74 protein-coding genes, 3 tRNA genes and 1 pseudogene are annotated in these 91,080 nt (G+C 72.0%); 38 read left to right on the top strand and 40 right to left on the bottom strand.

Going from position 1 to position 91,080, the window contains the following annotated elements; genetic code table 11:
- The first annotated feature begins 266 nt into the window (after nt 1-266).
- Together CRP51_RS25635 and CRP51_RS25630 are read left to right on the top strand one after the other, a co-directional pair.
- On the top strand, nt 267-1,574 hold the full coding sequence (locus CRP51_RS25635; RefSeq protein ID WP_097233717.1) for a M14 family metallopeptidase: 1,308 nt from the start codon (nt 267-269) through the stop codon (nt 1,572-1,574).
- Nucleotides 1,575-2,212: 638 nt separating this feature from the next.
- Nucleotides 2,213-3,463 (top strand): serine hydrolase domain-containing protein, encoded by a 1,251-nt coding sequence (locus tag CRP51_RS25630; protein WP_097233716.1) that lies wholly within the window; start codon nt 2,213-2,215, stop codon nt 3,461-3,463.
- Between the two features lie 92 nt (nt 3,464-3,555).
- On the opposite strand, the gene CRP51_RS25625 is transcribed toward CRP51_RS25630, so the two are convergent.
- Complete coding sequence (locus CRP51_RS25625; RefSeq protein WP_097233715.1) at nt 3,556-5,109, bottom strand: MFS transporter; 1,554 nt, start codon at nt 5,107-5,109, stop codon at nt 3,556-3,558.
- A 75-nt stretch (nt 5,110-5,184) separates the two neighbouring features.
- Between CRP51_RS25625 and CRP51_RS25620 the strand changes: the two genes are divergently transcribed.
- From CRP51_RS25620 to CRP51_RS25605, 4 genes are all read left to right on the top strand, one after another.
- The gene (locus CRP51_RS25620) at nt 5,185-5,763 is read left to right on the top strand and encodes a TetR/AcrR family transcriptional regulator (protein ID WP_097233714.1); all 579 of its coding nucleotides are present in this window, start codon (nt 5,185-5,187) and stop codon (nt 5,761-5,763) included.
- Between the two features lie 97 nt (nt 5,764-5,860).
- The gene (locus CRP51_RS25615; RefSeq protein WP_097233713.1) at nt 5,861-6,328 is read left to right on the top strand and encodes a MarR family winged helix-turn-helix transcriptional regulator; all 468 of its coding nucleotides are present in this window, start codon (nt 5,861-5,863) and stop codon (nt 6,326-6,328) included.
- Nucleotides 6,329-6,439: 111 nt separating this feature from the next.
- Entirely contained in the window at nt 6,440-6,748 is a 309-nt protein-coding gene (locus CRP51_RS25610; protein WP_097233712.1) for a GNAT family N-acetyltransferase, read from the top strand.
- 30 nt (nt 6,749-6,778) lie between these two features.
- Complete coding sequence (locus CRP51_RS25605; RefSeq protein WP_097233711.1) at nt 6,779-7,189, top strand: (4Fe-4S)-binding protein; 411 nt, start codon at nt 6,779-6,781, stop codon at nt 7,187-7,189.
- Nucleotides 7,190-7,438: 249 nt separating this feature from the next.
- On the opposite strand, the gene CRP51_RS25600 is transcribed toward CRP51_RS25605, so the two are convergent.
- A complete protein-coding gene (locus tag CRP51_RS25600) occupies nt 7,439-8,086 on the bottom strand; it encodes a hydrolase (RefSeq protein WP_097233710.1) in 648 nt (215 codons plus the stop codon).
- A gap of 415 nt (nt 8,087-8,501) precedes the next feature.
- Between CRP51_RS25600 and CRP51_RS25595 the strand changes: the two genes are divergently transcribed.
- From CRP51_RS25595 to CRP51_RS25570, 6 genes are all read left to right on the top strand, one after another.
- Nucleotides 8,502-9,545 carry an LLM class flavin-dependent oxidoreductase gene (locus tag CRP51_RS25595; RefSeq protein WP_097233709.1) on the top strand — a complete coding sequence of 348 codons (1,044 nt, stop codon included), beginning with the start codon at nt 8,502-8,504 and terminating at the stop codon, nt 9,543-9,545.
- Entirely contained in the window at nt 9,542-10,264 is a 723-nt protein-coding gene (locus CRP51_RS25590; RefSeq protein ID WP_097233708.1) for an NADPH-dependent F420 reductase, read from the top strand. Before CRP51_RS25595 ends, CRP51_RS25590 begins: the two co-directional genes overlap by 4 nt.
- Nucleotides 10,261-10,671 carry a GNAT family N-acetyltransferase gene (locus tag CRP51_RS25585; RefSeq protein ID WP_097233707.1) on the top strand — a complete coding sequence of 137 codons (411 nt, stop codon included), beginning with the start codon at nt 10,261-10,263 and terminating at the stop codon, nt 10,669-10,671. The genes CRP51_RS25590 and CRP51_RS25585 overlap by 4 nt, the downstream gene beginning before the upstream one ends.
- A 96-nt stretch (nt 10,672-10,767) precedes the next feature.
- A complete protein-coding gene (locus CRP51_RS25580; protein WP_097233706.1) occupies nt 10,768-12,066 on the top strand; it encodes a glutaminase in 1,299 nt (432 codons plus the stop codon).
- Nucleotides 12,067-12,108: 42 nt separating this feature from the next.
- Complete coding sequence (locus tag CRP51_RS25575; protein WP_097233705.1) at nt 12,109-12,582, top strand: carboxymuconolactone decarboxylase family protein; 474 nt, start codon at nt 12,109-12,111, stop codon at nt 12,580-12,582.
- A complete protein-coding gene (locus tag CRP51_RS25570) occupies nt 12,579-13,592 on the top strand; it encodes a pirin family protein (protein ID WP_097233704.1) in 1,014 nt (337 codons plus the stop codon). Before CRP51_RS25575 ends, CRP51_RS25570 begins: the two co-directional genes overlap by 4 nt.
- 639 nt (nt 13,593-14,231) lie before the next feature.
- Here CRP51_RS25570 and CRP51_RS25565 read toward each other — a convergent pair.
- Nucleotides 14,232-14,870 carry a TetR/AcrR family transcriptional regulator gene (locus CRP51_RS25565; protein ID WP_097233703.1) on the bottom strand — a complete coding sequence of 213 codons (639 nt, stop codon included), beginning with the start codon at nt 14,868-14,870 and terminating at the stop codon, nt 14,232-14,234.
- Nucleotides 14,871-15,020: 150 nt separating this feature from the next.
- On the opposite strand from CRP51_RS25565, the gene CRP51_RS25560 reads away from it, so the two are divergent.
- From CRP51_RS25560 to CRP51_RS25540, 5 genes are all read left to right on the top strand, one after another.
- Nucleotides 15,021-15,779 (top strand): SDR family NAD(P)-dependent oxidoreductase, encoded by a 759-nt coding sequence (locus CRP51_RS25560; protein WP_097233702.1) that lies wholly within the window; start codon nt 15,021-15,023, stop codon nt 15,777-15,779.
- A 293-nt stretch (nt 15,780-16,072) separates the two neighbouring features.
- Nucleotides 16,073-16,639 (top strand): GNAT family N-acetyltransferase, encoded by a 567-nt coding sequence (locus tag CRP51_RS25555; protein WP_097233701.1) that lies wholly within the window; start codon nt 16,073-16,075, stop codon nt 16,637-16,639.
- Nucleotides 16,640-17,215: 576 nt separating this feature from the next.
- On the top strand, nt 17,216-17,485 hold the full coding sequence (locus CRP51_RS25550) for a hypothetical protein (RefSeq protein ID WP_097233700.1): 270 nt from the start codon (nt 17,216-17,218) through the stop codon (nt 17,483-17,485).
- Nucleotides 17,486-17,582: 97 nt separating this feature from the next.
- The gene (locus tag CRP51_RS25545) at nt 17,583-17,933 is read left to right on the top strand and encodes a hypothetical protein (protein ID WP_097233699.1); all 351 of its coding nucleotides are present in this window, start codon (nt 17,583-17,585) and stop codon (nt 17,931-17,933) included.
- A gap of 848 nt (nt 17,934-18,781) precedes the next feature.
- Entirely contained in the window at nt 18,782-20,149 is a 1,368-nt protein-coding gene (locus CRP51_RS25540; protein ID WP_097233698.1) for an NAD(P)/FAD-dependent oxidoreductase, read from the top strand.
- 137 nt (nt 20,150-20,286) lie between these two features.
- On the opposite strand, the gene CRP51_RS25535 is transcribed toward CRP51_RS25540, so the two are convergent.
- On the bottom strand, nt 20,287-20,460 hold the full coding sequence (locus CRP51_RS25535) for a 3-keto-alpha-glucoside-1,2-lyase-like domain-containing protein (RefSeq protein WP_212615996.1): 174 nt from the start codon (nt 20,458-20,460) through the stop codon (nt 20,287-20,289).
- A gap of 230 nt (nt 20,461-20,690) precedes the next feature.
- Here CRP51_RS25535 and CRP51_RS25530 point away from each other — a divergent pair, with 230 nt between their 5' ends.
- Nucleotides 20,691-22,271, top strand: a complete 1,581-nt coding sequence (locus tag CRP51_RS25530) for an RHS repeat domain-containing protein (RefSeq protein ID WP_245880804.1) — start codon at nt 20,691-20,693, stop codon at nt 22,269-22,271.
- A gap of 792 nt (nt 22,272-23,063) precedes the next feature.
- On the opposite strand, the gene CRP51_RS25525 is transcribed toward CRP51_RS25530, so the two are convergent.
- The 10 genes from CRP51_RS25525 to CRP51_RS25480 form a co-directional block, all read right to left on the bottom strand.
- The gene (locus CRP51_RS25525) at nt 23,064-24,986 is read right to left on the bottom strand and encodes a TIGR03960 family B12-binding radical SAM protein (protein ID WP_097233695.1); all 1,923 of its coding nucleotides are present in this window, start codon (nt 24,984-24,986) and stop codon (nt 23,064-23,066) included.
- Nucleotides 24,987-25,138: 152 nt separating this feature from the next.
- Complete coding sequence (locus tag CRP51_RS25520) at nt 25,139-26,329, bottom strand: FtsW/RodA/SpoVE family cell cycle protein (RefSeq protein ID WP_097233694.1); 1,191 nt, start codon at nt 26,327-26,329, stop codon at nt 25,139-25,141.
- Nucleotides 26,330-26,339: 10 nt separating this feature from the next.
- Complete coding sequence (gene mrdA / locus CRP51_RS25515) at nt 26,340-28,685, bottom strand: penicillin-binding protein 2 (protein WP_097233693.1); 2,346 nt, start codon at nt 28,683-28,685, stop codon at nt 26,340-26,342.
- Complete coding sequence (mreD, locus tag CRP51_RS25510; RefSeq protein ID WP_097233692.1) at nt 28,682-29,374, bottom strand: rod shape-determining protein MreD; 693 nt, start codon at nt 29,372-29,374, stop codon at nt 28,682-28,684. The genes mrdA and mreD overlap by 4 nt, the downstream gene beginning before the upstream one ends.
- Nucleotides 29,375-29,376: 2 nt before the next feature.
- Nucleotides 29,377-30,486 carry a rod shape-determining protein MreC gene (mreC, locus tag CRP51_RS25505; RefSeq protein ID WP_097233691.1) on the bottom strand — a complete coding sequence of 370 codons (1,110 nt, stop codon included), beginning with the start codon at nt 30,484-30,486 and terminating at the stop codon, nt 29,377-29,379.
- A gap of 78 nt (nt 30,487-30,564) precedes the next feature.
- On the bottom strand, nt 30,565-31,584 hold the full coding sequence (locus tag CRP51_RS25500; protein ID WP_097233690.1) for a rod shape-determining protein: 1,020 nt from the start codon (nt 31,582-31,584) through the stop codon (nt 30,565-30,567).
- 321 nt (nt 31,585-31,905) lie between these two features.
- Nucleotides 31,906-32,322: a nucleoside-diphosphate kinase gene (ndk, locus tag CRP51_RS25495; RefSeq protein ID WP_097233689.1), complete on the bottom strand. Its 417-nt coding sequence runs from the start codon at nt 32,320-32,322 to the stop codon at nt 31,906-31,908.
- A 155-nt stretch (nt 32,323-32,477) separates the two neighbouring features.
- Nucleotides 32,478-32,819 (bottom strand): DUF4233 domain-containing protein, encoded by a 342-nt coding sequence (locus CRP51_RS25490; RefSeq protein ID WP_097233688.1) that lies wholly within the window; start codon nt 32,817-32,819, stop codon nt 32,478-32,480.
- Nucleotides 32,819-34,330, bottom strand: coding sequence for a bifunctional tetrahydrofolate synthase/dihydrofolate synthase (folC, locus tag CRP51_RS25485; protein ID WP_245880805.1), 1,512 nt, complete (start codon nt 34,328-34,330; stop codon nt 32,819-32,821). Before folC ends, CRP51_RS25490 begins: the two co-directional genes overlap by 1 nt.
- 135 nt (nt 34,331-34,465) lie before the next feature.
- Nucleotides 34,466-37,096, bottom strand: a complete 2,631-nt coding sequence (locus CRP51_RS25480) for a valine--tRNA ligase (protein WP_097233686.1) — start codon at nt 37,094-37,096, stop codon at nt 34,466-34,468.
- 247 nt (nt 37,097-37,343) lie between these two features.
- Here CRP51_RS25480 and CRP51_RS25475 point away from each other — a divergent pair, with 247 nt between their 5' ends.
- Entirely contained in the window at nt 37,344-38,489 is a 1,146-nt protein-coding gene (locus tag CRP51_RS25475) for a hypothetical protein (RefSeq protein WP_245880803.1), read from the top strand.
- Nucleotides 38,490-38,624: 135 nt separating this feature from the next.
- Here CRP51_RS25475 and clpX read toward each other — a convergent pair whose 3' ends face one another.
- The 5 genes from clpX to CRP51_RS25450 all read right to left on the bottom strand — a co-directional run bounded on the left by clpX (nt 38,625) and on the right by CRP51_RS25450 (nt 43,336).
- The gene (gene clpX, locus CRP51_RS25470; RefSeq protein WP_097233685.1) at nt 38,625-39,920 is read right to left on the bottom strand and encodes an ATP-dependent Clp protease ATP-binding subunit ClpX; all 1,296 of its coding nucleotides are present in this window, start codon (nt 39,918-39,920) and stop codon (nt 38,625-38,627) included.
- Nucleotides 39,921-40,112: 192 nt separating this feature from the next.
- Entirely contained in the window at nt 40,113-40,763 is a 651-nt protein-coding gene (locus CRP51_RS25465; RefSeq protein WP_097233684.1) for an ATP-dependent Clp protease proteolytic subunit, read from the bottom strand.
- Between the two features lie 71 nt (nt 40,764-40,834).
- Complete coding sequence (locus CRP51_RS25460; RefSeq protein ID WP_281259704.1) at nt 40,835-41,449, bottom strand: ATP-dependent Clp protease proteolytic subunit; 615 nt, start codon at nt 41,447-41,449, stop codon at nt 40,835-40,837.
- Nucleotides 41,450-41,731: 282 nt separating this feature from the next.
- The gene (gene tig / locus CRP51_RS25455; RefSeq protein WP_097233683.1) at nt 41,732-43,159 is read right to left on the bottom strand and encodes a trigger factor; all 1,428 of its coding nucleotides are present in this window, start codon (nt 43,157-43,159) and stop codon (nt 41,732-41,734) included.
- Between the two features lie 100 nt (nt 43,160-43,259).
- A tRNA-Pro gene (locus CRP51_RS25450) sits at nt 43,260-43,336 on the bottom strand.
- 174 nt (nt 43,337-43,510) lie between these two features.
- Here CRP51_RS25450 and CRP51_RS25445 point away from each other — a divergent pair.
- A tRNA-Gly gene (locus CRP51_RS25445) sits at nt 43,511-43,581 on the top strand.
- Between the two features lie 107 nt (nt 43,582-43,688).
- On the opposite strand, the gene CRP51_RS25440 is transcribed toward CRP51_RS25445, so the two are convergent.
- Nucleotides 43,689-43,901 (bottom strand): hypothetical protein, encoded by a 213-nt coding sequence (locus CRP51_RS25440; protein ID WP_097233682.1) that lies wholly within the window; start codon nt 43,899-43,901, stop codon nt 43,689-43,691.
- A 475-nt stretch (nt 43,902-44,376) separates the two neighbouring features.
- Between CRP51_RS25440 and CRP51_RS25435 the strand changes: the two genes are divergently transcribed.
- Nucleotides 44,377-45,510 (top strand): acyltransferase family protein, encoded by a 1,134-nt coding sequence (locus CRP51_RS25435; RefSeq protein WP_097233681.1) that lies wholly within the window; start codon nt 44,377-44,379, stop codon nt 45,508-45,510.
- A 177-nt stretch (nt 45,511-45,687) separates the two neighbouring features.
- Here the strand turns inward: CRP51_RS25435 and CRP51_RS29805 are convergent, their stop codons facing one another.
- Both CRP51_RS29805 and CRP51_RS25425 read right to left on the bottom strand, forming a co-directional pair.
- Nucleotides 45,688-46,443, bottom strand: coding sequence for a M23 family metallopeptidase (locus tag CRP51_RS29805; RefSeq protein WP_245880802.1), 756 nt, complete (start codon nt 46,441-46,443; stop codon nt 45,688-45,690).
- Between the two features lie 239 nt (nt 46,444-46,682).
- The gene (locus CRP51_RS25425) at nt 46,683-47,840 is read right to left on the bottom strand and encodes a PP2C family protein-serine/threonine phosphatase (protein WP_097233680.1); all 1,158 of its coding nucleotides are present in this window, start codon (nt 47,838-47,840) and stop codon (nt 46,683-46,685) included.
- Nucleotides 47,841-47,995: 155 nt separating this feature from the next.
- Here CRP51_RS25425 and CRP51_RS25420 point away from each other — a divergent pair, with 155 nt between their 5' ends.
- The gene (locus CRP51_RS25420) at nt 47,996-49,228 is read left to right on the top strand and encodes a GNAT family N-acetyltransferase (RefSeq protein ID WP_097233679.1); all 1,233 of its coding nucleotides are present in this window, start codon (nt 47,996-47,998) and stop codon (nt 49,226-49,228) included.
- Nucleotides 49,229-49,307: 79 nt separating this feature from the next.
- Here the strand turns inward: CRP51_RS25420 and CRP51_RS25415 are convergent, their stop codons facing one another.
- From CRP51_RS25415 to CRP51_RS25405, 3 genes are read right to left on the bottom strand one after another with little or no spacing between them, the layout of a single operon-like run.
- Complete coding sequence (locus tag CRP51_RS25415) at nt 49,308-50,117, bottom strand: Fpg/Nei family DNA glycosylase (RefSeq protein ID WP_097233678.1); 810 nt, start codon at nt 50,115-50,117, stop codon at nt 49,308-49,310.
- Entirely contained in the window at nt 50,117-50,596 is a 480-nt protein-coding gene (locus CRP51_RS25410; RefSeq protein WP_097233722.1) for a ribose-5-phosphate isomerase, read from the bottom strand. The genes CRP51_RS25415 and CRP51_RS25410 overlap by 1 nt, the downstream gene beginning before the upstream one ends.
- 57 nt (nt 50,597-50,653) lie before the next feature.
- Nucleotides 50,654-51,262, bottom strand: a complete 609-nt coding sequence (locus CRP51_RS25405) for a biotin transporter BioY (protein WP_097233677.1) — start codon at nt 51,260-51,262, stop codon at nt 50,654-50,656.
- Between the two features lie 187 nt (nt 51,263-51,449).
- Between CRP51_RS25405 and CRP51_RS25400 the strand changes: the two genes are divergently transcribed.
- Nucleotides 51,450-52,091, top strand: a complete 642-nt coding sequence (locus CRP51_RS25400) for a superoxide dismutase (protein WP_097233676.1) — start codon at nt 51,450-51,452, stop codon at nt 52,089-52,091.
- 149 nt (nt 52,092-52,240) lie between these two features.
- Here the strand turns inward: CRP51_RS25400 and CRP51_RS25395 are convergent, their stop codons facing one another.
- The gene (locus CRP51_RS25395; protein ID WP_097233675.1) at nt 52,241-52,915 is read right to left on the bottom strand and encodes a mycothiol-dependent nitroreductase Rv2466c family protein; all 675 of its coding nucleotides are present in this window, start codon (nt 52,913-52,915) and stop codon (nt 52,241-52,243) included.
- A gap of 190 nt (nt 52,916-53,105) precedes the next feature.
- Between CRP51_RS25395 and pepN (CRP51_RS25390) the strand changes: the two genes are divergently transcribed.
- From pepN (CRP51_RS25390) to pepN (CRP51_RS25380), 3 genes are all read left to right on the top strand, one after another.
- Nucleotides 53,106-55,697: an aminopeptidase N gene (gene pepN / locus CRP51_RS25390; protein ID WP_097233674.1), complete on the top strand. Its 2,592-nt coding sequence runs from the start codon at nt 53,106-53,108 to the stop codon at nt 55,695-55,697.
- Nucleotides 55,698-55,855: 158 nt separating this feature from the next.
- Nucleotides 55,856-56,851, top strand: a complete 996-nt coding sequence (locus tag CRP51_RS29005) for a hypothetical protein (protein WP_097233673.1) — start codon at nt 55,856-55,858, stop codon at nt 56,849-56,851.
- 127 nt (nt 56,852-56,978) lie between these two features.
- A complete protein-coding gene (pepN, locus tag CRP51_RS25380) occupies nt 56,979-59,534 on the top strand; it encodes an aminopeptidase N (RefSeq protein WP_097233672.1) in 2,556 nt (851 codons plus the stop codon).
- Nucleotides 59,535-59,683: 149 nt separating this feature from the next.
- Here the strand turns inward: pepN (CRP51_RS25380) and CRP51_RS25375 are convergent, their stop codons facing one another.
- The 4 genes from CRP51_RS25375 to CRP51_RS25365 form a co-directional block, all read right to left on the bottom strand.
- Entirely contained in the window at nt 59,684-59,893 is a 210-nt protein-coding gene (locus CRP51_RS25375; protein WP_097233721.1) for a hypothetical protein, read from the bottom strand.
- Between the two features lie 46 nt (nt 59,894-59,939).
- The gene (gene malQ, locus CRP51_RS25370; RefSeq protein ID WP_097233671.1) at nt 59,940-61,991 is read right to left on the bottom strand and encodes a 4-alpha-glucanotransferase; all 2,052 of its coding nucleotides are present in this window, start codon (nt 61,989-61,991) and stop codon (nt 59,940-59,942) included.
- Entirely contained in the window at nt 61,991-62,224 is a 234-nt protein-coding gene (locus CRP51_RS29000; RefSeq protein ID WP_170970672.1) for a hypothetical protein, read from the bottom strand. The genes malQ and CRP51_RS29000 overlap by 1 nt, the downstream gene beginning before the upstream one ends.
- Before the next feature lie 238 nt (nt 62,225-62,462).
- Complete coding sequence (locus tag CRP51_RS25365; RefSeq protein ID WP_097233670.1) at nt 62,463-63,101, bottom strand: HNH endonuclease; 639 nt, start codon at nt 63,099-63,101, stop codon at nt 62,463-62,465.
- Nucleotides 63,102-63,399: 298 nt separating this feature from the next.
- Between CRP51_RS25365 and CRP51_RS25360 the strand changes: the two genes are divergently transcribed.
- From CRP51_RS25360 to CRP51_RS25315, 10 genes are all read left to right on the top strand, one after another.
- Complete coding sequence (locus tag CRP51_RS25360; RefSeq protein WP_097233669.1) at nt 63,400-64,263, top strand: mechanosensitive ion channel family protein; 864 nt, start codon at nt 63,400-63,402, stop codon at nt 64,261-64,263.
- A gap of 136 nt (nt 64,264-64,399) precedes the next feature.
- The gene (locus CRP51_RS25355; protein WP_097233720.1) at nt 64,400-65,026 is read left to right on the top strand and encodes a GNAT family N-acetyltransferase; all 627 of its coding nucleotides are present in this window, start codon (nt 64,400-64,402) and stop codon (nt 65,024-65,026) included.
- A 176-nt stretch (nt 65,027-65,202) separates the two neighbouring features.
- Nucleotides 65,203-66,621: a GlnX family signal transduction membrane protein gene (locus tag CRP51_RS25350; RefSeq protein ID WP_097233668.1), complete on the top strand. Its 1,419-nt coding sequence runs from the start codon at nt 65,203-65,205 to the stop codon at nt 66,619-66,621.
- Between the two features lie 214 nt (nt 66,622-66,835).
- On the top strand, nt 66,836-67,894 hold the full coding sequence (locus CRP51_RS25345; RefSeq protein ID WP_097233667.1) for a glutamate ABC transporter substrate-binding protein: 1,059 nt from the start codon (nt 66,836-66,838) through the stop codon (nt 67,892-67,894).
- A 315-nt stretch (nt 67,895-68,209) separates the two neighbouring features.
- On the top strand, nt 68,210-69,493 hold the full coding sequence (locus tag CRP51_RS25340; RefSeq protein ID WP_170970675.1) for a hypothetical protein: 1,284 nt from the start codon (nt 68,210-68,212) through the stop codon (nt 69,491-69,493).
- Entirely contained in the window at nt 69,490-71,991 is a 2,502-nt protein-coding gene (locus CRP51_RS25335) for a serine/threonine-protein kinase (RefSeq protein WP_097233666.1), read from the top strand. Before CRP51_RS25340 ends, CRP51_RS25335 begins: the two co-directional genes overlap by 4 nt.
- Nucleotides 71,992-71,993: 2 nt before the next feature.
- Nucleotides 71,994-73,343 carry a PP2C family protein-serine/threonine phosphatase gene (locus CRP51_RS25330; RefSeq protein ID WP_097233665.1) on the top strand — a complete coding sequence of 450 codons (1,350 nt, stop codon included), beginning with the start codon at nt 71,994-71,996 and terminating at the stop codon, nt 73,341-73,343.
- A gap of 440 nt (nt 73,344-73,783) precedes the next feature.
- Nucleotides 73,784-74,761 (top strand): FHA domain-containing protein, encoded by a 978-nt coding sequence (locus CRP51_RS25325; protein WP_097233664.1) that lies wholly within the window; start codon nt 73,784-73,786, stop codon nt 74,759-74,761.
- Between the two features lie 73 nt (nt 74,762-74,834).
- A complete protein-coding gene (locus CRP51_RS25320; protein ID WP_245880801.1) occupies nt 74,835-75,569 on the top strand; it encodes an ABC transporter ATP-binding protein in 735 nt (244 codons plus the stop codon).
- Nucleotides 75,566-76,633, top strand: coding sequence for an ABC transporter permease (locus CRP51_RS25315; RefSeq protein WP_097233663.1), 1,068 nt, complete (start codon nt 75,566-75,568; stop codon nt 76,631-76,633). Before CRP51_RS25320 ends, CRP51_RS25315 begins: the two co-directional genes overlap by 4 nt.
- A gap of 24 nt (nt 76,634-76,657) precedes the next feature.
- On the opposite strand, the gene CRP51_RS25310 is transcribed toward CRP51_RS25315, so the two are convergent.
- From CRP51_RS25310 to CRP51_RS25280, 7 genes are all read right to left on the bottom strand, one after another.
- Nucleotides 76,658-77,044 carry a globin gene (locus CRP51_RS25310; protein ID WP_097233662.1) on the bottom strand — a complete coding sequence of 129 codons (387 nt, stop codon included), beginning with the start codon at nt 77,042-77,044 and terminating at the stop codon, nt 76,658-76,660.
- A gap of 63 nt (nt 77,045-77,107) precedes the next feature.
- On the bottom strand, nt 77,108-77,767 hold the full coding sequence (locus CRP51_RS25305; protein ID WP_097233661.1) for a DUF8185 domain-containing protein: 660 nt from the start codon (nt 77,765-77,767) through the stop codon (nt 77,108-77,110).
- Nucleotides 77,764-78,192 carry an acyl-CoA thioesterase gene (locus CRP51_RS25300; RefSeq protein ID WP_097233660.1) on the bottom strand — a complete coding sequence of 143 codons (429 nt, stop codon included), beginning with the start codon at nt 78,190-78,192 and terminating at the stop codon, nt 77,764-77,766. Before CRP51_RS25300 ends, CRP51_RS25305 begins: the two co-directional genes overlap by 4 nt.
- Before the next feature lie 2 nt (nt 78,193-78,194).
- Nucleotides 78,195-79,859, bottom strand: a complete 1,665-nt coding sequence (ettA, locus tag CRP51_RS25295) for an energy-dependent translational throttle protein EttA (RefSeq protein WP_097233659.1) — start codon at nt 79,857-79,859, stop codon at nt 78,195-78,197.
- A gap of 287 nt (nt 79,860-80,146) precedes the next feature.
- Nucleotides 80,147-81,550 (bottom strand): thioester domain-containing protein, encoded by a 1,404-nt coding sequence (locus CRP51_RS25290; protein WP_097233658.1) that lies wholly within the window; start codon nt 81,548-81,550, stop codon nt 80,147-80,149.
- A 226-nt stretch (nt 81,551-81,776) separates the two neighbouring features.
- Nucleotides 81,777-83,537 carry a GTPase gene (locus CRP51_RS25285; RefSeq protein WP_097233657.1) on the bottom strand — a complete coding sequence of 587 codons (1,761 nt, stop codon included), beginning with the start codon at nt 83,535-83,537 and terminating at the stop codon, nt 81,777-81,779.
- Between the two features lie 27 nt (nt 83,538-83,564).
- On the bottom strand, nt 83,565-85,190 hold the full coding sequence (locus tag CRP51_RS25280) for a dynamin family protein (RefSeq protein ID WP_170970674.1): 1,626 nt from the start codon (nt 85,188-85,190) through the stop codon (nt 83,565-83,567).
- A 298-nt stretch (nt 85,191-85,488) separates the two neighbouring features.
- Between CRP51_RS25280 and CRP51_RS25275 the strand changes: the two genes are divergently transcribed.
- Nucleotides 85,489-85,561, top strand: a tRNA-Arg gene (locus CRP51_RS25275).
- An 837-nt stretch (nt 85,562-86,398) separates the two neighbouring features.
- Here the strand turns inward: CRP51_RS25275 and CRP51_RS25270 are convergent.
- The 3 genes and pseudogenes from CRP51_RS25270 to CRP51_RS25260 form a co-directional block, all read right to left on the bottom strand.
- Nucleotides 86,399-86,610, bottom strand: a pseudogene (locus CRP51_RS25270) (integrase core domain-containing protein); the annotation flags it as partial.
- 6 nt (nt 86,611-86,616) lie between these two features.
- On the bottom strand, nt 86,617-87,069 hold the full coding sequence (locus tag CRP51_RS25265; protein ID WP_097233655.1) for a hypothetical protein: 453 nt from the start codon (nt 87,067-87,069) through the stop codon (nt 86,617-86,619).
- On the bottom strand, nt 87,066-90,545 hold the full coding sequence (locus CRP51_RS25260) for a DUF6531 domain-containing protein (RefSeq protein WP_170970673.1): 3,480 nt from the start codon (nt 90,543-90,545) through the stop codon (nt 87,066-87,068). The genes CRP51_RS25265 and CRP51_RS25260 overlap by 4 nt, the downstream gene beginning before the upstream one ends.
- Nucleotides 90,546-90,678: 133 nt before the next feature.
- Between CRP51_RS25260 and CRP51_RS29215 the strand changes: the two genes are divergently transcribed.
- Nucleotides 90,679-91,080 (top strand): hypothetical protein (locus tag CRP51_RS29215; protein ID WP_212615993.1); only part of this gene is annotated, 402 nt, incomplete at its 3' end.

Genomic DNA, 91,080 nt, shown 5'->3' with positions numbered 1-91,080 from the left:
CCCGGACCCGCCCCCGCCCCTCCACGAACACCCCTCGTAGAGGACCAACGACCTGTGCCACCCCTCACACACCCAGGACCCCCACCCCCACCCGGAGTGCGTGAACGCGCACCGTGCGCCACCGCACTGCCAACCCACGGTGGCGGCCCGATGTCACTCGGGAGCGGCCGCCGCCCCACCCGGACGCCCCGCCAGGCAAGGAAGATCCTTGACCCGTCCATGCCATCCTCGGGAGTATGGCGCCACCCCCACACAGGAGTTGCGTCATGCAGAGGCTCTCACGTGGCAGGCGGACCGCCCTCGCCACGACCGTTCTCACCGTCTCGCTGGCCCTCGCGTTCGGCACGCAGGCCAGCGCCGTCCCGGACGCGGCCGAGTCCGGGACCCCCACCGCGACCTTCCGGCAGTACGAGGTCGGGGGCGTCGCCACCACGGACCAGCGCACCGAGCTGGCCCGCACCGGCACCGCGATCGACGAGGTGCGCGACGCCTCCGTCGTGATCACCGCGGACGAGGAGCGGGCCGAGGAGCTGACCGGCCTCGGATACTCGCTGACCGCGCTCACCGGCCCCACCCAGCGGGACGTCGGCGCCGCGGCGCCGGAGGACTACCACACCTACGACGAGGTGCTCGCCGCCGTAGCCGAGGCGGAGGAGGCCCACCCGGACCTGGTGAGCAGCCAGGTCATCGGCCAGTCCGACGAGGGCCGCGACATCTTCGCCGTGAAGGTCAGCGCCAACGTCGACACCGACGAGGACGAGCCGGAGGTGCTGTTCACCCACAACCAGCACGCCCGCGAGCACCTGACCGCCGAGATGGCGCTCTACACCCTCGGCGAGCTGACCTCCCAGTACGGAGGCGACGCCGAGGTCACCGAGCTGCTGGACAGCCGCGAGGTGTGGCTGATCCCCTCGGTCAACCCGGACGGCAAGGTCTACGACCAGGAGTCCGGCGAGTTCCAGATGTGGCGCAAGAACCGTCAGCCCAACGAGGGTTCCTCCTCCGTCGGCACCGACCTCAACCGGAACTGGGCCTACGAGTGGGGCTGCTGCGGCGGTTCGTCGGGGTCGCCCGGCGGCGAGACCTATCGCGGCTCCGGCCCGGAGTCGGGTACGGAGACCCAGGTCGTCGCCGACTTCGTGCGCGGACGCGTCGTCGACGGTGAGCAGCAGATCACCGCGCACATCGACTTCCACACCTACAGCGAGCTGGTGCTGTGGCCGTACGGCTACACCTACGACCAGACCGGCCCCGGTCTGACCGAGGACGACGCCGCCGCGTTCGAGGCGCTGGGCACGGCGATGGCCGAGACCAACGGTTACACCCCGCAGCAGTCCAGCGACCTCTACATCACCGACGGCGGGATCAACGACTGGGCCTGGGCGGACCAGGGGATCTTCTCCTTCACGTTCGAGATGTACCCGAGGTCCCAGGCCGACGGCGGGTTCTACCCGCCAGGCGACGTGATCGACCGGGAGACCAGCCGGAACCGGGAGGCCGTGCTGACCCTGTTGAGCTACGCGGACTGCGCCTACCGGGCCGCCGGCCTGGAGGGCGAGTACTGCGCCGCCTGACCCCGGCTCCCCCAGGCGACACCCGCACCACCCGCACCACACCCGTGGCCGGCCGCGTCTGCGCGCGGCCGGCCACGGCCGTTCCCCCCGAGCCTCCGGAAACGGCGGCCCCCGAAGGCGGCGGACGCCGGGGGCGGCCGGCGCGTGATCCCTCCGCGAAAACGACGCCCGCCGCGCCCGTCCGGACGCGGGAAGCCACGCCACCCGCGATACCCCGGGCACGAAGGAAACCGACCCGCGAGTAACCCGGCCTTCGTCGACAAATCTCCCCGGAGAATCCAGAACCGACTTCCCGGAACACGGCGTTGCCGCGTTCTCCCACCCGCACCGGAAAAACACCAGGAGAACACGGAAGGCGATACGGGAAACACCGGCAGCGCCCTCACCCCACCTCCCCCGACCACGGAGAACACCGAACTCCCGCGCCCCGTCGGCGCCTCCGCCAGCCTCCCGCGCCCGTTCACCCTCCGCCACCGCACGGAAACACAGAACTCACCCCGCAGAACGCCCGCGTTTCCCTCACCAATCAATCGCATTCACCGGCGACACCGTCCGCGCCCCTTGAACGTGCGCGTGACCGGAAGCTATTAGGGTGAGAAACGCAAACGAGCCCCACCCCATGGGAGTTGAAGACTGTCGTGCGTTTCCCCCCACGCAAGCAGACGGCGCTCGTCGCCGCCACACTGGTCGCGTCATTCGCCATCGCCGCCCAGGCCGTCGGCGTGCCCGGCGGCGGTGACGACACGGCCCAGAGTCCCGAGCCCGACATGGCGGCGGTGCGGGCCGCGCTGACCGAGTCGACGGAGCTGGGCGCGCCCGGGGCCATGGCGCGCTTCGACGGCCCGGACGGTTCCCTCACCGAGACGGTCGGCGAGCGGGAGGCCGGCACCGGTCAGCCCATGGACACCGACGCGCAGTTCCGCATCGGCAGCGTGAGCAAGACCTTCTCCGCCGTCGCGCTGCTCCAGCTCGTCGAGGAGGGCGCCGTCGAGCTGGACACCCCGGTCAACGGGCTGCTGCCCGGCCTGCTGCCGGACGACACGATCACCGTGCGCCACGTACTGACCCACCGCAGCGGTCTCTACGACTACAGCAACGACATGTTCGCCGAGACGGTCCCCGGGTTCGAGGCCACGCGCGACGAGGTCTACACGCTCCAGGAGCTGGTCGACATGTCGACCGCCCAGCCGCTGACGGTCGAGCCCGGCTCGGCGTACTCCTACTCGAACGCCAACTTCGTGGTCGTCGGGATGCTCGTCGAGCACCTCACCGGCCAGTCCCTCGCGGAGGTCTACCAGGAGCGGATCATCGACCCGCTCGGCCTGGAGAACACCGCGTACGTGCACCCCGACACCGCCATGCCGGGCGACCACATCGACGGCCACCTCACCCCGGACGAGGCCGGCGAGCCGCTGGTGGACTCCACCGAGCAGACCGTGTCGTGGGCCCAGTCGGCCGGCGCCATGATCTCCAACCCGGCCGACCTGAACGAGTTCACGAGCGCGCTCCTCGGCGGGGAGCTGCTGGGGGCCGAGCAGCTCGAAGCGATGACCGAGACGCAGCCGACCGACGACACCGGCACCAAGCACTACGGCCTCGGGCTCCGGCGCTACGACCTGTCGTGCGAGGTGTCGGTCTACGGGCACACCGGCACCGTGCAGGGTTACTACACCTACGCGTTCACCACCGAGGACGGCGAGCACAGCCTCGCGGCCACCGCCAACACCTCGAACAACGGCGACGTCAACACGGCGCTCGGCGACTCCCTGGAGGCCGCCTTCTGCGGCGCCGACGCCGCCGAGCAGCGGACCGCCTCCGTCGAGGACGGCGACGAGCGCTTCGTCGCCCCGGCCGAGCCGGACCTGCCGGAGGGCCTCCAGCGCGACTGAGCGCCCACGCCCCCGCGTGCGCGAGGGGAACGAACGGCCCGCCGCCCTCCCTCGGGCGGCGGGCCGTCGTCGCGCCGTCCGCGCGTTCCGCGCTACGCCGCCTCGTCGCCGTGCGCCCCCTCGCCGCGCGGCGAGGGGATCAGGCGCCAGGCCAGCACGGCGGCGACCAGGACGAGCACGCTCGCGATGCCGATCGTGGTCCCCACCCCGCTCGCGAAGGCGCGTTGGGCCGCGTCGACGGCCGCGTGCGCCGACGCCTCGCCGCCGAACTCCCGGCGCAGGACGGCGAGCGACTCCCCCGCCGCCTCGCCGACCTGGTCGGGCGTGCCGGACGGCAGGTCGAGCCCCCGTTCGTAGACCAGCGCCTGCACCGAGCCGAGGACGGCGATGCCCAGGGCGAGACCCAGCTCGTAGGTGGTCTCGGCGACGGAGGCGGCCGCGCCGGCGCGTTCCCTGGGCGCGGCGGTCACCACGGTGTCGTTGGCCAGCGTCATCGCGACCCCGACGCCCAGGCCGATGATCGCCATGGCCACGATGACGCCGACATAGCCGTCCCGGTTCAGGACGAGCGCGAGCAGCAGCAGCCCCACGGCCGCCGTGGCCAGCCCGAGCGCGGCGGCCCGCCCGGCGCCGAGCCGCCGCACCAGCCACGCGACGAGGGCGACCACGACGATCGACGCGGCGGTCGTCGGGAGTTCGACCAGCCCGGCGCGCAACGGGCTGAGGTCGCGGACCAGTTGCAGATACTGCGAGAAGAAGAAGAGCAGCCCGCTGAACGCGAAGATCGCCGTGCCCGCGGCCGCGATGGCGCCGGAGAAGGCCGGGTCGCGGAAGAGCGCGACGTCCAGCAGCGGATGCGTCAGCCGCCGCTGCCTCCGCACGAAGAGCACCGCCGCCAGCGCGCCGATGCCGACGGCCGCCGCCGACTGCGCGTCGAAGCCGGCGGAGACGGTGTGCTTGATCGCGTACACCAGCGGAACGATCGCCAGGAGGGAGAGCGCGGCCGAGAACCAGTCGACCGGCGGCTTCACCGGGTTTCTCGACTCCGGCAGCAGCCACAGGCCGAGGCCGACCACCGCGATCATCACCGGGATGTTGATCAGAAAGACCGATCCCCACCAGAAGTGCTCCAGCAGCGTCCCGCCCACCAGCGGCCCGAGCGCGGCGCCCGCCGTCGCGCCGGCCGACCAGATCGCGATGGCGCGGGTGCGCTGCCGCGGGTCCTCGAAGAGGTTGCGCACGATCGACAGCGTCGACGGCATGATCGTCGCGCCGCTGACCCCCAGCAGCGCCCGCGCCGCGATGAGCAGCTCGGCGGTCGGCGCGAACGCCGCGATCGCGGAGGAGACACCGAACGCGACGCTGCCCACCAGCAGCAGCCGTCGCCGACCGACGCGGTCGGCGACGTTCCCCATCGTCACCAGCAGCCCGGCCAGCGCGAACGAGTAGATGTCGCCGATCCACAGCAGCTGCGTGTGGCTCGGTTCGAGCGCGGTGGTCAGGGACGGGACCGCGAGGGCCAGCACCGTCCCGTCGATGGCCAGCAGGGTGACGGCGAGCGTGAGCACGGCCAGCGCGGCCCACCTGCGCCGCGGGGTCAGGGCGTTCGTCGGAGCAGGCGCCGACGACGCGGGCAGAACGTCCATGCGGTTCATCGTACCGACCGATCGGTCGGCACAGTAAGCAGAAGTGGTCGGTGTAACAGACTGTACGATGCCCGCATGACGGAACCCGGCGGCAGGGCGAGCCGCAACCCCGAGCGCACCCGCCAGGCGGTCCTCGAAGCGGCGGCACGCCTGCTCACCGAACGCGGCACCGCGATGTCCCTGGCCGAGGTCGCCACGGCGGCGAAGGTCTCCAAGAGCGGACTGCTGCACCACTTCGGCAGCCGGGACGAGCTGATCCTCGCCGTCGTGCGGTACACCAACGAGAAGTTCCGCGCGCGCGTGATGCGCCATCTCGACCTGTCGGAGAACCGCCCCGGCAAGATGCTCCGCGCCTATGTGCGCGCGCTCTGCGGCGGCGACGCCTACGCCCCCGAGTACTTCTTCGTCTCGCTGACCACCTGGAACGGCATCCAGAGCGTCGAGGGCGTCAACGCCGCGTTCGCCGAGGACCGGGAGTGGTGGGACGAGCAGTTCACCCTCGACGGCATGGACCCCGACCTCGCCCACCTGATCCAACGCGCCTGCGAGGGCATCGCCGCGGCCGCCGCCTTCGGCGACGAGACCCCCGACCGCCTCACCCGCGCCCGCGACCGCCTCCTGACGATGACCGACTCCGCCACCTTCCCCGCGTGACGCGCGCCCCTCACCTGCCGCGCGTCGCTCACGGCGAGGCGGCGGGCGCCTTCCCGGGGAATAGATGAGCCGTCAACGATCTCGTTACACTCCCCCCATGAACGCAACGCCTCGCTGGCTCACCCCGGAGCAGAAGGCCGCTTGGGACAGTTTCATCCGTATGCAGGAGACGCTCATCGGGCGGCTCACCCGCCAACTGCACGTCGACTCCCGCATGTCCGCCTCGGACTTCATCGTGTTGGCCAGCCTCACGGAGAGGGGCGGCGGGCGGATGCGGTTCCTGGATCTGGCGAAGTCGGTGGAGTGGGAGAAGAGCCGGATGTCCCACCAGGTCGCGCGGATGGCGAAACGCGGGCTGGTCGCCAGGGAGGAGTGCCCGGACGACGGGCGCGGCTGGTTCATCGTGGCCACCCCGGCCGGCTACCGGGCGATCGAGGAGGCCGCGCCCCTGCATGTCGCGCACGTCCGACGGCTGTTCGTCGACGCACTCTCCCAGGAGGAGCTGGACACCCTCGCCCGGATCTCCCAGCGTGTGCTGACGCACATGGAGCAGCAGCCGGACTGACCGCGCGGCGCGCGGCGACCGGCGCCGGGCGCCGCGCGCCCCAGAAGTTGATGTGTCAACCGAAGGGGTCTACTGTGGAGCGAGCCCACACCCGGCCCCCTGGGAGGACACATGACCGTCGAGGTGAACGACGTGCCCGCCGCGAAGCGGTACGAGGCCCGGGTCGACGGGGAGGCCGACGTCGCGGGCTTCGCCGCGTACCTGCGCACGGCGGAGCTGATCGCGTTTCTGCACACCGAGGTCGCGCCCGCGTACGAGGGCCGTGGCGTCGGCTCCGCGCTGGCCCGCACCGCGCTGGACGAGGCGCGCGCCGCGAACCTGCGGGTCCTGGCGACCTGCCCCTTCTTCGCGGCGTGGATCGCCCGCCACCCCGAGTACGAGGACCTGCTGTACCAGTCACGCAGCAGGGTCAGCGACTGAGAAGCCGAAGACGGCGACGAGGAGGCCGACATGAGCGGCGGACCCGAGAAGAAGAGCTACCAGGGGCGCGCGATCACGGTCACCTTCGAGGCCGGACGCTGCCTGCACGCCGCCGAGTGCGTCGGCGGCCTGCCGGAGGTGTTCGACACCGGCAGGCGCCCGTGGATCAGCCCGGACGGCGCCGACGCCGACCGCCTGGCCGAGGTCGTGCGACGCTGCCCCACGGGCGCGCTGCACTACACGCTCGCGGACGGCGGCACGGAGACCCCGGAACGGCCCACGCGGATCACCCGCAGCGCCACCGGGCAGCTCACCGTGCGCGGCGAGCAGAGCGTGCACACGGCGGACGGCCCGCGGACCGAGACCAGGGCGGTGCTGTGCGGCTGCGCGCTGAGCCGGCGTCAGCCGTACTGCGACCACTCGGGGCCCTGCGGTCAGTGACCCGCGGGGTGCCGCGACCCCCGAGGGGGCGGGGAGGAACGGGCACGGTGTGCGTCGCCCCTCCCCGCCCCCTCGTCCTCGTCCTCAGACCATCGGGTTGCCGCCGGCGGTCGCCGCGGGCGGGTGAACTCCCGGCCGACGGTGGCGGGCCGGAGGCGCTGGCGGGCCGCGCCGGCCGTGGTCCGGGCGCCGACCGGCCGGCGACGGGTGGCGCCCGCCGCGGAGGACGGCCGGCGCGCGGCCGTCACGTCAGCCGCGGCCGGTGGCCAGCAGCTGCGTCTCCCACTCGAAGGCGACACCCGAGGCACCACCGTGCTGCGCCTGGATGCCGATGACGTCCTGCAGGGTCTCCTCCCGGGCCCAGTCGCGCTGCCACTCGGCCATCACGGCCAGCCACGTGATCGGCACGATGCCCGCCTGCACCATGCGCCGCACGGCCATGTCATGGGTCTCGACCGAGGCGCCGCCCGAGGCGTCGGTGACGACGTAGACGTCGAAGCCCTCACCCGCCGCCTGGATGGCCGGCATCGCCACACAGACCTCCGTCCAGAGACCGGCGATGATCAGCTTCTTTCGCCCGGTCGCCTTGACGGCGTCCACGACGCGCTGGTCCTGCCAGGTGTTGATCAGCGTCCTGTTGATCGGCTTCTGGTCCGGGAACACGTCCTGTATCCCCTTGAGGAGAAGACCGCCGCGCTCCTCCAGAACAGTGGTCAGGATCGTCGGCACCTCGTACGCCTTGGCGGCCTTGGCCAACGCGACGGAGTTGTTGACCACCATCGTCGGTTCGTGACTGTTCAAGTTCGCGAACTGGAAAGGCTGGTGATCGATCAGCACGACGACGCTCTCCTCGGGCGTCAGCAGTGCGTCGAGTCCGGCCTTCTTGCCAGTGCTCATGGGGTTCCCCTTCTGGAACTTCGCGGCTTCGCGTCCAACGGGCCCAGACGGCATACCGAAACCTCGACGCCACGCGGGCCGACCAGGGGTCGACCGGCTGACGCCCACCATCTGGTTGACGCGTCACCTACGCTAGAGAGCAGTAGTTGAAGTGTCAACCAGACCCCGGCCGCCACCGCCGGCGCCCACCCGGGGCCCCGTAGAACTCCGGGCATCGAACGCCGGAGAAGGGTTAGTTGACGTTTCAATCACTGACACCTAGGCTTAGGTGACACATCAACCGGAGAGCCCTCGGGAGAAGTGAGCGCCCCGTCCGGTCGGAACCAGACGGGAGCAGCGATGGCGAAGAACACCCCGCAGGAGAGCCCCCCCGGGGGACTCGCCCGCGACCGACGCCTCGCGGGTCGAGTTCGGTATCGACAGCTTCGGCGACCGGCCCCGCGACGACCGGGGCGAGGTCCTCTCGCACGCGCAGGCGATCCGCGCCGCCGTCACCGAGGCGGTCCTGGCCGACCAGGTCGGCGTCGACGTGGTCGCGTTGGGCGAGCACCACCGGCCCGAGTACGCGATCTCCAGCCCGGAGACGGTGCTGGCGGGCATCGCGACCGCCACCGAGCGCATCCGGCTCGCCTCCGGAGTGACGGTCCTCTCCTCGGACGACCCCGTGCGGGTGTTCCAACGCTTCGCCACGCTCGACGCGCTCTCCCGCGGCCGCGCCGAGGTGATCCTCGGGCGCGGCTCGTTCACCGAGTCGTTCCCGCTGTTCGGCTACGACCTCAAGGACTACGAGGTCCTGTTCGACGAGAAGATCGACCTCTTCCACCGGCTCCTGGACGAGAAGCCCGTGACCTGGAAGGGCACCACCCGCGCCGCGCTGAACGAAGCGGACGTGTACCCGAAGACCGAGTCGGGGCGTCTCAGCACGTGGGTCGGGGTCGGCGGTTCGCCGCAGTCCGTGATCCGCACCGCGCACTACGGGTTCCGGCTGATGCTCGCCGTCATCGGCGGCGCCCCCGACCGGTTCGCGCCCTACGTGGACCTGTACCGGCGCGCCAACGAGCGGGGCGGCACCACGGCGTTGCCGGTCGGCCTGCACTCCCCCGGCTTCGTCGCGCCGACCGACGAGGAGGCGAAGGAGCTGTTCTACCCCGGGTACCGGGAGATCCGCGACCGGATCGGCGCCCTGCGCGGCTGGCCGCCGCTCCGCCGCTCGGAGTTCGAGGCCGAGGTGGAGCGCGGCTCGCTGTACGTCGGCTCCGTCGAGACCGTCGCGACCCGGATCGCCCACGCGATCCGGGTGCTGGACGCCGGCCGGTTCGACATGGTCTATTCGGCCGCCGGCACCGTCTCGGCCTCCGCGCGGCTGCGTGCGGTCGAGTTGTACGGCACCCAGGTCATCCCCCGGGTCCGCGAACTCCTCGCGGAACGGCCCGCGACCACGGCCGGAGCGGCGCGATGACCGCCCCCGTCACCACCCTCGGGATTTTGGGGGCGGGGAAGGTCGGCACCGTTCTGGCCCGGCTGGCCGTCGGTGCCGGCTGTCGGGTGCTGGTCTCCGGGTCGGGCGACCCCGCCGGGATCGCGCTGACCACCGAGGTGCTCACCCCCGGAGCGAAGGCCGTGTGGCCGGCCGAGGCCGCGGCGGCCGCCGACGTGGTGATCCTCGCCCTCCCGCTCGGCAGGTACCGCGAACTGCCGGTTCCCGAGCTGGCGGGCAAGCTCGTCGTCGACGCGATGAACCACTGGTGGGAGGTCGACGGCCCCCGCGACGGGATCCTCCCGCCCGACGCCTCGTCGAGCGAGACCGTGCGGCGCTTCCTGCGCGGCGCGCACGTCGTGAAGGCCCTCAACCACATGGGCTACCACGACCTTGAGGAAGGGGCCCGTCCCCCGGGCCACCCCGGGCGCAGGGCGATCGCCGTCGCCGGCGACACGGCCGAGCACGTCGCCGTCGTCTCGGAGTTGGTCGACAGACTCGGGTTCGACCCGCTCGTCGTCGGCGACCTGGCGGCGGGCGCCCTGCTCGAACCCGGCACCCCCGCGTTCGGGGCCAACGTCGACATCGCCCGGCTCCGCGCGCTCACCGGCCCGACCACCCCACCCACGCCACCCACCCGCGACCGCGCCCACGAAGCGTTCGCACACCACGCGTCGTTCCCACGTAAGGAAAGCCGATGACCCAGGGGTTGACCGACAACAGTGGCGCGCCCGTGACGGTCGAGCTCGATCTCGACGGCCCGGTGAGCGCCTACACCGTGCGGCTCGGCGACGGGCCCCCGGTGGGCAGGGCCGAGTTCGTCGACTTTCCCGACACCGACGCCGACGACGACGCCGACGCGGCCCCCGAGCGGATCTTCTTCCACACCGAGACGGACGAGGAGTTCGCCGGACGTGGGCTGGCGGGGCTGCTGGTGCGCGAGGCGCTCAGGGACAGCACGGAACGGCACCTCACCGTCGTGCCCGTGTGCCCGGTGTTCATCCGCCATCTGAGGAAGCATGGCGACGAGTTCACCGCGAGCGGTGGCGTCTTCCGCCGCGCGACGCGGGAGGACGTCGCACGGGTCACACGCGCCACGCGGCCCTGACCTCCGCCCCCGCTCGCCCGTCGCACCCACCTCGCACACCCCCGCACAGACCCGGCCGCGGCACCGGGACCGCACCCCCGGAAGAAGGAGCACGTGATGCGGTCGGTCATCCCCGACTATCTGGCCGAGGCGCTCGGCGACGTGGCGTCGGACACGTCCGGAGAGCTCGCGGGATACATCCCGGAACTGGCCGCGGCGGACCCGGAACACCTCGGCGCGGCCTTCGCCACCGTTCAGGGCGAGGTCTACGGTGCCGGCGACATCGACACCGAGTTCACCATCCAGTCGATCTCCAAGCCGTTCGCCTATGCCCTCGCGCTGTCCGACCGGGGGTTCGCACCGGTGCTGGCCAGCGTCGGGGTCGAGCCGTCGGGAGAGGCGTTCAACCAGATCTCCCTCGAAGACGGCACCGGGCGCCCGCTCAATCCCATGATCAACGCCGGCGCGATCACCACCCACGCGCTGGTCGGCCCGGAGGGCCTCAAGCCGGCGGAGCGTGTGGAGCGCGTGACCGACGGACTCTCGGCGTTCGCCGGCCGCCGGCTGCGAGCGGACGAGGCGGTGTGCGCCTCGGAGATGGAACACGCGCACCGCAACCTCGCCATCGCCCACATGCTCCGCGGCCACGACATCCTCACCGAGGACCCGAGAACCGTCGTCGACGGCTACACCCGGCAGTGTTCCGTGCTGGTCACCGCGCGCGACCTGGCCATGATGGCCGCGACGTTGGCCAACCGCGGGGTGAACCCGCTCACGGGCCAGCGGGTGATCACCGAGCCGGTGGCGCGCCAGGTGCTGAGCGTCATGTTCACCTGCGGGATGTACGACGCGGCCGGCGACTGGGCGACCCAGGTCGGCATCCCCGCGAAGAGCGGTGTGGCGGGCGGACTGATCGGCGCGCTCCCCGGTCAGATCGGCATCGCCACCTTCTCGCCACGGCTGGACCCGCACGGGAACAGCGTGCGCGGGGTGTCCCTGTTCGAACGGTTCTCCTCCGACATGGGTCTGCACCTGATGGGGGTCCCGGCCGCCGCGCGCGCGGTCGTGCGCTCCAACCACGTCGTCGGCAGCGGTCGGAACGCGCTGCGGGTCCTCCAGTTGCAGGGCGGGATCGGCTTCGCCGGGGCCGAGAGAATCGTGCGGGAGGCCGTGGACTCCGCGTTCCAGGAGGTCGGGGTGGCGGTGGATCTCACGCTGGTCTACTCGATCGACGACGTCGCGCGGCGTATGGTCCTGGAGGTCGCGCGCCGGCTCACGCTGGACGGCCACGAGGTCCACCTCGTCGACCCGGAGTCGCTGCTGCCCGATCCGGACCCCGGTGACGGCGGCCGGGTCACCGTCGTGGAGACCGTGGCACAGGCCAGTGCGTCCGTCGCCTCGATCCGCCGCCCCTGACCACGGCCGACAGCAGGCCGTCCCACCGGAAGAGGAAAAACGATGCGTCCGTTCCTGGACAAGGTCATGCCCGAGGCGTGGCGGGCCGCGACAGCGTTCTCGTCGGCGATCCGCGAGGCGGCGCTGCAACGCGGACTCTCGTCGCGCGAGGTCGAGTTCATCAAGCTGCGGGCGTCGCAGATCAACGCGTGCGCCTTCTGCGTCGACCTCCACTCGCGCGAGGCCAGGAAGGCCGGGATAGCGCAGCAGCAACTCGACCTGCTGCCGGCGTGGCGGGAGACCGCGCTGTTCGACGAGCGGCAGCGGGCGGTGCTCGCGGTGGCCGAGGCGGCCACGACGCTCCCCCTCACCGAGGAGGCGGAGGCCGACCTCGCGGGCGCGCGGTCGGTTCTCGACGAGGAGGCGTTCGCGGCGGCCGAGTGGGTGGCGGTCACCATCAACGCCTTCAACCGCGTCTCGATACTCAGCGGGCATCCGGTGCGTCCCCGCGACGCGGAAGGGAAGATCGTGCGATGAGCAACGCGGAGACGCACCCCCGTCCTGAGGTACTCGACCGCGGGGAGCCGTGCACGGCGGTGGAGGTGCTCACGCCCCGCCTGGTGCCGCTCGGCGGCGTGCGGGCGACAACCGTGCACCGGACCCTCCCCCAGCGGCGGAGATCGCTGGTGGGGTCGTGGTGCTTCCTGGACCACTTCGGCCCCGACGACGTCGCGGTGACCGGCGGGATGCGGATGCCACGGCACCCGCACACCGGACTCGCGACGGTGTCCTGGCTGTTCGACGGGCATGTCCGGCACCTCGACTCCGGGGGCAACGCGGCCCCGGTGCGGCCGGGAGAGCTCAACCTGATGATCGCCGGCCGTGGCATCACCCACCAGGAGCTCAGCGCCCCCGAGACCAGCACCCTGCACGGCGTGCAACTCTGGTACGCGCTGCCGGAGGAGACGCGCTTCAGCGACAACGCCTTCGTCCACCACGTCCCGGAGCCGGTCGAACTCCCCGGCGTCACGGCGCGCGTGTTCATCGGCGCGCTCCTCGGCTCGGTCTCCCCCGTCGAGACGCGGACACCCGACCTGCTCGGCGCCGAGCTCGTCCTCGCGCCCGGCTCCTCCGCCCGGCTCACCGTGCGCACCGACTTCGAGCACGCCGTCCTCGCCGAGAACGGCGAGGTCACGGTGAACTCGGCGGCCGTCGACCACCGTTCGCTCGCCTACGTCCCCGTCGGCTCCGACACGCTGGTGATCACGGCGGGCGACGCGGAGACGCGCGTCATCCTGCTGGGCGGCGTCCCGCTCGGGGAGCGGATCGTGATGTGGTGGAACTTCGTCGGGCGCGACCACGACGAGATCGTCGAGTACCGGCGCCGCTACCAGGCCGAGCTCGGCTTCGAACCCGCCGACCCACGCGACGCCGGCAAGCCCGCGCTGTTCGGCGACTTCCCACCTGACCAGCCGCCCCCACTGCCGGCCCCGGCCCTGCCGAACTCCCGGATGCGCCCGCGCGCGCAGCCCGGGGAACGGGAGTGAGACGCGGTCCCGGCGCGGTGAGAGGCATCGCCCCCGCCCCGCGCCCCCCGCGCGGCACCCGCATCGTCGGGCGGCGGCCCCGACGAACCGGCACCGGCCAGGCGGACGCCGGTCGCGGCGGCCCGCGAAGGGCCGCGTGTCTCCGAGGCGGGCCGGGGTCCGGGGCGGACCCGACCCGCGTCGCCCGGTAGCCGACGGCCGGGCCGCCCTTCCGCCGACCGCCGTCCCGGGTACCGGGCCCCGCTCCGTCGGCAGGTCGAGCGGGGTCGGGCCGGCGTCGCCGCCACGAGGGCCGGGCCCCGGGCCCGGCCACTGGTCACCGGTGGACACGGATCGGGACCCGACGCCCGGCGCTCCGCACGTTCCCGGCGAACCGGCGCTCCGCACGTTCCCGGCGAACCGGCGGACGACCTGACCGAGCCGAGCCCGACGACGCCGGACCTGACCGAGCCGGACCTGACCGAGCCGGACCTGACCGAGCCGAGCCCGACCACGCCGGACCTGCCATCCTGTGAGACTCCCGCCCCGGAAGGAAACGCCTGCCGACGGGAGACATCGCGGGCGTTGAGCCTCGCGCGCCCGCGTCAACGTGCCGGCGTCGGGTCAGGGGCCGGCGGGCGGGTCAGGCCGTCTGGCGGGTCAGGCCGGCGGGCGGGTCGGGGCGTACCTGGCGAGCATGGTCTGGACAGCCTGTTCGACGGCGTCGTGGATGTCGGAGGCCGCGGGGTCCCAGTCGGTCAGCAGCATCCGAGGCCACAGGACGTAGTTGGCGATCATGCCGAGAAACTGGTTCGCGGCGCTCACCGCGTCCGGGACGTCGGCGTTGCCCGCCTCGTGCTCGGCTTCCAGGTACCGCCGCACAGAGGTGAAGTAGGGCAGTTTGCCGAGCTGGAACTGCATCCGCCCCAGCTCGGGGAAACGAGGCAGTTCGGCGATGACGATCCGGAAGAGGGCCGTCATGCCGGGCTGGCTGACCAGGTCGGCATAGCGGTGGCCGATGGTTGTCAGCCCGGAGCGCAGATCCCCTGGCTGTGGCCGCTCCGCGGTGTCACCCGCGTCACGCTGCCAGGACTCGGTGACGATGGCCTCGAAGAGGGCCGCCTTGGTGGGGAATCGCTTGAACAGGGTGGACTTCGAGACGCCGGCCGCCTCGGCGATCCGGGCCAGCGAGGTGCCGTCGTAGCCGCGTTCCAGGAACAGTTCCGTGGCCGCGCTGGTGATCGCCTCGCGTTTCCGCTCAGCGAGCCTGCGGTGGTGCGCGGAGAGTTCTGCTGCCATGCGGACAGTATGCCGCAGAGCCGAGACGAGTCACTTGACTCGCCTCTCGGCCCACGTCTACGGTACGGAAGGAAAGGCGAGTCGAGTGACTCGCATCGCATCCCTGGCGCCGGGCGCACCCCGGTGGCCGCGTGCTGGAGGAACAAGTTCATGACGATCGACAAGACCGCCCTGGTGACCGGCGCCAACCGCGGCCTCGGACGCGCCGCGGCCCTCGCTCTGGCCGCGCGCGGGGTACGGGTCCTGATCACCCACCGCGGCGAGGCGGCCGAGGCGGAGAGGACGGTGGAAGAGGTGCGGGCGGCGGGCGGGACCGCCGCCGCCCTCCGGCTCGACATCAGCGACCTCCCCTCTTTCGCGCCCTTCCTCTCCGCGCTGAGGGAGCAGTTGGAACGCTGGGGAACTTCGCGGCTCGACATCCTGGTCAACAACGCGGGGGTGGGGATCTTCGGACCGCTGGAGGACGTCACGGCCGACGACTTCGACACGGTGATGGACGTCAACGTCCGGGGCACGTTCTTCCTCATCCAGTCACTCGCCCCGCTGCTGACCGGAGGCGGCCACGTCATCAACGTTTCGTCGTCGCTGACCCGCCACACCAGCCCCGCCACCTCGGTCTACTCCGCCTCGAAGGCCGCCGTCGAGGCCCTGAGCCGCACCCTCGCCGCCGAACTCGGCCCGCGCGGGATCCGCGTGAACTCCGTCGCCCCGGGACCGACCGCCACCGACTTCAACGGGGGCGCGATGCGGGACGACGCCGAGATGCGCCGGGCCCTGGCCGGCCAGACCGCGCTCGGCCGCGTCGGCGAACCCCGGGAGATCGGCGACGCCATCGCCACGCTGGCCACCGACGGCCTGCGCTGGGTCACCGCCCAACGCGTCGAGGTCTCCGGCGGCGCCTTCCTCTGACCGCCCGGGCGGCGGCCCGTCGGGTCGCCCACGGCTCGGACACCCTCACGGCCCGGGACGGCGACGACGACGCCCACCTTCCCGGCCCCGCCGGCCGAGCCATGACGACGGCTGTCGACACAGGCGAAGCCGCCCTGGGCGGCGCGAGGTTCCCCTCCCCCTGCCCGCCGCGAGGGAAGAGGGGGTGAGGCGGGCTGGGACGTCCGGGCACGGCGACGACGGGACGGTCGCAAGGCGACACGGGCTGGACGCCACCGGCGTCGAGAGAAAACGCCGCTGCATATCATCGGTTGATGAGTGACCCCGTCGTACTTCAGGTGGCCGCCACGCCGGCCTCTCCTCCTCTTGTGCTGCGCCCCTGGCGCATGGCGGACACCGCCGCATTGGTCGAGGTGAGCCGGGACCCCGCGTTGCGCCAGTGGGCGAGCTCCGCCGTGGACAGCGATGCCGACGGGGAACGGTGGGTGCGGGCCCAGCAGCGGGGCTGGGCAGCGGGCGACCGGTTCGGCTTCGCCGTCCTTGAGGCGCGACCCGGTTCAGACGGCGAACGGTTGGTGGGCAACGTGGTCCTCAAGGAAGTCGCCTCCGGCAAACCGTCGGCCGAGGTGGGCTACTGGACCGCGGCGCACGCTCGCGGGCGGGGAGTGGCCCCTCGCGCTCTGGAGGCACTCAGCGACTGGGCCTTCGACGCCTTCGAAACCGACGGACTGGAGCGTCTCGAACTCCTGCACCAGGTCGACAACCTGGCATCGTGCCGGGTCGCGCAGAAGAGCCGCTACGACTTCGACACCATCCTGCCCGCGGCACCGCCCGCCTTCCCCCGCGACGGCCACCTGCACATACGGCGCACGGGTGCCTGACCCCGCCCGGCGTCCGCGGATCGGCTGAGGCTGCTCAGGCCCGTCTTCGGCGGAGGTGAGAGACGAGTAGCTTCTCCCGCTCGACCTTCGGAAAACCCCTCCAGAACCCGCGTGCCCCTCGCCTCGGCACCCACCTCACACCGCCAGAAACGTTCGCGGACAGGAGCCTTACGCACATAGCCGGACGCGAGCCACCGCGACCGGCTGAGGCGCCTCGGGCCCACGAGGAGTCAGCTGATGTACCGGTAGCCGACGAAGTCCCGGTTGAGGTCCACGTCCAGGAACCCGACCCGGGAGGGGTCCCGAGTCGTTTCACCTAGCCTCAGAGCTGGGAAGGGGGCGCCCCATGGAGTGGCTGCTTTTCCCTCTGATGTGGCTGACATTCCTGGCCGCGCTGGCGTTCGTCCTGACGAGGCCGCGCCGAGCGAATAAGCCACTCCGAGTGGGGAGGGCAGACCGGCGCCCTTCAGGCGGTGAACGCACTGACCCCGCTCCGCCACGCGTACAGCAGGATATGAACCGCTATGGGAGCTCGGATTAGTCCGGCGTTTCATCCACGCTGGATGCCTATGGAGCATGAAGTTGCAGACAGGGGCCATCATGGGAAAGATCTTCACGGTCGCCTTATGGCTGTATGCTTCAGCGTTTGCCCTCCTCTTCATCGCGGCGATCGTGGCAATCGCGCTGGACGCAGCAGGGGTCATCGACCTGCCGGAGATCGACGCGCCGGAGGGCGAGAGCTCGGACCACTCGACGCCCTATGACGATCCCTTCTGGCCTCCGTATGACGACCCGTTGTGGCCTCCGGTACCAACTCCGCCGCTTCCACAACCGCCGCTTCGATGACCTAAGGGGAGGTGCGGCTGTGCCACGGGGAGCTCCGCCCTCGCCACCTACCGCACCACGAATCAACGACTCAGAACATTGGTATCGGAGGAGAGCTATGGGCTACAAGGAACGACGAGCCAAGAAAATCGCCACCCTGGCGGAGCCGCATCTGGAGCCCGGTGAGCGCATCCAGACGGGGTTCATGACGATAAAGGGTTCGGGGATCTTCACGTCGCCGGCCGAGTGGTTCGTGGTCACCGACCGTGCGATCCTCATCGTGGGCCGCCGCGAGGTGCAACGCCTCCCGCGCGACTTCTGGTTCGGCAAGCCGACCGGGCTGTACCACATGATCGAGCTCGACCGCACATATAAGGTCCACCGGCAGTGGCACCAGGAAGTCATTGCCGCCGACGAGGCGCTGCGCGGAAAGCAGAACCCCGACGCCCCGGCGGCCGACAAGCACTGAACCAGAAGGTCGGCAGGGCAGGGGTTCCGATCAGACAGTCCCAGCAGCAACAGTTTCGGACTCGGCATCCCTCCGTCCCGGCACATGCCAACAAACCGCCGACTCGGCGCACCAGCACGACACGACCTCGTTCCCCGCCTGGTTGTTACCTCTCAGCAACCGATTCCTGGCCCGGCGACCGAGGCTTCCTCGGAGGCACCACCGACCCCACCGGAACGACCCACCTCGGCGCCCGCGAATACGACCCCACACTCGGCCGCTTCCTACGGACGGCCCCAGAAGCCGTCCCGCCACGCCCCGTCCGACCGGCCAAGGTGCGAAAGCGGTGGGTATGTAGGGGTGGGTGCTTAGGGGTGGTTACGGGTTGACCGCGGTTGCGCTCGAGGTGCCATGCTGTTACTCAGGCGGTCGCACGGTCCAGCCGGCTCCCGGTGAGCCGGCCGTGCGTGAACGTGTCGCAGGAACGGACGCGTCGTCGGCCGCGTCGAATGAGGTCGAGAGCGGTCGAGAGCGGTCGAGAGCGGTCGAGAGCGGTCGAGAGCGGTGTTCTCGGAGGGCCTGTTCGCTGGCTCGTGTGGTGTCTTCCTTACGAATCGGATAACTCGTATTCCCTGCCCGGCGAACCACCCGGATCTTTCCGGTGAACACTCGGCTTTCCCACTCGAATAACGCAGGCGGCAACGGCCTCGGGGCCGGAGTCCGTCATGCCGGTAACCGTCGACAAACTCATGACCGCATGTGTCATCTCCGCGGGACAGGCACGGGAGACCCGTCCTGCGCGCAGTTGTGCCCCCCGCCGAACCGCCGGTTCGGAAGCGACGCGACAGAGAGAAGGGAAACCGGACGACATGACGGACCAGAAACGCTCTGCCAGCCGCGCCATCGTGCTGGGAGCGAGCATGGCCGGACTGCTGACCGCGCGCGTACTCGCGGAAGCATACGACGACGTGATCGTGGTGGAACGGGACCCCCTGACGGACCACGACTGCTCCGTGCCGCACGTGTGCCCGAGGCGGGGCGTGCCGCAGGACTACCACGTCCACGGCCTGCTGACCCGCGGCCGGCTCCTCATCGAGGAGATGTTCCCCGGCATCACCGACGAGTTGCTGGCCAGCGGAGCCGTGGCGGGCGACGTCACCGACGACGTGCTCTGGGTCGTGAACGGCCGACACCTGCCGAGGACGCACTCGGACATGCTGATGCTCTCGCTGAGCAGGCCGCACCTGGAACAGCGGGTCCGGGCCCGGGTGCGCGCGCTGCCGAACGTCCGCTTCCTGGTGCGACACTCCGCCGTCGCGCCGCTCCTCGCCCCCGGCGAGCGCCGGGTGGTCGGCGTGACCGTGACCGACACGGCCGGGACGCGGGACCTGCGCGGCGACCTGGTGGTGGACACCACCGGCTGGCGCTCACGCACCCCGACGTGGCTGGAACGGCTGGGATACCCCGAGGTCGAGGAGGAGCGACAGAACGTCGGCGTCGGGTACGCGACGCAGTACTTCCGGCTGACCCCCGACGCGATGAAGGGCGTCATCTCCGAGATGGTGGCGGCCTCTCCGGCCTCTCCGCGCGGCGCCATGTCCCTGCGCATCGAGGGCGGCCGCACCGTGGTGACGGCCTTCGGCTTCCGCGGTGACCACGCGCCCACCGACCCCGAGGCGTACCTCGCGTATCTGAAGTCCCTCTCGGCGCCCGACATCTACGAGACGGTCCGGGGCCAGGAGCCGCTGGCGGACCCGGTCGCCTTCCGCTTCCCGTACAACATGCGCCGCCGGTACGAACGACTGACGGACCTTCCCGAGGGGCTGCTCGTCCTCGGCGACGCCGTGTGCCGCCTGAACCCGATCTACGGCCAGGGCACCACCGTCGCGGCCCTGGAAACGACGGTCCTGCGCGACCACGTCACCCGCTTCGGCGGGGCGCGCCCCACTGACTACTTCGCCGCGATAGCCGAGCACGCGGTGGACGACGTCTGGCACCAGACCACCAGCACCGACCTGGCCTTCCCCGGCGTCGAGGGGGAACGCACCGAAGCGTGGCGGCAGCGCCAGGAGAGCATGGGAGAGCTGCTGGACGCGGCCGTCCACGACCCCTCCCTGCTCACCGCCTACGCCCGGGTCATCTACCTGATGGACCCGCCCAGCGCGCTTGCCCAGCCGCGGATCCGTCGAGCCGTGCGGGCGGCGCGCGAGAACGAGCAGCCGCGCGCCGGGATCTGAGGGCTCCCCACATCCCGTCCGAAGCGGGGAGGGCGGACACGCGTGAGCCGTGTCCGCCCTTCCGCTCCTCACGGCCGAGAAGCGCCGCTCCGCGCGGTCGTTCCCTCGGTCGTTCCCTCCAGGTCGCATCCCAGGTCTCAGCCCAGGGGCATGACCTGCACGTCGCGGAACCACACGTCGGAACCGGTGTGGTGGTTCTGTAGGCCGACGCGACCCGAGCTGAGGTCCCGTTCGGGGTCGGCACCCTCGGTGTCGAACTCGTTGATCAGCACGTCGTTGAGGTACACCGAGACGTGCGGGTCCTCGACCACGTCAACGTCGCTGTCCTCATCGGCCCTACGAGGGGTAACAACCCCTACACCGGGGACATTCCGGCTGTGCGCACCGGTTCCCGTCCTCATCGGCCCCGATGAGGACGTTCGCCCCCGGCGCCGCGCGCCGCCTCGGTCTGCCGTTGTTACCCCTCGTAGGGCCGATGAGGACCTTCGGCTCCTCGCTGCGTGACGCGGTCAACCGCGTGTTGTTACCCCTCGTAGGGCCGATGAGGACACGCCGGGAGTTCGACGTGGCGGGACGGCAGACGGCCGAAGTGGCCTTCCGCTACGGAGACGAGACCACCCGCACCGACACCGTTCACGACGGAGCCGAGTCCACCACCGTCATCCCGCCGCCCGGTGGCACCGCCACCACCACGGTCACCGACGTACTCGGGCGAACCGTCGAACTACGCTCCTACACCGACGCCGACCGCACCGAGTTCCAGAACGCCACCTATCGTTACGACGTGGCAGGCAACCTCGTCGGTATGACCGACGCAGCCGGTAACGAATGGAGCTGGGAGTACGACAAGCGCGGCAACCAGACCCGCGCCGACGACCCGGACAAGGGCACCACCCTCATCAGCTACGACACCCTCGACCGGCCCGTGTCGACGACCGATGCCCGCGACATCACCCTGACCACGACGTACGACGCCCTGGGCCGCCGCACCAGACTCTCCGAGGGTGACGACACACGCGCCGAGTGGACGTACGACACCGTCAAACTCGGCGCCCCCGCCACCAGCACCCGCTACGTCGGGGACGCCGCCTACACCACCGCCGTCGACGGCTACACCAACCGCTACCAACCGACCGCCACCACCGTCACCCTGCCCGAGAACGAGGGCACGCTGGCCGGCGAGTACACCTGGCGCTACACCTACAACGCCCGCGTCGGCCTGCGGGAGTCGGTCATGCACCCGGCCCTCGGCGGTCTGCCGCAGGAGCGGGTCACCACCCTCTACAGCAGCCAGCACCTGCCGACGCGCACCGTGGCCGGCCAGCAGGTCCTGGTCGGAGACGTCCGCTTCGACGCCCTCGGCCGTCCGATCCGGGCGGAGTGCGGAAACCTGGGCCAGAAGGTCTACCAGACCCTCGACTGGGACGAGCACAACGGACGCCTCACCCGCGCCACCGTCGACGGCGACATCGCGCTCCGCGTCCAGGACACCCGCTACGGCTACGACGACATCGGCAACGTGACCCGGGTCGCCACCACCGCGGGACAGGGCGAACAGGCCAGCAGTGACGTCCAGTGCTTCACCACCGACGCGCTCCGCCGACTCACCGAGGCCTGGACCACCGCCGGCGCCGAAGACGACTGCGCCACCGGCCCCAACGCCACCACCGTCGGCGGACCCGACCCCTACTGGCACAGCTACACCTACGACCTCACCGGCAACCGGGTCAACGAGACCCAACACGCCACCAGCAGCGACGCAACCGACATCGTCCGCGACTACACCGTCGGAGAACCCGGCGAGAACGCGCCCAACACGCTCCGCTCGGTCAGCACCGACGGCGGCCCCCAGGAACAGGCGACCGAGACCTTCGAACACGACCAGGCCGGCAACCCGATCGAACGCGCCGGAATCCGCGACCAGACCCTCGACTGGGACCCCGAGGGCAACCTGGAGACTGTCACCGAGAACGGCACCACCACCGGCCACATCTACACCGCCGAAGGCGACCGCCTACTCACCCACCACGCGGACGGCTCCGCCACCGCCTACCTCCCCGCACCGATTGAGTTGGCATGCCTCAAGAGCAACAGTCAACCCGTGGGTGAAACTCTCCGTTGAGGCAGAATGCGACGCCTGTACACGCCCGAGGAATTTCCGCAGTACACCTGTCGCCAAAAGTCGCGATTCACTGACGCTCCGGTCAGCCAATGAATTCTCCTAGCCCCCGTGACCAGACAGCGAAATATGGCCGCACCCGCCATGCAATGTCGGCTTCGGGAACGACGATTTCCCCCCTCCAACAGGCGATGAGTACCCCCACCTAGCACGACGCGACCTCGTGCCCCTCCTGGTTATTACCCTTCCGAGGGGAGATGAGGACCGGCCGAGGCCGGGCGCATCCTCGCGAACGCGTTGTTACCCCTCCGAGGGGCGATGAGGACTGGAAGGAGCTGACCTTCTACCGGCCTTCCAAGCAGAGGTTGTTACCCCTCCGAGGGGCGATGAGGACCGCATCGTGAAGACGCAGGCCAGCACGGGCAGCAGACCCCACGCCGAACCGGAAAATGCAGCGGCCCTCCAGTAGTGTCACCGACCCCGGGGAGTCGCTGAAATCCACCACGGCCATCAACCACCGAGCCAGCCGCACAGGAACGGAAAAAAGCACACCCTCCTACACCCACTCCACCGTGTTCTCCACCTCCGGCCCCCGCCGAGGCAACGGCAACGGCAACGACGACCGCAACGAACGAGGGGGAGGCCCACTCCGCGCCGACCGCCGCCCCCGACGGCGGCCAGCGCCGAGCGAAGCGAGCAGCCTCACCCGTTCGGCCTCAGACACCCCCTCCAGAAGACGAGGATCTGCGCCACAGCATCATCCACGCCCTCACCCGTCCCCCGCGGGTCAGCCCCTCACAGCACCTTCAGCGGCAGCAGCTTCTTCCCCGTCGGCCCCACCTGGATCTCCGTCTGCATCTGCGGGCAGACCCCACAGTCGAAGCACGGGGTCCAGCGGCAGTCCTCGACCTCGGTCTCGTCGAGGGCGTCCTGCCAGTCCTCCCAGAGCCAGTCCTTGTCGAGGCCCGAGTCGAGGTGGTCCCAGGGCAGGACCTCCTCGTACGTGCGCTCCCGCGTCGTGTACCAGTCGACGTCGACGCCGAAGGTCTTGAGGGCCGGCTCGGCGCAGCTCATCCACTGTTCGTAGGAGAAGTACTCGCGCCAGCCGTCGAAGCGCCCGCCCGCCTCCCAGACCGCGCGGATCACCGAGCCCACGCGGCGGTCGCCGCGGGAGAGGAGTCCCTCGACGATGCCGGGCTTGCCGTCGTGGTAGCGGAAGCCGATGGAACGCCCGTAGCGCTTGTCCTCGCGGATGGCGTCGCGCAGCTTCGCCAGCCGCTCGTCCGTCGCCTCGGCCGCCAGCTGCGGCGCCCACTGGAACGGGGTGTGCGGCTTCGGCACGAAGCCGCCGATGGAGACCGTGCAACGGATGTCGTTGGAGCCGGAGACCTCGCGTCCCTTGGCGATGACCTTGACGGCCATGCTGGCGATCTCCAGCACGTCCTCGTCGGTCTCCGTCGGCAGCCCGCACATGAAGTAGAGCTTCACCTGGCGCCAGCCGTTGCCGTACGCGGTGGCGACGGTGCGGATCAGGTCGTCCTCGGAGACCATCTTGTTGATGACCTTGCGGATGCGTTCGCTGCCGCCCTCCGGCGCGAAGGTCAGGCCGGAGCGACGACCGTTGCGGGTCAGTTCGTTGGCCAGATCAATGTTGAACGCGTCCACCCGGGTGGAGGGCAGGGAGAGACCGATCTTGTCCTCTTCGTAGCGGTCCGCGAGCCCCTTGGCGACATCGGCGATCTCACTGTGGTCGGCCGAGGAGAGCGACAGCAGCCCGACCTCCTCGAAACCGGTCGCCGTGAGCCCCTTGTCGACCATCTCCCCGATGCCGGTGATCGACCGCTCCCGCACCGGCCGGGTGATCATCCCCGCCTGGCAGAACCGGCACCCACGCGTGCAACCCCGGAAGATCTCGACCGACATCCGCTCATGAACCGTCTCCGCCAGCGGCACCAACGGCTGCTTCGGGTAGGGCCACTCGTCGAGATCCATCACCGTGTGCTTGGAGACCCGCCACGGCACGCCGGAGCGGTTGGGCACCACCCGCGCGATCCGCCCGTCCGGCAGGTACTCCACGTCGTAGAACGCCGGAACGTAGACGCCGCCGGTGCGGGCCAGCCGCATCAGCAGCTCCTCCCGCCCGCCGGGACGCCCCTCCCGCTTCCAGTCGCGGACGATGTCGCTCATCGTCAGCACCGCCTGCTCGCCGTCCCCGATCACCGCGCAGTCGACGAACTCCGCGATCGGCTCCGGGTTGAACGCCGCGTGGCCGCCCGCCACCACCACGGGGTGCTCCTCGGTGCGGTCCGCCGCGCTGAGCGGGACCCCGGCGAGGTCGAGCGCGGTCAGCAGGTTGGTGTACCCCAACTCCGTGGAGAACGAGACCCCCAGCAAGTCGAACGCGCCGACCGGCCGGTGCGCGTCCACCGTGAACTGCGGCACCTCGTGCTCCCGCATCAGCGCCTCCAGGTCCGGCCAGACGCTGTAGGTGCGCTCGGCCAGCACGTCGGGGCGCTCGTTGAGCACCTCGTAGAGGATCATGACGCCCTGGTTCGGCAGCCCCACCTCGTAGGCGTCCGGGTACATCAGCGCCCAGCGGACGTCGACGGCGTCCCAGTCCTTGACGGTGGAGTTCAACTCACCGCCGACATACTGGATCGGCTTCTGGACGTGCGGAAGCAGTTCCTCCAGGCGAGGGAAGACCGACTCGATGGGCATGTGGCGTGCGTCTTTCGCGACGGGGAACGGTCCCGACCGGCGGCCCGCCGAGCGTGGTCGGTCCGGCGGTGTCGATCGGGCTGACGAAGGCTGGACCATTCAGCGTACCGGCCCCCGCGCGCGCCCCCGTCCACCGCCGGCCGCGACCGGCGTCAGGCGGCCAGCGGTCGCTTCATCCGCACCGACTGGAGAAGCCCTATCGCGATCCACACCACGAACATCGCCGTGCCCCCGTAGGAGAGGAACGGCAGCGGCACCCCGGCGACCGGCATGATGCCCAGCGCCATCCCGATGTTCTCGAAGCACTGGAACGCGAACCAGGCGACGATCCCCGCCGCGATGATCGTCCCGTACAGCTCCGTGCTGTCCCGCGCGATGCGCAGCGCCCGCCACAGCACGATGCCGATCAGCACGATGATCCCACCGGCGCCGAGGAAGCCCAGCTCCTCGCCGGCCACCGTGAAGATGAAGTCCGTGTGCTGCTCGGGGACGAACTGCCCGGTGGTCTGCGTGCCCTGGAAGAGCCCCTTGCCGTCCAGCTGCCCCGAACCGATCGCGATCCGCGCCTGGTTGGTGTTGTAGCCGACGCCGGCCGGGTCGCGCGAGGGGTCGGCGAACGCGGCGAACCTGTCGATCTGGTACTCGTCCAGTATCCCCAGCGTCCAGACCAGCACCGCGCCGAAGACCCCGGCGAGCATCAGCCCGATCGACCACTTCAACGAGGCGCCCGAGGCCAGCAGTATCCCCAGCACGATCATGCTGAGCACCATGGCCATGCCCAGGTCGTCGATGACCACCACACAGATCGGCCCGGCCGCCAGCGCCAGCGCCTGGAGCACCGCCCGCCGGCTCGGGTGGTCGCGGTCGCCCGCGTCCACCTGGTCCGCCATGATCACCGCCATCCCGAGGATGATCGCGATCTTGGCGAACTCCCCCGGCTGCAACGTGTAGCCGCCCAGCGAGAGCCACGCCCGTTGCCCGTTGATCTCCGTGCCCAACGGCGAGAAGACCAGCAGCATGAACACCATCGCGAAGGCGAAGATCAGCGGCACCGCCGAGCGCAGCCGGTGGTGCCCCAGCCACATCACGCCGACGGCGAGCCCGACCCCGATCGCCAGGTTGAGGCCCTGGCGGATCAGGAAGAAGTGCGGGTCGCCGCCGTTGATCTCGGTGCGGTTCCGCGTGGCCGACCAGACCAGCAGGATCCCGATCACCGACAGCGCCAGCGCCGCCAGCAGCAGCACCCAGTCGATCCGGCGCAGCACCGAGTCCCGCGCGGTCAGCCGACGCCAGGCGCCGGGGTCGGGGGCCAGCCGGTTGACCCGGAGATGGTGGTTCTTCAACGACTGACCCTTACTCGTCTTCCCGTCGCGTCTGGTGATCCCGTGGATCGTCGGCGAGGAGGGACGGCGGGCCGCCGCTCCAGGCGGCCTGGGAGTCCCCGGCCCCCGGCGACGCGGGCGTGCCCTCCGGCAGGAACCGCTCGGCGCCCTCGGGCTGTTCGCCCTGCTCGCCGCCCTCCTGCCCGTCGAACGTGTCGGCGTCCTGGCCCTGGACCCCGTCCTGCCCCTGGTCGCCCTCCTCCTCGTTCTCCTCCGCGTCCTCGTCGACCTGGGGGACGATCGCGCCGGTGTCGTCGATCTCCGGCAGTTCGGTGACCGGCGTGGGCAGCAGCGCCGCGTCCTCGTTGACCCCGCCGCCGTCGACGCCGTAGATCGCCTCCCAGATGCGCCGCACCGCGTCACCGGAGGCGCCGGAACCGGTACCGGCCTGCGAGATGGTCATGACCACGGTGAAGTCGTCGCTGAACGTCGCCAGCCAGGACGAGGTCTGCTGGTCGCCGGAGCCCTCCGCGGTACCCGTCTTGGCGTGCAGCGGGATCTCGTCCTGCGGCCAGCCGCCGAACTTCCACGCGGCGCTGCCCGTGGTGACCACCCGCTCGGTGGCCGCCCGCAGGTCGTCGATGGTGCCGTCGTCGGCCGGCAGCTCGCCGGTGGCCTGCGGCTCGAACTCCTCGATCACCCGGCCGTCGGGCGCCACCACGGCCTTGCCGACGGACGGCTGGTAGAGGGTGCCGCCGTTGCCGATCGCCGCGTAGACGCTGGCCAGCTGGATCGGCGTGACCAGCACGTCGCCCTGCCCGATCGAGAAGTTGAGCATGTCACCGGCGCGCATCTTCATGCCCTCGGTGCAGTTCTCGCGCGCGATCCGGGCCGGGTAGTCGTCCCGGTCGGTCTCGGCGACCTCGCACCACGCCTCCTGGTTGGCCTCCCAGTAGTCCTGCTTCCACTGGCGGTCCGGGATGCGGCCGGCGACCTCGTTCGGCAGGTCGATGCCGGTCTGGGTGCCGAGGCCGAACCCGAGCGCCGTGTTGAAGAAGTAGTCGTTGGGCTCGTCCACCGGGTTGTTGCCGCCGTCCCGCTGCCACTCGCGGTGCGCGAGGCCGTAGAAGACGGTGTTGCACGAGACCTCGATCGCCTGCGCCAGGCTGATCGGGCCGTAGGAGGACGACTCGAAGTTGCGGAAGGTCTGGCCGCCGATGTCGTAGGACGAGCCGCACTCGTAGCGGCCGTCGAAGTCGTAGCCGGCGTTGACCGCCGCCGTCGAACTGATCACCTTGAACGTGGACCCCGGCGGGCCCTGGCCCTGGATCGCGCGGTTGATCAGCGGGTCGTTGGCGTCCTCGTCGGTCAGCCTGGCGTACTCGTCGCTGGAGATGCCGCCGACCCACACGTTGGGGTCGTAGTCGGGGGCCGAGGCCATCGCCACCACCCGGCCGGTGTCGTTCTCCAGGACCACCGCCGAACCGGAGTCCGCCTCGTAGTCACGGCCGGTGATGTCGTCGTGGGTGGCCTGGGCGCGCTCCATCGCGCCGACCAGCTCCTCCTCGACCACCGCCTGGAGTCGGGAGTCGAGGCTGGTGACGACGTTGGCACCGGCCATCGCCGGGTCGTTCTCCGCCTCGCCCAGCACCCGCCCGAACTTGTCCACCTCGTAGCGCGTCACCCCGGACTCGCCGCGCAGATAGCTGTCGTAGGTGCGCTCCAGGCCGGAACGCCCGACCTGGTCGGAGCGGAGCAGCGGCGAGTCGGTGTCCTCGGAGTCGGCGACTTCCTCGTCGGTGACCGGCGAGAGATAGCCGAGTACCTGCGCCGCGCGCGAGCCCTCGGGCGCGGGGTAGCGCCGCACGGCGGTCGGCTCCGCGCTCACGCCGGGGAACTCCTCGGCGCGCTCCCTGATCTGGAGCGTCTGCCCGGTCGTCGCCTCGTCGGTGATCGGGATCGGCTGGTAGGGAGAACCGTTCCAGCACGGCTGCGGCGTCTCGGAGTCGCAGAGGCGGACCCGGTGGGCGACCTCCTCCTCGCTCAGCTCCAGCAGTTCCGCCAGGTCGGAGAGCACCTGCTCGCCGTCGTCCGGCAGCTTGGACAGCTCGGTGCGGTCGACGGAGACGACCAGCCGGGTCTCGTTGTCGGCGATGGGCACACCGCGCGCGTCCACGATGGAGCCGCGGACCGCGGGCTGGATGACCTGCTGCACGTGGTTGCCCGCGGCCTCGGCCGCGAACTCGTCGCCCTGCCGGATCTGGAGGTACCACAGCCGGCCGCCGAGGGTCAGCAGCAGCGAGAAGACCAATATCTGGATGACGACCAACCGGATCGTGATCCGCGAAGTCCTGCCGGTTTCGGGGATGTTGGTCACAGTCGCTTGACTCCCTTGATGCGCCCCGCGCTGTTCCGCGCGGAACGGCTCAGCAACGGGGAACGCTGGCGCGCGGCCTTGCCGTAGCGGCTCCGGCGCGGAGCCCGGGGGCGTGCGGCGACTCCGGAGGCGCCCCCGAGCCAGCTGATCGGGTTGTCCGACCCGGTGCCGTCACCGGAGAGCGGATCGCCCTCGCCCCGCCGGGCCGCGGCCATCACCAGCGGCACCACGAACGGCGCCAGCAGCAGGTCGTAGATGGTCGCGCTGACCAGCAGCCCGGTCAGCCCGACGTCGCGCGCCGGGGTGTCGCCCACCAGCGCGCCCACGCCCGCGTACAGCAGCGTCGAACTGAGCGCCCCACCCGCGACCACCAGCATCGGCACGGTCGCGGAACGGTGCTGGCCGTTCTCCGGCCGGGTCAGCCCCGCCGCATAGCCGATCACGCAGAGCACCAGCGCGTAACGGCCCACCGCGTGGTCGGCGGGCGGCGCGAGGTCGGCGAGCAGGCCGGCGGCGAAGCCGACCAGCGCGCCGCCGGTGTGGCCGTAGACCAGCGCCAGGCCGAGCACGGTGAGCAGCAGCAGGTCGGGCACGGCGCCCGGCAGGCCAAGCCTGGCCAGTATCGTCACCTGCGCCAGCAGCGCGACGAAGACCAGAACGGCCGCCAGCAGGGTGCGGTAGAGGCGCATGGTCAGCTCCTGCTCGCCGTGGAATCGCGTTCACGCCCGGGGGCGAGGGCGCCGAACTCGGTGCCCTGCCCGCCGTCCTCGCCCTCGTCGCCGCCCTCGTCCTCGTCGGGCGGCGCCAGGCCGTCGGGCTCGGGGAAGTCGTCGGCGGCGCCCTCGTCGCCGGCCCCCTGCTCCTCGTTCGCCTCGCCCTCCTCGGCGCCCTCCTCCTCGGCCTCCGCGTCGTTCTCGGCCGCACGCCGCTCGGCGTCCTCCGGGCGCTCGGGCAGCACGGAGTCGCGCGGGTTGTCGCGGGGCGGGTCGACGACGACGCCGACCAGGTCGAGTTGGGTGAACGCGGCGTAGGGCCGGACCTGGACGGTGCGGGTCAGGTCGCCGTTGGAGCGCTCGACGCCGACCACCTCGCCGACCGGGACCCCCGGCACGAAGGGCTTGTTGTCCGCCGAGCCGAAGGTGACCATCCGGTCGCCCTTCTCGACCTCGGCGCGCTGGTTGAGCAGCTGGACCTCAAGCGTGTTGTCACCGCGCCCCGTCGCGAAGCCCAGCTCCTCGCTGCCCTCCAGCCGCGTGCCGACGGTGAACCCCGGGTCGTTGGCCAGGAGCACCGTCGCCGTGCCCTTGGCGACGGTGGTGACGCGGCCGACGAGGCCGTCGCCGTTGAGCACCGTCATGTCGCGGGCCAGGCCGTCCTCGCTGCCGGCGTCGATCGTGACCGTCCAGGAGAAGCCCTGGCCGGCGCCGATGGCGATGACCTGGGCGCCGACGATGCCGTACCGGCCGGCGCCGGCGGTCTGGAGCAGCTCGTCCAGTTGTGCTATCCGCGACTCGCGGTGCGCGTCGCTGCCCAGCTCCTGGCGCAGCTCGGCGTTCTCCCGCTCCAGCTCGCTGATCCTGTCGTGCCGGTCGCCCGAGTCACGGACGGCGGCGATCGCGTTGGCGAAGGGGTCGACGGCGCCGGCGACGCCCTCCTCCACCGGGCCGAAGAAGGACGCGGCGGCCTCCCGTGGACCGTCGAGCGGGGAGTCGTCCCCGCCCCGGATGTCCATCGTGATCAGCGCGAAAGCGATGGAGACCAGCAGTACGAGAAGCAGCCGGCTCTCTCGGGTGTCCCTCACGTGCGGCGGCCGTGCCTTTCTGGGTCGGTCAGACGAATCCCTGGGGCCGCCCGGCCGGGCCGGGCGAACGCCTGGCGCCTAGCGCCTCGGCTGGGCGTCCAGGACCTGCTGGAGCGCCTCGAACTCCTCGACGCACTTGCCGGAACCGAGGGCCACGGAGTCCAGCGGGTCCTCGGCGATGTGGATCGGCATCCCGGTCTCCTGGCGGAGCCGCTCGTCCAGGCCGCGGAGCAGGGCGCCGCCGCCGGTGAGCACGATGCCACGGTCCATCACGTCGCCGGACAGCTCGGGCGGGCACTTGTCCAGGGTGGTCTTGACCGCGTCGACGATGGCGTTGACCGGCTCCTCCATCGCCTTGCGGACCTCGGCCGAGGAGATCACCACCGTCTTGGGCAGACCGCTGACCAGGTCGCGGCCGCGGATCTCGGTGTGCTCGTCCTGGTCCATCTCGTAGGCCGAGCCGATGGTGATCTTGATGCTCTCGGCGGAGCGCTCGCCCAGCAGCAGGCTGTACTCCTTCTTGATGTGCTGGATGATCGCGTTGTCCAGCTCGTCGCCCGCCACCCGGATCGACTGCGCCGTGACGATGCCGCCCAGCGAGATCACCGCGACCTCGGTCGTCCCACCGCCGATGTCCACCACCATGTTCCCCGTGGCCTCGTGGACCGGGAGGCCGGAGCCGATCGCCGCGGCCATCGGCTCCTCGATGATGTGCACCTGCCGCGCACCGGCCTGCGTCGACGCCTCGATGACCGCCCTGCGCTCGACTCCCGTGATACCGGAGGGCACGCAGACAACCACCCGGGGACGGGCGAGATAACGCCTTTTGTGGATTTTCAGAATGAAGTAGCGGAGCATTCGCTCGGTGATCTCGAAGTCGGCGATCACGCCGTCCTTGAGCGGGCGAACGGCCACGATGTTGCCGGGAGTCCGGCCGATCATCTTCTTCGCCTCGGCACCGACGGCCAGAATGCCGCCCGTGTTGGTGTTGATCGCGACGACGGACGGCTCGTTGAGGACAATCCCTCGACCTCTGACGTACACCAGCGTGTTGGCCGTCCCGAGGTCAACTGCCATGTCACGACCGATGAACGACATATTGTTCGCCATAGGGATGCATCTGGCCTTCCAGCTGGAGCGTTATGTGCGGGAGGTCGGCGGAGGGTGCGATGGTAGGCGTGCGCACGGGGGCCTCTCCCGCCGAGGGGAGAAGAGACGCGGCAAAGCCATCGTATCCACGGCCGGACTGACACGGAGCGCCGGAGCGCCGCTTTCGCCATTGTCGGCGGAACCGGCCCCACCCTCCATCATGATGACGTCGCGTTCGGGTGAGGGGTTCCCCTGACCGACCTTACCGACCACGGCGGAACATCGCATTCCACCGTGCCGGCGTGGCCCGGCTTCTTCGCTGACGGGCGCTCAGCTCGACAGGTCGGGGAAGAAGATCTTCATCTCGCGCTCGGCGGACTCCTCCGAGTCCGAGGCGTGGATCAGGTTCTCCCTGACCACGGTGCCGAAGTCGCCCCGCACGGAGCCCGGCGCCGCGGCGATCGGGTCGGTCGGCCCGGCCAGCGTCCGCAGGCCCTCGATGACCCGCTCGCCCTCGACGACCATGGCCACGCTCGGGCCGGACGCCATGAACTCGATCAACGGTTCGTAGAAGGGACGCCCCACGTGCTCCGCGTAGTGCGTCTCCAGGGTCGCGCGCTCCAGGGTGCGCAGTTCGAGCGCGGTGATCCGCCAGCCCGCCTTGCGTTCCACCCGGCCCACGATCTCGCCGATCAGCCCACGGCTGACCGCGTCGGGCTTGAGAAGAACAAGAGTGCGCTGGCTCATGGGGGCGGCTCCTGAGAAAGATGGCAGCGTGGTGGCGGGAGCACCTGGGGCATGGCGCGCGTGGGCGCGCGGCCCGCACGCCCGGCCGGTGAGCCGGACGGCGCGGGGAGCGTAAGAGTACCGGGCAGCGACGGGCGCGCCGCACCCAGGGCCGCTCAACCGGCCGTCGCGCTCGCCTCCCTGGCGGCACGCAGCGCGTCGACCCGGGCGCCGAAGTGGACCGAGGCCCACCACAGCCCGGCGAACGCGGCGCCCAGCACGAACATCGCCGGAAGCACGAATCCGGCCGCGATCAGCGCGCCCTGGAGCCCCCAGCCCAGCCACACCCCGACCGGACGGCCGGCGACGGCGCACAGCAGCAGGCACAGCAGCATGGCGCCGCCGCAGACCCACCAGAGGGTGGTGGTGGAGACGGTGGACAGCCGGCTGGCGGCCAGCCCCGCGAGGCCGATGACGAAGAACTCGCCCACCAGCGTGCTGGCGCAGAACGTGCGCATCAGCGCCCACCCCGCAGCAGCGTCCTGGCCTCGCCGACGGTGATCACCGAGCCGGTGACCAGCACCCCGGCGGCGGCGTACTCGTGCTCCTCCTCGGCGAGGGCCACGGCCGCCTCGATGGCGTCGTCGAGCCGGGGCTCGACCTGGACCCGTTCCGCGCCGAAGACCTCCACCGCGACGGCGGCCAACTCGTCCACGTCAACGGCGCGTTGGGAGGTGTTGCGGGTGACGACGACCTCGGTGAAGACCGGTTCGAACGCCTCCAGCAGGCCCCGCACGTCCTTGCCCCGGGTCGCGCCGACCACGCCGATCAGCCGGCTGAAACCGAACGCCTCGGTGACCGCCTCGGCGGTGGCGTGCGCGCCGCCCGGGTTGTGCGCCGCGTCCACCAGCACGGTGGGGCTGCTGCGCACCACCTCCAGCCGGCCGGGCGAGGAGACGGAGGCGAACGCGGCGCGCACCACCTCCTGGTCGAGCGGCTCGGCGGGGCGGCCGTCGCCCACGCCGAAGAACGCCTCGACGGCGGCCAGGGCGACCGCCGCGTTGTGCGCCATGTGGGCGCCGTGCAGCGGGAGGAAGACCTCCGGGTACTCCCCGCCGAGGCCGCGCAGCGTCAACAGCTGCCCGCCGACCGCCACCTCCCGGGAGAGCACCCCGAACTCCATGCCCTCCCTGGCCACGGTGGCGTCGACCTCCACCGCCCGGCGCAGCACCACGGAGGCGGCCTCGATCTGCTGCTGGGCGAGGATCACGCGGGCGCCGGGCTTGACGATGCCGGACTTCTCCACCGCGATCCGCTCGGGCGAGGTCCCGAGCCGCTCCGTGTGGTCGAGGCTGATGGGGGTGAGCACGGCGACGGAGCCGTCGATCACGTTGGTGGCGTCCCAGCTGCCGCCCATCCCCACCTCGACGACGGCGACGTCGACGGGGGCGTCGGCGAAGGCCGCGTAGGCCATGCCGGTCAGCACCTCGAAGAAGGAGAGCCGGTGCTCCTGCCCGGCGTCGACCAGGTCCAGGTAGGGCTGGATGTCCCGGTAGGCCTCGACGAAGCGGTCGGCGGGGATCGGGGCGCCGTCCAGGCTGATCCGCTCGGTGATGGACTGGACATGGGGACTGCTGTAGCGGCCGGTGCGCAGGTCGAAGCCCGCCAGCAGGGCCTCGATCATCCGGGCCGTGGTCGTCTTGCCGTTGGTGCCGGTGATGTGGATGGCCTGGTAGCTCCGCTGGGGGTCCCCGAGCACGTCCATCAGCGCGGTCATCCGGGCCGTCGACGGGTCGAGCTTGGTCTCCGGCCAGCGGGCCAGCAGCTCCTTCTCCACCTCGGCAAGGGCGCGGTCGAGCTCCGGGTCCTCGGGCCTGGTCGGCAGGTCGCCGCCGGGCGGGCCCGCCTGGGCCCGCAGGGTCCGGCTGCCGGCCTCGATCACGGCCAGATCCGGGTCGCGGTCGCGCTCGGCGGAGACGATCCGGTCGAACTCCCCGCCCTCGCTCGGCTCGTCGTCGGTCGGGGGGATGCCGGGAAGATCCTCCGGCTCCTGGCCGGGGTCGGGCTGCGCGTCGCTCACGCCGGCCAGTCTACGGAAGCCCTCCCGGTCGCTCGGGGGCCGGGAGGGCGCTCCCCGGGCGCGGGGCCCGGGGAGCGGCGCGGGTCAGTCCGGGAGCTTCGCCAACTGCTCGGTGATCCGCGCGATGTCGGCCTCGGCCGACTCGCGGCGGGCGCGGATCTTGGCCACGACGGGCTCGGGGGCCTTGGCGAGAAACGCCTCGTTGCCCAGCTTGGCCGTGGTGCCGGCCAGCTCCTTCTCCGCGGCGGCCAGGTCCTTGGCCAGGCGCTTGCGCTCGGCGGCGAAGTCGATCGCCCCCGAGAGGTCGAGCGCCACGACCGCGCCGGCGGCCGGCAGGCTCGCCGTGGCGCTGAACGCCTCGCCCGCCGGCTCCAGCCGGAGCAGCGCGCGCATCGCCGGCTCGTGTGCGGCCAGCCCGGTCTCCCCCAGGTCGAGGGTGGCGGGCACCCGCTGCCCCGGCTGGAGGCCCTGGTCGGCGCGGAACCTGCGCACCTCGGTGACCAGCTGCCGCACGGCGTCCAGCTCGCGCTCGGCCGCCGGGTCCCGGAACCCCGAGTCGGTCGGCCAGTCGGCGATCACCACGGACTCGCCGCCGGTCAGCGTCGTCCACAACTCCTCGGTGACGAACGGGACCAGCGGGTGGAGCAGCCGCAGCGTCACGTCCAGCACCTCGCCCAGCACCCGCCGCGCGACCTCGGCCGGGCGCCCGCCGGCGGCAAAGGTCGTCTTGGACAGCTCCACGTACCAGTCGAAGACCTCGTCCCACGCGAAGTGGAACAGCGCGTCGCTCAGCTTGGCGAACTGGTAGTCGTCGTAGTAGGCGTCGGCCTCGGCGACCACCGAGTTCAGCCGGGAGAGCACCCAGCGGTCGGTGGCGGACATCTCGTCGGCGGAGGGCAGCGGGCCCTCGACCGTGGCGCCGTTGAGCAGGGCGAAGCGGGTGGCGTTCCACACCTTGTTCGCGAAGTTCCTCGACGCCTGGACCCAGTCCTCGCCGATCGGCACGTCGACGCCCGGGTTGGCCCCCCTGGCCAGGGTGAAACGGACCGCGTCCGAGCCGTAGGCGTCCATCCAGTCCAGCGGGTCCACCGCGTTCCCGAAGGACTTGGACATCTTCTTGCCGAACTGGTCACGGACCATGCCGTGCAGCGCGATGGTGCGGAACGGCGGGACGCCGTCCATCGCGTAGAGGCCGAACATCATCATCCGGGCGACCCAGAAGAAGAGGATGTCGTACCCGGTGACCAGGACCGAGTTCGGGTAGAACTTCGCGACGCTCTCCGTGGCGTCCGGCCAGCCCAGGGTGGAGAAGGGCCACAGCCCCGAGGAGAACCAGGTGTCCAGCACGTCCGTGTCCTGGTGCCACCCGGGGCCGCTCGGCGGCTCCTCGTCCGGGCCGACGCAGCGGACCTCGCCGTCCGGGCCGTACCAGACCGGGATGCGGTGGCCCCACCACAACTGGCGGGAGATGCACCAGTCGTGCAGGTTGTCCACCCACTCGAAGTACCGGGAGGACATCTCCTTGGGGTGGATGGCGACCCGGCCGTCACGGACCGCGTCCCCCGCCGCCTCGGCCAGCGGGCCGACCCGGACCCACCACTGCATGGACAGCCGGGGCTCGACGGTGGTGTGGCAGCGCGAGCAGTGGCCGACGGAGTGCTGGTAGGGGCGCTTCTCCGCGACGATGCGCCCCTCCTCGCGGAGCGCGCCGACGACGGCCGAGCGCGCCTCCAGCCGGTCCAGGCCCTGGAACGGGCCGGGCGCGGTGATCACCGCGTGCTCGTCCATCACCGTCAGCTGGGCCAGGCCGTGCCGGCGGCCGATCTCGAAGTCGTTGGGGTCGTGGGCCGGGGTGACCTTGACCGCGCCGGTGCCGAACTCCGGGTCCACGTGCCGGTCGGCGACGACCGGGATCGAACGGTCGGTCAGCGGCAGCCGGATCTCGCGGCCGACGAGATGGCGGTACCGCTCGTCGTCCGGGTGGACCGCGACGGCGGTGTCGCCCAGCATCGTCTCGGCCCTGGTGGTGGCGACGACCAGCGAGTCCTCACCCTCGCCGTACCGGATGGAGACCAACTCGCCGTCGTCGTCCTGGTACTCCACCTCGATGTCCGAGATGGCGGTCAGACAACGCGGGCACCAGTTGATGATGCGCTCGGCGCGGTAGATCAACTCGTCGTCGTAGAGCCGCTTGAAGATCGTGTTGACCGCGCGGGAGAGGCCCTCGTCCATCGTGAAGCGCTCACGCGACCAGGCGACGCCGTCGCCGAGGCGGCGCATCTGCCCCGAGATCGTGCCGCCGGACTCGGCCTTCCACTGCCAGACCCGCTCGACGAACGCCTCCCGGCCCAGGTCGTGCCGGGACTTGCCCTCGCCGGCCAACTCCCGCTCCACGCGGTTCTGGGTGGCGATGCCCGCGTGGTCCATCCCCGGCTGCCAGAGGGTCTCGTACCCCTGCATCCGCTTGCGGCGGGTGAGCGCGTCGATGAGCGTGTGCTCGAAGGCGTGGCCGAGGTGGAGGCTTCCCGTGACGTTGGGCGGCGGGATGACGATCGTGTACGGCTCCTTGTCGCTGGCCGCGTCCGCCTCGAAGTAACCGCGCTCTACCCAGCGCTCGTACAGCTTCCCCTCTACGTCGGCCGGCGTGTACTGCGTCGGCAGATCTGCGGGTGCGCTGTGGGGCCCGTCGGCGGGCGGCTGAGTGTTCTCGGTCACGGCGGTAAGTCTAGAACGCCCCGCTGACACTCGGCGCACCAGTTTCCCGGCGTCGGCGACCGCTCGGCGGACGCGCCTCAACGCCCCCGCGTCGCGGGAGAGATCGACCGGTATGACGTCTCCGAAAAGAAGCCCGGGGGGACTTGCGCGGAGTGGGGAGATGTGATTGGGGTGGATGTACAGCAAGCCATCTCATCCGACAGGATGTGCTCGATGTTGACGATGTCGGGCTCTTGAGGGGAACACCATGAGTCACAACCAGCCGGGTCCCTACGGGCAGCAGCCCCCGCCGGGGCAGCAGCCCGGGCAGCCCGGCCCGTACGGGGCGCCGCCGCCGCAGGGCGCTCCGGGCGGCGGGCCGAACCCGTACGCCCAGGGCGGCGCACCCGGCGCACCTCAGGGCCCCGGCTACGGCTACCCGCAGCAGCCCGGCGCCCCGGGGCAGCCCGCCGGCGCGCCCGGTCAGCCGGGCCCGTACGGCCAGCCCCAGCCGCCCGGCGCCCCGGGCCAGCCCGGCCCCTACGGCCAGCAGCCCCCGCCCGGCCAGTACCCGGGTCAGCCCGGCCACCCAGGTCAGCCCCCGGGGCCCTACGGCCAGCCGCAGCCGCCCTCCGGCGGCGGTGGCGGCAACAAGACGCTGCTCATCGTGATCGCCTCGGTCGTGGCCCTCGCCGTGGTCGGCGGCGGCGCGTTCTTCCTGCTCAGCGGCGACGATGACGACGAGGGCGGCGACAGCGCGGGCGGCGACCCGGACACCAGCTACATGCTGGAGTTCCCGCAGTCCACGGGCGAGTACACGGCGGTGCAGCCCCCGACCGGCACCGACGACTTCAGCGAGGAGGAGCTCGCCGAGATCGGCCTCACCGACGCGGAGGTCTCCACGGCCACCTATCTGGCCGGGATGACCCCCGAGGAGGCCAGCTCGCTCATGGACCCCTCGGAGCTGGGCAGCACCGAGGTCACCACCATGTTCACCGTCGGCATGTGGGGCACGGTCGACGACCCCGAGGGCACGGTGGACGCCTTCCTGGCCTACGGCGCCCAGGAGGCCTCCGCCTCCGGCGGCAACGTGAACCTCGTCGGCGACCCCGAGTCGGTCAGCCCCGACGGGCTGGACGGCGCGGTCATGAAGTGCCAGCAGGCCGAGACCGAGGACGCCCTCACCGGCGAGATGGTGCCGGTGCCGCTCTGCGTCTGGGCCGACCACAGCACCGCCGGCTTCGCCACGATGCAGCGGCGGACCGGCCAGGGCACCATCGAGGTCTCCCTGGACGAGGCCGCCGAGCACGCCGCGCAGCTGCGCTCGGACTCGCTGGTCGAGGCCGAGGCCGAGGGCGGCTCCGGCGGCGGTGAGGGCGAGGGTTCCGCCGAGGAGGAGCCGGTCCTCCCGTGAGCGGGCGCCGCTGACGAAGAAGAAGCGGGAGGGGCCCCGGACCGGTCGGTCCGGGGCCCCTCCCGTGGCGCTCTGGCCGCTCTCCGGCGGGATGGCGCCGCTCGCGCGTGCGCCCCACGCCGTTCGCGGACGGTCTCAGGCGGTCTTCTCCTGCGGCGGGACGGAGGCGTCCCGCTGCTTGGCGAGCCGGGAACGGGGCACCAGCGTCGGGTTCACGTTGGAGCGGACCACGTCCTCCGTGATCACGACCTGGCCGACGTCCTGCCGGGACGGCACCTCGTACATCACGGACATCAGCACCTCCTCCATGATCGCCCGCAGGCCGCGCGCCCCGGTGCCCCGGAGGATGGCCTGGTCGGCGATGGCCTCCAGCGCCGGGAGGTCGAACTCCAGCTCCACCCCGTCCAGCTCGAAGAGGCGCTGGTACTGCTTGATCAGCGCGTTCCTCGGCTCGACGAGGATGCGCAGCAGCGCCTCGCGGTCCAGGTTGTGCACCGAGGTGATCACGGGCAGCCGGCCGATGAACTCGGGGATCATCCCGTACTTGACCAGGTCCTCGGGGAGCGCCTCGGTCAGCAGCCCCGCGCTGTCCCGCTCCCGCTTGGAACGGATGTCGGCGCCGAAGCCGATGCCCCGGGCGCCGGAGCGGGCCCTGATGATGTCGTCGAGGCCGGCGAAGGCGCCGCCGACGATGAAGAGCACGTTGGACGTGTCGATCTGGAGGAACTCCTGGTGCGGGTGCTTGCGCCCGCCCTGCGGCGGCACGGCCGCCGTGGTGCCCTCCAGGATCTTGAGCAGGGCCTGCTGGACGCCCTCGCCCGAGACGTCGCGGGTGATCGACGGGTTCTCGCTCTTGCGCGCGACCTTGTCGATCTCGTCGATGTAGATGATCCCCTGCTCGGCCTTCTTGATGTCGTAGTCGGCCGCCTGGATGAGCTTGAGCAGGATGTTCTCCACGTCCTCGCCCACGTAGCCGGCCTCGGTGAGGGCGGTCGCGTCGGTGATGGCGAACGGGACGTTCAGCATCCTGGCGAGGGTCTGCGCCAGCAGGGTCTTGCCCGAGCCCGTGGGGCCGAGCAGCAGGATGTTCGACTTGGAGAGCTCGATCTCCTCGTCGCGCGAGGCGTGGGAGTCGCTGGCCCGCACCCGCTTGTAGTGGTTGTACACGGCGACGGAGAGCGCCTTCTTCGCGTCCTCCTGGCCGACCACATAGCTTTCGAGGAAGTCGTAGATCTCCCTCGGCTTGGGCAGCTCCCCGAGGTCGGAGTCCGGCGATTCCGCCAGCTCCTCCTCGATGATCTCGTTGCAGAGATCAATACACTCGTCGCAGATATAGACCCCCGGGCCCGCGATGAGCTTCTTTACCTGTTTCTGACTCTTGCCGCAGAACGAGCACTTGAGCAGATCGCCGCCATCACCGATGCGTGCCACGAGGTGCTTCCCCTTCGACTGCGCACCGCCGGGGTGACGGTGCCGAGTGCTTACAGAAGACGACGGTACCTCGTTGGCCCGGTGGATTGGTCCCCCTTGACGGGAATCCCCCTGGGCGGGGCCTTCCCGTCAAAGGGGACAGAGCCGTTTCACGTGCCGAATGTGGTGTCCGGCACAGGTACCGACGGTGGCCTATTCGGCCGTGGACGTGCGGGTGGTGATGATCTGGTCGATCAGGCCGTAGTCGACGGCCTCACCCGCGGTGAGGATCTTGTCGCGCTCGATGTCGTCGCGGATCTGCTCGATCGGCTTGGTGGAGTGCTTGGCGAGCATCTCCTCAAGCTGGGTGCGCATCCGCTGGACCTCGCGCGCGGCGATCTCCAGGTCCGAGACCTGGCCGCGGCCGGTCTCGGAGTACGGCTGGTGGATCAGGACCCGCGAGTTCGGCAGGGCCATCCGCTTGCCGGGGGTGCCGGCGGCCAGCAGCACGGCGGCGGCCGAGGCGGCCTGGCCCATGCAGACCGTCTGGATGTCCGGCTTGACGAAGACCATGGTGTCGTAGATCGCGGTCAGCGCCGTGAACGAGCCACCCGGGCTGTTGATGTAGATCTGGATGTCGCGGTCCGGGTCGATGGACTCCAGGCAGAGCAGCTGGGCCATCACGTCGTTCGCCGAGGCGTCGTCGATCTGCACGCCGAGGAAGATCACGCCCTCCTCGAAGAGCTTCGCGTACGGGTCGTACTCGCGCACGCCCTGCGAGGTGCGCTCGACGAAGCGCGGGATCACGTAACGGGACTCGGCCGGCAGACGGTCGTAGAGGCCGGAGCCTGGGAACTTCTTCATCGGTGTGTGTACCGCCTTGGTCTAGGCTTGCGAACGGGACAGCGGGCGTCGGTGCTGGTGATCGGCCGGACTCAGGCGCCCGTGCCGCCGCCACCCGTGATGTCCGACGCGCTGGCGATGACCCGGTCCAGCAGGCCGTAGTCCCGCGCCTCCTCGGCGGAGAACCAGCGGTCCCGGTCCGCGTCGCGCTCCCACTGCTCCTCGGAGACGCCCGAGTGCTCGGCCGAGAGCTTGGCCATCTTCCGCTTGGTGCGCAGCAGCTGCTCCGCGTGGATCTTGATGTCCGAGGCGGAGCCGGCCAGTCCGGCGGACGGCTGGTGGATCAGCACCTCGGCGTTGGGCAGCGCGTAGCGCTTGCCGGGGGCGCCCGCCGTCAGCAGGAACTGGCCCATCGACGCCGCCAGGCCCATGGCGATGGTGACCACGTCGTTCTTGACGTACTGCATGGTGTCGTAGATCGCCATGCCGGCCGAGATCGAGCCGCCGGGGCTGTTGATGTAGAGATAGATGTCCTTGTCCGGATCGGCCGCGAGCAGCAGCAGCTGCGCCGTGATCCGGTTGGCGATGTCATCGTCCACCGGCTGACCCAGGAAGATGATGCGCTCGTCGAGCAGCCGGTTGTAGACCTGATCGCCGAGGCTGCCGCTTGTCGGCTCCGCTGCGGCGGAGGGCATCAAGAGCGTCACGTATCCACCTGCTCATTCCTGGACGGTCCAGGCCACGTGTGCCCGGCCGTCACTCGACTTCTGGCGTGTTTCTAGGGACCCTAACGCGCGGCTCCGACAGACCCATCCCGACCAGGGAACTGTTCGCTGTGAGCGCAGGGTCGCCCCTCCCGGGCGGTAACGGGGCGGCGGCGCGCTGACGGTGAGTCCGCCGGGGCCGCCCGGGGAAGGGGCGCGGGGTGCGGGAAGGGGGCCGGACGCGCACGGCGTCCGGCCCCCTTCCGTGGTGTGACTGGGGCCCGCTCAGCTCTCGTTGGACTTCGCGTCGCCCTGCTCGCCGGTCGTGGCGGCCTCGTTCGCCTCCGCGGCCTCGGCGACGGCGTCGGCGGTCCCGCCGGCCTCCTCGCCCTCGGTCTCGTCCTCGTCCTCCAGGTCGACGACCTCACCGTTGGTGTCCTTCACGGTGGCGGACTCGACGACGGAGGCGAGCGCCTTGCCGCGGCTGACCTCGCCGACCAGCATCGAGACCTGGTTGCCCTCGACGACGGCCTTGGCGAACTGGTCGGGGCTCATGCCGGAGGACTGGGCGCGGCGCACCAGGTGCTCCGTCAGCTCCTCCTGGCTCACGTTGAGCTCGTCGCGGCGGGCGATCTCGTCCAGCACGAACTGGGTGCGGATGCCCTTCTCCGCCTGCTCCCGCAGCTCGTCGTCGAACTCCTCGGCGGTCTTCTCCTGGAGCTTGAGGTAGGCGTCCAGGTCCATGCCGAGCTGCGGCAGCTGGTGGTGCTCCAGGTTGTGCTTGCGGGTCTTGATCTCCTCCGCGAGCAGCTTCTCGGGCAGCGGGACCTCGACCAGCTCCAGCAGGGCGTCGAGCACCTTCTCCTGGGCCTCGGTGGCCTGCTGGTAGGTGCGCTCCTCGCTCAGCCGGCGGCGGCTGTCCTCGCGCAGCGCCTCCAGGGTGTCGAACTCGCTGGCCAGCTGGGCGAAGTCGTCGTCCAGCTCGGGCAGCTCGCGGGAGGAGACGCTCTCGACGGAGACGCTGACCTCGGCCTCCTGGCCGGCGCCGGAGCCGCCCTTCAGCTCGCTGGTGAAGGTGGCGGTGCCGCCGGCGGCGAGGCCGGTGACGGCCTCGTCCAGGCCGTCGAGCATCTGGCCGGAACCGATCGTGTAGTTCACCCCGGTCGCGACGCCGTCCTCCAGCAGCTCGCCGTCGACCCGGGCCTCCAGGTCGATCTTGACGACGTCGCCGTCGGCGGCCTCGCGCTCGACGACGGTGGTGGAGGCGAAGCGCTCGCGGAGCTGGTCGACGGCCTTGTCGATGTCCTCGTCGGCGACCTCGACCGCGTCCACGGTGACCTCGATGCCGGAGTAGTCCGGGATCTCCAGCTCGGGACGGATGTCCACCTCGGCGGTGAACGTCAGGGTCTCGTTGTCCTTCAGGTCGGTGATGTCGACGTCGGGCTGGCCCAGCGGGTTCAGCTCGCCCTCGTTGACCGCCTCGGTGTAGAACTTGGGCAGCGCGTCGTTGACCGCTTCCTCAAGGACGGCGGCCCGCCCGAAGCGCTGGTCGATGACGCGGGCGGGGATCTTCCCCTTGCGGAAGCCCGGCACCTGGACCTGCTGGTTGATCTTCCGGTACGCCGCGTCGAGGCTGGGCTTGAGCTCCTCGAAGGGCACCTCGACAGTGAGCCGAACCCGGGTGGGGTTCAGGGTCTCCACGGCGCTCTTCACGGTAGGTCTCCTTGGGGCTGACAATCGAGAGATAGGCGGTCGTCGCTGAAGCGCTCCATATGTCGGACACACCACAGGCGCACAGGTGAGTCATCGTACGTGGTCGGGGTGGCCGGATTCGAACCGACGACCTTCCGCTCCCAAAGCGGACGCGCTACCAAGCTGCGCCACACCCCGTCGTGGCTCACGACGCGATACGTAGGGTACAGGGCCGCAGGCACGGGCCATCCCCCGGTACCGTGCCGCGTCGGCGGCGATCTCACCGGCTCGGGGCGGGGTTTGGGCGCTGGTACGATGCCAGTTGTCCGGGGAGCGGGCGCGCGGGCCAGCGCGGCCTTCCGTCCCCGGCACGCGGGCGTAGCTCAATGGTAGAGCCCTGGTCTTCCAAACCAGCTACGCGGGTTCGATTCCCGTCGCCCGCTCTTCTCTCCCCCGCGCACCCGGCGCGCTTCGCCGGCCGGCGCGTACACCGGCCCGGCCCCCCCGCGGGGAGCCGGGCCCTCGCCTTCCCGGAGGCCGACCGCGTCGCTCAGGGCGCGCTGTTGATCGAGTCGTCGACCTCGTTGACACCGTCGGTGACGGACTGGAGGAAGTCGTTTATCGGGTCGGCGGCGCCGGTGGAGGCGAGGGAGAAGCCGAAGAGGATCGCCACGATGGCCGGCCCCCACTTGACCGCCCCGCTCCGGATCATGAAGAACATGATCACGCCGAACAGCAGGGCCAGAGAGAACGAGATAACCACAACTGATCACACCTTCGGAAGGTCGCCACTGCTCCGTCAGGGGCTTGACCACGGCCGCCGCACCCCCGCAGGCACCATCGTGCCATCAACTACCGGGTCAGTGGAGGCGGATGACCAACCGACGGACCCGATCGGGCGGTGCCGCCGGGAGGTTGGGCGGCGATCCGCCCGTTATCGCTCCGTTAGCCACCGCCGACGCCCCGCGCGCACAATTCCCGCACTCCGTAAACCGTGTTCGGGATCACGCCGGCCGATCATCGGACGGTGTCATTCGTCGAACACGACGCGGACCGCGAGAGACCGGCAGACGGAGCGAAACACACCATTTAATCCGGCCAAATCGCATCATCAAGGACAGGTGCCGTCGCCTCCCCCACGGGTGATCTCTCGTTTCATCGGATGAATCCCTCTCACGATTCCCGCATTCCGCTCGGCGAATGTACGGATGAGCTGAGGAAGCGCTATCGTGCGGACAATGTTGCAGGTCCGTAACCAACGAGCCGCCACGCCCCGGGACCGGGCGAGGCAGGCTGTCCCCCCACCGACAGTCACGGACGGTCAAGCCCGAGCCAACACGCGCGACCCCTTCTTCGACAACGCCAAGTACCTGGCGATCGTGCTGGTCGCGGTCGGTCACGCGTGGGCGCCGCTGCGGGACGACTCCCGGACGCTGGCCGCGCTGTACAACGCGGTCTACGCGTTCCACATGCCGGCGTTCATCCTCATCGCCGGCTACTTCTCGCGGAACTTCACCGGCCGGCCCGAGCAGCTGCGGCGGCTGGTCAGCGGCGTGCTGGTGCCGTACCTGGTCTTCGGCGTCGCCTATGTGCTCTTCAAACGCTGGGGCACCGACGACCCGGACCACCCCTTCGCCCTGCTCGACCCCTACTACCTGACCTGGTTCCTGATCGCGCTCTTCGTCTGGCGGATCACGGCACCGCTGTGGAACCTGGTGCGCTGGCCGATGCCGATCGCGCTGACGGTCGCCGCGCTGGCGAGCTTCGCCCCGTCGCTGGGCAACGACCTCAACATCCAGCGGGTGCTCCAGCTGCTGCCGTTCTTCGTGCTCGGCATGAAGCTGCGCCCCGAACACTTCGCGCTGGTCAAACGGCGCGAGGTGCGGCTGGCGGCGCTGCCGGTCGCGCTGTGCGCGCTGGTCACGGCGTACTGGTCGGCGCCGCGGATGGAGGCGGGCTGGTTCTACCGGACCTACGCCGCGCAGGACCTCGGCTTCGAGTGGTGGGCCGGCGTGGTGATGAGCCTGGCGCTCTTCGGCTGCGGGCTGGTGCTGACCGTCTGCTTCCTGTCCTGGGTGCCCTCCGGCCGGCGCTGGTTCACGGCGCTGGGCGCGGGGACCATGTACGGCTTCCTCTTGCACGGGTTCGTGGTGAAGTCCTCGCGTTGGTGGGACTGGTACGAGGTGTCCTGGGTGGCGACCCCCGCCGGTCAGCTCGCGGTGACGGCGATCGGGGCGGTGGTGGTCACGCTGCTGTGCACGGCGCCGGTGCGTCGCGTCTTCCGCTTCATGGTGGAGCCGCGGCTGGACTGGCTCTTCGACCGCGCGCCTCGTGACGCGGGGGCGGACGCCCCAACGGCGCGGGCGCGGTAGTCGTTCGTCCGCGCCCCGGCGCACGGTCGCCCGCGCGGTTCCCCGCGCCCCCAGGGCCGGCGGGCGGCTCAGGGGCGCGAGGAACCGCGCGGTGCATGAGTGGCGGGGCGCGGACGACCACGATGCCGTGCCGGTGAGCCGGGTGGTCGCCCCCGCCGTCAGCCCGGCGGCAGCGCCTCAGCGGGTGTCGACGCCGTGGGCGGCGAGGTAGCCGAGGGGGTCGATGTCGCTGCCGTAGACGTTGCTGGTGCGCACCTCGAAGTGGAGGTGGGGGCCGGTGGAGCGGCCGGTGTTGCCGGAGTCGCCGAGCCAGCTCTCGGCGGTGACGCGCTGGCCCGGCTCGACCGCGATCGAGTCGAGATGGGCGTAGAGCGCGAAGTGCCCGTCGTCCATGGCGACGGTCACGGCGTTGCCGTAGTCGCCCGAGTGGCCGGTCTCGATGACCCAGCCCGGGCCCACCGAGTGGATCGGGGTACCGACGGGGACGGCGAAGTCCACGCCCGTGTGATACCCGGCGGCCCAGCCCCCGGGGGTGCCGTAGGCGGCGGAGACCGGGTAGCCGGTGACCGGCATCGCCCAGTCGTCGGAGGCCAGCGGGTGCCAGTACCAGGGGTGGAACGGTTCGCTTCCGCCCCGCTCGGTCAACGCCCCGTAGTAGGGCCCCAGTCCGCGCGGGCCGCTGACCGCCGCGTCGCCGATGCCGCCGAGGAACTGGTCGATCTCGGCGGTGCGCGCCTCGGGGCGTTCCTCCTGTCCGAGGGCGGTCACCGCCCACGGGCCCGTTATCGCCACCGCTCCGAGCAGGGCGCAGCCCGCGGCCCATCGTCCCGGGCGGCGGGACGGCCGCAGGGCGGCCAGGGGGCGGACGAGCCGCCGGTTGAGGAGGGCGACGAGGGGCTGACCGTTTCTCCAGGTGTTCCGGGCGTTGCTCATGTCCCCGAGCCAAGGGCAGCCCGCGGCGCGGCGCATCCCGCCCGGGAGCCGTCCGGACGGCCGTTCGGCGCAGTCCCGGTGCGGTGCGGGGCGGTGTCACCGCAGCTCAGAGGCGGAGTGACGGAGCGTCGAGGATTCAACACCGGAGGGTGATCGCAACGGTGGGAACCGCCACCCTTCCAGGGGGCACGGCCCGGGGCCGGCCGCGCGCGGTAGTCACATGATCGACCGGGCACGTCCTAGTCGCGACAGATCAGCACCAGCGCCCGGTCGTCGTTGACGTCCTTGGCCACCGCGTCGATCAACTCCCACGCGGTGTTGCGGAAACCCCTGGTGACATAGCGGTCGGCGGCGCCGGTGAGGCGGTCGATGCCATCGGCCAGGTCCTCGTCGGGGCGTTCGACCAGGCCGTCGGTGAAGAGCATCAGCACGTCACCGCGGCGCAGCGTGCCCTTGGCCGGGTGGAACTCGGCGCCGTCCCAGACCCCGAGCAGCGGGCCCTCGGCCGCGACCTCCTGCCAGCGGCCGGTGCCCGCGTGCAGTTGGAGCGCGGGAAGGTGGCCGGCGGAGAGCAGCTCGTAGTCGCCGCTGTCCAGGTCGAGGACCAGGTGGATGGAGGTGGCGAAGCCCTCCTGCCAGTCCTGTCGCAGCAGATAGCCGTTGGCCGCCGGCAGGAAGCCGTGCGGCGGCAGTGAGCCGAGCAGTCCGCCGAAGGCGCCGGAGAGCAGCAGCGAACGGGAGGCCGCGTCGATCCCCTTGCCCGAGACGTCGGTGAGGACGACCTCCAGGGTGCGCCCGTCGGGGCCCGTGCGCGCCGCCACCACGAAGTCGCCGGAGAACGACTGCCCGCCGGCCGGGCGCAGCGACACCTCGTGGTGCCAGCCGTCGGGCGGCGCCGGCAGGGCGCTCTGCGCGCTGATCCGTTCGCGCAGGTCGAAGAGCATGGTGTGGCCGCGCCGCCAGGGCACGCCGACCCGGCTGCGGAACTGTGCTATCAGCAGCCCGATCAGGGCGACCGCGGCGACGAGCAGGATGGTGCCGGGGGTGACCGGGTCGGGCGCGGAACGTTCCGCGTCGATCAGCGCGGTCTCCAGCACCAGGGCGCACGCGACCGCGACATAGAGCCCCAGCAGGCTCGCGGGGCGCAGCAGCAGCCCGGCCGCGACCAGCGGCAGCAGCAGGGCCTCGGGCGGGCACCACTCGGGCCAGCCGGCGGTGGACAGGGCCAGCACCGGGATGGAGAGCAGCAGCGCGGTGAGGGCGATCCAGTCGGAGCCGCCGCCCCGGAAGTAGTCGACGGCGGAGCGCCGGACGCCGACGCGCGCCCGGTGGACCGCCCTGCGGAGCCGCATCCGCCGGCTCTCCCGCGGCGTGGTCGCCAGAGCACGGCGTGTCATGGTGTGGGACCTTATCCACCGGATCACGGCCACGTCGAACCCCGGGACCGCTCGGACATCCGTGCGCCCTCCCGCCGGGCGGCCGCGGCCCCGCGCCGGAGGTCGCGGCGCCAAAGCCCTCGCCGCCGGGCGTGCGCCTTGGTAGGGATGTCGCCATGACCATCGAACTGCGGCGGATCACCGCCGACGAGTGGGACCGCTGGCACCGCACCCTGGACTGGGCCTTCGGCGGGCTGCCCCAGTCCCCCGAGGAGCGGGAGCTGTGGCGGGGGCTGGTGTCGCTCGACCGCTGTCTCGGCGCCTTCGACGGGGACGAGGTGGTGGGTACGTACGGCGAGCTCTCCCTGGGGATGTCGGTGCCGGGCGGCGCGGTGGTGGAAACCGCGGGGGCGACCATGGTGTCGGTGGCGGGCACGCACCGCCGGCGGGGACTGCTGCGGCGGATGATGCGGCGGTCGTTGGAGGCCGCATGGGAACGGGGCGACGTGCTCTCGGCGTTGACCGCGGCCGAGGCGTCGATCTACGGGCGGTTCGGCTACGGGGTGGCGGCCCACTCGCTGGCCGCGCGGGTGCCCAAGCACCGGGTGACGCTGAGCGCGCTGCCGCCCGGCACCGACGACGTGCGGCTGACGGTGACGACCCCGGCGGACGCGTTGGAGCGCTGCGAGAAGCTCTACGCCGAGCTGGTCACCCGGCGCCCCGGGGCGTTGGAACGGCGCCCGGGCTGGGAGCGGCTGGCGCTGCTCGACCCGCCGGCCGAGCGGCACGGCGCCTCCGAGCTGCGCTGCGTGCTGGCGGAGCGGGACGGCGAGCTGGTCGGCTACGCCCGCTACGCGCTGCGGGTCGAGTGGGACCGCTCGGTGCCGGGCGGCCCGGTGCTGGTCAGGAACCTGGACGCGGTGGATCCCGCCGGGCACGCGGCGCTGCTGCGCTATCTGCTGGGCCTGGACCTGACCGACCGGGTGGAGCTGATGGGGCGTCCGGTGGACGACCCGCTGGTGCATCTGCTGAGCGACATCCGCGTCAGCGATCTCCAGCTGCGGGACCGGCTCCATCTGCGGCCGCTCGACGTCGGCGCGGCGCTGGCGGCCCGCTCCTACGCCACCGACATCGACCTGGTGCTGTCCGTGTCCGACGCCAACTGCCCGTGGAACGAGGGGCGTTGGCGGCTGTCCGGCGGTCCGGCCGGCGCGGTCTGCGCACGCACCGCGGACCCGGCCGCGCTGGAGCTGGACGTCCGGGCGTTGAGCGCCGCCTACCTGGGCGGGACGTCGCTCGGCGCGCTGGCCGGGGCGGGGCTGGTCGGCGAGGCGCGGCCGGGCGCGCTGGCCGCGGCCGCCGCGGCCTTCGGCCATCCGCTGGCGCCGTGGCTGCCGCACGGCTTCTGAGGCCATCACGTCACGCCCTCCCGGCAGCTCCCACCCGATGCGCCCGAGGATACGGGCCGGGGCCGACATCCGGCAGCTCTCAACGGGGTTGGCAGCGCGGGCACCAGAAGAGGTTCCGCGCGGCGACCTTCGCGGTGGCCACGGGGCCTTCACAGACCAGACACGGCTGACCGGCCCTGCGGTAGACGTAGACCTCGCCGCCGTGGTCGTCGACGCGAGGCGGCCGGCCGGTCGCCTCGGGGGTGTGCTCGGGGCGGACGGTGTCGATGCGGCCCAGCCGCACACCCTCGCGCATCAGCGCGACCAGGTCCTCCCAGCACGCCGTCCAGGTGGCGCGGTCCAGTTCGCGTCCCGGGCGGTGGGGGGCGACGCCGTGGCGGAAGAGGACCTCGGCGCGGTAGATGTTGCCGACGCCGGCGATGACCGCCTGGTCCATCAGCAGGGTGCCGATCGCCGACCTGCTGGCGGAGACGCGGCGCCAGGCCCGTTCCGGGTCGGCGTCCTCGCGCAGCGGGTCGGGGCCGAGGCGCGCGGCGACGGCGGCGCGTTCCTCGTCGGTGCGCAGCGCGCAGGTGTTCGGGCCGCGCAGCTCGGACCAGTGGTCGTCGTTGGCCAGCCGGAGCCTGATCTGCCCGACGGGCGGGGGCACGGGGGTCTCGCCGAAGGCGACCTTGCCGTAGAGGCCGAGGTGGATGTGGACCCAGCCGACGGGGGCGAAGCCGAGGAAGAGGTGCTTGCCCCATGCCTCGGCGGCCTCCAGCGGCTGGCCGTTCAGCAGCGCGGCCGCGTCGGCGAACTTGCCCTGCGGGCTGTCCACCCGCACCGGCCGGCCGGCGAACCGCTCGCGGTGGGCGGCCGCCAGCCGGTGGAGGACGTGGCCCTCGGGCATCAGCCCTGCTCTGCGGGGAGCGGCGGGAGGACGCCGTCGGTCTCGTAGGCGCCGAGCATGGCGACGCGGCGGCTGTGGCGTTCGGCGCCGGAGTAGGGGGTGTCGAGGAAGACGGCGACGAACGAGGTCGCCTCGTCGGCGGTGTGCATCCGGGCGCCGACGCTCAGGACGTTGGCGTCGTTGTGCTCGCGCCCGAGGCGGGCGGTCTCCTCGCTCCAGGCGAGGGCGCAGCGCACCCCGCGCACCTTGTTGGCCGCGATGGCCTCGCCGTTGCCCGAGCCGCCGATGACCACGCCGAGGGAGCCGGGGTCGGCCGCGACGCGCTGGGCGGCGCGCAGGCAGAACGGCGGGTAGTCGTCCTCGCCGTCGTAGTGGTCCGGGCCGCAGTCGACGGGCTGGTGACCGTGCTGGGTCAGCCAGTCGACCAGGTGGTTCTTCAGCTCGAAGCCGGCGTGGTCGGAGGCCAGGTAGACGTGCATGGCCCCCAATATGGCATGGCGCCGGCGGCGGGTGGCCGCCGGCTCCCGGCCCCGGGGTCAGTCGCGCCCGCGACCGCGCCCCACCAGCCGCCAGGCGGCCGGCAGCGCGCCCATCGCCAGCGCGACCTTGAGGGCGTCGCCCAGCAGGAACGGCGTCAGCCCGGCGGCGACCGCCTCACCGGCCGACATCCCGGTGGCCAGCGCGAGGTAGGGCACGCCGACGCTGTAGATCAACGCGCTGCCCAGCGCCATGGTCGCGACCGTGCGGGGGACGGTGCGGTCCCCGCCCCTGCGGGCGAGCGCGCCGACGACGACGGCGGCCAGGGTCATGCCGAGCAGATAGCCGAAGGACGGCATCCCGTAGCCCGAGGTGCCCTCGGAGAACCACGGCGTGCCGGCCATGCCGGCGAGGACGTAGAGGGTCATGGACAGCATCGCGCGCACGGGGCCGAAGGAGGCGCCCACCAGCAGCGCGGCGAAGGTCTGGCCGGTCACGGGGACGGGTGAGCCGGGGACGGGCAGCGAGAGTTGGGCGGCGACGCCGGTGAACACGGCACCTCCGACGACCAGCGCGAGGTCACGCGCCCGGGTGGCGGGCGCGGTGGTGGCCGGCAGCAGATCGGCGAGGACGGCACGGGGCCGGCCGGCGACGATGGCTGAACTCATGGACTACTCCAGGACTTCGAACAGGCGGGACCTGTCGACGCTAGCGGAACGCGGTGCCCGTGGCGGCGTGAGTTTGCCGACACCGGGGGCGCGGGAGGGCGCCGCGCCGCGCCCCCCTCTTGCGATCTTGGACTGATACCTTGACGCTATTGCACATCACTCGCAATTAGTGGAGACAGGCAACGGCATGGCCACCTACACGCTCCCCGACCTCCCCTACGACTACGCCTCCCTGGAGCCGGTCATCAGCGGGGAGATCATCGAACTGCACCACGACAAGCACCACGCGTCCTATGTGAAGGGCGCCAACGACACCCTGGAACGGCTCGCCGAGGCGCGCGAGAAGGACGTCTGGGACGCGATCAACGGGCTGGAGAAGAACCTCGCGTTCCATCTGTCCGGCCACATCCTGCACTCCGTCTACTGGCGCAACATGTCAGGCGACGGCGGGGGCGAGCCGCTGGAGAAGGACGGCACGGGCGAGCTGGCGGACGCCATCGCCGAGTCCTTCGGCTCCTTCGCCCGCTTCAAGGCCCAGCTCTCCAAGGCGGCGGCCACCACCCAGGGCTCCGGGTGGGGCGTGCTCGCCTTCGAGCCGGTCAGCGGGCGGCTGGTGGTGGAGCAGATCTACGACCACCAGGGCAACGTCGGCCAGGGCTCGGTGCCGCTGCTCGTCTTCGACGCCTGGGAGCACGCCTTCTACCTCCAGTACCGGAACCAGAAGGTCGACTTCGTCGAGGCGATGTGGCGCGTGGTCAACTGGCAGGATGTCGCGGCGCGTTACTCCATGGCCAGGACCAACGCGGCGGCGCTGACGCTGGCCCCCTGAGCGGAGCCGGCGCGCCGACCACCAGACCCCCGACCCGTCAGATCGTCTTCTCAACGCCCCGCCGGGGTGGACGGGCCGGGACGGGAACGGCCCCCGCGCGAAGGTAGCGCGCGGGGGCCGACTCGCGCGCCGGGGGGCGCGCCGGGCGCTCAGCCCTCGGTGCCGTCCGCCTCGTCGGCGTCGTCGAACCGCGGGCCGACGTCCCTGGTGCGCTTGATCTCGTAGAAGCCGGGGGTGCTCGCCACCAGCAGCGTGCCGTCCCACAGCCGGGCGGCCGCCTCGCCCTTGGGAGCGGGGGTCACCACCGGGCCGAAGAAGGCGATCTGCTCGCCGTCGGCGCCCGGCACCGCGATCACCGGCGTGCCCACGTCCTGGCCGACCAGGTCGATGCCCTCCTTGTGCGAGGCGCGCAGCGCGTCGTCGTAGCGGTCGCTCTCGGCGGCGTCCGCCAGCTCCGCCGGCAGCCCGACGGAGGTGAGCGCGTCGACCAGGGTCTCGCGGCTCTTCGGCAGCTCCCGGTGGTGGAAGCGGACGCCGAGGGCCGTGTACAGCGGGCCGAGCACCTCGCTGCCGTGCTCCTGCTCGGCGGCGACGCAGACCCGCACCGGGCCCCACGCGTCCTTCAGCGCCTCGCGGTACTCCGCCGGCAGCTCGTCCAGCTTGGGCTCGTTGAGCACCGCCAGGCTCATCACGTGCCAGCGCGTCCGCACCGGGCGGACCTTCTCCACCTCCAGCATCCAGCGAGAGGTCATCCAGGCCCAGGGACAGAGCGGGTCGAACCAGAAGTCCGCCGTCACCGGCTCGGTCGCTGCGTTCTCGGGCATCGTGTCTCTCCTCGTCTCGGGGAGTGCGCGCGGGCACCCGCCGGCGGCCGGTGTCGTCCGTGCCCAACACGGGGGAGGGCGGTGGCATTCCACCGTGCGCCCCCTCACCCTCCCGTGACATGCTGAACGGCGCCCGCGCCGCGCCGTCGGCGGGCTCCGAGAGCACCCGAACCACAGGGAGTCGACCAGCGTGCCTGGAGAGAACCTCACCCGCGAGGAGGCCCGCGAGCGGGCCGCGCTGCTGACCGTGCACAGCTACGAGGTGTCGCTTGACCTGCGCGCCGCGACCGACCCCGCGCCGGCCGAGGGGCCGCGCAGGTTCCGTTCCACCAGCTCGGTGCGGTTCTCCTGCGCGCGGGACGGCGCGACCAGCTTCATCGACCTGCTGGCGCCGCACGTCCACTCGGTGACCCTCAACGGCGAGTCGCTTCCGGTGGACCGGCTCTTCGACGGCACCCGCGTCACGCTCCCGACACTACGCGCGGAGAACCACCTGGTGGTGGACGCCAGTTGCGCCTACAGCCACACCGGGGAGGGGCTGCACCACTTCACCGACCCGGAGGACGGGCAGACCTATCTCTACACCCAGTACGAGCCGGCCGACGCGCGCCGGGTGTTCGCCAACTTCGAGCAGCCCGACCTCAAGGCGCCGTTCTCCTTCCGGGTCACCGCGCCGGCGCACTGGACGGTGCTCAGCAACGGTGCCGAGGAGCGTCGCGAGGAGCTGAGCGACGGCACGCACGCCACCTGGACGTTCGCCACCACGCAGCCGATCTCCACCTACATCACCGCCGTGGTCGCCGGCCCCTACCACTACGTCGCCGGCTCCTACCGCCGCGCGCTGGAGGACGGGACGACGCTGGAGATCCCGCTGGGCGTGCTCTGCCGCCGCGCGCTGGCGCCGCACTTCGACGCCGAGCGGCTGCTGGCCACCACGCGGCAGGGGCTCGACTTCTTCCACGAGCACTTCGGCTACCCGTACCCGTTCGGCAAGTACGACCAGGCGTTCGTCCCCGAGTACAACATCGGCGCGATGGAGAACCCGGGCTGCGTCACCTTCCGCGAGGAGTACGTCTTCCGGGGCCGCACCACCGCCGCCGCCTACCAGGGCCGGGCCAGCACGCTGCTGCACGAGATGGCGCACATGTGGTTCGGCGACCTCGTCACCATGGAGTGGTGGGACGATCTCTGGCTGAAGGAGTCGTTCGCCGACTACATGGGAACGTACGCGCTCGCCGAGGCGACCGAGTTCACCCGGGGTTGGATCAGTTTCGCCAACAACCGCAAAGCGTGGGCGTACCGGGCCGACCAGCTGCCGTCCACCCACCCGATCACCGCGGACATCCGCGACCTCCAGGACGCCAAGCTCAACTTCGACGGCATCACCTACGCCAAGGGCGCCTCGGTGCTCAAGCAGCTGGTCGCCTACGTGGGGCGCGAGGCGTTCTTCGAGGGCGCGCGGCGGTACTTCCAGCGCCACGCCTTCGGCAACACCCGGCTCACCGACCTGCTGACCGTGCTGGCCGAGACCTCGGGCCGCGACATGGCCGAGTGGTCCGCCGCCTGGCTCCAGACGGCCGGCGTCAACGCGCTGACGCCGCAGGTGAGTTACGCGGCGGACGGGCGGATCGCCGAGCTGACCGTCCTCCAGGAGGCGCCGGACTCCCATCCGACGCTCCGCCCGCACCGCATCGCCGTCGGCCTCTACCGGCGCGAGGACGGCGTCGGCCCGCTGGTCCGCTACGCGCGGGCCGAGGTCGACGTGACCGGGCAACTGACGCCGGTGCCCGAGCTGGCCGGCAGCGAGGGCCCCGAGCTGGTGCTGGTCAACGACGAGGACCTGAGCTACTGCAAGGCCAGGTTCGACGAGGGCTCGCTGACCACCCTGCGCGCCCACCTCGGCGACATCGAGGACCCGCTGGCCCGCGCGCTGTGCTGGTCGGCGCTGTGGAACATGACGCGCGACGCGCTGCTGCCGGCCGGTGACTTCCTGGCGCTGGTGCGGGACTTCGCCGGCGCCGAGGACGAGATCAGCGTGCTCCAGATGGTGCACGCCTGGGCGTTGACCGCGCTCCACTCGTACACCCCGGGGGAACGGCGCGCGGCCCGCGAGGCGGAGCTGGCCGAGGCCGCCCTCGGCGAGCTGCGGCGGGCGGAGCCGGCGAGCGACCACCAGCTGGCCTGGGCGCGGTTCTTCGCCGGCTGCGCCGGCTCGGACGCCGACCTCCAACTGCTGTCCGGGCTGCTGGCCGGCTCGGCGCGGATCGACGGGCTCGACGTGGACCAGGAGCTGCGCTGGCTGCTGCTGCGGGCGCTGACGGCCGCCGGCCGCGCCGGCGAGGCGGAGATCGCGGCCGAGCGCGCCAGGGACGACACCGCCTCGGGCAACCGCCACCAGGTCCGCTGCCTCGCCTCCCGCCCGGACCCGGCCGTGAAGGCGGAGGCGTGGGCCTCGGTGGTCGAGCGCGACACGCTCTCCAACGCGCTGGTCGAGGCGACCATCGACGGCTTCTCCCAGCCGGGGCAGCGGGCGCTGCTGGCGCCCTACGCGGAGCGGTACTTCGAGGTGATCGAGGGCCTCTGGCGGGAGCGGACCATCGAGATCGGGATGGCCGTGGTCCGCGGCCTCTTCCCGATGTTCCAGGACTCGCCCGAGACGCTGGCGGCCACCGACGCCTGGCTGGCCGCGCACGAGGACGCCCCGCCGGCGCTCCGCCGACTGGTGCTGGAGGCGCGGGACGAGCTGGCGCGGGCGCTGCGGGCCCAGGCGGCCGACGTCTGACGCCGCCCCGACCGAGCACACGGCGTCCCGCCGCGCAAGGACGGACACCCCGGCACCGCCGGGGAACATCCGTCCTACGCGCGGCGGGATGTCCCCGTTTCCCCACGGGTCTGTAACAGCGGGTAGCCCCCGGGGCCTCCAGCGGGAATCGCCGCCGCATGACGCATGAAGCTCCGCTCACCCCGCCCCGGCGCCCCGGGGCCGCGCCCGCCGCGCCGCGGGTGACCACGCTCCTGGCGCTGCGCGCCGAGGGCGTGTCCGCCGCCACCACCCGCCGTCGCTGCCGCCCGGGCGGCCCCTGGCAGATGCCGCTTCCCGGCGTCGTGCTGCTCCACCCCGAACCGCCCGACGGCCATGAACTGCTGCACGCCGCGCTGCTCTACACCGGCGGCCCCGAGGCCGGCGCGGTGATCACCGGGCTGGCCGCGCTCGCCGTCCAGGGCGTGACCTCGGCCGGTACGCCGGACGCGACGCGCCGCGTCGACGTGCTGGTGCCGCACACCCGGCGGCTGCGTTCGCTCGGCCGGGTGCGGCTGCTGCGCACCGCGCGCCCGCCCAGGCCGCGCCGGGTCGCGGGGCTGCCGGTCGCGCCGGCGGCCAGGGCGCTGGCCGACGCGCTGGCGCACCTGGAGGAACCGGCGGCGCTGCGCCGCCCCCTGGAGGAGGCGGTGCGGCTGGGGCTGTGCGAACCGTGCGCGGTCATCGCGGAGTTGGAGCAGACCGGCCGCCTCGACGAGCCGCCGGTGGCCCGCGCCGTCGAGGGGCTGCTGGCCGCCGGCCGGCCGGTCGCCGAGGAGCTGCTCTTCCACATGGTGCGGCAGGGCGCGCTGCCCGACCCGTGCTGGAACGTCGGGCTGTGGCTGCCGGACGGCCCCTTCCTCGGCGACGTCGACGCCTACTGGCCCGAGTCGTCCGTCGCGGTGCGGCTCGACACCCGCCTCCCCCGGCAGCGCGGCTCCGCCGCCCCGACACCGGACGAGGCGGAGGCCACGCGCCGGGAGCAGACGCTCCGGGGCCTGGGCGTCACGGTCGTCCGGATCACGCCGCGCGCGCTGCACGCGTCCTGGCGGCGCCAGGCGAACGCGGTCGGCGCCGCGCTGCGGGCCGGCGCGACCCGACCGGGCACGGACTGGGTGGTGGTGCTCCCCCGCTGACACGCGCGAGCCGGCGGCCCGGCGTGGGAAAAGCGGGCGGCCACCGGTCCGCCGCCCGTGCGAGGATGACGCGGACGACGGCCTCCCCCCACCCCGACGCAGCCAAGCAGACCGAAGGAGAAACCAGGTGCCCGGTACCAACCTGACCCGGCAAGAGGCCCAGGAGCGCGCCCGACTGATCAGCGTGGACAGCTACCAGATCACGCTCGATCTCTCCGGGGCGCCCCAGGGCGGCACCTTCGCCTCCCGCACCGCCCTCACGTTCACCGCGAGCGCCGCCGGGTCCACGTTCGTCGACCTGGTCGCCCCCGCGGTCACCGAGGTCGTGCTCAACGGCACCGCGCTCGACCCCGCCGAGGTCTTCGTCGACTCCAGGATCGCCCTGCCCGAGGTGGTCGAGGGCGCCAACGAGCTGCTGGTCGTCGCCGACTGCGCGTACACCAACACCGGCGAGGGGCTGCACCGCTTCGTCGACCCGGTCGACCAGGAGACCTATCTCTACACCCAGTTCGAGGTGCCCGACGCGCGGCGCGTCTTCGCCTGCTTCGAACAGCCCGACCTCAAGGCCACGTTCGAGTTCACCGTCACCGCGCCCGCGGGCTGGACGGTCATCTCCAACTCGCCCACCCCGGAACCGGTCGACGGCGTCTGGCACTTCGCGCCCACGCCCCGGCTCTCCACCTATGTCACCGCGCTGATCGCCGGCCCGTACCACGCGGTCCACGACACCTGGGAGAAGGACGGCCGCACGGTGCCGCTCGGCCTCTACTGCCGCCCCTCGCTCGCCGAGCACCTCGACGACGAGGCGATCTTCTCCCTCACCAAGCAGGGCTTCGACTGGTTCGAGGAGCAGTTCGACCACCCCTACCCGTTCGCCAAGTACGACCAGCTCTTCGTCCCCGAGTTCAACGCCGGGGCCATGGAGAACGCGGGCGCCGTCACCATCAGGGACCAGTACGTCTTCCGCTCCAAGATGACCGACGCCGCCTACGAGGCCAGGGCGGAGACCATCCTCCACGAGCTGGCCCACATGTGGTTCGGCGACCTTGTCACCATGGAGTGGTGGAACGACCTGTGGCTCAACGAGTCGTTCGCCACCTACACCTCCATCGCCTGCCAGGCGGACGCCCCCGGCAGCCAGTGGCCGCACGCCTGGACGGGCTTCGCCAACCAGATGAAGACCTGGGCCTACCGCCAGGACCAGCTGCCGTCCACCCACCCGATCATGGCCGAGATCACCGACCTCGACGACGTGCTGGTCAACTTCGACGGGATCACCTACGCCAAGGGCGCCTCCGTCCTCAAGCAGCTGGTCGCCTACGTCGGCAGGGACGAGTTCTTCCAGGGGGTGCGCGCCTACTTCAAGCGTCACGCCTGGGGCAACACCCGCCTCACCGACCTGCTGTCCGCGCTGGAGGAGACCAGCGGCCGCGACCTGAAGTCCTGGTCGAAGGCGTGGCTGGAGACCGCCGGGATCAACGTGCTGCGGCCGGAGATCGAGGTCGACGGTGAGGGCGTGATCACCCGGTTCGTCATCCGCCAGGAGGCCCCGCCGCTGCCCGCCGGCGCCAAGGGCGCCTCCACGCTGCGCCCGCACCGCATCGCGGTCGGCCTCTACGACCCGGTCGACGAGAAGCTGGTCCGCGTCCACCGGATCGAGCTGGACGTCACCGGCGCCGAGACCGAGGTGCCCGAGCTGGTCGGCCGCGCCCGGCCCGCCGTGGTGCTGCTCAACGACGACGACCTCTCCTACGCCAAGGTCCGGCTCGACCCCGAGTCGACGGCGCAGATCACCCGCCGCGTCGGCGACTTCACGGAGTCGCTGCCGCGCGCCCTGTGCTGGGCCTCCACCTGGGACATGACCAGGGACGGCGAACTCCCCACCCACGCCTACCTGGAGCTGGTGCTCAACGGCATCGGCAAGGAGAGCGACATCGGCGTGGTCCAGTCGCTCCACCGCCAGGTCAAGCTGGCACTCGACCTCTACGCCGCGCCGGAACGCCGCGAGGAGGGCCTGGCGCGCTGGTCGGCCGCCGCGCTGGAACGGCTGCGCGCCGCCGAGCCCGGCGGCGACCACCAGCTGGCGTGGGCCAGGGCGCTGGCGGCGACCGCCAGGAGCGAGGAGGAACTGGACACGCTGGCCGGGCTGCTGGACGGCGGCGTGACGATCCAGGGCCTGGACGTCGACACCGACCTGCGGTGGGCGCTGCTGCTGCGGCTGGTCGCCACGGGGCGCGCCGGCGAGGAGGCCATCGCGGCCGAACTGCGCCGCGACCCGACCTCGGCCGGCGAGGAGCACGCGGCGGCGGCCCGCGCCGCGCGGCCCACGGCGGAGGCGAAGGCGGCGGCCTGGGACGCGGTGGTCAACGACGAGTCGCTGCCGAACGCGGTCCGCGAGTCCATGATGCGGGGCTTCGTCCAGACCGACCAGCGTGAGCTGCTGGCGCCGTACCGGGAGCGGTACTTCGAGGTCATCGCGGACGTGTGGGCGCGGCGCAGCCACGAGGCGGCGCAGGGCATCGCGCTGGGGTTCTACCCGATGACGCAGGTCGCGCGGGAGACGCTGGACGCGACGGACGCGTGGCTGGAGGCGACCCAGCCGTCGGCGGCGCTGCGCCGCCTGGTCACCGAGTCCCGCTCCGGCGTCGAGCGCGCGCTGCGCGCGAGGGCGGCCGACGCCTGACGCTCACGCGGTCCCCCGCGCCCCCGAGCCGCCCACCGGCGGAGAAGGGGCGCGGGGAACTGCGCGAGCAACCGTCCACGGGGGCGCAGACGACAACCCACCCGGACCAGCCAGGACCGTCGTCGTCCGCGCCCCGCCCCCCGCAGGGGTCAGCGACGGTCGCTCAGCATCACCGCTGCGGCGATCAGCGCGAAGAGCAGGATCGGAGCCGCGACGAACAGCCCGAGGGTCTCGGCGATGCTCAGACCCGTGCCCGGGTCGTCGCCGTCGTCCCGGGTCAGCGCCTGGGCGGCCGGGGAGGAGAGCAGCGTCAGCAGCGCCGCGGAGACGGAGACCGCGACGGCGCGCTTCTTGTTCATGTTGACCACGCCCTTACAGTAACCAACGCCGCTCGCCCGCCCGGTCTCAGGGCCCCGGGTCGCGGACGGCCGCCAACAGCCGCGCCAGCCGTTCGGAGGCGGTCAGCTCCTCCAGCGACACCGGGCGCCCGTCGGCGTCGGCCACTGGCAGCCGCCAGTTGGGGTACTCGCGCCAGGTCCCGGGAACGTTCTGCGGCCGGCGGTCGCCCACCGCGTCGGGCAGCCAGACGCCGAGCAGCCTGGCCGGGGTCAGGGCCAGGAACCGGTACGCGGCGGCGATGCGCTCCTCCTCCCCGCCGTCCGGGGCCAGCAGCCCCCGCCGCACGAAGGTCTCCCGCCAGTCGGCCAGCTCCTCCTCGGCCTCCCGCCGCGCCGCCTCGGGGTCCGCGAGCAGGTCGAGACGTGCGCGGAGCCGGACGTCCGAGCCGTCCCAGCGGGCCGCCGTGGACGGGAGGTCGTGGGTGGTGACGGTCGCCAGGCAGTTGGCGCGCCACTCGGCCGGCTCCAGCGGCGGACGGCCCTCCCGGTCCCAGTGCCGCTCGAACCAGAGCACCGAGGTACCGGCGACGCCGCGCTCGGCGAGCCGTTCGCGGACACCGGACTCGACGGTCCCCAGGTCCTCGCCGACGAGCACCGCGCCGGCCCGGTGCGCGGCCAGCGCCAGGACGGCCAGCATGGCGTCCGCGTCGTAACGCACATAGGTGCCGTCGCGCGGCTCGGCGCCCCGGGGGATCCACCAGAGGCGGAACTGGCCCATCACATGGTCGACCCGGAGCCCGCCCGCGTGCCGGGCCAGCGCGCCGGCCAGCTCCAGATAGGGCGCGTAGCCGGCCTCGGCCAACGCGTCGGGGCGCCAGGGCGGCAGGCCCCAGTCCTGGCCGCGTTCGTTGAACGCGTCCGGCGGCGCGCCCACCGACATGCCGCCGGCGAACACGTCCTGGCCGGCCCAGGCGTCCGAACCGTCCGGATGGACGCCGACGGCGAGGTCGTGCAGCAGGCCGACGCCCATGCCGGCCTCGGTCGCCGCGCGCTGGGCGTGCGCCAACTGCTCGTCGGTGAGCCAGGTCAGCCAGCGGTGGAAGTCGACCCGCGCGGCGAGCGCGCGGCGGGCCGCCTCCGTCTCCGGGCTGTCGGGGCGCCGCAGCCCCGGCGGCCAGCGGTGCCAGTCGGGGCCGTGCCGCTCGGCCAGCGCGCACCAGGTCGCGTGGTCGGTGAGGGCACGGCCGCAGGAGTCGACATAGCGACGGAACGCCGCCGCGCGCTCCGGGCTCGGCGGCACGGCGTGCAGCAGCTCCAGGGCGGCGCGTTTGGTCGCCCAGACGGCGTCCCGGTCGATCGGACGGCGCTCGTCGAGCACCGCGCGCCGGAGCGCGTCGCCGCGCGCCAGCAGGGGCGCCATACGCGCGCGCCCCGCCGGGTCCAGCGCGTCGAACTCCGGGACGCGCTCCACCCGCAGATGCACCGGGTCCGCGAAGCGCCGGGTCGCCGGCCGGTAGGGCGAGGGGTCGACGGTCTCGCCCTCGACGGGCGGCACGGCCGCGTGCAGCGGGTTGAGCTGGAGGAAACCGACGCCGCCCGCCGAGCCGGCCCAGGTGGCGAGGTCGGCGAGATCGCCGAGGTCACCCATGCCCCAGGAGCGCCGGGAGAGCGTCGAGTAGAGCTGCACCATCAGCCCGACCTCGCGCCGCGCGGCGACGGGCGCCGCGTCGGGCGGGACGAGCAGGGTCGCGGTCGCGGTGCGCCCGTCCGGCGCGGTGGCACGCAGGGTGTGGCGGCCGACGGGCGGGGGCGCCCCGGCGGCGGGGCGGCGTTCGCCGTCCTCCGTCTCCAGCAGCAGGGACGTGCCGGCGGGCAGGGTGCCGGGCGGGGGGAGCGGGCGGGTGGAACTGCCCACCAGGGTGGGCGGCAGCAGCCGCCCGGCGTGGCGCGGGCCGCGCGCCAGGGCCGCGCGGATCGCCTCGGGGCCGTCGGCGTCGACGCCGAGCGCGGCGAGCGCGGCGACGACCGTGTCGCGCGGCACCTCGACGGACTCCCCGGGCGACGGGGCGTACGAGGTGGCGACGCCGTGGGTCGCGGCCAGCCGCGACAGGGCGTCCATCAGACGCCGATGGCCTCCGCGCCACCGCGACCGCTGGGCTCGGCGACCAGGGGCGGCTCGGCGGCCAGTGGCTGCTCGGAGGTCAGGGGGACGAGGTCACCCGGGGAGGGCTCGCTGGTGAGGGGCCGCTCGCGGGCCGCGGCCTGGGCCGGCACGGCGATCATCGGCGGGGGCAACAGGCTGTCCAGACGTTTGCTTTTGCTTTCGCATTCGGTCCGAGTGGCGACGGCCACGGGGTTCTCCGTTCGCAGACGGGCGGCTGACGGATCACTGACGGTAAGTGTCCTGGGTAGTGCCCTACCCAGTGAACGCCATCGCATCCGCACTCGCGACGGGAAAGCGACGCAACGCACACGCCGGGAGCCGGAAATCCTCCCGCGCCACCGCCCCCCGGCCTCGGATTTTCGCGCTTCCCCGAGGTGACCCGACCGGGTGGGCGCACCGGCCGGAGCCCACCCGATCGAGTGGTCCTCAGACCGGTTCTGCGGGCTCCGCGGCCAGCGGGGTGAGCGCGGCGCCCCGGCCCTGCCGGCCGGGCTTGGCCGGTTTGCCCTGCTTGGCCGGCCGCGCCGCGCGGTTCGGACGCGCCTCTATGCGGGCGAGCGCGTCGTCGGCGCCGTAGGGGCGCAGATAGGGCAGCCACCGAGGGTCACGGTGACCGGTGCCGATGATCCGCCACGCCAGCCCCGACGGCGGGCCCGGCGTGTGCCGCAGCCGCCACCCCAACTCGGCGACGTGCCGGTCGGCCTTGATGTGGTTGCAGCTGCGACACGCGGCGACGACGTTGTCCCAGGCGTGCTGACCGCCCCTGCTGCGGGGGATCACATGGTCGACGCTGGTGGCGACACCGCCGCAGTAAGCACAACGGCCGCCGTCCCGAGCGAAGAGCGCGCGTCGGGTCAGCGGCACGGCGGTGCGGTAGGGCACGCGGACGAAGCGTTTGAGTCTGACCACGCTGGGCGCGGGAATGGCGCGGCTGGCGCTGCGCATCAGGGAGCCGGAGGTCTCCAGGCTGACGGCCTTGTCGTTCAGCAGCAGGATCAGCGCGCGCCTGACCGGCACGACGCCCAGCGGCTCGTACGAAGCGTTGAGGACCAAGACGTGTGGCACGAACGCCCTCCGTTTCCGTCGGCGGCGCGTGGCTCGCGCCGTGACGATCTCCCTCAGTGTGTCCCGGGTGGGGCCACCGGCGCCACCACGATCCGGGAATGTGCCCCAAGTGTCATCCACCACATTCGCCCCACGGGGGATCTCCCACCGGCACCGGGGCGACACCCCGCGCGGCCGGGCCGGGGCCCTGGTCGGCCGCGGCCCGGCCCCGCCGCCGGCGGCCCGCACCGCGACGACCGCCGTCGTCGGAGCTACTACCGTTGGCCCGCGCGGGGGCGGGAAACACGGAGAGAGCGGCATGGACAACTGGGAGACCTGGCTCGCCGGCGGGCTGCGCATCCTGCTGATCACGGTCATCGCCTTCGTCGTGCGGTTCGTGGTGCGGCGGGCGCTGACCCGGCTGATAGCGCGCCTCAACCGCGAGGACAAGGACGGCAAGCGCCGCGTCCCGCGCGGCGGCCGGCTGGTCAACGCCGAGCGGCGGCGGCAGCGCTCGGAGGCCATCGGTTCGGTGCTGCGCAGCGCCGCCTCGGTGGCGATCCTCGGCACGGCCGGACTGATGGTCCTCTCCCAGCTGGGCATCCAGCTCGGCCCGCTGGTCGCCAGCGCCGGCATCATCGGCGTGGCGATCGGCTTCGGCGCGCGCAACCTGGTGACGGACGTACTCAGCGGCATGTTCATGCTGCTGGAGGACCAGTACGGGGTGGGCGACACCATCGACGCCGGCGAGGTCACCGGCGCCGTGCTGGAGATCGGCCTCCGGGTGACCACGCTGCGCGGCGAGGACGGCGCGATCTGGTACGTCCGCAACGGCGAGATCAAGCGGGTGGGCAACCTCAGCCAGGGCTGGGCGACGGCGGCCGTCGAGGTGGCGGTCGCGCCGGAGAGCGACTTCGCCGCGGTCAGCAAGCTGATCACCACCGCCGGCGAGGAGATGTCGGCGTCCGCGCCGTGGGACGAGCAACTGTGGGAGCCGGTCGCGGTGCTGGGCCTCGAATCGGTCTCGCTGGAGTCGATGGTGCTCAAGGTGACGGTGAAGACCCCGCCGAACCAGGCGGCGCCGGTGGAACGCGAACTGCGGTGGCGCATCAAACGGGCGCTGGACGCGGCCGGCGTCACCCAGGTCGACCCGCCGGCGGTGTCGCTGGAGAAGGGCGACTGACCGCCGGCGCGTTCCCATACATTCCGGCATGTTCCGGCACGTTCTCAGCACGGGGGCGCTCCGGCCCTGAGGCCCCGGCACGTTCCGGTCCCGCCGCCCCTCCCGCCGTGACCTGCGGTGCCGCAGAATGGCGGCCATGTCGAACACTCGTCCCGCCCCCAGCATCCGCGGCTACCGCCCCGGCGACCGCGACGCGCTCTCGGACATCTGCGTCAGGACGGCGCACGCCGGTGGCGACGCGCGGGGCCGCTACCGGGAGCCGGAGATCTTCTCGGCGATCTTCGCCACGCCCTACGCCGAGTTGGAACCCGACCTGGTCTTCGTCGCCGACAACGGCGAGCGCGCCATCGGGTACATCGTCGGCACCGCCGACAGCACCCGTTTCTACGCGGAGTTCATGGAACGCTGGCTGCCGACCGTCGCCGACCGGTTCCCCGCGCCGACGTCCCCGGTCGAGGGGGTCGACGACGGGCTGCGGCACCTGCTGCACCACGCGGACTCGATGCTGGTGCCCGAGATAGCCGCCGAGTACCCCGCGCACCTGCACATCGACCTGCTGCCCGAGGGGCAGCGGCAGGGGCTCGGCCGCCGGTTGATGGCCGCCTTCACGGACGCGCTGCGCGAGCGCGGGGTGCGCGGGCTGCATCTGAGCATGAACCCGGAGAACACCGGCGCCCGCGCCTTCTATGATCGTCTCGGCTTCGTCGAACTGCCGCGCCCCGAGGGCAAGAAGGACGTCGACTATCTCGGCATCCGGCTCTGACTCCCGGGCGGCACCCGCGGTGCTTCTGTGACACAAGGGAAACGAAGTCGCAAGAGAAGATCGCGAAACCGACAAGATCCGGGCAACGGCGGTGTCGGGCCCGGACGGGGGCGTCATACTGACTGGCCGTGGCCCATGCCGACCATGCCGACGACGCGAGGGGGAGGGTCCACCACGTGACTCAGCCGCCGAGCGCCCCGCCCGGTGCCCCGCCGGCGTTCCCGGCCCCACGCGCCGAGGTGCCGGCGGGCTCCCCCGCGCCGTCCCCGCCCGTCGAACGGCCGGGACGGCTCGGCGCGTTGAGCGGGTGCGCGCGGCGGCTGCGGGCCGCGTTCGGCACCGAGCCGGGGCGGCTGCGGCTGATCGGCCTCGCGCTGGCGGGGCTGCTGCTGCTCTTCGGCGTCACCACGTACTGGCAGCTGTCGGACCGCGCCGAGGCCGCGCGCACCGCGCGGGAGACCAGCCAACCGCTCAGCCGGAACGCCGCCGACATCTACCGCTATCTCGCCGACGCCAACACCACGGCGGCCAGCGGCTTCCTGGCCGGCGCGGACGAGCCGCGGAACGTGCGCAACCGCTACGTGCGGCACATCAGCAACGCCTCCGAGCTGCTGGCCTCGGCCGCGGGCCACGGCCAGGGCTCGGCGCTCTCGGCCGTCCTGATCGCCCGGCTCAACGCGGAACTCCCCCGCTACACCGGTCTGGTGGAGACGGCCAGGGCCAACGACCGGCAGCGGCTGCCGCTGGGCAGCGCCTACCTGCGCTACGCGGACGAGCGGATGCAGGACACGCTGCTGGCCACGGCCGACGAGCTCTACCGGCTGGAGACCGCCCGTTACCGCGCCGACCTGGCGGAGGCCCGAGCCTGGCCGTGGCTCTCGATCGGCCTGGGGGTCGCCTCCGTGGGGGCGCTCGGCTGGGCGCAGCGCCGCCACTACCTGCGCACCCACCGCGTCCTCAACCCGGGCCTGGTCGCGGCCACCACGGCCGCCGGGCTGCTGCTGCTGTGGGTGGCGGGGGGTCACCTGATGGCCAGCTCCTCGTTGGAGGAGGCGGAGTCGGGCCCGGGGCGCGCGCTGACCACGCTCAGCGACGCGCGGACCGAGGCGTTGCTGGCGCGCGGCGCGGAGAACCTGACGCTGGTGGCGCGCGGCGGCGACAGCACCTTCGACGAGAAGTACATCTCGTCCATGGACCGGCTGCTGGCCCCGCCCGACGACGCGCGCGCCGGCCTGCTCCTCCTGGCGCTGGCGCAGACCGAGGACGAGAGCCGCACGGCGGTGAAGGACGCGATCGCCGCGGCCAGGGTGTGGGAGCACCGGCACGAGGAGGCCCGGCGGTTCGAGATGGAGGGCGACTACAACGGCGCCATCCGACAGGTCATAGGGAACGCGGGCTCGACCGGCGAGTCCTTCGATCGGGTGAACAACAAGCTGTCGGACGCGGTGGACCGACAGCAGCGGCAGTTCCTCGACGCGGCGCAGAGCGGGCTGAACTGGCTGGGCGTGCTGCCCCCGGCCGCCGTCGTCCTGGTGCTGCTGGCCGCGGCGGGCACGGCGCGGGGCGTGGCCAGGCCGCTGGCGGAGTACCGATGAACGACCGTGCGGGGCGACGCGTGCCGGCCGCGGCCGGCGCGCGGCCGTGCCGCGTTACGGCGGCGGGCACGGGGTGCCCGTCCGGCTCGGGGTGTCCCGCGATGAACGGCGCCGACGCGTATCGCGTCTCCTTCCGCGGGGCGCGTGCGGCGCTCGCGCCGACCGGATCGCGCGTCCCCCGCGGGGTTTCCGTGGACGAACGGAGGGTGGGGCCATGAGGGGAACGACGCGCGGCGATGCCGGCGCGGGGCGCGGACTGGCCCCGCACTGGCGGGCGTTGCTGCTGGGCGGCGCGGGGCTGGCGCTGGCCGGTGCGATGGTCGTCGGGACGCTGACGGCGGGGTCGCCGCAGGAGGGTGCCGGCGGCCGCGAGCCGACGGAGACGGCCGACGCCACGCGGGCCAGCCTGGACGAGGACCCGGTGCCGCTGGCCAGCCGGGAGCGGTGCGACGACAGCGGCGAGGGCGGCGGCTTCGACCCGGCCGAGAGCCTCTCGCCCGTCCGCGAGGTCGGACCCGCCGTCGAGCGGATCCGGGAGAGGGACCAACTCGTCGTCGGTATCGACCAGAACAGCTACCGCTGGGGCTACCGCCACCCGGACGACGGGAAGATCGTCGGCTTCGACATCGACCTGGCGCGCGCCATCGCCGAGGACCTGCTGGGGCCCGACCCCGACATCGTCTTCCGCGCCATCCCCACCGACCAGCGGATCGGGGCGTTGCGGACGGACAAGGTCGACATGGTGGTGCGCAGCATGTCGATCACGTGCGAGCGCGTCGAGCAGGTGGCGTTCTCCGCCTCCTACTTCGAGACCGGGCAGCAGCTGCTGGTGCCGCGCGGCTCGCCGATCACCGGCTTCGACGAGTCGATGGAGGGGCAGCGGGTGTGCAGCGCGAAGGAGACGACCGCCGCCCGGCTGCTGGAGCGGGAGAGCCACGGCGCCCATCTGATGGAGCGGCCCAACCACCTGGACTGCCTGGTGCAGATCCAGCTCGGTCTGGCCGAGGCGCTGATGACGGACAGCGCGCTGGCCGCCGGGCACATAGGGCAGGACCCCACGATGCGGCTGGTGGGCGAGGAGTTGACCGCCGAGTCCTACGGGGTGGCGATGCGCAGCGAGGACGAGGACCTGGTGCGCTGGGTCAACGCGGTGCTGGCGTCCTACCAGGCCGGCGGGACGAGCAGCCGTTGGCGGGCGTCCTTCGACGAGTGGCTCTCCGGCTATCTCCCGGACAGCGCCGGCGTTCCGCCCGAGCCGCTGTACCGCGACTGAGATCACCGTGCGAGGACAGAGATACCCGGCGGGTCAACCGGGGAAGAGATCGATCCGACGACATCCGACAACCCGCCCGCGACGAAGGGAGAGGGGGGCGACGAGGGCGACCGCCGCGCCCCCGCGCGGCCCGTACCGTTGGCCGTGCCCGCACCGGCGTCCGGACCGGCACCCGACCGACCACCCCGGCGCGGCCGGGTCCGCCCCGGCCCGACCACGGCCCGGGGCCGCGCGACCGCTGACCGTGACCTGTCCGAGCATGACCGACCACAGCCGACACGCGGAGAGCCGGCGGGAGAGACTGAGGGGAGACCGATGGCCCCGGATTCCGGCGGAACGGTGCTGAGCAGCGAGGAGGTCGACCGCTCGCTGGCCCGGTTCGGGGCCGAGCACGAGGCGGTCGAGACCTCGCTGCTCGCCCTCCAGGACCACGCCGGCCGCCGTCTGCTGGAGGGCGCCCGGCTGACGGGCGCGACCCGGGAGCGCTGGGTGCGTGCCGAGTTGACGCTGACGCGGCTGTGGGGCTGGTTCGACCTGCTCACCGAGACGTTGGAGACGGCGCGGGAGTTGCGTGCGCGGCGGCGCGAGCCGGGTCGCGAGGAGCTGCTCCAGCTGAGCATGTTGCTGGACGGCGCCAACCTGGCGGTGCCGGGCGACGAGCGGGGCGTGGAGCACCTGGGCTGGCCGGAGCTGGTGGGCCGGCTGAACGCGGGCTACGCCGAGGTACTGGACCTGCTGGTCGCCGCCGACGTGGTGTGGTCGGCGCTGCCCGCGCGGATAGACCTGCTCGCCACGGAGTTGCACCGGTTGCGCGACCTGGCGCACTCGGTCGGGGTGCGCCCGGGGGCGCATCCGGCGGGTGACGAACTCGACGAGATCACCGAGGAGTTGACCGGGCTGCGGGCGGAGGTGATCGCCGATCCGCTGGCCTTCTGGACGGCGGACGGCGGCAGCAGCGCGCCCGGCGGCGGGCGGCCCGACACCTCGCGCTACGACCGGGCGGCCCGCGCGTTGGACGACATCAGGCGCGAGGTGGACGCGGTGATCGGGGTCCGCAGGGACGCCGAGGAGCGGCTGATCCGGCTGCGCGACGTGCTCTCGCGGGCCGACCGCACCCTGGCGGAGGCGCGCACCGCGCGCGGCGAGGTGCTGGCGAAGATCGCCGCGTCCGAGGTGCCCGCGGTGCACGGGCCGGCGAGCGTGCTCCACGAACAGCTCCTCGCGGCCGCCGACTTCCGCAGGCGCTCGCAGTGGCACCGGCTCTCCCCGCTCCTGGAGTCGCTGGAGCGGCGCGCCGACGAGGAGCTGCGGCGGGCCAGGGACTCGCTGTCCGCCGTGACCGCGCCGCTGGCGGTCCGTGCCGAGCTGCGGGGGCGGCTGGACGCCTGGCGGGCGCGGGTCACCCGGGCGGGCAGGGCGGACGAGCCGCTGCTGGCCGAGCGGTACGACGTCGCCCGCCGGCTGCTGTGGACGGCGCCGTGCGACCTGCGCACGGCCGAGACGGCGGTGCGGCGCTATCGGGAGGCCGCTGCCGAGGCGTTGGCCCCGCCGGCGGCCGAACCAGAGGAGCCCGCGGCCCAGCTGAGGGGGGAACCATGAGCCCGATCGCGGCGAAGGAGAGCGGCCAGCTCTGCCAGCGCCCCGACTGCGGCGGGCGCTACCAGCTCGCCGAGCGCGGGCAACTCTACTGCGACGCCTGCGGGTTGGCGCCGGTCGTGTCGGCCGACGGCAGCATCGGCGACAGCAGGACCAGCAGGCGGCTGCCGCAGGCGAGCGAGGGACGGGACAGCGCCGGCTCGTCCGGCTCGCGCTCCAGCCGTTCGTCCACGTCGCGGTCATCGCGGCGCTCGGTCTCCGGGCGGCTCGCGCGGAGCGAGGCGGGCGCGGCGGCGGGGCCGATGGTGATCGTGCGCGGCACGCGCAGCCCGAAGACCACCCGGCTGCGGCTGGGCGCCGGGCTGGTGACGATGCCGAGCGTGCCGCGTCCCGACCCGCGTTCCGCCGTGTTGAAGAACCCTGAGGTGCCCGAGCGCAAACGGTTCTGCGGGAACCACGAGTGCGGCGCCAGGGTGGGCCGCTCGCGGCAGGGCCGCCCGGGCCGCACCGAGGGCTTCTGCACCAAGTGCGGGCACCCCTACTCGTTCGTCCCCAAGCTGCGCCCGGGGGACCTGGTCAAGGACCAGTACCGGATCGCCGGCTGTCTCGCCCACGGCGGCCTGGGCTGGATCTATCTCGCCGTGGACACCGCGGTCTCCGACCGCTGGGTGGTGCTCAAGGGCCTGCTGGACACCGGCGACGAGGACGCGATGGCGGCCGCGATCTCCGAGCGCCGCTTCCTCGCCGAGATCGAGCACTCCAGCATCGTGCGGATCTACAACTTCGTCGAGCACCTGGACCCGCGCACCGGGAGCATGGACGGCTACATCGTCATGGAGTACGTGGGCGGGCAGTCCCTCAAGCAGATCGCCAACGCCCGCCGCACGCCCGAGGGCAGGCGCGACCCGCTGCCGGTGGAGCAGGCGTGCGCCTACGGCATCGAGGCGCTGGAGGCGCTGGCCTATCTGCACGGCCGGAACCTGCTCTACTGCGACTTCAAGGTCGACAACGCGATCCAGCAGGACGACCAGCTCAAGCTCATCGACCTCGGCGCGGTCCGCAGGATGGGCGACACCGAGTCCCCGGTCTACAGCACGGGCGGCTACCAGGCGCCCGAACTGATCGAGCGGGGCGCGTCGGTGGCCTCCGACCTCTACACCGTGGCCCGCACCCTCGCGGTGATGACCTTCGACTTCCAGGGCTACACCAGCGTCTTCGCCGACAGCCTGCCCGATCCGGAGCACATCGAGGTGTTCCGCGAGTACGAGTCGTTCTACCGTTTCCTCGTGCGTGGCACCGACCCCGATCCCGAAGCCCGCTTCGCCTCCGCCGAGGAGATGGCCGAGCAACTCACCGGCGTGCTGCGGGAGATCGTCGCCGTGCGGACCGGTCAGCCCCAGCCCGCGGTCTCCCAGCTCTTCGGCCCCGAGCGGGGGGTCGTGGACACCGAGCCGCTGCGGGCGCCCGCCGACGGGGTCTCGCGGCTTGGCGCCAGAAGCATCCGCTGGCGCTCCCGCGGGAACGAGGCCGCGCCGCCGACCGCCTCGCCGACGCCGCCGGTGGCTCCGCCCGACCCGAGGGAGATCGGGCTGGCGCTGCCGCTGACGCTGGTCGACCCCGAGGACTCCAACGCGGGCTTCCTCGCCGGTCTGATGGCCAGCGCCCCCACCGAACTGATCATCGCGCTGCGCCAGGCGCCGACCGACTCCGTGGAACGCCGGCTGCGCGAGGTGCGGGCCCGCCTCGGGCTGACCGACCCGGCCTCGGGGGTGGCCGCCCGCGCCCGCCTGGCCGAGCTGCGCGAACACTACCCGGGCGACTGGCGGGTGGTGTGGCACCACGGGCTGGTCTCGCTGGTGGAGGGCGACCTCGCGACGGCCGCCGAGGCGTTCGACGCGGTCTACGACGCCTTCCCCGGGGAGGTGGCCCCGAAGCTGGCGCTGGCCGTGTGCGCCGAGTGGCTCGGGCAGTTCGACAACGCGGCCGACTACTACGAGCTGGTGTGGGCGTGCGACCCCAGCCATGTGAGCGCGGCCTTCGGGCTGGCCAGGGTCCGGCTGACGACCGGCGACCGGGCCGGGGCCGTCGCGGTGCTGGAGTCGGTGCCGGAGACCTCGGCCTACCACACCGCCGCCCGGGTCGCCGCCGTGCGCGCCCGGCTCCGGGAGGGGCCGACGGGCGAGGACGCGCTGCCGGAGCTGCTCGCCGCGGGCCACCAGGTGGTGCTTTTGCGTGGCGCGGGGCTGGAACCATCCTTGAGCGAACAACTGTCCTGTGAAGTGCTGGGACGCGCTCTCGACTGGCTGCTGGCGGAGGCGACCGAACAGCCGGGACGGCTGCGCCCGCAGCTGCGACTGATGGATGTCCCGTTGGACGAGACGGGTGTCAGGAAGGGGCTCGAACGCTCCTTCCGGAGACTGGCCAGACTGGCACCGACCAGTAGTGAACGGACGGAACTGGTGGAGGCGGCCAACCGCTTCCGCCCCAGGACATGGGTGTGACGATGCCGCAGCTCGACCAACTCTCCGCCTGTCCCGGCTGCGGTGAGCCGCTGGAGGAAGACGACCGCTTCTGCGGCGTCTGCGGCACCGACCTGCGCACCGCCGCCCGCCAGCCGGCCGCTCCGCCGACGGACGGCGCCCGGGAACGCCCGCCGGGCTACGCCCCGACGGAACACGACTTCCCGCTGCCGCCCCCGCTGCACACCCTGCGCACGGACGGCGCCGAGCGACCGCCGCCCCCGCCGCCACCGGCGGCGCCGCCGGTGCCACCACCGCCGACCACGCCGCCGACCACGCCGCCGACAGCCGGCGCCGCACCCGACCCCAGAGCCCATCCCCCGGCACCGCCGGGCGCCTCACCGCGGCCGCCCGAGGCCCAGCACCCGCCGGCGCCCCAGCCCACCGACCCGCGCGGCGCCGACCCGCGCGCCGCCACGACGCCGCCGGCCCCCGCCGCCCGCTGCGCCGGCTGCGGCCGGGCGGAGGCGGAGGCGGAGGGCGGCCGGTGCGCGGACTGCGAGCGGCAGCGCCCCCCGGTCAACCGCGACCATCTGGAGCGCGAGCTGGGCGGCGTGGCCGCCGTCAGCGACCTGGGACTGCGTCACCACCGCAACGAGGACGCCTTCAGCGTGGCGGCGACCGCGCTCTCCGACGGCACACCGGCCGTCGTCGCCGTCGTCTGCGACGGGGTCTCCTCCTCCAGCCGCCCGCACGAGGCATCGGCCGCCGCCTCCACCGCGGCCGCCGAGTCGCTGCTGACCGCGCTGCCGCGCGGAGTCGCCGGGCCGCAGGCCATGCACGACGCCGTGCTGGCCGCCGCCGACGCCGTCAACCGGCTCGCCGACGCCGAGGGCGAACCCGGCAGGAACGCGCCCGCCTGCACCCTGGTCAGCGCCGTCACCACCGGCGGCCAGCTGACCGTCGGATGGGTCGGCGACAGCCGGGCCTACTGGGTCCCGCAGGGCGAGGGCGGCACGGCGGCCCGGCTCACCGAGGACGACTCGTGGGCGGCGCAGATGGTCGCCGCCGGCCTGCTCAGCGAGGCCGAGGCGATGGCCGACCACCGGGCGCACGCGATCACCGCCTGGCTCGGCGCCGACGCCCACGAGGTGGAGCCGCACACCGCGACCTTCCAGCCCGACCGCCCCGGCGTCGTGATCGTCTGCACGGACGGCCTGTGGAACTACGCGGAGACCGCCGAGCAGATGGCCAGACTCGTGCCGCCGGAGTCCCGGCAGGCACCGCTGCCCAGCGCGCAGCACCTGGTGCGCCACGCGCTCGACTCCGGCGGCCACGACAACGTCACCGTCGCGGTGATCCCCTTCCCGTCCCCCCGGGCGGACAGGGCCTAGAAGGGACCGACCGGGCCCCGGCAGGGCCCTCGACACCCGGCGGAGGCCGGTACGGAGGAGACGGGACAGGAACGGAAGGCGAAGCGACGGGGGCTGACGGGAAAGGAAACCTTCGCGCGGCATGGCACACCTCACACGGTGACGACTCAGGGTCAAGCTCTGATCGCGGATCGTACGGTGCGCCACTGACAATCCCCGTCAGAGCCCCGAAGTCCCGCCGGCCACGGCCCTCTTCGCCCGTTCACCGCCCGCCCCGCGCGCGTGAAGCCGCAAATTGGCCGCGAAGGTAGTGGACCTGCAGGATGCGGCGACCGGTACTGTTCGCTGGGGGCACCCGTCCCGCAGGCTGATGAGATGGCCCAGCCACACAGCAGTCCCGAGGCAGTTCCGACGCAGTCCCGACAACGAGCGAAGAAGTGACGTGAGGGGGAGGCAGTTCCATGCCGACTTGCCCTAACGGCCACCAGTCGATGGCCGATGACTGGTGCGAGGTGTGCGGGCACCGCATCATGGCACCCGCCGTCGCGATGCCCCCGCCGCCTCCACCGGCGCATGACTTCCCCGGCCAGCACGGCGGCCCGAGCCAGCACGGCGGCCCTCTCGGCTATCCAGGACAGGGCGGCCCGCCCGGCTACCCGGACCCCGGCGGCCCCGGCACGGCGCCGATGCCCGCCGCCGAGCTCTGCCCGCAGTGCCGCACGCCGCGTGAGGCGCAGGCGCCGTTCTGCGAGGAGTGCCGGTACAACTTCCTCACCAACTCCCCCACCACCTACACCCCGCCGGCCCCCGCCTACCCCGGCGCCCCGCAGGGCGCGCCCGGCGGCCCCCCGCCGGCACCGCCCGCCTTCCAGCAGCCGCCGCCGGGCCCGCCTCCGCAGTCGGCCCCGCCCCCGCAGCCGGGGGCCCCTGGGGGCTACCCGCCCCCGCAGCCGACCGGCGACTGGATGCTGCCGCCGCCCAGCCAGCCCGCCCCCCAGCCGGGCCCGCCCGGGTATCCGGGGCAGCCCACCGGCGGCGGCTGGCTGGTCTCGATCGGCCCCGACCCCGAGTACTTCACGGCGATGATGCACCGCTCGGGCCCCGAGGCCGCGCAGCTGACGCTGCCCGCCTACGCCCCCGAGCAGCAGTTGCCGCTCAGCGGCCCCCAGGTGACGATCGGCCGCCGGCGGAACTCGACGGGTGAGGCCCCCGACATCGACCTGTCGCGGCAGCCGGAGGACCCCGGGGTCTCCCACCAGCACGCGATCCTGGTGGAGCAGCCCGACGGCGGCTGGGCCGTGGTCGACCAGGACTCGACCAACGGCACCACGGTCAACGGCTCGGAGGACGCGATCCAGCCGTTCGTCCCGGTGCCGCTGCGCGACGGGGACCGCGTCCACGTGGGCGCCTGGACCACGTTGCGCATCTACCGACAGTGACCGCCCGTCGGCCGGGCGTCTCCCTGGAAGGGGCCCGGCCGGCCGGGGTGGGGCCACGGCTACCATCACCAAGGTGACCAAAAACATACCGGCGATAGCGGTCGAGGGGCTGCGCAAGCGCTACGGAGAGGTGCAGGCCGTCGACGGGGTGACCTTCGAGGTCGCACACGGGGAGTTCTACGGCATCCTCGGCCCCAACGGCGCCGGCAAGACCACCACGATGGAGCTCGTCGAGGGGCTGCGCGAGCCCGACGAGGGCAGCGCCCGTCTGCTCGGCCAGCCGTCCTGGCCGCGCGACCCGGGGCTGCTGCGCCGCATCGGCGTCCAGCTCCAGGCGTCCGCCTTCTTCGAGAAGCTGACCGCGCGCGAGCAGATCCACACCTTCGCCTCCCTCTACGGCGTCGGGCCCGAGCGGGCCGACGCGATGCTGGAGACCGTCGGGCTCACCGACAAGGCCGGCACCAGGGACGACAAGCTCTCCGGGGGGCAGGCCCAGCGGCTCTCCATCGCCTGTGCGCTGGTCCACGACCCCGAGCTGGTCTTCCTCGACGAGCCGACCACCGGCCTCGACCCGCAGGCCCGCCGCAACCTGTGGGACCTGCTGCGCGGGATCAACTCCCAGGGCCGCACCGTGGTGTTGACCACCCACTACCTCGACGAGGCGGAGATCCTCTGCGACCGGGTGGCCATCATGGACTCCGGCCGCATCCTGCGCGTCGGCGCGCCGTCCGAGCTGATCGAGGAGCTGGGCGTGCGGAACCTGGAGGACGTCTTCCTCCAGCTGACCGGACGGGAGTACCGCGAGTGAGCGCCTTCAAGAGCCTGTCCCTCGCCATGGTCAAGGGGCAGCTGCGGGACCGCACCGCGGCCTTCTTCACCCTGGTCTTCCCGCTGATGTTCCTGCTTCTCTTCGGCGCGCTCTTCCAGAACGACTCCGCCCCCCGCTCCCACGTGCTCCAGGTCGGCGAGGTCGCCGTGCTGGACGAGATGCCGGCCGAGCAGCGCCGCGGGCTGTCCGAGGCGCTGGACGTCGAGCAGACCGACGACAGGGAGGAAGCGCTGTCGCGGGTCAGCGACGGCGACGTGGACGCGGCCGTCTGGGAGGACGAGGAGGGCCGGATCGAGCTGCGCTACTCGGCCGCCGATGCCGCCCGCGCCGGCACCGTGCAGGGTCTGATGCAGTCCCTGGTGCAGAGCGCGAACCTGGCGGCCACCGGCCAGCCGGCGACGTACGAACTCGCCACCGACCAGGTCGAGGACAAGTCGGTCAAGGCCATCCAGTACCTGGCCCCCGGCCTGCTGGGCTGGGCGATCGCCATGGGCTCCTCGTTCATGTCGGCGTTCACCCTGGTCAACTGGCGCAAGAAGCGCATCCTGCGCAGGCTCTGGCTGGCGCCCGTATCCCCGGGCACGGTGATCGGCGCGCGGATCGGGGTGAGCCTGGGCATGGCGTTCCTCCAGACCGCGCTCTTCCTCGCGATCGCCGTCATCCCGTTCTACGGGCTGAAGCTGACCGGCAGTTGGTGGCTGGTGCTTCCGCTGGTGGCCAGCGGGACGCTCGCGTTCATGTCGGTGGGGCTGCTCATCGGCGCCTGGGCCAAGTCGGAGGAGGCCGCCAACGCGGTGCTCCAGCTCGTGGTCATGCCGATGGCGTTCCTCTCCGGCTCCTTCTTCCCGCTGGAGAACATGCCGGGCTGGTTGCGGACCGTCTCGAACGTGATGCCGCTGAAGCACCTCAACGAGGCGTCGCAGGGCGTCCTGTCGCGGGGTGAGAGCTGGGGAGCGGCGCTGCCGGCGATCGGCGGGCTGCTGCTCTTCGCGGCGGTGCTGACCTTTGTGGCCTCGCGGCTCTTCCGCTGGGACGACGCCTGACCGACCCGGCCCCGAGGCTCCGGGTCAGTCGGGGGTGTTGACCATGGAACGCGCGGCGAAGACCAGGTAGTCCCACAGCTGCTTCTCCAGCTCCGGCTCAAGTCCGACGCTGTCGACCGCGTCCCGCATGTGCGCCAACCAGGCGTCGTGCGCGGCGCGGTCCACGGTGAACGGAACGTGCCGCATCCGCAGCCGCGGGTGCCCCCTGGTCTCGCTGTAGGTGCGCGGCCCGCCCCAGTACTGCATGAGGAAGAGCGCCAGCCGGTCCTCGGCGGGCCCCAGGTCCTCCTCCGGGTACATCGGCCGCAGGATCGGGTCCTCCGCCACCCCCTGGTAGAACCGGTGGACCAACGCCCGGAAGGTCGGCTCGCCCCCGACCCGCTCGTAGAACGTCAGCTGCTGGATCTCCATGGCTCCATGGTCGCAGACGCGGCAGCCGAGCCGGACCCGGCGGGTGCGACCGCGGACGGCCCGCTAGAGCGGGGTGACGCCCAGGCCGCCGGTGCCTCGGGGGCGGACCGCCGTCGAGCCCAGGGCGGTGCGCATCCGCAGCCAGCCACCGCGTTCCAGCACGCGCACCGGCGCGTGCGCGCGGAGCAGACCCAGCGCGTGCGCGGCGTGCACGGCGCGCAGCGGCAGCTTGGTCTCCGGCAGGGAGCGCGACCAGATCTCCTCGGCCAGCGCGTCCAGCGTCGCCCTGGTGCGTTCCGCCGGCGCGAGCCCCTCCGTGCGCTCCCGGAACTCGGCGACCACGGCCGTCGCCGCCTCCCACACCGCGCGGTGCGGCAGCTCGGCCACCGGCCGCCAGCCGCCGCGCGGCGGCAGCAGACCGGCCCAGGCCGGGCCGGTCACGGCCGCCGGCAGCCGCACGGCCTCGCGTTCCTCGTCCAGCGACTCGACCAGCTCGCCCACCGAGACCGTGCGGTCCAGCGGGCCGGCGCCGGCGGCCAGCCGCACGGGCCGCACCACCAGCGCCTCGAACCTGGCCGGCCGGGTGAAGACGGCCAGCACCTCCCCCTCGACCTTCAGCCGCGCCGCCGCCGTGCGGTCCCAGCGCAGCTGCCGCCCCAGGAAGGCGACCAGTTCGGCCGCCTCCCCGGACTCGGCGAAGGCCAACTCGGACTGGCTGGTCATGTGTCGAGGGTGCTTCCCGTCTCGTCGTCCTGGTAACGGGAGAGAAAGCCCCGCTCGTCGTCGGTGAGCCGACGCGGCTTGCCCAGATCCAGGTCGAACGGGACCACGACCGTGCGCGCGTTGACGTAGACGCCCCGCTCGTCCTTGATCTCGTAGTCGACGGTGACCGAGGCGTGGCCCAACTTGCTCACCCACAGCTCGATCACGACCGGTTCGGGACGGTGAACGAGCGGCTTGCGGTAGTCGATCTCATGCCGCGCGACCACGGAACCACCCGTGAACGCGCCGGAGTCGGCCTGCCGCGCCAGCCGGAACATGAAGTCTATCCGCGCCTCCTCCAGATAGCGCAGAAAGACCACGTTGTTGACATGGCCGAAGGCGTCCATGTCCGACCAGCGCAGCGGGCATTCGTAGCGATGACGCATCGTCAGCCCCGGGTCAGCTTCTTGTAGGAGGTGCGGTGCGGACGCGAGGCCTCGGGGCCCAGCCGCTCGATCTTGTTCTTCTCGTAGGACTCGAAGTTCCCCTCGAACCAGAACCAGCGGGACTCGCCCTCGTAGGCCAGGATGTGCGTCGCCACGCGGTCCAGGAACCACCGGTCGTGGGAGACGACCACGGCGCAGCCGGGGAACTCCAGCAGCGCGTTCTCCAGCGAGGAGAGCGTCTCCACGTCCAGGTCGTTGGTCGGCTCGTCGAGGAGCAGCAGGTTGCCGCCCTGCTTGAGGGTGAGCGCCAGGTTGAGCCGGTTCCGCTCGCCGCCGGAGAGGATGCCGGCCGGCTTCTGCTGGTCGGGGCCCTTGAAGCCGAACGCGCTGACGTAGGCGCGGGAGGGCATCTCGACCTGGCCGACGTTGATGTAGTCCAGCCCGTCGGAGACGACCTCCCACAGGGTCTTCTTGGGGTCGATGTTGGCGCGGGACTGGTCGACGTAGGAGATCTGCACGGTGTCGCCGACCCGCACCGAGCCGGAGTCGACGCTCTCCATGCCGAGGATCATCTTGAACAGCGTGGTCTTGCCCGCGCCGTTCGGGCCGATGACGCCGACGATGCCGTTCCTCGGAAGGGTGAACGACAGGCCGTCCACCAGGATCTTCTCGCCGAAGGCCTTGCCGAGCCTGTCCGCCTCGACGACCACGTTGCCCAGCCGGGGGCCCGGCGGGATCTGGATCTCCTCGAAGTCCAGCTTCCTGGTCTTCTCCGCCTCGGCGGCCATCTCCTCGTAACGGGCCAGTCGGGCGCGGGACTTGGCCTGCCGGCCCTTGGCGTTGGAGCGGACCCAGTCCAGCTCCTCCTTGAGGCGCTTGGCGCGCTTGGCGTCCTTCTGGCCCTCGACCTTGAGACGGGTCTGCTTGGTCTCCAGGTACTTGGAGTAGTTGCCCTCGTAGACGTAGGCGCGGCCCCGGTCCAGCTCCAGGATCCACTCGGCCACGTTGTCCAGGAAGTACCGGTCGTGGGTGATGGCCACCACGGTGCCCGGGTACTTGGCGAGGTGCTGCTCCAGCCACTGGACGGACTCGGCGTCCAGGTGGTTGGTGGGCTCGTCGAGAAGGAGCAGGTCGGGCTGTTCGAGCAGGAGCTTGCAGAGCGCGACGCGGCGCTTCTCACCGCCGGAGAGGTGCGTCACCGGCCAGTCGCCCGGCGGGCAGCCGAGGGCGTCCATCGCCTGGTCGAGCTGCGCGTCCAGGTCCCAGGCGCCGGCGTGGTCGAGCTCCTCCTGGAGCTGTCCCATCTCCTCGCCCAGGGCGTCGGTGTACTCGGTGGCCATCTGCTCGGCGATGGCGTTGAACCGGTCGAGCTTCGCCTTGGTCTCGGCGACGCCCTCCTGGACGTTCTCCAGCACCGTCTTCGACTCGTCCAGCGGCGGCTCCTGCATCAGGATGCCCACCGTGTAGCCGGGGGTGAGGAACGCGTCGCCGTTGGAGGGCTGCTCCAGACCGGCCATGATCTTGAGGACCGTGGACTTGCCGGCGCCGTTGGGGCCCACGACACCGATCTTGGCCCCGGGCAGGAAGCTCAGGGTGACGTTGTCCAGGATCACCTTGTCGCCGTGGGCCTTGCGCGTCTTGCGCATGGTGTAGATGTACTCAGCCAAGAGAAACCGTCCGGCAGCTGTCGTCAGTGGGTGGGAAGCCTGCCTCCATCCTGCCGCATGGCCACGCGCCGGACGAAACCGGTGCCGGTCCGTGCACGCGGTGGGACCGGTGTGGCGGGCGACGCGAACGCGGACGGGGCGGGGGCCCGCGCGCGGCCGGGCGCGCGGGCAAACGGGAGGGGGCGGACCCTTGGCGGGTCCGCCCCCGGTGCCCGACGGTAAGCCCCGTCAGGCCCTGGCGAACGTCAGCGGTGCGGCGACGCTCGCCCTAGCTGTCCGTGCCTCGGTCACTGCCCCGCGGCGGCGGAACGACGACGCATGAAGAACACCACGCCGCCACCGACGACCAGCAGGGCCACGGCGATGCCGCCGATCAGCATCGGGCTGCCGCCGCTGCTGCCGGTCTCGGCCAGGTCGGCGCCGTCCTCGCCCTCGCCACCGGTGCTGGCCGGGGCGGGCTCGTTGACCTGCTCCTGGCCGCCGTCGTCACCGGTCTCGCAGTCGAGCACGCCGGTGAAGACCCAGGGCTCGGCACCCTCGATCGCGTTGTCGATGGTGATCTCGTAGGCCTGGCCGTTCTCGACCGGGACCACGACGGACTGCGACTCGCCGGCCGCGATCTCGTAGGACTCGCCGTCCAGCTCGAAGGCGAACGGCACGTCGCCCTCGTTGCTGGCGGTGATCTCCACGCCGCCCTCGACGCACTTCTCCACCGCGTTGACCGCGACGGCGGGCTGGCCCGGGGCCGCCCAGCTGACGCTGGCGTTGGCGGTGACGGAGGAGTCGGAGGACCCGGCCAGGATCATGGTCTGGGTCCGGGTGTCGATGCCGGTGAAGGCACGACCGAGCGGCACCTGCGAGGTGGCGGTGGCGGTCAGCGAGGCGGAGCCGTCGGCCGCGTCCTCGGGGATCGAGAAGTACAGCTCGGTACCGCCGCTGACCGGCTGGTCCTCGGTGATGTACTCGCCGTTGACGTCGACGATGGTCACGCCCTGCTCGGTCGCGCTGGCGTCCGGCGTGACGAAGACCGACTCCGCACTGGAGTTGACCGTGACCGGGCCGACGATCTCGCCGGGCTGGCCGGAGACCTGCGGCGGGGTCAGCTCCAGGGAGGCGCCGGGCTCGGCGACCTCACCCGCGTTCTCCAGCAGCCAGTCGGTGAGCTTGGCGGCGTTCTCGTTGGTCGGGACGGCGTCGACGCCGTCCGACAGCTCCCAGATCGCGGCCTGCGTGCCGGCGGCGGCCTGCTCCTCGTTCAGCGACTCGGCGCCGGCCTGGCCGGCGAGCGAGGCGAGGTCGTTCACCGCGGGGAACGAGTTCTGCAGGATCCAGTGGATCTTCCCGGCGTCCGGGTTCCCGTGGAGAGTCGACGACTCCCAGCTGGTCTCCTTGTACATGGCGCCGGTCTGCGCGCCGGTGGCGAAGTCGATGCAGTAGGTCTTCAACGTGCCGCCGTCGTCGGCGGTCAGGTAGAACAGCCCGGCGCGGTAGGTGTCGGTCTCGCCGTTGTGGGTGACGTTCACCCCGTCCTGCACCTGGAGACCCTCGTTGACCGCGGTGGCTCCTCCGCTGCGCGGGTTCTGCTCGGCGACGGCGGAGCCGGCGGCGGCAAGGGCGCCCCCCGCTATGAGCCCGGAGGCCACGGCCGTGGCCGCAAGGCGGGATACCACCCGCTTGCGCGCGTGCTTCATGTGTGTGTCCCCTCCACGAGATCACAAGGCGCAGCCGTGTCTTCCGACGGCACGCTCATCAACATCCCCGTGCGTACGGTGGATCGTAGAGAGGCAGTTGACCGATGTCCCCACCGAACGGGTGGCTCACACGTTCCGAAGTCGAATCGTTACCTGGGGGCTTCGGCGAACGCCTCACCGGGGACCATGGTGGGGCAGTCGCCCGAATTCCGCTGGAGCCTGTGGATTACCCGCCTGATGTGGACAACTCCGTCCCCCCTTCGGGTGAAGCCGCCACCACGAAACGTTCCCGGACCTCGCGGTAGCGCATCAGCTCGGCGGCGACCGGCTCCACGACCTGACGGTGCCCCAACTCGGCGGCCAGACGGCGCATTCGCCACTCCTCCGCACGCCCGTGGGCGTGCGCCGGGCCGCGCGCCGCGATCCGGCAGCCCCACGCGAGCAACGGACCCCCCACCGAGCCGGCGCACAACAGCAGCAGCGGCAGCCAGCGCCCCATCACGGGCTGCCCGATCAACACCGTCAGTAGCCAGCACAGACCGAGCAGTTGCGTCGCCAACAGCACCGCCTGCCCCGCCGCCGCGGCCGACCACCAGCCCGGCCGGGGCGGCCGGCCGCGTTCCCGCTCCCCCAGCGCGCGCTCCAACGCGCCCGGCAGCGACTCCGCCCCCCGCCAGGCCGCCTCCCGCACCGCCCTCGCCCACGGCTCCGGCAGCCCCTCCGCCGCCTCGTCGGACAACTGCCGCACCGCCTGCTCCACCACCGGCGCCGAGACCGCGGGCGAGACGTCGGTGCGCAGCCGCCCCGTCGCCAACGCCGGCGGCTCGCCCCGCCGTTCGGCCCGCCGCGCCACCAGCCGCCGCAGCCCCTGCGCCAGCGGCGTGCCGCACGCCCGGTCCGCGCGGCGCAGCCAGCCGCGCTCGGCGGCAAGCCCGGCGGCCGGCGCCCCGACCGCCGCCGCCAGCCGGTCGCCGAACTCCTCCCGCGCGTCGTCCGTCAGCCCGACCGGCGCCTGCGCGCCGTCCGCCACGTAGACCGGCTCCAGGCCGCGCGCCACGCTGTCCACGTCCGCCGCCAGCCTCCGCGCGGCGGCCGTCCGCGCCGCCACCAACTCGCCGATCAGCTTGCGCAGTTCCCCCACCCCGTCCCCCGTCAGCGCCGAACCGGCCAGCACCCACGCGCCCGGCTCCCCGTGCTCGCCCAGCGCCACCCCGCGCTCGTCCAGCAGCCGGCGCAGGTCGTCCAGGACCGCGTCGACGGCCTCCGGCGGCAGCCGGTCTGCCTGGTTGAGCACGATCAACGAGACGTCGGCGTGTCCGGCGAACGCCCGCAGATACCGCTCGTGCAGCAGCGCGTCCGCGTACTTCTCCGGGTCCACCACCCACACCACCGCGTCGACCAGGCCCAGCAGCCGGTCCACCTGCTCGCGGTGGGCCGGGTCGACCGAGTCGTAGTCCGGCAGGTCCAGCAGGATCAGGCCACGCAGCCCCGGGTCCAGCACATGAGCGCGCCGCCGCGCCCTGGCCGGCACCCCCAGCCGCTCCAGCAGCCCGTCGGGGCTCTGTTCCCGGCCCGCCTCCCAGGTGCAGGAGACCGGCGAGGCCGTCGTCGGGCGGCGCACCCCCGCCTCGGAGAGCTGCGCCCCGGCCAGCGCGTTGAAGAGCGTCGACTTGCCGCTGCCGGTCGCCCCCGCGATCGCCACCGTCGTGTAGGCGCGCGGCAGACGGTCGCGCGCCGCCGCCTCGTCCAGCACGCGCCCCGCCTCGGCGAGCACCCGCTCGTCGAGCCGGGTCCTGGAGAGACCCACCAACTCGCGCAGCGCGCCCAGCCGCACCCGCAGCACGCCGTCCTCCGCGGTGCCGGTCGTGCCCGTCGCCCCGGGCGCCCCGCCGGCCGGCTCCCGGCGTTCCCCGGGGGGCGCCCCGGCGTGGTCCCCGGGGTGCTCGCCGGGTCGCCGGCGATGGCCGGATGTCTGGTGCTCGCTCACGTGACGCTCCCTGTGGTCCTGGCGGTCTCAGACGGTGGTGTGGCGGGGGTCGACGCGCACCGTGGAGAGCGCGGAGACCAGCTCCACCTGCGTGTCCACGACGATCCCCAGCCGGTGCAACGAGGCCCCCCTGCGGCGCTTCTCCGCGTCCAGCGCCCGCGTCACGCAGGCGCTCAGCTGCTGCGCGCCCTTCTCCCGCAGCCGGGCCGCTCCCCTGGGGCCCAGCGCGCCGGCCAGCGTCTGCTGCGCGACCGCGGCCGCCCGCCCGCCGAGCAGCGCGGTCGCCAGCAGCGCCGCGTTCTCGCTGTCCTCGCCGGGGCCGGGGCGCGGCTGCGGCGGCTGGCCGAGCGGCGGCGGCGCGTGCCGCGCCTCCTCGACCAACTCCTCCAGGCAGCGCCGCAGTCGACGCACCACCACGGCCACCCGTTCCTCCACGGACCCCGGCTCCTCCGCGTCCGTCGGCGGCGCGCCGCCGACCGCGCGCCAGGCCGTGTCGGTGCGCTCGTCGGCGGTGGCCACGGCCTCGGTCAACAGGCCGGTCAACGCGGCGGTCAGCGCCTCCAGCAGCTCGTCGGCGCTGGAGTCGTCCGGGAACGCCAGCCAGTGGGCCCGCGCCTCGCCGGCGAGCAGTCCGCCGGAGGCGAGGGTGGCGCGCACCCGTTGGTCGGCCGCCGCGTACGCCTCGGTGAGGCGCTGGTCGAGGCGGACCGCCGTCGCGTGCTGGTGCGCCGCCGCGCCCGCCAGCGCCATCACGCGCCCCCGCAACGACGCGAGCGCCCCGCGCGCCGTGCGCAGCGCCGCGAGTTCCCTCGCCTCCCGGTCCCTGGCGCGGTGCCCCAGCCACTCGCGCAGCCCGGAGACCGCCGTCGCCGGCAGCACCCCGGAACCGCCCCGCGCCGACTCCGGCAGCTCGGGAACGGTGAACCGGGGGATCGCGCCGAGCCCGGCCCGTTCCAGCAGCGTGCCGTAGTGCCGGGAGATCTCGGCGGCCAGTTGGTGCGGCACCCGGTCCAGCACGGTGACGACCGTGACGTCGTACTCCCGCGCGCTGCGCAGCAGATGCCAGGGGACGGCGTCCGCGTACCGCGCCGCCGTCGTGACCAGCACCCAGATGTCGGCCGCGCCCAGCAGGTCGGCGGCGAGGTCGCGGTTGCCCTCCACCAGGGAGTCGATGTCCGGCGCGTCCAGCAGCGCCAGCCCCGCGGGCAGCGCCCTGGTCGTCTCCACGGCCAGCGTCGGCTCCCCGTCGCGCCGCGCGGGCGGCGGCTGCTCGGCCTCCTGGCGGGGCATCCAGACCCGGCCGAGCTGCGGCAGCACGCGCTTGCCGGAGAACCAGTGGTGGTCGTCGGGGTGACAGACCAGCACGGGGGTGCGGGTGGTGGGGCGCAGCACCCCGGCCTCGGTGACGCGGCGGCCGACCAGCGAGTTCACCAACGTCGACTTTCCCGCGCCCGTGGAGCCGCCGACCACCGCCAGCAGGGGGGCCTCGGGCTGCCGCAACCGGGGCAGCAGATGCCCGTCGAGTTGGGAGAGCAGCTCGGCGCGCGACCGCCGCGCGCGCTCCGCCCCGGAGAGATCGAGGGGGAAGCGCGCGGCAGCGAGACGCTCCCGCAGGAGGGTCAGAGCGTCCAGCAGTTCGGGCCGTGCGTCCATGATCGCCACATGCGCAGAATGCCCAACTTCAAGCGGTTTCCCAAGCATATTCCGCCGAACGACGCCCCAAGCCGACCCCGGACCCACACGGCGTGGCATAACGAGTACGCAACACCCCTCCCCGGAGCGACCAAAACCGCTGCGCACTTCGCACTCGCCTGCGATTATCAGGGCTGGCTTCACCGGATCTCCACACGAGGGTGCTGCGGTGAAGCAACCGGGGCGATGCCCTCGACGCTCTATCCTGTGCGCGGCGAGGTCACCGAGGGGGCGCCGTCCCACGTCATGACCAAGACCGGCCCCCGTAGCTCAGCGGATAGAGCAGGTGCCTTCTAAGCACTTGGCCGCAGGTTCGAGTCCTGCCGGGGGCACTTCCTTCACATTTGACGTCAGCGCAGGTCAGCGGGCGCGCGGTCGCCCGCCGGGCGGCCCGGTGGGCGGGGTCGGTGGAGGGGGCCGATGTCCGGTTCGTGGCGGTCCGCCCCGGCTCTCCCCGGGTGTCTGTGTCACACACGTGTCCACGTTTTCCGTCGCTGGGGCCGGGGCAGCAGCCCTTCCGGTGAGGTCCTGGGCGGCCTCGACCCGTCGTCGCGGTCCCCTCCTCTGCCCGTCGAGACAGCGCGCGTGGGTACGGAGAAGGACGGGGACGCCGTTCTTCAGCCACGTGGTCGGACAGATGTGCCGCGGGGCGGGACCCGCCCGAGTGGTGAGGCAACCTCGGCCACGGTGAGGACCTCCTCTCGGGCCCGCCCCCCGCTCGACGGATCACCGAGCCCGCCAGTCGACTACCCCGCTCCCCTTGGAACAGCAGATTCTCGCCACGGAGTCCTTCGCGGGCGATGTGCTCACCCAGAATCTTCACCAGCGCGGGGCGAACGGGCCCCCTCTGGCGTCACCTATCGCTCGCCCCTTCAGGTGCCGCTCGTCATGGACCTTGCCGGGGTTGTCCACTGTTTGCCGACCTCCGGCGTGGCCGTATGTACGAGATTCACCCCACTTTTTGATATCACTCTCGTCGGGCAACCGAAGGTCGGAGACGCGTAGAGCGACGGCCCCTTCAGGGCGGGGGCCGGCGTGGCAGAGGGCAGCGAAGTAGGCATGCAGTCGCTCCCCGCCGCGCGGCCCCTGACGCACCCAGGCCGGGAGACCGGCCGTCTGGTTGGGGTTGAGCAGGCACTGCTTGTCCACCTGCGGTGGCGGCCTTGGGACTAGGGGTATTGACCCGCAGGGTTGTTTACGCGGGTGATCGGGGATTGGCCTCCGAGTGCGGTGTGGCAGCGATGGTAGTTGTAGGTGTGGAGGTGTCCGTGAGGGCGGCGGTGCGTTCGGCGTTGGTGGTGTAGGGCCGGTTGTAGGCCCATTCGTCCAGCAGGGTTCGCTTCATCCGCTCGACTTTCCCGTTGGGGCGGTAGGCGCGGGTGGTGGTTCAGGAGCCGGCCGTCTCCCACCACGGTGCCAGGGCGTTGACCGTGATCCGCACGTCTGAAGTCGAGGTGAACGTGGCCCGCCGTCGGGTGGCGTCCCAGCTGATGTCCATGAACGGGTTCGAGTGTTCGAAGTACATCACCCACTCCAGCTCCTCGTCGCCGTCCGTGCAGGCGACGAAGCCCTCCGAGCCGTAGCCGCCGTCGCCGCAGCAGAGGACGCGTCCCTCGGCTTCCAGGGCGAGTCGGCGGGTCAGTTCGATTTCGGTCACCCACTCGGGGTCAGCGTCGAGACGGGCCCGCAGGTCGAAGGGATCGAGGAGTTCGACCCCCGTTGGCGCCTGCGGAGCCAGTCGGACCGCATACGAGTCACCGGTGGCCAGGTACAGACCGTCGTGGATGGGCAGGCTCCGTTCCTTCCAGAGCGCGATGATGGGGGTCACCTGAGTGGTCACCTGCGGCCTCCTGGGCACTGTACGGTCGGTGCTTCGGACAGTCCTGTGTTGGGTACCACACCGCCCGCTCGTCGGTTGCGGGGGTCGTTGAAGCGTCGCTGGAACTGCTGTCCCCAAGTGCGTCCGGTCGTGGAGTCGGGGTGCGGCGCGGACGGGTCGACGCGTTCGATGGGGACCTCCCGGAGGCCGGCCTCCCGCGCCGCGTTCAGCCGCCGGTTGTCGTAGCTGACGAGCTGCCCATCGACCTCCATCACGTGCAGAGGGCCGGAGCGTTGCCAGTCCCACGTGCCGTTCCGCATGGCCTCCGCATAGTCGTTGGCGGAAATCGTGCGTTGCGAGAAGTTGATGTCGTTCGGGTTGACCAGTTCGGGGTTGAGGCCCAGCGGGTCGGCCCACACCCACGGGTTGTGCGGGTACGCGTACGGGTTCGGGGCGGGCTCGAGGCCGAGCGGGTCGGGCGTGGCGTAGCGGGCAGTGCCGGGGTCGTAGTGCCGGTGGTAGTTGTAGTGCCAGCCGGTCTCCTCATCCGCGTACTGGCCCGGAAGGCGCAGCGGCGTGTCGGTGGTGCCGCTGGCGCGGGTAAGGCCCCACAGGGTGCCGTGGGAGCGCCACGCCACGGCACCGGTCTCATCCAGCAGGTGAGTGGGCGTGCCCACCAGGTCGGTGACCATGGCGTAGAACCGGGCGTCAACCTCATCCTGATCCCTCGTCGTTCCGGCGACGTGCTCGGTCTGCGCGATCGGGTGGAGCCCCTGGTAGTCCCAGGTGCGTACCAGGCGCGTGTCGCTTTCTCCGAGGCGGCTGGCCTCCTCAACGAGGGTCGTGCCGTGCCAGGTGAAGTCGATGCGTTCCACGACCGTTTCGCCGTCATCTCCGAGGCGGAGTTTGGCCGTGCGGCGACCGAAGGCGTCGTACAAATAACGCCAGCGGGTGCCGTCGGGTGTCGTGACCTGGGTCAGCTGGTTCTCGGCGTTCCATGTGTAGTGCCAGGCGCTCGGCTTCTTGGACAGGCGCGGTTTCCGTCGCATCACAACGCGGCCCGCCTGGTCGTAGGTGAGGCGGGTCTGCCCGGCGCTGACCAACAGCGTGCCGTCGTAGACGCGGTCGCCAGCCGCGTCGTTGTCCACGTTGGGGGGAGACCAGTGCGCGGACGTCGGGTTGCCCGCTCGGTCGTAGGTGTAGTCCTCCCGGTGATCGGGACCGGTCACGGCGGTGACTCGGCCTACGGCGTCCAAGGCGTGCCGCACAGTCCGGCCGGAGCCGTCGTCGACCGCGAGGGGGTAACCGTCGGCACGGTAGGTGAAGTGCTGGCGGTGCACCGGGCGGTCGGAACCGTTACGGGAGGTGGCGACGATGGTGCGGTCGCTGAGGCGACCGGAAGCGTCCCAGCGGTAGTCGAAGCTCAGCGAGCCTCCGAGCGTGCGAGACACCTCGCGGCCCGAGGCATCGCTGGTAAAAGCGAAAATGTGCTGGCCGGTCTGAAGGGCACTCGCCCGGCCGATCGGGTCGTAGGTCCACGCGCTGGAGTGGCCGCTGGGTGTGACGCGGCTAAGGAGGCGGTCCAGGGCGTCGTGCTCCACAGTGAGCGTCCGCCCGTTGACGGTTTCGCGAGCCAGGTTCCCCAGCGCGTCATAGGCGCGAGTCAGCTCCACGCCGGGGGAGGTGGCCCTGAGAATGCGGCCGGCCGGGTCGTACTCGAAGGTCGTGACCTCGCTGTCCGAGGTCTCCCTGCGGACCAGCCGCCCCAGCGCGTCGTAACGGTAGTGAACGCTCTCGCCGGCCGCGTTGGTGCGTCCCACGACGCGTCCTGCGGCGTCCCGGGAGTAAAGGGTGATTCGACCGTCGAAGTCGGACTCAACGATGATCCGACCGGCCGCGTCGTACTGGTACTCCCAGGAGCGCCCGTCGGGGGCCGTCACCTGGGTGAGCCGCAACTCCGTGTCACGGGTGAACGCGTAGCACACGCCATCCGGTTCGGTCTGCGTCGTAGGTAGTTGGAACGGCCCGTAGCTGTAACGGGTGACCCCGCCGGAGGGGTCCGTGTGCGCGACGAGGTTGCCGTCGGCGTCCCACTCCCAGGTCTCCTCGCCGCCGAGTGGGTCGGTTCGGGAAAGAGGCCGCCCACCGGTGGTCCAGCTCATCCGCGTCTGAGCTCCGGACGGGTCCGTGACGCTGACTGTGTTCCCCAACGTGTCGTACCGATAACGGGTCGTCTCGCCCGAGGGGTTGGTCACGGCCAGCGGCAGGCCCACCGGGTCGCACTCGAACCGTGACGTGTGGCCCAGCGAGTCGGTGATCGACGCGACGCTCCCCATGGAGTGGTACGTGTAGCGCGTGCGGTTGCCCGCCGGATCGAGCAGGACGACGCGGTTACCGCTGCCGTCGAAAGCCTGTTCCCAAACGCTGCCGTCCGCCTCGACGATCTTGGTGATCTGCCCCAACTCGTTGTACTCGGCGCACGTCCTCGTGCCGTCGGGACGGGTGACAGAGCTGAGCCGGCCGTGTTCGTCGTGGTGACAGGTGGTGGTGTGACCGAGGGGATCGGTCACCGTCAGGGCGCGGTCGTACCTGTCCCGTGTGTGCCAGACGGTATGGCCCAACGAATCGGTGTGAGCGATGAGTTGGTAACAGTCGTTGAACTGGAAGATCTGCTGTCGGCCGAGGGAGTCGGTAACGACCGTGCGGTCGCTCTCGGTGTCGTAGGTGTAGCGGTACTCCAGAACCTGGTCAGTGCCTGTGGTGTGTACACAGCGCCCGTACTCGTCGTATTCGTAGGAGTACCAGTACGCATTACGGTCCTCCCAACGCGCCACGCGACCTTGCTCGTCGTAGCGGAAGATCAGAGGCTCGCCGGACGAGTTAATGATCTCGGTGAGACGACCTGAGCTGTCGTAACCGTACCGCGTCAGGACCGTTCGATCGGGGTCGCTGACCAAGCGGAGCGCTGTGACGCGGCCTTTTTCGGTGGTGATGCCTACGTGGTAGCCCCCGGAGTGATGGACATCTGTGGGGGCGCCACTGTCGTCGTAGGCGAAGTGGATGCGGTTGTGGTTGCGGTCGGTGATCGCGATGAGGGGAAGTTCGGCGCCGGGCCCGCCCGGTGTCGAGGCGAAGTGAAGGGTTCGCCCGGCGTCTCGCTGCTCGATGAACAGCGGCGAGTCGGGCTGGCCGCTCCACCGTAGTGGCCACCGGGGGCCTTCCACGGGCAGCACTGGCTCGTCAGGGAGAGGACGCGGGTAGAGCAACGTCATTCCGTCGTCGCTGAGGAAGCGCACCCCGTGCTCGTCCAGCAGTAGCCGCTGGTCCAGCGTGGAGGCCCATGTCGGGCCGAACCAACCGGCATGTCGGTAGCTGGAGATGTGGTGTCGTTCAATCACCAGGGACAGTACGCCGGGCAGTTGGACGTCGACGGACGACATCAACAGTTCGCCGGTGGCGACGTCGACCGGGTCTCCGCAGGGATTGCGTCGCCTCATCGGAATGCCGTCGCCCCGGGTGCGCCGTCCGAGGCCGAGGGCGCCTTGGCGTAGCCCGCGCAGGCCAGTACTCGCGGCTGATCGCAGCCCCCTGGCGAGCCCTCCGAGGGTGGTGAGTCCTTTCATGCCGGGGATGCAGTCGAGTGCGGGCGAAGGCGACGTCGAGGAGTCCGGCTTCTCCTCTGGCGTATTTGATGAGGGTGTCGGCGAGGACGACGAGGGCGGCGGCGAGGACGACCCAGGCGAGGGGGCCGCCGATGATGAGGACGACGATGCCGAGGACGGCGACGATGACCTTGCAGATGTCGACGAGGGTGTCCCAGTTATCGGTGGCCCATTTGATGGCCTTCTCCCACCAGCGGCGGTTTTGGATGCCGGCGTCGGAGGCCTCGTCGATGTCGCGGGCGCACTGGCGTGCGGCTTCCTCGCGCATCTCTTTTGCGTCGAGGGCGAGTTGGCGTGCTGCGGTCAGGCGTTCCTGGGCGTCGTTGACCCTGTTTTGGGCGGCGCCGGCGGCGGCTTCGGCGGCTTGTTG

This window comes from Streptomyces zhaozhouensis (assembly GCF_900230195.1).
Classification (GTDB): Bacteria; Actinomycetota; Actinomycetes; order Streptomycetales; family Streptomycetaceae; genus Streptomyces; species Streptomyces zhaozhouensis.
Note: the sequence above shows the minus strand (reverse complement) of the source record. Positions and strands in the feature narration are given on the sequence as shown.

Bases quoted from the DNA above. Each gene is read 5' to 3' on its own strand.
- CRP51_RS25635 (WP_097233717.1), top strand. From the start codon at position 267: ATGCAGAGGCTCTCACGTGGCAGGCGGACCGCCCTCGCCACGACCGTT.
- CRP51_RS25625 (WP_097233715.1), bottom strand. From the start codon at position 5,109: ATGGACGTTCTGCCCGCGTCGTCGGCGCCTGCTCCGACGAACGCCCTG.
- CRP51_RS25620 (WP_097233714.1), top strand. From the start codon at position 5,185: ATGACGGAACCCGGCGGCAGGGCGAGCCGCAACCCCGAGCGCACCCGC.
- CRP51_RS25615 (WP_097233713.1), top strand. From the start codon at position 5,861: ATGAACGCAACGCCTCGCTGGCTCACCCCGGAGCAGAAGGCCGCTTGG.
- CRP51_RS25610 (WP_097233712.1), top strand. From the start codon at position 6,440: ATGACCGTCGAGGTGAACGACGTGCCCGCCGCGAAGCGGTACGAGGCC.
- CRP51_RS25605 (WP_097233711.1), top strand. From the start codon at position 6,779: ATGAGCGGCGGACCCGAGAAGAAGAGCTACCAGGGGCGCGCGATCACG.
- CRP51_RS25600 (WP_097233710.1), bottom strand. From the start codon at position 8,086: ATGAGCACTGGCAAGAAGGCCGGACTCGACGCACTGCTGACGCCCGAG.
- CRP51_RS25590 (WP_097233708.1), top strand. From the start codon at position 9,542: ATGACCGCCCCCGTCACCACCCTCGGGATTTTGGGGGCGGGGAAGGTC.
- CRP51_RS25585 (WP_097233707.1), top strand. From the start codon at position 10,261: ATGACCCAGGGGTTGACCGACAACAGTGGCGCGCCCGTGACGGTCGAG.
- CRP51_RS25580 (WP_097233706.1), top strand. From the start codon at position 10,768: ATGCGGTCGGTCATCCCCGACTATCTGGCCGAGGCGCTCGGCGACGTG.
- CRP51_RS25575 (WP_097233705.1), top strand. From the start codon at position 12,109: ATGCGTCCGTTCCTGGACAAGGTCATGCCCGAGGCGTGGCGGGCCGCG.
- CRP51_RS25570 (WP_097233704.1), top strand. From the start codon at position 12,579: ATGAGCAACGCGGAGACGCACCCCCGTCCTGAGGTACTCGACCGCGGG.
- CRP51_RS25565 (WP_097233703.1), bottom strand. From the start codon at position 14,870: ATGGCAGCAGAACTCTCCGCGCACCACCGCAGGCTCGCTGAGCGGAAA.
- CRP51_RS25560 (WP_097233702.1), top strand. From the start codon at position 15,021: ATGACGATCGACAAGACCGCCCTGGTGACCGGCGCCAACCGCGGCCTC.
- CRP51_RS25555 (WP_097233701.1), top strand. From the start codon at position 16,073: ATGAGTGACCCCGTCGTACTTCAGGTGGCCGCCACGCCGGCCTCTCCT.
- CRP51_RS25550 (WP_097233700.1), top strand. From the start codon at position 17,216: ATGAAGTTGCAGACAGGGGCCATCATGGGAAAGATCTTCACGGTCGCC.
- CRP51_RS25545 (WP_097233699.1), top strand. From the start codon at position 17,583: ATGGGCTACAAGGAACGACGAGCCAAGAAAATCGCCACCCTGGCGGAG.
- CRP51_RS25540 (WP_097233698.1), top strand. From the start codon at position 18,782: ATGACGGACCAGAAACGCTCTGCCAGCCGCGCCATCGTGCTGGGAGCG.
- CRP51_RS25530 (WP_245880804.1), top strand. From the start codon at position 20,691: ATGAGGACACGCCGGGAGTTCGACGTGGCGGGACGGCAGACGGCCGAA.
- CRP51_RS25525 (WP_097233695.1), bottom strand. From the start codon at position 24,986: ATGCCCATCGAGTCGGTCTTCCCTCGCCTGGAGGAACTGCTTCCGCAC.
- mreD (WP_097233692.1), bottom strand. From the start codon at position 29,374: ATGCGCCTCTACCGCACCCTGCTGGCGGCCGTTCTGGTCTTCGTCGCG.
- CRP51_RS25500 (WP_097233690.1), bottom strand. From the start codon at position 31,584: ATGTCGTTCATCGGTCGTGACATGGCAGTTGACCTCGGGACGGCCAAC.
- ndk (WP_097233689.1), bottom strand. From the start codon at position 32,322: ATGAGCCAGCGCACTCTTGTTCTTCTCAAGCCCGACGCGGTCAGCCGT.
- CRP51_RS25490 (WP_097233688.1), bottom strand. From the start codon at position 32,819: ATGCGCACGTTCTGCGCCAGCACGCTGGTGGGCGAGTTCTTCGTCATC.
- CRP51_RS25475 (WP_245880803.1), top strand. From the start codon at position 37,344: ATGAGTCACAACCAGCCGGGTCCCTACGGGCAGCAGCCCCCGCCGGGG.
- CRP51_RS25465 (WP_097233684.1), bottom strand. From the start codon at position 40,763: ATGAAGAAGTTCCCAGGCTCCGGCCTCTACGACCGTCTGCCGGCCGAG.
- CRP51_RS25435 (WP_097233681.1), top strand. From the start codon at position 44,377: ATGTTGCAGGTCCGTAACCAACGAGCCGCCACGCCCCGGGACCGGGCG.
- CRP51_RS29805 (WP_245880802.1), bottom strand. From the start codon at position 46,443: ATGAGCAACGCCCGGAACACCTGGAGAAACGGTCAGCCCCTCGTCGCC.
- CRP51_RS25425 (WP_097233680.1), bottom strand. From the start codon at position 47,840: ATGACACGCCGTGCTCTGGCGACCACGCCGCGGGAGAGCCGGCGGATG.
- CRP51_RS25420 (WP_097233679.1), top strand. From the start codon at position 47,996: ATGACCATCGAACTGCGGCGGATCACCGCCGACGAGTGGGACCGCTGG.
- CRP51_RS25415 (WP_097233678.1), bottom strand. From the start codon at position 50,117: ATGCCCGAGGGCCACGTCCTCCACCGGCTGGCGGCCGCCCACCGCGAG.
- CRP51_RS25410 (WP_097233722.1), bottom strand. From the start codon at position 50,596: ATGCACGTCTACCTGGCCTCCGACCACGCCGGCTTCGAGCTGAAGAAC.
- CRP51_RS25405 (WP_097233677.1), bottom strand. From the start codon at position 51,262: ATGAGTTCAGCCATCGTCGCCGGCCGGCCCCGTGCCGTCCTCGCCGAT.
- CRP51_RS25400 (WP_097233676.1), top strand. From the start codon at position 51,450: ATGGCCACCTACACGCTCCCCGACCTCCCCTACGACTACGCCTCCCTG.
- CRP51_RS25395 (WP_097233675.1), bottom strand. From the start codon at position 52,915: ATGCCCGAGAACGCAGCGACCGAGCCGGTGACGGCGGACTTCTGGTTC.
- CRP51_RS29005 (WP_097233673.1), top strand. From the start codon at position 55,856: ATGACGCATGAAGCTCCGCTCACCCCGCCCCGGCGCCCCGGGGCCGCG.
- CRP51_RS25375 (WP_097233721.1), bottom strand. From the start codon at position 59,893: ATGAACAAGAAGCGCGCCGTCGCGGTCTCCGTCTCCGCGGCGCTGCTG.
- malQ (WP_097233671.1), bottom strand. From the start codon at position 61,991: ATGGACGCCCTGTCGCGGCTGGCCGCGACCCACGGCGTCGCCACCTCG.
- CRP51_RS25360 (WP_097233669.1), top strand. From the start codon at position 63,400: ATGGACAACTGGGAGACCTGGCTCGCCGGCGGGCTGCGCATCCTGCTG.
- CRP51_RS25355 (WP_097233720.1), top strand. From the start codon at position 64,400: ATGTCGAACACTCGTCCCGCCCCCAGCATCCGCGGCTACCGCCCCGGC.
- CRP51_RS25345 (WP_097233667.1), top strand. From the start codon at position 66,836: ATGAGGGGAACGACGCGCGGCGATGCCGGCGCGGGGCGCGGACTGGCC.
- CRP51_RS25340 (WP_170970675.1), top strand. From the start codon at position 68,210: ATGGCCCCGGATTCCGGCGGAACGGTGCTGAGCAGCGAGGAGGTCGAC.
- CRP51_RS25335 (WP_097233666.1), top strand. From the start codon at position 69,490: ATGAGCCCGATCGCGGCGAAGGAGAGCGGCCAGCTCTGCCAGCGCCCC.
- CRP51_RS25330 (WP_097233665.1), top strand. From the start codon at position 71,994: ATGCCGCAGCTCGACCAACTCTCCGCCTGTCCCGGCTGCGGTGAGCCG.
- CRP51_RS25325 (WP_097233664.1), top strand. From the start codon at position 73,784: ATGCCGACTTGCCCTAACGGCCACCAGTCGATGGCCGATGACTGGTGC.
- CRP51_RS25310 (WP_097233662.1), bottom strand. From the start codon at position 77,044: ATGGAGATCCAGCAGCTGACGTTCTACGAGCGGGTCGGGGGCGAGCCG.
- CRP51_RS25305 (WP_097233661.1), bottom strand. From the start codon at position 77,767: ATGACCAGCCAGTCCGAGTTGGCCTTCGCCGAGTCCGGGGAGGCGGCC.
- CRP51_RS25300 (WP_097233660.1), bottom strand. From the start codon at position 78,192: ATGCGTCATCGCTACGAATGCCCGCTGCGCTGGTCGGACATGGACGCC.
- CRP51_RS25290 (WP_097233658.1), bottom strand. From the start codon at position 81,550: ATGAAGCACGCGCGCAAGCGGGTGGTATCCCGCCTTGCGGCCACGGCC.
- CRP51_RS25280 (WP_170970674.1), bottom strand. From the start codon at position 85,190: ATGGACGCACGGCCCGAACTGCTGGACGCTCTGACCCTCCTGCGGGAG.
- CRP51_RS25260 (WP_170970673.1), bottom strand. From the start codon at position 90,545: ATGAGGCGACGCAATCCCTGCGGAGACCCGGTCGACGTCGCCACCGGC.